Genomic DNA, 113,704 nt, shown 5'->3' on the forward strand with positions numbered 1-113,704 from the left:
TGATCCAACCCCAGAGCATGCAGTGCTTCTGTGCGGGCTCTGATCTTCTCAACAGTTTCCATAACCCAATTTACTCATTACAAAACAAAAAAACGTCACTTCTTCAGTTTGAGCAGGACGGTGTATTTGTCAAATTTCACGCAAAATTGAAGTGCTTACGGGAACAATTGCAGCGCGTCGCGGCAATTGTTCTTAGTTTCTTTCCTCGCATTGGGATACTGTCTTTTGGGCCGACCCGATTAGGCCACGTTTTGCAGATCAGCCTTCGGCGTTATGCCAAGGGCAAAACACACATCACGCGTCAATTCCGGCCGGTTCAGCGTGTAGAAATGCAGTTTGTCCACGCCCCCGTCGATCAGGTCCGAGCACAGTTCGGTACACAATGCTGTAGCCAGCAAATCCTCACGATCGTCGCGCACGGCCTTTTCAAACGCCTGTTCGACCCATTGGGGAATGCGCGTGCCGCATCGTTTGGCGAAATTGCGTGCACCCTTCCAGTTCTCGATCGGCAGGATGCCGGGCACGATGGGCTTGTCGATGCCGGCTTTTTCACAGGCGTCCCGGAACCGGAAAAACGTCTCGGCCTCAAAAAAGAACTGGGTCAGGGCCTCATCTGCGCCCGCATCCAGTTTGGCTTTGAGCCAATCAATATCGGTGCGGGCGTTTTGTGCCTCGGGGTGAATGTCGGGGTAGGCGCCGACCCGAATGTTGAACATCTCGGTCTCAGCCAGGGCCGAGATCAGTTCAACCGAATTTGCAAAACCTTCGGGGTGCGGCTCAAAACGATCCTGACCGCTTGGCGGATCACCGCGTAGGGCAACAATATCCTGAACGCCCGCGCGCGCGAAAGTATCCGCGATTTCCAGCGTTTCCTGCCGCGAGGCATCAACACATGTCAAATGGGCGGCAACAGGCAGCCCCGAGGATTTGTGCAGGGTCGCCACCGCATCACGGGTCAGTTCCCGCGTTGTGCCACCCGCACCATAGGTGACCGAGACAAAGCGCGGCTCTAACGGGGCCAATGTCTGGACCGTGTCCCAAAGACGAAACGAGGCTTCGAGCGTCTTGGGCGGAAAGAACTCGAATGAAATTTCTGGCTTGGTCATCTCGGCCTCATTTGGTTGGTGCAGAGTCCTTGTGCCAGTTCGGGCAATGTGAGACAAACTCATATTATTCAAGAACAACATGAGTATCGCTGTAATGCACATCGAATTCCGCCACCTGCGTACGATCAAGGCGATCCATGAATGTGGTGGTTTGGCCCGTGCGGCGGATCAATTGAACATCACCCAATCGGCTCTGAGCCACCAAATCAAAGGGTTAGAGGATCAGGCGGGGGTTGAATTGTTCCTACGCCGGTCCAAACCGATGAAGCTGTCTGCGGCCGGGCTGCGCCTGTTGCGTCTGGCCGAACAGATATTGCCGCAAATCCAAGCCGCACAACAGGAATTCTCGTCGCTTCGGGATGGACGCACGGGGCGGATGCATATCGCGATCGAATGTCACGCGTGTTTCGAATGGCTGTTTCCAGTTCTTGAATCTTTCCGGAAATCATGGGGTGATGTGGACGTTGATATCCGTCCAGGTTTGGCATTCGACGCCCTGCCAGCACTGCAAAAAGAAGAGGTGGATCTGGTTGTCTCGTCCGACCCCGAGGACCTGCCGGGCATCGAGTTCATTGAACTGTTTGACTATGATGCCGTCTTTGTCGCTGCATCATCCCACCCGTTGGCGCAGAAAGAGTTCATCGAGGCCGAGGATTTCCGTGGGCAAACCCTGATTACCTATCCGGTCGAGCGCACCCGGCTGGATGTGTTCAGCCAGTTGCTGATACCCGCGCGGGTCGAGCCGGCCGCAATCCGGCAGGTCGAATTGACTGCAGTGATCCTTTTGCTCGTCGCGTCGAACCGCGGTATTTCGGTGCTGCCTGACTGGGTTGTGCGCGAAGTGAAGTACAATTCCGACTACGTCACTCGCCCCCTGACCAAGGGCGGCATCACCCGCAGGCTTTACGCGGCAGTGCGCAGCGAGGACCTAGAAAAACCTTTCGTACAAGAGCTGATCAAGCTGGCCGAAACCGAGGCGCGCAAGCTGCAAGAGCAATAGGCAAAAAACGCGGGTCTGCTATGCGCATCATTCCTCTTGGCAAGGGCGCTTTGCATCAGTATACGCGCGGTTTGACCGGACAGGAGCCTTTGGACAATGGTTGGCAGTGCAAACCTCAACATCATGATCAAAGCCGCGCGTAAGGCGGGGCGTTCTTTGGTCAAGGATTTCCGTGAAGTCGAGAACCTTCAGGTTTCGATGAAAGGCGCAGGCGACTTTGTGTCCAAAGCTGACATTGCTGCCGAGGCGATCCTGAAAGAGGAACTGCTGGGCGCGCGCCCGACCTACGGGTGGCTGGCCGAAGAGGGTGGCGTGATTGAGGGCGAAGACCCGACCCGCCGCTGGATCGTCGACCCGCTGGACGGCACCACGAACTTCTTGCACGGCCTGCCGCACTGGGCGATCTCAATCGCGCTGGAACATAAGGGCAAGATCGTCGCCGGTGTTATCTATGACGCCGCCAAGGATGAGATGTTCTTTGCCGAAAAAGGCGAAGGCGCTTGGATGAACGACATGCGTATCCGCGTGTCGGGCCGTCATCGGATGATCGAGTCGATTTTCTCGACGGGCCTGCCTTTTGGTGGCCGTTCGGACCTGCCTGCGACCCTGCAGGATCTGGCGCGTCTAATGCCTGCTTGTGCCGGTGTGCGCCGCTGGGGTGCCGCCGCGCTGGACATGGCTTATGTGGCAGCGGGGCGTTACGAAGGCTTTTGGGAGCGTCGCCTGAATTCCTGGGATGTGGCCGCAGGGATCATCATCGTCCAAGAAGCGGGCGGATTTGTTCAGGCGCTAAACCCTGAAGGCAACGTTTTGGAAGACGGTGAAGTGATCTGTTCGAACGAGCCGATTTTCGATCAGTTTTCCAAGGTGATCCGAGGCTGACCGGCCATATAGCAATTCCGTAAGCGCGCCCCGATTGAGGCGCGCTTTTTTTGTTTTCAAAGGGTCGCGCGTTGTGCCAGACCTGCTTCGTCCGCCAGCCGCGCGGCGACGGATGCAACAGCGAGGTCCTGCAGACCCACGCCAGTTCCGTCGAACAGGGTGATCTCGTCAGCACTGCTCCGCCCGGGGTGATCGCCGTTGATGACCGCACCAATTGGGGTGATCTGTGTTTCGGTCAAAGTGCCGCTTCCCATGGCGTGCTGTGCCTCGCCAATCGTCGCGGATTGCGCGACCTCGTCGGTGAAAACGGTGGCCGAGGCGACCAGCGCCGGATCGACCTCCATCTTGCCTTTCGTGTCTGTGCCCATACAGGCCAGATGCGTGCCGGGTTTGATCCAGTCTTTCATCAATAGCGGCTCGAACGCCGAGGTGATGGTGATGATGACATCCGATTGGGCACCCAGCTCTTGTTGACTGACGGCTTCGAATTCCAGTCCGATTTCCTCGGCGACAGCCGCCAAACGCGGCAGCATGTCCGGGTGCGGGTTCCAGGCGACAACTTTTTCAAAGTCCCGCTGTTCAGCGGCGGCGCGTAGCTGGAAGGCCGACTGATGTCCGGCGCCAACCATGCCCAGCACTTTGGCGTCTTTTCGGGCAAGATGTGCGATGGAAACCGCTGATGAAGCTGCTGTTCGCACGGCCGTTAGGTAGTTGCCACCCACCAATGCCGAAAGCCGTCCCGTGTCGGGATCGAACAGAAACACCGTGGATTGGTGATTGGTCAATCCTTGTTCGGCATTGCCCGGCCAATAGCCGCCAGACTTAACGCCCAAAACCTGTCCATCCCGATCAAAACCGGATTTGAACCCATACAGTGCATCGGCATAACCCAGTGCCTCGCGAACGACAGGAAAGTTCCGTGCCCCGCCGTTGGCCATCGCACCAAACACGGATTGGACCGCGTCAAATGCCTGTTGGCGGCCCACCAGCTGTTCGCACAGGTCTTCGCCCACTATCAGCAGGCCATCTTGCGTGGTCATAGCATCCCTCATCAATAAGCCTTTCCGCGGGCCGACACGGGCCACAGCGCCTCAACCTTGCCGTCGCGCACGCCGACGTACCAATCGTGGACGTTGCAGGTGGGATCACAATGTCCGGGCACAAGCCGAAGCTTGTCGTTCACCTTCAAAACGCCGTCGGGGTCGCCGATGACACCGTGCTCGTCCGAACATTTGAGGTATTCCACATCGTCGCGCCCAAAGATGAAGGGCAGGCCGCTATCGACCGATTGCGCCTTGAGGCCGGCGTCGCAGATGGCCTTGTCAGTCTTGGCATGGCTCATAACGCTGGTCAGAATGAACAGCGCGTTTTCCCATTCGCCCTGATCGATCCGTTTGCCGTTCTCGTCCAGAATGCGCCCATAATCCGCATCCATGAAAGCGTAGGATCCGCACTGCAACTCGTTGTAAACGCCTGAATTGCTCTCGAAGTAGTATGATCCTGTTCCGCCACCCGAGACCAGTTCACATTCGATGCCTTCGGCTTTCAAACCGTCAACTGCGTCTTTGACCATGGCGATGGCTGTATCCAGCTTCTCTTTGCGCGCCTCATAGGTGTCGAGGTGCTGCATCGCGCCCTGATAGGCCTGAATGCCGGTAAATTTCAGGTTGGGCGCAGCGTTGACAGCTTTTGCGATATCGACAACGGCTTGGGTCGTGGTCACGCCGCACCGACCTGCACCGCAGTCAATTTCGACAAAGACTTCAAGCTCCGTGCCGTGATCGACAGCGGCTTTGGACAGGTCGGCGACATTGTCGATGTCGTCCACGCACACAATAGTGCGCGCGCCCAATTTGGGCAGTTGCGCCAATCGGTCGATCTTGGCCGGGTCGCGGACCTGGTTCGACACGAGGACATCCTTGATGCCGCCCCGCGCGAAAACCTCAGCCTCAGATACCTTTTGACAGCAGACGCCAACCGCACCGCCGAGCTGTTCTTGTAGCTTGGCGACGTCGACGGATTTGTGCATCTTGCCGTGCACGCGGTGGCGCATACCGTGGGCCTTCGCATAATCGCCCATCTTCTTGATGTTCCGCTCCAGCGCATCGAGATCCAGGATCAGGCAAGGGGTCTGGATTTCGCTTTCATCCATACCGATGGCAGCGGGGATGTCGAACCCGACTTCCAGTTCTTTGATGTTCACAGGTTTGTTCATGTCGTTCCTCCTTACCCTTTCAGCCAGGGCAGTTTGTCCAGATCCACGTTGCCGCCGGTGATGATCACGCCGACGCGCTTGCCGCGGAATACGTCCGGGTTCTTGAGTATGGTTGCCAGAGGCACGGCCGATGACGGCTCCATCACGACGCGCAGGTATTTCCACGTCAGCTTCATCGCTTCGATGATCTCGTCGTCAGAGGCGGTGAAAATGTCGGTCACATTTCGGGACACGAAGTGCCACGTGTTCTCTTTCAGCGGCACCAGCAGCCCATCGGCGATCGTTTTTGGCGCATCGTCGGCGATGATGTGTCCTGCTTTGAAGGACCGGTATGCGTCGTCCGCCTGTTCTGGCTCGGCGGCATAGATTGCGGTGTCGGGGGCCAGGTTCGACACCGTCAGGCACGTGCCCGAGACCATGCCCCCGCCTCCGATCGGGGCGATGACCGCATCCACTCCGTCTGTCTGTTCTAACAATTCGGCCGAGCAGGTGGCCTGACCCGCAATGACGCGCGGGTCGTTATAGGGGTGCACGAACTCTCCGCCTGTTCTGGCTTGAACTTCGGCAAAGGTCGCCTCGCGGGATGAGGTTGACGGCTCGCACTCCGTGATCGTACCTCCATAGCGGCGCACGGCGTCCTTCTTGGCTTGCGGCGCAGTGCGCGGCATCACCACGTTACAGGGAATACCCCGCCGTCCGGCGGCATAAGACAGGGACAAAGCGTGGTTGCCACTGGAGTGTGTGCAAACACCCTTGGTCGCCATATCATCACTCAGGCCGAAAACCGCATTGCTCGCACCGCGTACTTTGAACGCACCAGCCTCTTGGAAGTTCTCGCATTTAAAGAACAGCTGCGCTCCGGTCAGGTTGTTCAAATAATCCGACTCCATGATCGGCGTGCGCCGGATGAAGGGTTTGATCCGTTCATGCGCAGCGCGCATATCGTCGATCGTCAGATCGGCTGCGGGGATGTGATCCAGCATTGCCATCCTCCTCAGGCTGCGGCCTGGGCGCGGTCAGATGGGCCGGTGCGATAGAAATCCTGTGCGGCCGCGACCCCGCTGCCCAAAGTGATCGGATAGTTCAGATCGGCCATCGCCATCTCGATTGTGCTAAGGCCGGACAGAACCATCACATCCGTCAGACTGCCCAGATGGCCGATGCGGAACGCCTTACCATTCAGTTGACCAAGTCCAATACCAAAGGACACGCCATAAGCATTGAACGCGTGGTCAGTCAGTGTGTTGCTATCATACCCGTCTGGCACGTAGATCGCGCTGACAGTGTCAGAATACAGATCGGGCGATTGCGCGACCAGTTTCAGCCCCCATGCGTCAACGGCGCGGCGCACACCTTCGGCCAGTCGGAAATGCCGGGCATAAACGTTCTCAAGCCCTTCTTCGAACAGCATCTTGAGGCTTTCGCGCATGCCGTAGATCAGTTGCAGCGGCGGAGTATAGGGAAACCCGCCCGATGCGTTGGCCGCCATCATATCGTCGAAGTCAAAGAAGGTACGCGGCAGCTTGGCGCTTTTCATCGCGTCCTGTGCCTTGGTGCTGACGCACAGAATTGCCATGCCGGTCGCCAGCATGAACCCCTTTTGCGACCCCGATACGGCGATATCTACACCCCAAGCGTCAAAGTCGAACGGCATCGAAGCCAGAGAGCTGACGCAGTCGACGAAGAGCATCGCGGGATGATTTTCCGAATCCATCGCCTGCCGAACCGCTGCGATGTCGGAACGCACCCCGGTGGCTGTTTCGTTGTGGGTCACCAGAACAGCGCGGATTTCATGCGCGGTGTCATCGGCCAACGCGGCCTGAAACTGATCAGCGGGTGCGCCGGTGCCCCAAGGGCATTCGACAATCTGAACGTCCAGCCCGTGCCGCTCGCACAGGTCGATCCAGCGATGGCTGAACACGCCATAGCGCGCAACCAGAACCTTGTCGCCGGGGCTGAGTGTGTTGGTAACGGCTGCTTCCCACCCACCGGTGCCACTGGATGGAAAGGTCACGATCTGACCGGTCGTGGTAGCGAATACCTTTTTTGTGTCCTTAAGGACAGGTGCAAAGGTTTCGACAAAATCCGGCGCGCGGTGATCCTGCGTTTGGACCTGCATGGCAAGACGCAACCGGTCTGGGATGTTGGTTGGGCCGGGTATGAAAACCGGGTTTTGGTTGGACATCTGTTATTCCTCCGCTTTGGGTGTAAGTGTCCGGGAAAACCTCACGACGTGCAATTTTCTTGAAAAGTATTTTCATTTTTGCGATTAAATATTTAACGCGCTGTATTTATGCGGTTTTTCGTTTTTCATTTTTGGACCTCAAAAATGAACGGTTCAGAAATATTCTGGCGTAGAGCAAGGGAGTAGGGTGATGGACAATCAGAAAAGACCGCGCGGCAGGCCCAAATCCCTGTTCAAGGCAAGTTCGGCCGGGACTATGCAATCGCTGGATCGGGCACTGGGTGTTCTGACAACGGTGGCCCGTCTGGAACGCGCAGCGCTCAGCGATCTGGCACGCGAGATCGATGTGCCGACGGCCACGACGCACCGCATTCTGGTGACCTTGCAGAAACACGGCTTTGTGGCCTTTGACGACGAACGTCAGGAATGGATGATCGGGATCGAGGCATATCGGACCGGCGCCTCGTTCCTGCGCCGCAACAGTGTGCTTGAAATCGGGCGCCCAATCCTGAGACGCCTTATGCAGGAGAGCGGTGAGACCGCCAACCTGGCGGTTCCGGATGGGTCCGAGGTGGTCTTTGTCGGGCAGGTCGAAACTCCGAACCCCATTCGCGCCTTTTTCCCGCCCGGGGCAAGAACGCCGATGTATGCCTCGGGCACCGGCAAGGCGATCCTTGCCGCGATGACCGAAACGGGGTTGGCCAAAACGCTAGAGGCAATTGATCCGGTGGAATTCACCGCGAACACGCAGATACCGGGCGACGGACTTCAACAGGATCTTTCCAAGACCCGTGCACGCGGCTGGTCGCATGACCGAGAAGAAAGATATCAGGGCATGTCCTGTATCGGCTCGGCGATTTTCAATGACCGGGGGGAGCCATGTGCAGGGATCTCGGTATCGGGTCCGACCGCTCGGTTTGGCGCGGATCGAGCGCATGCGCTGGGTGAATTGGTTCTGGCCGCAGCGCGGGAAATCACCCATCTTAGCGGCGGCCAGACCCCGAAAACCTGAAGCCCTGCTACCTGCGGGGTACGCGGGGAATACGCGACTGAGTTAGTTTGTACTTGTGTTCAGGATGCGGCGGATGGCCGTGGGTTCGGCCCCAAAAATCAGTGCCGCCGCGCCGCAGCCAGATTGGGATGCACAAGGTCAGACCCACGAAAAACCCACCCGTATGCGCCCAATAGGCCACCCCGCCTTCGTCCGGGTTGCTGGCCAGACTGCCAAAGAACTGCATAGCCAACCAAACCCCCAGCATGACAAAGGCAGGTATTGTGAATATGCGGAAATAGACAATGAGGATCAGCAGGATATCCACGCGGGCCTTGGGGAACAGCAGCAAGTAACTACCCATGACACCCGCAATCGCACCGGATGCGCCAATGGTCGGCACGACCGAGCCCGGCGCTGTGAAAACATGGATCAGACCCGCCCCGATTCCGGCTGCAATATAGAACAGCAGAAAGGGCAGGTGGCCCATTTCATCTTCGAGGTTGTCGCCGAAAATCCACAGGAACAGCATGTTTCCGGCCAGATGCATCCAACCTCCGTGCAGGAACATCGAGGTCACCAGCGTCTCAAAAGCAAAACCGTCCGTGATCCGCGCCGGGATAATCGCATAGTCGTAGTACAGCTGATTGATCAGCCGGACATCGTTCATGATACCCACATAGCTGAGGAATATCAGGATATTGGCCGCCATCAGCAGATAGACGACATAGGGTGTTCGCCCCGAAGGGTTATGGTCGCGGATTGGAAACATGAGGCGACGCTGGGCTTTTCCCGGCCCAGCGTCAAGGCATGCTTACGCCGCACCCCCAAGCAATGCGGCATTGCCGCCCGCGGCTGTTGTATCAACGCACAGGTGGCGCTCGGCCAGAACTCGTGCGCGGTCCGGAAGGCCGGGGATCAGCGGCAGGATCGGACCGTCCCGGCGGGCGAGGTGACGTTCGATCTCACGCGCTGTGTCGTCATCGCCCCACCAAAGAACGCCCGATATCCCGGTCACGTTCTCCAACCGATGCAAGTCTAACGAACCGGTCGCCTGAATGGCCGTACCACCCAGCGCCTGAACGGAGTCGGCTTGCGCGCGCGCGGCCTCGGTTCCGGGTCCCATGCACAGCAATGGCGGGCGTGCGAATTCGCTCAACCGGTTGGATTCGCCCGTCGGGCCGGGCAGGGATTGGGTCTGCACCGACGCGGGCGTACCCTGAACATCGGGAAGCTCGCTCATTGGGTGTTCCCATTGTTCGTCGGACTGCTGCCGGTCCGGGGCGCAGAACCGCGTCATGTAATTCGGTCCACCCGCCTTGGGGCCTGTGCCCGAAAGCCCCTCACCGCCAAATGGCTGAGATCCTACGATGGCGCCGATTTGGTTGCGGTTGACGTAGATATTGCCCGCATGCACCGCTTCGGTGATGTGTTGCACCCGGTCGTCAATGCGTGTGTGCAAACCAAATGTCAGTCCGTACCCGGTTGCGTTAATGTCGGCGATCACCTGATCAATCTCAGATGCCTTGAAGCGAACGACATGCAGGACAGGGCCAAAAATCTCACGCTTCAGCGCGGAAATGCCGGGTATCTCAATAAGTGTTGGGGCGATGAATGTCCCTTCCGGCGGTATAGGCGTGTCTTTTAAGACGCGGCCTTCGGCGCGGGCAATGGCAACGTGATCTGCAATGCCCTGGCGCGCGGTCTCGTCAATAACCGGTCCGCAATCGGTTGAGATCAACCAAGGATCTCCGACCTGCAGAACCTGCATCGCACCGGTTAGCATCGTCAGCAAATCGTCGGCGATATCTTCCTGGACATAGAGACACCGCAAGGCAGAACACCGCTGCCCGGCAGATTGAAACGCACTTTCGATGATGGATTGAACAGCTTGTTCGGGCAGGGCGGTACTGTCCACGATCATCGCGTTCAACCCGCCGGTCTCGGCGATCAGAGGCGTGCCGGGGCGCAGGTTGTCGGCCATGGCTGCGCGTATTTTCAACGCGGTCGCCGTCGATCCGGTAAACGCCACGCCGGATACACGCGGATCAGAGGTTAACGCCGCACCAACGGACGGGCCGCCGGGCAATAATTGCAGCACGTCGCGGGGAACTCCGGCCTCGTGCAGCAATTGAACGGCCCGATGCGAGATCAGTGGCGTTTGCGGTGCGGGCTTGGCCAGAACTGCGTTGCCTGTGGCTAAGGCTGCTGAAATCTGGCCTGTGAAGATAGCGAGCGGGAAGTTCCATGGGCTGATGCAGGTGAAAACGCCTGCCGGTTCCGCATCGGGAATGTTCGCAGCGTAGTAGCGCAGGAAATCGACCGCCTCACGCAGTTCGGCAACGGCATCGGGCAGGGACTTACCTGCCTCGCGCGCGAGCAAGGCGAAAAGCTCGCCGAAATGAGCCTCATATAGATCGGCAGCAGTATTCAAGATACGCGACCGTTCTGCTGGTGGTGCCTGCCACGGTGCCGCGGAATTCAGGGCAAGCTCGACATCCTCTGCGCTGGCGGGGGCGATTGCTCCGGGGCGATCCTGTGGTTGGGCCGGATTGGTGACCGGTTGGTCCTGTTCCGGGCTTGCATCGCCGGACAGCAGCGGCTGGGCATACCAATGGTGCGCCCGGAAAGCATCCCGCGCGGCGTCGATCTTGTCCAATGTCGGGGTGTGGTGAAGGTCGAAACCCTTCGAATTCACGCGTTCGGGTTGGAACAGGTTCGGTCCGGTTGGCAGCGGTCGTGTCTGATCCACAATGGTCAGGAACGGATCAGCGGCGACCTCTTCCGGCGGAACGTTCTCGTCCACAATTTGGTTAACAAATGACGAGTTTGCACCGTTCTCCAGCAGACGCCGCACCAGATAGGCCAGCAGGTCCCGATGCGCCCCGACCGGCGCATAGATCCGGCACCGTGTGTTGTTTTGGTCTTTGACAAGCTGGTGCAGGGTTTCGCCCATTCCATGCAGGCGCTGGAACTCGAATGGCTGGTCATCGGCCATGTGAAGGATCGCGCTGACCGTATGGGCGTTGTGGGTGGCAAATTGCGGGTAAATTCGATCGGTCATACGCAGCAGTTTGCGCGCATTCGAGATGTAGGAAATGTCCGTGGCCGCCTTGCGGGTGAACACGGGAAAGCCATCGATGCCTTCAACCTGAGCTCTTTTGACCTCGGTATCCCAGTAGGCCCCTTTGACCAAGCGAACCATCAGCTTTCGATCGTGACGCCCAGCCATGTCATACAGTGTGTCCAGCACGATCCCGGCGCGCGGGCCATAAGCCTGAACGACGATACCCAGGCCGTCCCAACCATCCATGGCCGGTTCGGTCATCACCGCCTCGATCACCTGCAAAGACAGGGAAAGACGATCTGCTTCTTCAGCGTCTACATTTAAGCCCATACCTGCTGCCTTGGCCAAAAGGGCCAAGGCCCGCAACCGGGGCACCAGTTCTTCCATGACTTCTGCTTCTTGCGCCAACTCATAGCGTGGATGGAGCGCCGACAGCTTGACGGAAATCCCCGGATTGGCCCGGATATCGTCGTGAATGCAGGCTTCGGCGATTGCAGCAATCGCCCGTGAGTAGGACAGGTGATAGCGGGCGGCATCGGCTTCGGTTCGCGCGGCTTCGCCCAGCATGTCATAGGAATAGGTGTAGCCTTTTGCCTCCATGCCGCTGGCGCGGTCCAAGGCGGATTGGATGGTCTCGCCTAAGACAAACTGGCGACCCATTTCCTTCATCGCGCGCCCGACGGCCGTTCGGATTACGGGTTCGCCCAGCCGTTTGATCGCACCGCGCAATACACCGACCGGAGAGGTCTTGTCTTCATCCAGCACCTTGCCTGTCAGCATCAGGGCCCATGTGGACGCATTGACCAGAGACGATGAGGATTGACCCAGATGCTTGCCCCAATCCGACGGGGCGATCTTGTCCTCGATCAGCGCGTCGATGGTGTCGGCATCGGGTACGCGCAGCAGCGCCTCGGCCAGACACATCAACGCGATGCCTTCGTCGGTGGACAGGCCGTATTCGGCCAGGAACACTTCCATCATACCGGGTGAGGTGCTGGACCTGATATCACGCACCAATTGCGCCGCAGCCGCGCAGATCGCGGCGCGGTCGGCTTCGCTCAGATCAGCATTTGCGATCAACGCGTCAAGAATTTCCGACGGATCGGCATAGGTTTTGGCATCAATGCGGGCGCGCAGGCTGTGTGACATGTGTCCTCCGGTCTTTTGAGTAATATAGTGTCGATTTTTCGGGACGATTGCCTTAGTTTTGTCTTTGGTCGGGCGATCAGCCTGTTTTTTGAGGTTTGGGCGATGCAAAAAGACTTTCCGGGGCTGGATCGGTTTGACACATCAATTCTGGCGATTCTGGCCGAGGACGGCCGGATCCCCATCGCCGATCTCGCGCGGCGTATCGGGCTTTCGAAATCCCCAACTCAAGCACGTGTGAAGAGACTTGAGGCTGATGGCATCATTACCGGATATCGTGCCTTGCTGGACCCCATTCGCCTTGGTTTGGACCACGTAGCCTTTGTCGAAGTCCGATTGACTGACACGCGCGAGAGAGCTTTAGCCGATTTCAACGCGGCCGTTCGTAAAGTGCCTGAGATCGAACAAGCCCATATGATTGCGTCGAATTTTGACTATCTTCTGAAAATTCGCACCGGGTCTATGTCGGAATACCGCGCGGTTCTGGCCGAAAAGATCTCATCATTGCCGCATGTCGCCAGCACCTCAACCTTTGTCGCGATGGAGGCTGTGAAAGAGACCGGGATGTCTGGGGCCTTGGATGCGATGGGTTGACGAACACGTTGCACGCGTCACCATTGGCGCATGAAACGCTTTGCTTACGCCTCAATTTTCTATGCTGCGACCGTTTTTGCGGCCAATGCGCAAGACTGCCCTGCCGCGCCAGACCATTCCGCAGATGTATCGGCGGTTCTGGAACAAATACAGAGCGCTGAAACCGAACATTCCGCTCGTGCACTGTCCGGTCAGTTATGGGAGTTATGGACCGATGCCCCGGACGAAAGTGCTCAGGCCGTTCTGGACCGTGGCATGACACGTCGAAATGCGTGGGACTTGCTGGGCGCGATTGAAGATTTTGACAAGCTTGTCGCGTACTGCCCGTCCTACGCCGAAGGGTACAACCAACGCGCATTCGCCCACTACCTGCGTCAGGATTTTCAATCCGCGCTGCCTGACTTGGACAAGGCAATCGAGCTGTCTCCCAACCACGTCGCCGCGATCAGTGGCCGTGCGCTGACCCTGATGGGACTACAGCGCATGGACGAGGCGCGAGAAGCGTTGTCTCAGGCGTTGGAGCTGAACCCGTGGCTTTCAGAGCGCCATCTCATGGCACCAGGTGGGCCACTTGCCATACCGGGTGAGGACATTTGAAACAAAACGCCCCCGAAACCGCAAGGTCGGGGGCGTATAGGTTTTGTGGGGATTAGCCGACCAGACCGTTATCGGTACGTTTGATTGCTATAACCGACGACCGTGGCGTGCCGCCGTCCGGCCAATTGCTGCCGGGGTGCTGAATGCCGACAAACATGGTGCGCAGATCGCTGGACCAGGCGAGACCGGTAACCTCACAGCCGTTCGGGCCGGTCATGAAGCGCGCGATCTCGCCGGTGATCGGGTCACCAACCAGCATCTGGTTGTTGCCGTTGCCTGCGAAGTCTCCTTCATTGTCGTCATTGCCGTCCGTCTGGATCCAGATCAACCCGGTCGAGTCTATCACCATGCCATCGGGCGAGTTGAACAGGTTCCCTTCATTCACGTTTGCCGAGCCGGCGCGATCGTCCGAGTGAACCGTCGGATTGCCCGCCATCACGTACAGGTCCCAATCGAACCCTTCGGCGGCGTGGTCGTCATTTGCGGGGCGCCAGCGCACGATCTGACCGTACTTGTTGGCCTCGCGCGGGTTGGGGGCGTTGACCGAGGTGTCATCTCCACCGGCGTTAGCCTTCACGCCGCGGTTCTTGTTGTTGGTCAGACAGCAATACGCTTCTACCGCAACAGGGCTGGATGCGACCCATTCAGGGCGGTCCATGGTCGTGCCGCCGGCCTTGGACGCGGCCATACGGGTAAAGACTGCGATATCGGCTTCGTCCATCCCGGTGGTTTCCGGTGTCAGAGCCAGCCATTCGCCCTTCATGTCGTCGTTGAATTTGGCGACGTAGAGCGTGCCGTCGTTCAGCAGGCCCTCGGTTTCACCTCCCGGTTGGTAGGTGCCATTCGACACAAACTTGTACAGGTACTCGCCCCGCTCATCGTCGCCCATGTAGACAACAACACGACCATCTGCGGCCAGAGTGACCTCGGCATTCTCGTGCTTGAAACGGCCCAGCCCGGTGTGCTTGACCGGCGTGCTGTCGGGCTTGGTCGGGTCGATTTCGACGATCCAGCCCGCGCGGTGCGGCTCGTTCGCGTTTTTCGACGTATCGAAACGAGCATCGAACAGTTCATAGCCGTTCCAGCTTTCGACTTTGACGCCATAACGTTTGAAGCCATCTGCAACCTTTTGTTCGTAGGTGGCGTTTTCGTCGCTGGACCCGAAGTAGCCGTTAAAGTTCTCTTCGCAGGTCAGGTAGGTACCCCACGGAGTTTTACCTGCACCACAGTTGTTCACCGTACCTAGCGAGGTGGTTCCGGTCGGATCAGCTTCAGTTTTCAGCAGGTCGTGACCTGCTGCGGGGCCAACGATCTTCATCGGCGTGTTATGGTGGATACGACGGTTGAAAGGGCTGTCCTTGACGACCGACCAGCCATCGGGGCCTTCGGTGATTTCCATCACGGTGACACCCTGAATGTTCTGCAACTTCAGAACATCGTCGGCGTTGGCCGGAACACCTTCCTGCGCGGCGGGCAGGTTGATTTTGCGGTTCGGGTATTCGTGGTTGATCGCGATCAACTCGTGGCCCTGGAACGAGAATGTCTCCATCCCGTCGGTGTTTTCACCGAAGATGCGGTCCGATTTTTCAACTGGGCCACCATCGGTGATTTCATAGCCGTCGGCATCGGAAAACAGCGGGTCGCCCCAGCGCGTCATAACCTTCCACTCATAGCCTTCAGGTACGTGAACAGTGCCGTCTGTCTGGGCAGCGATCGGCGTGAAGGCAAAGCGCGAAGCCGTAACAGCGTGTGCTGCAGTTGAGCCCAGCAGGCCCGTGCCCATTGCGGCGGCACCCGAGCCAAAGGCCACTACGCCAGCCAGAAACCCACGGCGCGAGATGGCGTTTTCGACGACGCGATCAAAATCGTTTTCTTCGGGGCGGGGGAAATGCAGCTCGTCCCAATCGTCGGCGGACAGGGTGGTGGTATCAACGTCTTTCATGAATGGCTCCTGGCTGTCTTAGAGTAGTCGATGAAAGGCATGTAGGGCGACTTTGTGACATGTTCTTAACAACATTATTAGTGACTTCATTTGGCCCTCAAGAAAAAGCAATCGGCTGGCGAAAGCATACCAAAGCTTTCTGCCAGCCGCGCTTGTTATCTTGGTAAAATGTTGTTGTGATGATCAGGTTGTGTGATCCCAGCAATATGCCGGTTTAAGCCAGCCGCTGCCCTGCTTCGTCAAAGCGATAGGCCTTCTCGGATGCATATCCGAATCGCAACTCCTGACCTTCGGCGATGGCATGCTGGCCAAACAAACGGGCTGTGACGTCGTGGTCCTGAACTTTGGCTATCACATTGGTGTCCCCGCCCAACTTTTCCACATGGCTGACACGCGCGGCAAGCGGGCCGTCATCTGACAGGAACAGGTCCTCGGGGCGAATTCCGATCGTGTTCTGACCGCTTTCTTGAACTAACGCTTCAGGCAGGAAGTTCATGGAAGGTGAGCCCAGGAACCCGGCGACGAATTGATTTGCGGGGTTGTTGTACAGTTCCATCGGGCTACCGATCTGCTCGACCCGACCATCGCGCAAAACAACGATCTTGTCGGCCAACGTCATGGCTTCGGTCTGGTCATGGGTGACGTAGATCATCGATGCATCCAAAGCACGGTGCAGATTGGCGATCTCGATCCGAGTGTTCATTCGCAGGGCGGCGTCCAGATTGGACAGCGGCTCATCAAACAGGAACAGTTTAGGTTCACGCACAATGGCGCGCCCGATGGCGACGCGCTGGCGCTGGCCACCTGACAGCTCGGACGGGTAACGGTCCAAATAGGGTTCAAGGTTCAGCATCCGGCTGGCTTTGGCGACACGGCCTTCGATTTCCGATTTGGGCTGCTTTTCCTGCTTCAGCGCAAGGGTCATATTGCCCCGAACGCTGAGGTGAGGGTAGAGCGCATAGCTTTGGAAAACCATCGCGATCCCACGCTTGGATGGTGGCACCAGATTGACTTGCTGCCCGCCAATGTTGATCTCACCTGACGATGCATCCTCTAGCCCTGCAATCACGCGCAACAGGGTGGACTTGCCACAGCCCGACGGTCCGACAAAGACGACGAATTCGCCTTCTTCGACCTCCAGGGTGATGTCTTTCAGGACATGCACGTTGCCAAAGGACTTGTTCACATTGTTCAGCGTCAGGGCGGTCATGATGCGGGCTCCTCAAGGGAAACGGGCTGGCCGGTTCGGATACTTTGATCCGCAGCCAGACAAATGGCGAGCGATTGGACGGCGTCATTCATATGACGGGTCAGGTCGATATCTTCGGCGATGGCGCGCAGCACATAAGCCTGCTCAGCATCACAAAGGTCTTGATGGCCGGGTTCGTCCGGCATCTCGATCGTGTGGTCGCCTTGCGGTGTATGGACCAGCAAGCCGCCGACTTTGGTATGGCCGTCGATGTCGGCAGACGCACCCTTGTTTCCGTCGGTGATCGAGACCGACCCGTTGGGCGACACAATATCTTTCACAAAGAACGCGGTCTCCGACATCATCGGGCCCCATCCAGCCTCGTACCAGCCGACAGAGCTGTCGTCGAAGACCACCTGAAACTGGCCGTAATTATACATATCCGGCGCGATTTCATCCGACAGGCGCAGGCCCATACCATGCACCCGGACGGGCTGCGCGTCGGTGATCTGGCACATCACGTCGACATAGTGCACGCCGCAATCGACAATGGGCGAAGTCGTCTGCATCAGTGCCTTATGCGTTTCCCATTCCGCGCCTGACGACTGCTGGTTCAGGTTCAACCGGAACACGTAGGGCCCGCCAAGATTGCGCGCCTCGTCAATCAGCCGCATCCAAGAGGGGTGATGGCGCAGGATATATCCAACCACCAGCTTACGATTCAGCCGCGTTGCTGTTTCGACGACACGCCGGGCGTCGGCGACATTAGTGGCCAGCGGTTTTTCAACAAACACATGTGCGCCAGCCTCCATCGCCGCGCAGGCGAAATCCGCGTGGCTATCAGAGTAGGTGGCGACCACGACCAGATCGGGTTTCGTTTCAGCCAGCGCCGTGTCGAATTCGGTAAACACCGGATAGCCAGCAAGGTCTGGATGATCCACACGACCAGACCGGTTCACCAAGCCAACGATCTGCGCGTCAGGGTGGTGGTGATGGGCTAACGCGTGGCTCAAACCCATATTGCCGAGGCCTGCAATCAGAACGCGGGTCATTTGACTGCTCCGGATGTGATGCCGCGGATCAGCTGGCGCGAGAAGATGACATACAGGACAAGCACCGGCAGGATTGCCATCGACAGGGCCGACAGGACCGCGTTCCAGTCCGTCACGAACTGGCCGATGAACACTTGGCTGCCCAGCGTCAGGGTCTTGGTTTCTTCGGCTGGGGCGAGGATCAACGGGAACCAAAGGTCGTTCCAGATCGGGATCATGTTGAACACGGCCACGGTCGCCATCGCGGGCCTGACTAGAGGCAGAACAAGGCGAAAGAATATCGTGTATTCGGACAAACCGTCGATGCGCCCGGCATTCTTCAGGTCATCGCTGACTTGACGCATGAATTCGGACAGGATGAATACGGCCAATGGCAACCCTTGGGCAGTATACACCAGGATAAGCGCCCAGAGCGAGTTTACCAGCCCGGTCGCCACCATCATCTCAAGGATCGCCACGGTGCCGATACGGATGGGGATCATGATCCCCAGCGCCAGATACAGCCCCATGATCAGGTTGCCCTTGAACTGGTATTCCGACAACGCATAGGCGGCCATCGCGCCGAACAACAGGATAAAGGACAGCGACGCCACTGTGACGATCATCGAGTTCTGGAAATACAGGAAGAAGTCCCCCTGCTTCATCACCGTCTCATAGCCAATCATCGAGAAGCTGTCAGCATTGGGCAGAGCCAATGGTTCGCGAAAGATCGCGCGGCGGGATTTGAAGCTGTTGATCAGGATGACAAAGACCGGAAACAGCGCGATCAGTGTGTACAGGATCAGCGCGCCGTGCATCGCGACCATGTTGAGGGGGTTATGACGTGCTTTGTTCATCGCGTGGCCCTCACAATTGATACCGGCGCATCCGGGTCTGGATGCCGAACAGGTAGATGCAGACTCCCACAAGGATGATGGCGAACATCGCCCCGGCGATAGCCGAACCCATATGCGGGTCACCCAGTTGCAGCTGGAAGCCAAAGAATGTGCGGTACATGAAGGTACCAAGAATATCGGTCGAGAAATCCGGCCCCGCCAGCGCGCCTTGTGACGCGTAGATCAGATCGAAAGCGTTGAAATTCCCCACGAAGGTCAAGATCGAGATGATCCCGATCGAGGGCAGGATCAGCGGCAGTTTGATCTTCCAGAAGGCCGCAGTTCCGGTGATCCCGTCGATCTCTCCAGCCTCAAGGATTTCTTCCGGAATGGTCAACAAGGCGGCGTAGATCAACATCATCGGGATGCCGACAAACTGCCAGACCGAAATCAGCGCCAGTGTGGTCAAGGCGTATTCCTCTTTCCCCAGCCATGGGGCGAACAGCGACTTGAGCCCGACGGCATCCAGCATCGACGGCGCAATGCCCCAGATCGGCGAGAGTATCAGTTTCCACGCGAACCCGACAATCACAAAGCTCAGGATCGTGGGAATGAAGATCGCCGACCGATACAAGGCCGCAAACCTCAGGCGCGGGTGGCTGAGCAGGGCGGCCAAGGCGATCCCGATCGGGTTTTGAACCAGCATGTGGATCAGGAAGAACCAGAAGTTATTGCCCAAGGCGTTCCAGAACTGTTCGGACCAGATCGGATCAAAGAACAGGGTTTGAAAGTTCTGCAATCCAACGAAAACGCGGCTTTGGTCAATCTCGGTGTAGAGCGCCAGACGCAGCGTGTTGAACAGCGGGAAGATCATCACCGCCGTGTAAACAAGAACGGCCGGTGCAAGAAACACAAGGATATGCCAGCGGAAGCGGGGGCGGTTCATGGGACTGCTTTCAATGGGGTGTCGGGGATACCCGGGCGATCACCGCCGCCCGGGTATATGTCAGATCAGCGCTTACTGGTGCGGAGCGTACCAGGAGGACAGACCTTTTTGCAGGTCGGCGCCCAGTTCTTCGGGGCTGTTGGCACCCTTGATGGCGGCAACGGATGCGCCCCAGGTCTCGTTCTCAAGGTTCGGCGTGCCGCGCGACAGGATCTGATATGTCGAACGGATGGTCGATTCACACTCGTCGCGCCAACCGACGAACTCTTTGGCCAACGGATCTGCCAGCTCGACCGGAGTGTTGGACAGCGGGAAGAAGCCCGGTACGGCGTTGCCAAAGATTTCGGCAAATTCGGGGCTTGCGACCCACGCGAGGAAGGTCTCAGCGGCCTCGGGGTGCTCGGAAGCAGCATTCATGCCGATGCCGATATCCGTGTGGTCAGAGATATAGCAAGTGTCGCCCGCGTTTTGGACCGGCGGCTTGAACGCGCCCATCTCAAAGTCGGCTTGTGTGTTGAAGCCAGCGATTTCCCACGATCCGGCAGGGTAGATCGCAGCCCGGCCCAGGGTGAAGATGTTCTGGCTGTCGGGATAGGTTTGTGCCTCATACCCGTCGCCCAGATACTGTCCCCAGCGTGCCAGAGTGGCGTAGGGAGCGGTCCAGGCTTCATCCGTCAGTTTCTGTTCGCCAGCGATAAGGGCCTGGCGACCTTCTTCACCTTTCCAATAGTTCGGGCCGATGTTGTTGTAGCCCATTGTGGCGGCTTCCCACTGATCGTTGGTGCCCATCGCCATTGGGATGTAAGTGCCGTCTTCCTTGATCTTGTCGAGTGCGGCAAAGAACTCTTCTTCAGTCGTTGGGACTTCGATGCCCAACTCAGCAAACGCATCCTTGTTGTAAATGAAGCCATGGATCACCGACGCCATGGGAACACAGAAGCTGGCTGAGCCGTCATCCGTCTGCCATGCCGACTTGGCTACGTCCGAAAAGTTGCTCATCGCTTCGACCGAGGACAGATCGGTCAAGTGCCCGGCCTCATACAGTGCCAGCGACGCATCAAACGGACGGCATGTGATAAGATCACCGGCCGAACCCGCATCCAGTTTCGAGTTCAGCACGGCGTTGTATTCCGCGGGAGCTGATGGGGTGAACTGCAGTTTGATCCCAGGATGTTTGGCTTCGAACGCCGGGATGATCTGTTCCTGCCACAAGGTCAGGTCGTCATTGCGCCAGCTTTCGATGATCAGCGTGACGTCCTCGGCATAGGCGCTTGAAGCCATCAGGGTCGTGCCCAGTAAGGCCAGTTTCAGGCTATTGCGTTTCATTCGTGTTCTCCCAGTTGGTTAGCAGTTATTTATCTTGTTCCAGTGCGGATTTCAGAACCCCGCCGCTTGCGTCCAGAACGGCCGAGGCATCTTTGGGTGATATGCCACGTGCAGCGACTAGCACCGCCGGCTTCACGTCTCCGTTCGCGGCGTCCAGCGCGAGTTTTGCTTTTTTTGTATCAACTTTGGCGATCCGCGCGACGATCCCCGTCGCCCGCGCGCGCAACTTGTCGTTGTCGGCGCGCAGGTTGACCATCATGCCGCCGTGAACATGGCCAAGTTGCAGTGCCATGAGAGACGACAGCATGTTCAGGGCGATTTTCTGAGCTGTTCCAGCACCCATACGCGTCGAACCCGAGACCAATTCCGGCGGCGTTGCCAAAAGAACTGGGATATCTGCGCTTTCCAGCAAAGGGCTGCCTGCGTTATTGGCAATTCCGATAACGGTTGCGCCAAATGACTGTGCGATATTGCTGGCGGTCAGGGTGTATGGCGTCGATCCGCTTGCGGACACTGCGATGATTGTATCCGTCGGTTGCAATGTCGAAAGCGCGTCCGCTAGTCCGTCGGCTTCGTCTTCTGCGCCTCCGGGCATTTCGACACCGGTAGGCAGGCCGCCTGCCATATGAATACGGAGTTGGTTCGCAGGGATTGAGAAGGTGCCGCCCAGCTCTTGCGCGTCGGCAGCGGCCATCAACCCGGACGAGCCTGCGGCCACATAGTGCAGCACGCCGCCGGCGCGGATGGTCTGCGCCATGGCGTTGCCGCCCCGCGCGATCGCGTCCAATGCGCCACGCGCTGAGGTCGCGGCTGCAATCTGCCCCTCAAGCAGCGCCCGAGCAGAGGCGACAGGGTCTTGTGGGTCCAGCTTGTTGGCGTCTGGATGCAGTTGTTCGGTCGGCGGCAGCGTCAAAAGAATCCCCCCTTGCGGTTCTCACTACAATACCTATTCAATACCACTTGTCCATAATTTAATTTTTTCCAGCGGAAATCAACGTATTTTGTATCAAAACAGAGAAAAGCTGCAGAAATCGGCCTATTTTGGCCTTCCTAAATTCAAATAGGTATTATAATGGTATTGTCATGACTGAGTCTCTGAGCAATTCTGTACTGGCCATAGATGGTGGCGGAACCCGATGTCGGGTTGCATGTGAAGTCGATGGTATTGTCCATTCTGTTGAAACCGGGGCTGCCAATGTCTCGACAGATTTCGATGCGTCCGTTCTGCAGATGAAATCGGGGATCACCCAGATCGCGCAAACGCTTGCTGTAGATGTTCAGGACCTGACTCAGTTGCCCGCCTTTGTTGGATTGGCTGGCGTCACAGATGACCATATTGCCCGTCGCGTGCAGCGCGCGCTGGGCCTAACGCGGGCACGCGTTTCCGATGATCGACCAGCCGCGCTGCGGGGCGCGCTCGCGTCTCAGGACGGCTTGATCGCCCATTGTGGCACGGGGTCCTTTGTTGCTTCGCAGAAGGATCGGGTGATGCGGTTTGCCGGGGGGTGGGGGCCAGTATTGGGGGATGAGGCATCTGCGCAATGGGTTGGTCGTTTTGCATTGGCAGAAGCATTGAATTCCATGGATGGAATTCAGGTCACTAGCGATCTTACGCAGAAATTGCTGGATGATTTTGGCGGTAGTGCAGGGATCGTCGAATTTGCCGGGCGGGCGACGCCGACAGAGTTCGGCGCGTTGGCCCCGATGGTTACCACTGCAGCAGTTTCCGGAGACGACGTCGCCAGAAAAATTATGCAGGCCGGTGCTACTTACATCGCCGATATGGCGGCACGTCTCGGATGGCAGCCAGAAGTCGCGATCTGCCTGACCGGCGGTATCTCTCCGCATTATGCGCACTATCTGCCTGCTGCCATGCAGTCAGAGATACGCCCTCCATCGGGCGAGCCGTTGACCGGGGCACTGGCTTTGGCGAAGGAGGTCCCGCATGAGCATTGCTGAATTCCTACGCTCTGATCTTTGGCTGACCTCGGAAAATGGTCCCCGCTACGTGCAGTTGCGGCGCAGGTTGCAAGAGGGGATCGATACGGGCGTCCTTGCGCCGAACTCATCGCTGCCATCCGAACGGGAGCTGGTGGAAATCACAGAATTATCCCGCGTAACCGTGCGCAAGGCGATTCAGGAGCTGGTGCAGGAAGGTGTAATCGAGCAACGTCAGGGGTCAGGGTCCTTCATTCGAGAACGTGTTCAAAGGGTTGAACAATCGCTGAAACACCTGACCTCGTTCACCGAAGATATGTCGAGCCGGGGGATGGAGACGACGTCAAAATGGTTGGAGCGCGGAGTATTTGCGCCAACCCCGGAAGAGGTCACTGCGCTGAATCTGTCAGATGGTGAGCAGATATCCCGCATTTACCGCCTGCGCGAGGCGGACGGGCGTCCGCTGGCGTTGGAACGTGCTGCGCTGCCACTGGATATCCTGCCGAACCCAATCGAAGTCACGACGTCTCTGTACGAAGTGCTTGATGGTCTGGGGCGCCGCCCGGTGCGCGCGGTGCAAAAGATATCGGCTCTGAATCTAGCCGCGCGAGAAGCGGAACTGCTGGAGGTGCCCGAAGGTGCGGCGGGGCTGAACATTGAGCGTATCTCATTTTTAAAAAACGGGCGGGTCGCAGAGATGACGCGGTCGCTCTATCGCGGCGACGCTTATGACTTTGTCGCTGAATTGCGCCTATAACCGGAAGGACCGGGATCAAATGTCCGAAAAGAACTCGAAAATGCGTCAGGAAATTCTGGAGATCCCTGATGCCGTCGACAGATTGCTCAGCACGGGGGCAGACAATATCCGAGCAGCTGTGCAAAGCGTAAGGGATACGGATCCACGTTTTTTGATCTCGGTCGCCCGGGGATCATCCGACCATGCCTGCAGCTATTTGAAATATGCCAGTGAACTGCTTCTTGGATTACCGGTTGCCTCAGTAGGGCCATCCGTCAGTTCGATTTACGGGGTGGATCTCAGGGCAAAAGGATCTGTCTGCCTGTCCATTTCGCAATCCGGCCAAAGCCCGGATATCGTTGGCCTCACAGGGTCTTTGCGAAACTCTGGCGCACTGACAATTGCGGTGACCAACAACTCGGAATCGCGCCTGGCCGACGTGGCGGATGCAGTTCTGCCATTGCACGCGGGGCCGGAACTGAGCGTCGCAGCAACCAAGACATTTGTGACCTCGTTGGTGTCAGGTCTATGGTTGCTGGCCGAGGTCAAAGAGGATGCTGAATTGATCGGGGCGATCCAATCCTTGCCCGAATACCTGGCGCGAGCGGCCCAATGCGATTGGTCGTCTGCAGCCGAAACAATCAGCGGGCGGTCTTTGTTTACGCTTGGTCGGGGGCCTTCTTATGCGATCTCTGACGAAGCTGCATTGAAGATCAAAGAGACATGCCAAATCCATGCCGAGAGCTATTCAGCGGCCGAAGTGCTGCATGGCCCGGTGTCGATTGTCGCAGAAGGGTTTCCGGTGATTTCGTTCGCGGCCAATGATGCAGCCGAACAGGCGACTGCCGATGCGGCTGATGCCTTGGCCGAAAAAGGTGCTGCGGTTTTTGCGACGACCACCAAAGTATCGCGTGCGCAGGCTCTGCCAGTGGTTCGAACGGATCATTGGATCACCGACCCAATAACGGCGATTACGTCTTTCTACAGCATGGTAGAGGCCGTCGCCAGTGCGCGGGGGATCGACCCGGACGCACCGCGGCACCTTAAAAAAGTGACCGAAACGGTATGACAGAACGCAAGGTGATCTTTCGAAACGGGCCGATTTTCGACGGCAGCCGGTTGTTAAACGGCCACGCGATTGTTTTTCGCGAGGGGCGCGTGGGTGAAGTTTTCCCCGACGCTGAGGTGACCGAAGAAAAGGACGTTGTAGATCTGAACGGCGATATCCTCAGCCCCGGTTTTGTGGATCTGCAGGTTAATGGCGGCGATGGCGTTATGTTCAACGATGATCCGTCGGTCGAAACGATCCGCAGAATTGCCGGCGCCCATCGCCGATTGGGTGTGATTTCGCTGCTGCCCACTCTGATCACCGACGAACCCGCCAAAACCCGCGCAGCAATAGATGCGACGATCGAGGCGGTACGTGAACAGGTGCCGGGCGTTGCAGGGCTGCATTTGGAAGGGCCGCATTTGTCGGTCGCGCGGAAAGGGGCGCACGACGGTAATTTGATAAGGCCGATGGAAGCGGCGGATTTGAACACGCTGATAGAAGCGGCTAATGCACTTCCCTGCCTGAAGGTAACTGTCGCCCCCGAAGCTGTGTCCGAGCAGCAGGTCCGCGCCATGAGCGACGCTGGTATCCTTATTTCGCTCGGGCACAGCGATGCGGATTTTGCGACTTGCCAGCGGTATGCTGCCGCCGGTGCGCGTTGCGTAACCCATCTGTTCAACGCGATGAGCCAGCTTGGCAATCGTGAACCCGGCCTCGTCGGCGCGGCGCTGGCCAGCGGAACGCTGTCTGCAGGGCTGATTGCCGATGGTGTCCATGTGCACCCCGCCGCGATGCGCGCTGCCTGGGCTGCGAAAACTGCACCGGGTCAAATCTTTCTGGTCAGCGATGCAATGGCTGTGGCGGGTACGGATCAAACCGAATTCACCCTTGAAGGCCGCAAAATCACGCGAACCGACGGCAGGTTGACACTGACGGACGGAACGCTGGCCGGCGCAGATTTGGACCTAACGACCGCCGTTGGCTTGTTGGTCAACCAAGTCGGTGTGCCGTTGCAGGACGCACTGGCGGCGGCCACTTCTTATCCGGCTCAGCTGATCGGGTTGGCCCCGCCAACGGTCTTAGAATACGGTTCGGCGATCCGGATATCTGCCGATTTCAGCCGTTGCGAATGGCTGCCCGCGCAATCTTGAGTTTGTCTTTAACTGCCAGAACGACTGTCTGCGGGATGCGATATACCGCCTGTCAATTTTTGTCGACGAATTTGAAATCTGGCTTCGAACGGCGCTTGACGACATCTGACGCATCGCTTAAACCGACCAGCGCTGAGCGGGCGTCGTATACTGGCTATTACCTCAGCCTTCCAAGCTGATGAAGCGGGTTCGATTCCCGCCGCCCGCTCCAAATCAGCCCTAAAATTCTGCGTCAAATGGCCCTTTTATGTTGGGTCATATATTGTGGTTCTTGACCCGGCTTGCCGTGGCCGCCAAGAAGCGAACACTTAAGTGCGAAAAAGACGTAAGGGCCAATTATGGCGAACTCTGCCTCAGCCACGCCCAAGGGCAAACCTGCACCCGGTGCCACGGAAGAGCGTGCCGGATCGCGGAAGATAGGCGTTCTGTCGTCTCTTTGGCCATTTATGAAGCCGTATCGGGCCCTGATGACGGGTGCGGTTCTGGCACTGGTGTTGACAGCCAGCATGACGCTGACCTTGCCGCTTGCGGTGCGTCGCGTCGTCGATAATTTCCGAATTGAAGATGGCGAGCTGCTAGATTGGTACTTTCTGGCTGCGCTGGGCATTGCCGCGATTTTGGCGGTGGGAACTGGCATCCGATATGCGCTGGTGACCCGGTTGGGTGAGCGCGTCGTGGCCGATATCCGCAAGGCCGTGTTTAACCGCGTTATCGGGATGAGCCCCGAGTTCTATGAACGGGTCATGACCGGAGAGGTTCTCAGCCGTATCACAACGGACACGACCCTGATTCAGTCTGTGCTGGGATCGTCCGTATCCATTGCCTTGCGCAATATGCTTTTGTTCGCGGGTGGTTTGGTTCTGATGCTGCTGACCTCGGCCAAGCTAACGGGAATGGTGCTTTTGCTGATCCCGGTGGTGGTGGTGCCGATACTTGTACTGGGGCGTCGTCTGCGGGTCCTCAGCCGCGAAAATCAGGACTGGATCGCGGCCTCGTCGGGCAACGCAGGAGAGGCACTGAGCGCGGTGCAAACCGTTCAGGCCTTTACGCATGAAAAAGCCAGCCGGCAGCAGTTCGGCGATATGACCGAAACCTCTTATGCGGTTTCTCTTCGGCGTATTCAAACGCGCGCCGTGATGACGGTAATCGTTATCTTCCTTGTATTTTCGGGCATCGTCGGCGTGCTGTGGATGGGGGCAAACGACGTTCGTAACGGCGTGATGACCGAAGGTGTTCTGATCCAGTTCGTGATCTATTCAATCATCATGGCCGGCTCTGTCGCCGCCCTCTCTGAGATTTGGAGCGAGCTGCAACGTGCAGCCGGCGCGACCGAGCGTCTGGTGGAATTGCTGAACGCGCAGGATACCGTGATCGATCCGGATAAGGCAGCATTGCTGCCTACACCTGTTCGGGGCGAGATTCGTTTTGAGGATGTGATCTTCCACTATCCGGCCCGTCCGGATGTTGTGGCACTGGACCATCTGACCCTGTCGATCCAACCGGGTGAAACCGTGGCTTTCGTTGGTCCATCGGGTGCAGGCAAAACCACAGTGATTCAAATGATCCAGCGGTTCTACGATCCGGATGCAGGTCATGTCAGTCTGGACGGCGTTGACCTGCGTGACCTCGACCGATCCGATTTCCGGCAGCACATGGCATTGGTGCCCCAGGACCCGATCATCTTTGCAGCCTCGGCCCGCGAGAATATTCGGTTCGGGCGTCTGAACGCCTCGGATGCCGAGGTTGAGGCCGCCGCGCGTGCAGCTGCGGCACATGATTTCATCTCGAAACTGCCCGAAGGCTATGACAGCTTTGTCGGGGAACGCGGCGTTATGCTGTCGGGCGGTCAGAAACAACGCATAGCGATTGCCCGCGCGATCTTGCGTGATGCTCCGGTTCTGCTGCTGGACGAGGCGACTTCGGCCTTGGATGCCGAAAGCGAACGCGCGGTTCAGGGCGCGGTTGACCAGATGCGCGCCGGGCGCACCACACTGATCGTGGCCCACCGTCTGGCGACGGTCAAAAAGGCGGATCGGATCGTTGTGATGGAAGCCGGTCAGATCGTGGCCCAAGGCACGCACGAGGATCTGGTCGTTCAGGATGGCTTGTATGCTCGCCTGGCGCGCCTGCAATTCACCGACGGAGTTGCGGCAGAATAGCCTGACGTAGGGGAAGTCAGTTTTACGCCGCTGCGTAATTCTACAAATTTGGGCGTGGCCCCTCTAACCCGTCGCTTGCACCTGCGGGGTTTTGCTTCCATCTTGTTTTGGAAAAAACCGCGCAAGACGCGGGAGAAAAACAGGGAGGAGTCACATGGCCTTTGTGGGTTTGGAAGACAAGGCGAGAATGGAGCAGGAAATGTCGTGGGGGGATCGGGATGTTCCGGTCACTTTCCACCAGTTGCTGTCACGCACAGCAGGCAAATTTCCGAACAGTGATGCGGTCAGCTTTCAGCTCATGTCTGGTCCGACAGACAAGGCCGAGACTCTGACGTGGTCGCAACTGCTTGGCAAAGTCAATCAGGCAGCGAACCTGTTCCGGTCTTTGGGTGTCGGTGAGAAAGACGTGGTGGCATATGTGCTGCCCAACTGCAACGAAACGCTGGTCACCATGATGGGCGGTGCAGTCGCAGGGATCGTGAACCCGATCAACCCGCTACTAGAGCCCGAGCAGATCGCCGCAATCCTGCGCGAAACCGGTGCCAAAGTGGTTGTGACGTTGAAGTCCTTCCCCAAAACGGATGTGGCGCAAAAGGTCGAAGAGGCGGTGCGCCACGCGCCCAACGTCAAAACCATTCTCGAGATTGACCTCAACCGCTATCTGACGCCGCCAAAATCCTGGCTGGTGCCGTTCCTGCGTCCAAAGATGGGCGACAAGGAAAAACTGGCCCATGCGGATTACAAGAACTTCAATAAAGAACTGGCCAAGCAGCCAACGACACTGGCTTTCGAAGACAGCAAGGAAGATCGCGTTGCCTGCTATTTCCACACCGGCGGCACAACGGGCATGCCGAAGGTCGCGCAGCACAAATACTCGGGCCTTATCTACAACGGCTGGCTGGGGAACACTCTGTTGTTCTCGGACGAGGACGTGATCATGTGCCCGCTGCCCATGTTCCACGTTTTTGCCGTGCACGTGATCATGATGGCTGCTGTGTCGTCGGGCGCCCATGTGGTCTTCCCAACGCCTGCGGGATATCGCGGCGACGGTGTTTTCGACAATTTCTGGAAATTGATCGAGCGTTGGAAAGTAACGTTCATCATCACCGTACCCACAGCGATTGCCGCCAAGATGCAGCGACCCGTAGATGCGGACATCTCAAGCGTGAAGACGGCGTTCTCAGGTTCAGCGCCTTTGCCCGTCGAACTGTTCCGCAGGTTCGAAGAAGCGACCGGTGTGACCATCGTAGAAGGCTATGGGCTAACCGAAGCCACCTGTCTGGTGTCCTGCAACCCGGTGGACGGGGAAAAGAAGATTGGCTCGATCGGTATTCCGTTCCCCTATACAGATGTGAAAATCCTGCAGAATGGTCCGGACGGACCAAAGGAATGCGCCGCAGATGAAATTGGTGAGATTTGCATTTCGAATCCCGGTGTCTTTGCGGGCAATACCTATACCGAGGCGGACAAGAACGTAGGTCTTTACCACTTCGACAAATACCTGCGCACAGGTGATCTGGGACGTTTTGACGGGGACGGCTACCTGTGGATCACAGGTCGTGCCAAGGACCTGATCATTCGCGGCGGTCACAACATTGACCCGGCCGAGATCGAAGAAGCTCTGCTGGGGCACGATGCTGTCGCGTTTGCCGGTGCCATCGGGCAGCCTGACGCCTATTCGGGCGAGGTGCCTTGCGCCTTTGTCGAATTGGTCGATGGAGCCTCGGTCACCGAGAAAGAGCTGATGGAGTATTGCAATGTGCATGTCCATGAACGCGCGGCACAACCCAAGCACATGACCATTCTGGACGAGCTGCCCAAAACTGCGGTCGGTAAGGTCTTTAAGCCCGAACTTCGCAAACAGGCGATCACGCGTATCTATAACGGCGCGTTGGAAGAGGCTGGTCTTGAGGCACGGGTCATTTCGGTCATCGACGATAAGAAACGCGGACTCGTTGCGCAGCTTGACGCGAAGGGTTCCGCAGAGGACGATGTCAGCAAAGTGCTGGGATCGTTCACCCGGCCGTGGGAGTGGGCTGCCTGACCGGGAGGAAACATGGATTATGAACGTCTGATTGATGAAGAGACTTGGGCGTTCATAAAACGAACGGCTGAAAGCTATCCCGATGATGCGGTCGAACAGTCGATCGAGGATCAGCGCCGGGTGTACGACACGATGTGTCGCGACTTTCGCCAACCCCGCCCGCAGGGGGTCGAGACTGAGGACAGGCAGGCATTTGGCGTGCCTGTCCGTGTCTACAATGCGGGTCAGCCGACGCGAACCGTCACTTATTTTCATGGTGGCGGATTTGTTGTTGGAGGTCTGGACAGCCACGATGATGTTTGCGCCGAGATCTGCGCGCAGACCGGATATCGGGTTGTGGCCGTGGACTACCGTCTGTGTCCCGAACATGTCCACCCGGCGCAATTTCAGGACAGCTGGAATGTGACAAACTGGGTGGCGCAGGAATTCGGCGACCCGATTGTCCTTGCGGGTGACAGTGCCGGTGGCAACCTGGCGGCCGCAGTCGCCCAATACGGACGAGGTAAGTTGGACCATGTGCTGGGTCAGGTCCTGATCTACCCCGGTTTGGGTGGTGACAGCACGAAAGGGTCGTATATAGAGCACGCTCACGCGCCGCTTTTGACGCTGGATGAGATTCAGTTCTACGAAAAAGTGCGTTGTGGTGGTGATGTCCCGCAAGATGATCCGACCTTCGCGCCGCTTCACGACACGGATTTCTCGGGCCTGCCGCCAACCGTGGTGGTGACCGCAGATTGCGATCCGCTGCGAGATGACGGTTCCGCCTATTGCGACAAGATTTCCGCTGCCGGAGGGCAGGCGCATTGGATCAACGAGCCGGGTCTCGTTCATGGATATCTGCGCGCGCGTATCAGTGTTAAGCGCGCAGCAGACAGTTTTGAGAGGATTTCGGTCGCGATCGAGGCGCTGGGCCAGCAGATCTGGCCCTACGATTGATCTCTCACTTCAGGAACGGTTTCGCCTTCATCGTTGCGGCAATGGGCGCGCCCATGCGATTCAGGATCGTAGGCGCCAGCTGTAGCTGGTCGATTACCGTGTCGACCTCGGGGCCTTCCGCGTCGCCAAAGTAGTACAGTGCCGTTTCCTGTTGCAGCGGGCCGCGCCCGCCGTGATGACCGCGTTCGTCCTGGCCGTGATCGGCGGTCACGATGACCTCATAGCCCAGTTGCCGCCAACGCGGGATGAAGGGGGCCAGCATCTCATCCGCGACGAAACAAGCGTGGTCCATCTCTTCGCAATCATGGTAGAAACGGTGCCCCATACTGTCCAATGTGCAAGCATGCAGCAGGCCGTAGTCCAGCCCGTGACGCAGGCAAAGGTTGGTCAGAGTGGCATAGAGATCCACGTCGGACGGGGTCATCTGATTAGCTTTGCCATAGCCGGTCATGGTGTGAAAGCGACCGTGGTTGATTGTCTTGCTCTCAGGCTCATCATATTCGATGTCGCGGACGTAATCGAACGGGTGGCGGTTGAAGAACTGCGACCAATAACTGTGGGTGACAGCGCCGGTTACACCGCCAGCTTCACAGACCTGGCTGAAGACGTCCTTATGGCCTAGGCGAAAGACATTGCCGTTGCCGGTACAGCCATGCTCCTGTGGTGTGACACCGGTGTGGATTGAGGCATAGCAGCTGGCGGATGTGGACGGCAGAACAGCGCGCAGTTTCCACACGCGCGCCTCACCGCTGTCGACCCAACCTTCAAGGTTACCGAACAACCGTCGGAAATTGCGCCACGGAACACCGTCCAGGATGATAAGGAGTAGTTTGCGGTCCATGTCTTTGGCCTTTTGACTAAATTTTTCGGGCGACCCTAGGGGATTCGCGATCAGGGGTCTGCCCGTTCACGCCTCCAATAGCAAAATCCCGACACCTGTCATCGAACAAGGCGCCGGGATTTCAATTTTTCACTTAACTGTCACGGAAAGGGCAGGGGTCAGTTCCCGGCGCTTTCCATTTTGCGGTGGGCAACGACCTCTTCCAGCCAACCCAGATGCATCTCGGGGACGGAACTGAGCAGCAGGTCGGTATAGTCGTCGAACGGCGGGCTCAGCACCTCGCTTTTCGACCCATAGCGAACCACCCGACCCTGATACATCACCGCGATACTATCGCTGATCGCGCGCACCGTCGCCAGATCGTGGGTGATGAACAGGTATGCCACGTCCTCGATCTTTTGCAGGTCCAACAGCAGTTTCAGGATGCCGTCCGCCACCAGTGGATCAAGTGCCGAGGTGACCTCGTCACAGATGATCATCTTGGGCTTGGCTGCCAGCGACCGTGCGATACAGACACGCTGTTTCTGACCACCTGACAGTTCCGCCGGATAGCGGTCCATGTACTTTTCGCCCAGTTCGATCTCATCCAACAGCTCGACGATCCGCTTGCGTTTTTCGGCACCGCGCATGTTGAAGTAGAACTCCAGCGGGCGTCCGATGATTGTACCAACCGTCTGGCGTGGGTTCATTGCCACGTCGGCCATCTGGTAGATCATCTGCAACTCGCGCAGGTCTTCACGGCTGCGGCCTTTCAGATCGCCACTAAGCTTGCGGCCAGCAAAGGTGATCTCACCATCGCGCGGCGGCAGCAAGCCTGTGATCACCCGTGCCAGTGTCGACTTGCCCGAGCCGGATTCGCCGACGACGGCCAGTGTCTGCCCAGGATGAAGTTCGACATTAACGTTGTGTAGCACGTCGAAATTCAAACCCTTGTAGCGCGCGGTGATACCTTCGACGCTCAAAACCGCATCCGGTGTGGGCTTTTTCTCTTCGTGCTCGATCGAGCGGACCGAGACCAGCGCCTTGGTATACTCTTCCTGCGGGTTGTTGATGATCTGGTCGGTATTGCCATACTCGACCGTATTGCCCATCCGCAGAACCATGATGTCATCACTGACCTGAGCGACAACGGCGAGGTCATGCGTGATATAGAGCGCAGCAACGCCAGTATCGCGAATGGCCTCTTTGATCGCCATCAGAACGTCGATCTGAGTGGTCACATCCAGTGCTGTGGTCGGTTCATCAAACACCACAAGATCAGGCTCGGGGCACAGCGCCAGCGCCGTCATGCAACGCTGTAGCTGACCACCCGAGACCTGGTGCGGGTAACGATCACCGATATTGTCCGGATCGGGCAGCCCTAGCTTGGCGAAAAGTTCCCGCGCACGGCCTTCGGCCTCTTTACGCGAAAACTTCTTATGTTCGACCGCAGCTTCGACCACCTGATCCATGATCTTCTTCGCCGGGTTAAACGACGCGGCCGCGGATTGCGAGACATAGGCAACTTCGCCCCCACGCAGATTGCGGATATCGCTATGCGGGGTTTTTAGAATGTCGCGCCCGTTGACCCAGACTTCGCCACCGGTTAGTTCGACACCACCGCGGCCATAAGCCATGGACGCCAAACCGATGGTCGATTTACCGGCGCCCGATTCACCGATCAGCCCCAACACTTTACCGCGTTCGAGGTCAAAGCTGACCCCGTGCACGATTTCGATGTCATGGGGCTTTTCGCCGGGCGGATAGACGGTCGCGCCGATCTTGAGGTTGCGGACCTTGAGAAGGGTATCACTCATCCCCGGCCTCCTTTCAGCGATGTGGTACGGTTCAGAACCCAGTCAGCCACAAGGTTGACCGAGATGGCGAGCGTTGCAATAGCCACAGCAGGGTACAATGCCGCGCCGATGCCATAGACGATCCCGTCCTTGTTTTCCTTCACGATGCCACCCCAGTCCGCCAACGGCGGCTGAACGCCCAGACCCAGGAACGACAGGGTCGAGATGAACAGGACCATGAAGATGAACCGCAGCCCGAATTCAGCCACCAGAGGCGACAGAGCGTTTGGCAGGATTTCCCGGAAGATGATCCAGCGACGACCTTCACCGCGCAGCTTTGCGGCTTCGACATAGTCCATCACATTGATGTCCACGGCGACCGATCGAGACAGTCGGTAAGGACGTGTGGCGTCCAACAGCCCCATCACAAGGATCAGGATCGGAACGGTCACCGGAACAATCGCCAGGATAACCAGTGCCAGGATCAGCGTTGGGATCGACATGATCAGGTCAACCATCCGGCTAAGCGCCTGGTCAGCCCAACCACCCAAAACCGCAGCCAATAGGCCCAGCGAAGTGCCTGTGATAAAGCTGAGGATCGTAGCCATCGCAGCGATAAAGATTGTCGTGCGACCACCATAGATCATGCGTGTCAGCAGATCGCGCCCGATATTGTCCGTGCCCAGCAGATGCTCGGCGCTTGACGGTTCCCACACATCACCGACCACTTCGGCCATTCCGTAAGGGGCGATCAGCGGGGCTGCGATGGCTATGAAAAAGTACAGTCCGGTGAAAAACAGACCGACGGCGGCCGAAATAGGAATGTTCTTCATCATTTCGGATGCCTCAGTCTTGGGTTGGCAAGGATAGACACAATATCGGCAACCATGTTGAGCCCGATATAGACCGCGGCAAAGACGACGCCGCAGGCCAGAACGACTGGCACGTCACGCTTGGTCACCGAATCCACCAGATATTGCCCCATGCCGGGATATACGAACACCACTTCAACAACGACGACGCCCACAACCAGATAGGCCAGGTTCAGCATCACAACGTTGACAATGGGGGAAATCGCGTTGGGAAACGCGTGGCGCGCAATGACCTGAAAATTCGAGAGGCCTTTCAGTTCGGCCGTTTCGATGTAGGCCGATTGCATCAGGTTCAGGATCGCAGCGCGGGTCATTCGCATCATCTGCGCCAGAACAACCAGTGTCAGAACGAAGGCAGGCAAGGCGATGGCATTGAGCTTTTGCCCGAAGGACATTGTGTCGTTGATCATTGCGAGTGAGGAGAACCAGCCCAGTTTCACTGAGACGAAGTAGATCACCACGTAACCGATCAGGAATTCCGGGATCGAAACCGTTGTCAGGGTGATGGCAGAAATCAGTTTGTCAGGCCAGCGGTTGCGGTACCGAACGGCCAGAAGGCCTAGAAAGATAGCTAGCGGCACGGAAACCACGGCTGCAGCACATGCAAGGAACAGGGTGTTCCCTAAGCGCTTTCCGATGCTTTCTGCGATGTCGAGTTTGTTGGTCAAAGACTGACCCAGATCGCCCTGCAGGATGCCGCCCAACCATTCGAAATATCGGGTTAGAGCGGGACGGTTGAGGCCCATTTCCTCGCGCAGGTTTGCCAGCGCCTCGGGGGTTGCGGATTGGCCAAGGACCGCTTGCGCAGCGTCCCCAGGCAGGGCTTCGGTGAGGCCGAAAATCAGAGCCGATGCACCGAAGAGAAGCAGGAGTCCCAGAGCAAGGCGCTGGGAAACCAGTTTGATGATAGGATGCATTATCCGTGGGCCCTATCAGGCGAACCACATCTTGCGTGACATGTTGCCATTCATCATCTCTTGGGTTGGGTCGCTTTCCCAACCTTCGAGCTGATTGGTGACGCCTTCGACAAAATCGTTGAACATCGGGCAGATCAGACCGCCCTGGTCGCGGACCATCATGCCCATTTTGCTGTAGATGTCCTTGCGTTTGTCGTTGTCCAGTTCGGCCCGTGCTGCAAACAGCATTTCGTCGAACTCTGGCACCTTGAAGCGGGTGTCGTTCCAGTCGGCAGTCGACAGATACGCTGTCGCGTACATCTGATCCTGCACCGGACGGCCACCCCAATAGGATGCGCAGAACGGCTGAACGTTCCAGACCTCGGACCAATAGCCATCGTTGGGCTCGCGCTTGATTTCCAGCGGGATACCGGCCTGAGCCGCGCTTTGCTGGAACAGGGCCGCTGCGTCAACGGCACCCGGGAAGGCGCCATCTGCAACACGCAGGATGATCGGCGAACCGTCATGGCCCGACTTCGCATAGTGTTCTGCCGCCTTTTCAAGGCTGAAGTCGCGTTGCGGGATAGAGCCGTCAAACAGCGGGTATGCCGCATTGATCGGCATGTCGTTGCCAATTGTGCCGTAGCCGCGCAGAACCTTGTCGACCAAGTCCTGGCGGTTGATTGCGTGTTTTAGCGCCAGCCGCAGTTCGTTGTTGTCGAACGGCGCGGTGTCGCAATGCATGATGAACACATAATGTCCACGGCCGGCGGTCGAGTGCACCGTCAAGTTCGGGGCGCGGCCCAGCAGATCGGCAACCTTTGGTTCAACGCGGTTGATCGCATGAACCTGACCGGACTGCAGAGCAGCCGTACGGGCAGTCGCATCGTTGATGACAATCACTTCGACGCTGTCAAAATTGCCGAAATCGGGGTTCCAGTGGTTGGCGAACTTCTTGAACACGTGGCGTACGCCGGGCTCGTCGACTTCCAACTGGTATGGTCCGGTGCCAATGCCCGCACCTGGGTTTTCCATTCCACCATCAGGCTGAATGATCAGGTGATAGTCGGCCATCAGATAAGGCAAGTCGGCATTTGGCTCGGTCAGTGTGACCTGGAAATTGTCGCCATCGGCCTTCATTGACTCGATGCCCTTCATGATACCCAGGGCACCGGACTTGGAGTCTTCGTTCGAGTGGCGCTCCATGGTTTTCAGCACGTCTTCGCTGGTCATGGTCTTGCCGTTGTGGAATTCGACGCCCTGACGCAGTTTGAACGTCCAAACTTTGGCGTCCGCGCTGCCTTCGACGGCTTCAGCCAGGCGCGGCTCGATCGACCCGTCGGGCGCAACTTCCACAAGCTGGTCACCGAATTGTTTGCCGTTCTGGAACGGCACCGAGCTGGCATAGGTCGCCGGATCCAGCGAGTTGGTGGATTCGCCGCCTTGCAAGCCAAATTTTAGGTCGCCGCCCTTCTTCGGTCCTGCCGCGCGCGCAGCGTCAGCGAACATGGTGCTGGCCATCGCCGCCGACACACCCAGAGCCGCCGCTTTCCCCATGAATTCGCGACGGGTCAGTTTGCCCGCAGTGACCTGACCGGCCATGTGAGTGAGTTGTTCGTTCATTTAGTGATCTCCCAGTTGATTGAATTTCAGCCCTTCCCGGGCATTTTTATTGACGCATGAGTCAAGTTAGGCGCATTTCGGTCTACCGAGCAAGGACAAATGTCTGACCTTTGGCCACCAAAATATCACATCTGGTTTCGTGGAACGGCGTCCTCCGTTTGTTTAGAGAATACCAAGGTTTCGTTTTCAAAGGCACTTATTTGCGCCTTAAGAAAAAAGCTCTCTCGATCCGACCACATTTCGCAGGATGTTTCCGTGCGCAGGTCTATCCCGTCCCGACTGATCTCCTGTGTCCAGCGGCACTGCCCGTGGGCGGATAGCGGGTCGTCGGGGTGGATGGTCCAGCGTTCATATGCAGTGCCACCATGCGTAAGCCCGTGGTGATTGTCCGTTACGCGACCGAAATCGTCTTCGATGATCAATCGGGTTTCACCTGAATTCAAGTCAGTCTCCACCCGGCGAGAGTTGCTGCTGTCCCGCAGGGTCGTCACATCAATCGGGGTTTCAGAATCGGGCGGCTGAAACACATGCTCATCATCACCCGCGGTCGGCCGGTTCGGGATCGTGATCGTACCACCTGTCAGGTGCAGTTCGACGGGTTCAGGCGCTGGCCAGATCAGCGGCCAATACGCGCTGGACACAGCCACCCGCACGCGATGCCCTTTGGGAACGCGATAGGCGATGTGATCCAAGTCCAATGAGATTTCGTAGGGTTTTCCAAGTGTCAACGGAGTTGGTTGCGCGTGGCTGTCTCGGTGCGACAGGTTCAGAACGCCATAGGTGATCCGGGTTGAGGCCCCGTCCGGATGGATATGATTTAGCCGCACCGCAATCTGTGCTTGCGGTCGGTCGGCACTGACATTCAGGCAAATGCGCGGAGCGCCGACAATATCAAGATCTTCCGACAAAGGCGGGCCATCGAAACAGGCGGACAACGCATCATCGGCGCGCTGATCGCCGGGCATGTCCGGGCCCAGCCAAATTGCGCAAAACTCGCCGCTGTCCATGCCGCAGGTTTGGGGTGACCGGATCCGCGTGTCCAGCGGATCATCTTGCCCGAGGCCACCGTTCGACAGGTTCAAAGTTAGGTTGGACAAATGCGAGGTCGCGCCGGCTTGCTCGCTGATCCAGCGCCCGGGTCTGTTGTTGTACCACCGCTTTGGGCGGACGCCGTCCATCAGATACGCTCGATAGTCTGGGTCGGTTTCAACGCCGCTTTCCAGACCCTTCAGCCAATGATCCCACCAACGCAGCGACTCTTGAAGAAAACCGATCCTCGGTTCGGGCACTGCGAAATGCGGGTACTTGTGCACCCATGGCCCCACGATTCCCTTGACCGGAGCGCTAAGCTGTTCGACCAGCAGCGGCACGGTGTTCTTGTACGCGTCACCCCAGCCGCCTATGGCCAAAGTCGCCGCGCGGATCGCGCTGAAGTCTTCGCAGACAGAGCCATGCTGCCAATAGGCGTCGCGCGTCTGGTGGCGCAGCCAGACCGAGGGTAGGAACGGTTGGTTTTCCAAACGCTCAAGCCATAACTCCCGCCAGTTGGGGCGCAGCGTAGGGTCCGGTGCGCGGGATGAGTACGACCACATGGTCGCGCCCCAACCCAGGTTTTCATTCAGCAAACATCCACCCTTAAAGTGGATGTCGTCTGCGTAACGATCTGCGGTTGAACACAGAGTGATAATTGCTTTCAGCGGCGCGGGTTGAAGGGCGGCAACCTGAAGCGCGTTGAACCCGCCCCAGCTGATTCCCATCATCCCAACGGTGCCCGAACACCACGGCTGATCCGCCAGCCATTGAATTGTGGAAACGGCATCATCCAGCTCTTGCTGGGTGTACTCGTCTTCCATCAACCCTTCGCTGTCTCCATTGCCGCGCATGTCCACACGAATGCAAGCATAGCCGCGTTTGGCAAACCATGGATGGGTCAGGGCATCGCGCGTCGCCGTGCCGTCTCGCTTCCGATAGGGCAGGAATTCCAGAATGGCCGGAACGGGGTTGCTGTCCGCATCCACCGGGCGCCAGACACGCGCTGAAAGACGACATCCATCCGGCATCACTATGCCGACATCCGGTAGATCTTCGATATCGCATAGCGAATTGGGCGAGCGAGTCATTTCGGAAGTCTTTCGGTCTTTGTCTTTTTGCAACGTACTAAAATCGTCAAATCACTGTTTGATTGCGACAACAAGGTCCATCACGTTCGTTCCGGTTGGGCCTGTCACCAGCAAAGCTCCGGCCTTGTCCAGAAAACTGCCACTGTCTGCCTGCTGCAAGGCGGTATCGGCCCCTTTGCCCCAAGTTTTGCCGTCGACTACGGCTCCGGCCGCATTGGTTGGACCATCGGTGCCATCGGTACCACCGACAACAACAGTCAAGTTTGGTGTTCCAGCTATTTCCCGGGCGAGTGCCAGCGCCAACGCCTGATTGCGCCCGCCACGGCCCGGCTTGTCCGGCAAAACCACCGTTGGTTCGCCGCCGAAAACCATGACACCGTGGGGCATATCCCTCAGGCGCTTCCCCAGATTGGATGCGATTTGCAAGAAGTCGTCATGCAGGCATTCTTCGTCAGCCAGCACTTGCAAACCGTCTCGGCGCGCCATTTCTGCGGCCGCCGAGCGTGCATGGGCGTTCGAAGCAACGATCGTGGTCGAGGCGTCAAATTTGTAAGTGTCAGACAATGCGCCAATTCCCGATCCGATGACGTTCAGGTCGTCCCCGGGCACATCCGAGATTGCCAGAACGGTCGCTTTGGCCCCGTTGAAATGAGACAACAGCCCGCCGCCCTTGATCCGCGACAGCTTTCGACGCTCGGCATTCATTGCGGTGATATCCAAACCTTCGGCCAGCAGCCTTGTGTTCAATTGCGCCAGATCTGCCAAAGAGTTACCCGGCAGTAAGTCCTCTGCCAAGGATGATGCCCCGCCCGAAACAAGCACTAGCACATGGGAATCTGGTGCCATCGTCTCGATCGCTTCGCGCAGGGCGCGGCCTCCGTCCAGGCTGCGTGTATCCGGAACTGGATGAGAGGCTTCGATCAACTGCACATGTTCCGGCAGGTCGCGCCCATGATCGTCCTTGGTGACAACCAACGTCGGACGCGGGCCGAAATGGTCCAATGCCGCGCTGGCCATCGCTGCGGCTGCCTTGCCGACGGCCAGAATCCGGTCGGGCGTTTGGACCTCATCCAGAGCAGCTTTGGTGGCTCGTTTTCCGTCAACCGCATCAACACCGGCCTGCCAAATGCGAATTGCCTGTTGCCTTTGGTCCATCAGCTTTCCATCCAAATTGTGACCGGTCCATCATTGACCAGCTCTACCGCCATATCGGCCCCGAACTGCCCGGTTTCGACGGGCACGCCATGGGTCTGCAACCGCCGCGCAAACTCTTCATAGAGGCGCTGCCCCACATCAGGCGGGGCGGCCTCGGAAAATCCCGGCCGGTTCCCGCGCGAGGTATCGGCGGCCAGCGTGAACTGGCTGATCACCAACGCCGAGCCACCCACATCCACGACAGAGCGGTTCATCTTGCCGGTGTCATCTTTGAAAATACGCAGCTTTGAAACCTTGGCCGCCAGTTGTTCGACCTTTTGTTCGTCGTCACCCTTCATCGCACAGACCAGGATCATCAACCCCGGGCCGGACTTTCCAACCGTTTGTCCGTCAACCGAGACTTTTGCCCGGGATATTCTCTGTAGTAGTGCACGCAAATCTGTTCTCCGTTTGGTGGCGTGGTTATCCGACCCAACGAGCGATCTCGTCCAGATCGGCCCGGTCGGTTCGAAACCCGTTCGCAGGGTGGTCTGCATCCGAGTATCCGAATGAGATTGCGCACAAGATCAACCGATCATCGGGAATGTCGAAATACCGGTGCAGAAACTTGCCATAGCTGGCCACGGCGGCCTGAGGGATTGAGGCCACTCCCAAGGCTTGCGCGGCGAGGGTGAAAGCCATGACAAAACCTCCGCAGTCCATTGCTCCGTAAGGGCCAAGGTCGGCAGGGCTTGAGATGATCGCACAATGCGGCGCACCGAAAAGGGCAAAGTTTTCCATCATTTGCTTGGCCGAACCGGCGCGGTCCCCGCGCTGCACGCCCACGGCTTCGTATAATGCCCAGCCACATTCGCGACGTCGTTCCTGATAGATACCGGTATACGCCGTCGGGAACGGCAGGTCGGGTTCCGGTGCGGCGGTCACGACTTCGTTTTGAAGTGCTTTTCGAAAAGCGTCAGTCTCGGCTCCACTGGTGATCACGATGTTCCAGGGTTGCGCATTGCACCAGCTGGGGGCACGTGACGCACAGGTCAGAATCTGTTCGATCTGGTCCTTGGGAACGGGTTCAGGTCGGAACGCCCGGCAAGAATGTCGCTCAGCCAGCAATCGATCCAAATCGGATAGCGTCACACTGCTCTCCCCTTCGTGCAGACGAGGCGCAGGATGGCGTCAGGTTCGGCGATATTCAAGCGGTTAAAAGGGGACAGGTGCTACTGCTGACCAGTTGCCATGAGGTATCCGACACCCGCTGCAACCAGCAGACCCAACACAACAGCGATCGTGATCTTGATAGCGGACCAAGGGCGTTCGCCCTGAACACGCCCCGTTCTGCCGTTCACAACGAAACGATAGGTCTGGCCCCTGTATTTGTATGCGGCCAGCCAGACAGGTAGTAAAATATGTTTGAAGGTTACATTTTGCACATCCGTGTCGATTGCGTGAATGCGCTGCCGGTCTCCGCCGATATCAAAACGCACATCCCGCTCAATTACGCGGGCCATATGCCCGCGCGCTTCGGTATACCCGTCCTGCAATTCGACTGTATAAGCCTCGGCCCGGAATCCCGCCAGATACTCCGGCTGGTAAGGTTCAAGCGCCGGCAAGTCCCAGGGTTCCAATGCGTCAGTATAGCGTTTCGGCAATGACTGGGATGCCAGCACAAGAACATCGTCAAAGAACCGGGCAACCCGACCGGATTTTGGGGACCACCGCACCTTTGCCACCTGCTGTTGCACGCGCTTGCCGTCACGCATGACGGTCCGGGTCTCGTAATACACCGTGCCCCGCTCGCCGCGATAAGCTGACTTGGTATCCGCGTCGAAGGTCCAGTAGGGGACGTAAATCCCCTGCATCTTGCGACCTTTGCGGGCGTAATCCTTCAACCCGTTGGGCGCGAACCACAACTTGCCAAGCCAGCTCGACATCGCCTTATGAGCCGACCGTTCATCCAGAGCAAAGGGCAACACGCCTTTTGGCTTGATATGCCGGTTAACTCCCGTCTCCGTGACTACCGGAGTGGCACAGAACGGGCATTCGGCCGCATGGGTGTTCGGGTCAAACTCGACCTCAGCTGCGCAGTTCGGGCAGGACAGAACCCGCGTTTCTTCGATCTCTGCTTCCGGCAGCTTGTTCGCCAGCGCTGCGTTGAAATCCAGTTCTTTCAGGCTGGCACCGCCCCACGGTCCGGCGCCTATGGATTCCGAATGCCCGCAATGATCGCAGGTCAGGGTCCCGTTGCCCGGATTGAACCGATAGTCCGAGCCGCATTGCTCGCAGGGAAAGCGGTGTTCGTCTGTCATTGCTTTGCCTCGATTGGAGGGGCGATTTTTCCGGGGCCGATAATCAGGCGCACGATTATTGCCGCGACGATGCAGATCAGGATGAAATGGAAGGAGTTCTGAGCAAACCGCCACCAATCGTAATCAGTCAATAGATCGCTTACTTCTAACGTACCAATGCCGTCGCCATAGCCGGACGTGGTCTTTGGATCATGTGCCTGACGCCAGCCCCTGTAACGGCTAAAAGCAACTGAAACAGTCACGAGAACGAACCCGATTCCTGCGCCCCAACAGGCTGCTCGGACATAACCAACCTTGCGCCGCATCATGACGCGCAAAAACGGCTTGACGAACAGCCAGCAAATGAAAAGAGAAATAGGCAACCCAAATAACGCATACCAAAAAACAAGGGACAGCGAGTTCAGGTCAAGGCCGCTTCGATATTCGTTTGAGAAAACTGGTACGCCAATAACGCCGACCCACCCCAAAAGCGCAGACAGCTTGACCGCGCACGCGATATCGCGTTGGGAATATGGAGCCATTTGATCGGCGTTAGCCACAGGGTTAGGCCCCAGGAGGCGGCGGGGGCAGGATGGTAAACAGCTGCGCAAGCTCCTGCACGTCGCCCGCTTTTTTCCACCCGTCCTGACCGGCGGTCCAGACATGGGTATCCCGGGTGATCTCACCATCAGTCGCCATGCGGCCCATCTTGGCCTTGGAAAACGGCCCGCTGGTCTGCCCTTCCACTGCGATATGCCACACATGCTCAACCGGAGGAGGGGGCGGTGCCGCATGTGCGGTCGGTTGCGAGGCAGCGGGGGCGGAACCGCCCCACGGTCCGCTTGGTTGACCCGCTGCCATGTTTGCCATCTGGTTGGCCATCGCCATGCCCATACCCATGCCTAGGCCTGCACCCATGCCGCCGCCCTGACCGGGGTTGTTGGCTGCTGCGGTCATCGCTTCGGCGGCGGAATACTGGGTGAACTTGCCCAGATCGCCTGCCAATCCCATCGACGTCCGCTTGTCCAACGCAGCCTCGACCGCAGGCGGCAGCGAGATGTTTTCGATGTAGAATTCCGGCATCTCCAACCCGTAACCTTCTAGAACGGGCGAGACCTCGGCCGCAATCAGCTTGCCCAGATCGGCGGTGTTGGCGGCCATGTCCAGCACCGGAATGCCCGACCCGGCAATTACGCGGCTGAACTCCTGCACGATGATGTTACGGATCTGAAAGCTGATCTCATCCATGGTGAATTCACCATCGGTGCCGACGATTTCAATCAGGAACTTCGCGGGGTCCTTGACCCGGACCGTGTATGTGCCAAAGGCGCGGATACGGGTCGGACCGAACTCCGGGTCGCGCAACATGATCGGGTTCTTGGTGCCCCATTTTAGATCATTGAACCGCGTCGTGTTGACGAAATAGATCTCAGACTTGAAGGGCGATTGAAACCCGTGATCCCAATGCTGCAGCGTCGTCAGGATCGGCATGTTGTTGGTCTCAAGCATGTAGAGGCCGGGCGTGAATACATCCGCCAATTGCCCTTCGTGCACGAACACCGCTGCCTGTCCTTCGCGCACCGTCAGTTTGGCGCCGTACTTGATGGCATGTCCTTCACGCTCGAACCGCCAGACCATGGTGTCACGGGTGTCGTCGACCCAGTGAATGACGTCGATAAACTCTCCGGTCAGAAAATCGAAAATACCCATTGGGGTCTCCTTTTCTTGGGCTCAGAGCTGCTGGCCCATCAATTCGCGTGCAATAATCCGTACCACGGGGCGGGCGTCCTCGGCTGTCACACCGGGTTCAAGGCGCGGGTCATAAAGCATTGTCAGAAGTTTCTCGTCATGGCTGGTCAACAGCGCAAACTCGTCATTGTCGTTGAATATCGACGGTCGTGCCGCCGGGCTGTCATTGGATAATCCAAGCCCCTGCGCAATTTCTTCGTGGATGCAGCTGCGCCGGGTGAGGTCCGGCAGTTCAGCCCGGATGAGCGTGACAGCCCGCACAAATTTATACGGTGAGGTATTGGTCGGAGACGCAAAAACAAGACAGTCAATATTGGCGCGCGGGTTTGCAACCAAGTCCAGTGAAGGCGTGCTGATGCCAGGGATTAGCTGTTTCAGGCGTTTGACCACATAGGCGCTGTCATCTTTGCCTGCAAAGAAGACATGGAAATTGGCCTTGCGATTGACGACCGAGATTGGATGATCCGTCAATTTGCTCAGCCGTTCCGCAAACGCTTCGACGTCGGCGGAGTCTTTTGCGCGTATCTCGGGTGCCACGGACGGGGCGAACTCGGTCTGAATTCGCACAGGTCCTGCCCACCGGCTAAGCTGTCCGTCCGTTCGCCGAATGCGTGTAGTTACAGCGTGATCGGGGTATTCGCTGTAAAAGGCTATGGCCTCGAAATTGCGGGCCAGATCATCGGCATCATAGGGTGTGTCGGGCCCGCCTCCGTCCACGCGCAACATATCGCGGGTCAGTAGGTCACGTTCGACCCGCTGATAGAACCGGGCCAGATCCTGACTTGCCGCAGACGGGGGAACATAAGCATTGGGTGCTGGTGCAGGTGCCACCGGGCGCGGTTGCGGCACAACGGACGACGTCAGCGCCTCATCACAATTGGCCAGCGCTAACAGCGCCACCATACCCAACAAGGGTTTCAGATATCCCGGCACCTGCACGTCCAGCCCGCCTTTAGCTCGAAACCGCAGTTCCAGCGTTGTCGCCGACGCCGTCTTTGCGCGCCTTGGCAGAGGCAAGGGTGTCGCGCAGCTCGGTCTCCATCTTCTGCAGTTCCTGTTCGGCTGCGGCGCGTTTGGCCTTGCCTTCGTCAGCAATTGCAAGACTTTCGTTGATCGTACCGATCAGGTCGGCATTGGCTTGCTTGACCGCTTCGATATCAAACACACCGCGCTCCATTTCCTCGCGGATCATCTTGTTCGACTCACGCAGGTTCGCCGCGTTCGAGGTCAGCAGCTCATTCGTCAGGTCATTCGCATCGCGCACGGCTGCAGCCGCCTCGGCGCTACGCTGGATGGTGACGGCCTGCGCCAGTTGCGTTTCCCACAAAGGCACTGTGTTGACGAGGGTTGAGTTGATCTTGGTCACCAGCGACTTGTCATTTTCCTGCACCAATCGGATCGAGGGCAGCGATTGCATCGTCACCTGTCGCGTCAGCTTCAGGTCGTGAACACGCCGTTCCAGATCATCCCGCGCTGCGCGCAGGTCACGCAGCTCCTGTGCTTTCATAACTTGTTGGTCTTCGGGCGCGGCCTGAACTTCGGCTTCTTTTTCGGGGATGTTCTGGCTGTCCAGCTCGGTCAGTTTTTCTTCACCTGCTGCGATATACAGCGCAAGCTCGTCATAAAAGCCCAGCGTCTTTTCATACAACAGGTCCAGCGACTTGATGTCTTTCAGCAGCGTATGTTCGTGGCCCAGCAAGTCGTCGGTGATCCTGTCGATCTGCCCCTGAACGTCTTCAAACTTGGCAGTAAACTGGGCGAAAGGTGCAGCCTTGCCCAACAACTTTTCCCACCAGCTGCGTTCGCGCCGGACGTCCAGCTCACTGACTGAAAACCCACGGATCGTCGTGACGATATTGCGCAGACTGTCCCCGGCAGGTCCGACATCTTTGTTGCGGACATCCGCCAGCATGGCCTGGCTGATTTCCTGCAATTCCGCCTGGGCAGACGATCCGAACGCGACGATGGAATTGGTGTTATCCATGTCGATCTCATCCATCCGCTTGCGGATTTCGGCGCTGACAGGTTCGTCGGCTTCCTCAAGCAAGACGATTTCGGCGGTCGGGTCGGGCAGGGTGACAGCGGTCACTTCCTGCACCAGCGTTTCAGCCTCGACCGCCTTGTTCTTGATGTCATCGGACATGGGGTAATCCTCTCTCAAATTGTGGCCGGTCAGTCCAACCGGACGCCTTCGCGTTGCAGCCTTTCGCGCAACACATCAATTTCAACCGTCAGATCACTGCGGTCGTCCAAAAGCAACTTGCGGGTACGCGCCGCGAAATTCTGTTCAAGATCATCCAGGAGGGACGAATAATCCTCCAGCGCCTGGGCATCGCGGGTGCGGGCATAAACGTCAGCAAACTTGACCGTCGCGTCACGCGCGCCCTTTAAGTAAACGGTCAGGTATTTACGCGCACCGGCCAGATCGCGGGGGTCTTCCTCGACCGTGCGGAACAGGTCGCGGGCGGTATCCTGAAAACGTTCAACCCGGGCTTCGATCCTGCGGTCGCCAGCGCGTTTGATGGCGTCGGTCATCTCGGACAGATGTGTTTCAGCATCTTCCACGACGCGGGCAACGCGATCTTGCTGGAAAGTGTCGATGCCTTCCATGCCTTTGTCAGTCATCGGATCAATTCCGAAAGAGACGGAGTGCAGGACGCTGGCCATCAAGCCGAACAGAATCGGGGCGATCAGACTGGCCTCAGACGCTGCGGCTGCATCCAGATATTCGGTGCGATAAGCGGCCAATCCGACGCCAAGTCCGGTCAATAGGCTGGAGAATATCTTTCTGGGAAACGCCGGGCGACGGGCTGTGCGGCGAGCGTTGTAGGCGGATTCGGCCCGCAGCCCTTCGCGCAGCAGAAATGCTGCGGCTGTCAAAAGACCCGCTGCGATCAGGCCGATCGTCAATCCGACGGCCCCGTCGTTCAGCGACAGAAAAACCAAGGGAACAGCCGGAAGAAACAACAGGTTAGCGCGCGCCCCGGCCGGTTCGACCCGAGCAACGTCAAACTGTCCGCGCGGAGGTTGATTCGGAGACGAGGAGTCGTCCTGTGGGCTGAATTTCCCGCCATACCGTTTGGCCATGTGCTTACAAGCCTCCCAACACGCCGGTGCAGACGCCGAACATCAGCATCAACAACACGACATAGGCCAGTTTTTGCACTCCGGTCCCGGACATGGCGCCCCCCAAAAATGTCCCTTGGGGAAATCTAGGCCATGAGAGGCCGTGGCGCTAGGGGGAAGGTTGCCTAACCTGCGTCACTTGCGAGGTTTCTTGCCGATCGGGGGCCGATTTCGCTGTGGGCGAGCGGGTCGTTTGACCGGCGCTTCGGGCTCGGCTTCCAACCCCAGTTGATCGCGCATGACCCGTCGGCGGATCTCTTCGACTTCGCCGGGTTTCAGGCTTCCCAGCTGGAAGGGGCCGTAGGACACTCGCAGTAGCCGGTTCACCGCAAAACCGATATCTTCTATCGCACGCCGAATTTCACGGTTCTTGCCTTCGCGCAGACCGATTGTCAGCCAGGCATTCGCGCCTTGTTGACGGTCCAGCGTGACGTCCATCGGCAAAAAGCGTTCCCCATCGATCACAAGCCCTTTACGAAGCGGTGCAAAATCCTCGTCCTTAGGGCGGCCATTTACCCGCACGCGGTATTTGCGTAGCCACCCGGTCGAGGGCAGTTCCAACTTGCGCTTGATGCCGCCATCATTGGTCAACAGCAGCAACCCTTCCGAGTTCAGGTCCAACCGCCCAACGCTCATGACCCGGGGCATATCCTCGGGCAGTTTGTCGAATACCGTCGCGCGTCCTTTTTCGTCACGTGTCGTTGTCACCAGACCCGAAGGCTTGTGATACAGCCACAGGCGCGAAGGTTCCGGTTCCGACACCGGTTTGCCGTCGACAAAGATCTTGTCCTTGGCGGTGACGTTCAGCGCAGGGCTGTCGATGGTCTTGCCGTTTACACTCACACGACCTGCTTCGATCATGCGTTCAGCTTCACGGCGCGAGGCAACGCCTGCGCGGGCAAGGACTTTGGCGATCCGGTCGCCTGGAGGAGGGGTTTTGGTCATCCGCAGCCCATAGCGCATCCCGGCCGCTTGCGAAAGACAGGTTTCTGTTGCAGTCAGAGGCATGGTGTTCAGATCGCACATGGATAAGGCGCTGGTTGAAGCGCGCGCTGCGGCGGATCGCGGCGAGGTGCCTGTGGGCGCTGTTATTGCCGGCCCCGATGGCGTGATCGTGGCCTCTGCGGGTAACCGAACACGAGAACTGAACGATCCCACCGCCCATGCCGAGATACTGGCCCTGCGTGCTGCATGCGCCGCAGCCGGATCCGAACGTCTGCCCGATCACGATCTCTATGTGACGCTAGAGCCTTGCGCGATGTGTGCGGCGGCTCTGGCAGCGGCGCGTATCCGGCGCATCTATTACGGGGCCGCCGATCCGAAATCAGGCGGCGTTGCTCATGGCGCGCGGGTTTTCACCCATACACAAGCACACCACGTGCCAGAGGTTTACGACGGCATCCGAGGGCAGGAGGCCGTCGAGCTTTTGAAAGAGTTCTTCGCCGCGCGGCGTTAACCTCAAAGAGTAATGGCCTTCATCACCTCGGGTTCGATGACATCGACCCCCGGCAACCCGTCGACCAGCGCCTGAGCTGATTGTTCGAGGATTGGGAAGGTCTTGTAGTGGCAGGGAATCACGGTCTTGAAGTTGAAGTACCGCTTGGATGCATATGCGGCGCCCTTCATGTCCATCGTGAAATGACCGCCTGCCGACAGGATCCCGATATCGGGTTTGTAGTAATCCCCCATCCAATCCATATCGGCCATGATGTCGGTATCGCCCGAGACATACAGCATGCGCCCGTCCGAGGCGATCATGAACCCAACCTCGCTGCCGCCAGTACGCAGCCCGTCAGGGGTAGAAAAGGTCGAGCTGTGCGAGGCTGGCACCATCGACACTTTGACGCCGTTCAGGTTCACGGTGCCGCCCTTGTTGTAGCCGATAGTTTCCAGCCCCTCGGACTCGCTCCAATACCCCATCAGGTCGTATTGTCCGACCACGGGGACGTTCAGGTGCTTGGCCAGCGACACGACATCGGCGACGTGATCGAAATGTGTATGCGTCAGAAGGATATGAGTCGCACCGTTTAGAGCGTCATCATGCTGTTCCTCGGACAAGACTGGGTTACCCGTCAGCCAGGGGTCGACCAGCAGAACCTGTCCGCCGGTTTCGATGCGGAAACTGCCGTGTCCCAGCCAAATGATGTTCATGAATTCATCCTCCCAAAACAAACTGTTGGCATTAACTTAGCATCGGCTATGTAAAAGTTCATGGACTGGTTTCAGGAAATTGATGGCTATTGCGAGCGCTTGTCGCCCGCCTATTGGGCCGAACCGATAAACGCGGTGACAAACGCGGCGTTTCTGATTGCGGCATTTGTCATGTGGCTGCGCGTGCGCGGGCAGGGGATGCCGTTGGCGATGGTGCTGGTCGTCATTCTCGCCGCTATCGGGGTCGGCAGTTACCTGTTCCATACCCACGCGCAGGTCTGGGCCGCCATGGCGGATGTTCTGCCGATTTTGCTATACATCCTAGTCTACATCTTCGCGATCAACCGGGACGTCTGGCACATGCGTCCGCTTGCGGCCGGGATCGTGACGGCGCTGTTCATTCCCTATGCCGCGGCGACGGTGCCCCTGTTTCAGTTGGTTCCGGGTTTGGGTGGGTCAGCAGCCTATGCCCCGGTGCCGCTGCTGATCTTGATCTATGCGTTTCTTTTGCGCCACCGGGTGCCGGACACCGCCCGTGGTCTGGCCATCGGGGCGATGATCCTGATCGCCTCGATCACCTTTCGTGCGCTGGACGAACCCATATGCGGGCAGATCCCGTTTGGCACGCATTTCATGTGGCACATCCTGAATGCCCTCATGCTGGGCTGGATGATCGAGGTGTATCGTAGGCACCTGACCCGCGCGGCTCAGGCCTGAAACGCTGCGGCCAGTTCTGCGGGCAGGTCAAATTCAGACAGCACGCGTGCGCGGCCTTGATCCGACATCTTGCGCGCGGTTTTCTCGACGATGCTTTGGATTTTCTCGGCCGAGTGCTTTTCGGCGAACGGTGCGAAATACCATTTAAGGAAAACGAAACAGATCACATCCTCCAGCGCCTGCACCTCGTCGTCACGCTTGATGCCCTGTTTGCGCAGCATCCGACCGGCAGATTCCACATCATCGGAAGAGTAGCTGTTCTGCTCCATAAGCCCCATCACGACCTCGGCGTGGTGGACGCCCTGCGCCTTGCGCCAGGCCAGATATCCAGCGCGACCTTCGGGGAATTTACTGCGCGCCAGTTTCCACCGCTCCACATGCTGACCCCGCGCTGCAATCTGCAACGGGTCAGAGGCGTCCGGGAACAACCTGTCCAACTCGGCGCTCATGCGCTGACCATAAAGCAGTTCAGTGGGCTGGCCGTCTTCGAGGTTGGGGTCGTGTGAGTTGGCCGCATCAATTGCGTCCAGAACAGCTTGCTTGCGCGCGTCCATCTTCCGCTCCGTTGGCTTGCCGGGTCTGCAGGGCAGGCCGGCGGGTTACTTGTGGACCACCGTAGCGATACGCCGCGCGGAACGCAGCAGGCAATTGCCGGGCCGGGGCATTTGGACCCAACCCGGTTTTTGCGGGCTAAATTACTTGCCCGGTTTGTTCTGATCCTGAGTGACAGGTTCCGACACCTGATCGGGGAAAATCAGGCTGCGGGTCAGGGTGTCCATGCTTGGGCCAAAAGCGCCCGCCTGAGCTTGCGCAGCAAGAACCGTAGTGGCCAGTACAAAGGCAGTCATGAACGTTTTCATCGTTTTTCTCCATATAAGGCTGTGCCGTATCATATGAAATGAACAGTTCAGTTCAGTATTTCAAGATGCGAAGTGAACTAATTGGTTCATTTTTTGCATGGGAGTAATTAGAAATGAATGATCGGACAGGATTTATGGACCTTTGCCATGCGCTCAAGGGTAGATCAGCGCCTTGGCGGTCTTGCGACCCGGCGACCAGACAGGTAAATGCCCCCTAACGCATATGAGGATATCCGATGTCGATTGACCAAAGCAACGCCGCCAAGGTGGCCAAACTGGCCCGGATCAAGGTCGAGGATGACGCGCTGCCTGCGCTGGCATCCGAATTCAACACCATCCTTGGCTTCATCGAACAACTCAACGAGGTTGATGTCGAAGGTGTCGAACCGATGGTTTCGGTCGAGCCGATGCGCCTGAAACGCCGCGAGGATGTGGTCACTGACGGCAACCAGCAAGACAAGGTTCTGGCCAATGCCCCTGATGCGCGCGAAGGGTTCTTCGCTGTTCCCAAAGTTGTGGAGTAAGACATGAGCGATCTGAACAAACTGGGCCTGGCCGAAGCGCGCGACGCACTGCGCGCTGGCGACGTAACCTCTGTCGAGCTGACCGAATCCTGCCTGAAGGCGATCGATGACGCCGACGCGCTGAACGCTTTTGTACATAAGACGCCCGAAATCGCGCTGGAACGCGCCAAGGCGGCGGATGAGCGGATCAAAGCAGGCGATGCGCCGTCGATGTGCGGCCTGCCAATTGGCATCAAGGATCTGTTTTGCACCAAAGGCGTACCCTCGCAGGCGGCTTCTAAAATCCTCGAAGGTTTCAAGCCCGAATACGAATCTACTGTGTCTCTGCAGCTGGCAGACGCAGGCGCGGTTATGCTGGGCAAGCTGAACATGGACGAATTCGCCATGGGCTCGTCTAACGAAACTTCCGTGTACGGCAACGCGGTCAGCCCGTGGCGCCGCGGCAATGACGATGCGCAACTGACACCCGGTGGATCGTCCGGTGGGTCGGCCTCGGCCGTCGCGGCCGATCTTTGTCTGGCCGCCACCGGCACCGATACCGGCGGCTCGATCCGCCAGCCTGCTGCATTTGTTGGCATTACTGGCATCAAGCCGACCTATGGTCGTTGCTCGCGCTGGGGCATCGTTGCGTTTGCTTCTTCATTGGATCAAGCCGGGCCGATGACCAAGAACGTGCGCGACGCTGCGATCATGCTCGAGACGATGTGTGGTCACGACCCCAAGGATTCGACCAGCACCGAACTGGCCGTGCCGAATTTTGAGGCGATGCTGACCGGCGATATCAAAGGCAAGAAGATCGGTATCCCCAAAGAATACCGCATGGAAGGCATGCCTGCCGAGATCGAAAAGCTGTGGGCCGAAGGCGCCGAGATGCTGAAAGCAGCAGGCGCCGAGATCGTCGACATTTCGCTGCCGCACACCAAGTATGCGCTGCCCGCATACTACGTGATTGCACCGGCCGAGGCGTCCTCGAACCTCGCCCGCTACGACGGTGTCCGCTATGGCCGCCGCGCGCAGCTGGCACAGGGCGACGGCATCACCGAGATGTACGAAAAAACCCGCGCCGAAGGCTTTGGCCACGAAGTACAGCGCCGGGTCATGATCGGCACCTATGTTCTGTCGGCAGGGTTTTACGATGCATATTATAACCGCGCCCGTAAGGTGCGGACACTGATCAAGAAAGACTTCGAAGATGTCTTCGCCGCAGGGATCGACGCAATCCTGACGCCTGCTACCCCGTCGGCGTCCTTTGGTCTGGGCGAGATGACCGAGGCGGACCCGGTGCAGATGTACCTCAACGACGTCTTTACCGTGACAGTGAACCTTGCCGGTTTGCCCGGTATCTCGGTTCCCGCAGGTTTGGACCAACAGGGATTGCCGCTGGGTCTGCAGCTGATCGGCCGCCCGTGGGAAGAAGGCGATTTGCTGAACACAGCTTATGCGTTGGAAAGTGCCGCCGGATTTGTGGCCAAGCCGGGCAAATGGTGGTAATCCTCGGATCAGGCAAGACCAGCTAAAACGGAGCAGCTGAATGCGCTTTACGCTTCTGATCCCCGCAATCGGACTTGTGGCCGCCTGCAATACGGTGGCCCCGGTCCAGGGTACTGGATTTAACACGCCTCAATATCAGGCACAGCGCGAGGCCGCGCTGGCCGGGCCGGGCTACACCGGCAACCCATTGACCGGCCCTGCTGAAGTGTCAGAACAACAACTGGGCGCACCCGGCAGCACCCCAACCGGGGATAACGCTGATATCGCGTCGGCAACGGCGGCTGCATTGGCCAACACGTCGGGGCAAAGCACGTTGACGCAAGTCCCGCTGTCTGCCGCCAGTAACAATGCGATCTCCGACGAACAGGATTTCGCGGCTGTATCAGGACGTCGCACGATCGAAAACGACGCGGCCCTGATTCAACAGAACCGCCAGACCTACGAAGTTGTCACCCCAACTGCTGTTCCGCAGCGCGGATCGGACGGCCAGCCCAATATCGTACAATACGCTCTAAGCACCTCGAATCCCGTTGGCACGCAGCTATACAGTCGCGCAGGCTTTAATCTCGAGGCTAAAGCCCAGCGGAATTGCGCCAAGTTCCCGTCGCCTGATCAGGCTCAGATCGAGTTCCTGGCCAATGGTGGCCCACAGCGTGATCGCAACGGGCTGGACCCGGATGGGGATGGGTATGCCTGTGGCTGGGATCCCAGTGCATTCCGCAGTGCCGTCAACAACTGATCCACAAGCGCCAATCTGGCACGCTTCGCCTAACTATGGGCCACGCAGGGACGGGCTGAAGCCGTCCCTGATCGTTTTGCACTATACCGCGATGAACAGCGCGCAAGAGGCGCTGGACAGGTTATGTGACCCCGTCCACGAAGTTTCGGCGCATTACCTGATTGGGGGCGACGGGACGCTCTGGCACATGGTGCGAGAAGAGGACCGCGCCTGGCACGCAGGGGCCGGAGAATGGAGCGGTCAGAAGGATATCAACTCCCGTTCGATCGGCATCGAGTTGGACAATACCGGCAGGCACCCGTATTCAGACCTGCAAATGCGCAGGCTGGAACAGTTGTTGCCTCAGATCATGCATCGCTGGGGCATTCGCCCATACGGTGTGATCGGTCATTCCGACATGGCACCCGGCCGCAAATTTGATCCCGGGCCGCGATTTGACTGGCTGCGGCTCGAGCGCAACAAGCTGGCCGCGCCGCGCGGACAAAGCGATGGCCCGCTAGATGCGCCGATGGATCAGTTTCGGATTCTGGCTCAATCCGCCGGCTTCAGCGCTGACGTAGACGACGAAACTTTGCTGTCCGCCGTTCGCCTGCGATTTCGTCCTTGGGCTACAGGTCCGTTGCAGAAGGCCGATTTCGCACCTCTGACCGCCCAATCCTGATCCGCTCTGCGCTCTTGACGCAGCCTGTCACAAGGCATACCCACCGCTTGCGCGGAGGGCCGGATGGCCGCTGGGGCCGCAAGGCCCGAGAGGAAAGTCCGGACTCCACAAGACAACGGTGCCGGGTAACGCCCGGGCGGGGCAACCCGACGGAAAGCGCCACAGAAATCAGACCGCCCCGGACTTCGGTCCGAGGTAAGGGTGAAACGGTGGGGTAAGAGCCCACCGCGCCGCTGGCAACAGGGGCGGCACGGCAAGCCCCACCGGGAGCAATGCCAAATAGGGTCCCCGCGCGGGCAGGTCGGCGTAAGCCGATACCGCCGCTAGGCACGTCCTGGCCAAGAGGGACCGGGTTGGCAGCTTGAGCCGCGCAGCAATGCGCGGCCTAGAGGAATGGTCATCGAAGGGGGCAACCCCGGAACAAGATCCGGCTTACAGGCCCTCCGCGCATAACTCTGTTCACTTACCGGGCGGCGTGTAAGCCCCGGTCAGCTTGGCGGCCTTTTTGGTAATGGCGGCAAAGTCCTTCGCCTTCCAGGCGCGTACTGTTTCAACGTTTGATACTGCACCCGAGGCCGCAACGGCCATTCCAATTGCTACTGCGTCAGTGCCATCCGGAACTTCGCTTACGACCACCACGTCATTTTCGCCGGTCGTCATGTAAAAAGCCAAAAGCTTGCCGCCGACTTTTTTCAACAACGCCCGGACGGCCGCCGTGCGGTCTGCGGGCTTCTTTAGCATTCCTTTGACGCCATCCTGGGAGTAGGTCGCATAAGTGATGAAAATAGGCATCAGTCTTCTCCTTGTTTCAATGGTTTGGAACGCTGAAATTGGCCGGTTCCGCGGCCTGGAAACGGGATCTAAAAAATGCTCATAACGGCGTCCAGGACGACCCAGAGACCCACGGCAATCAGGGCCAAGCCAGTCAAAGTGGGCAACCAGCGTGCGCCCGGCAGCAACTTTTCCAAAGCCACGTAAATGGCGATTCCGGCAATCCAGTAAAGGTTCATGATCCCGCCTACGAACAGCAGCGCCATCAAGGCCCAGCAACAGCCCAGACAGTACAGCCCATGCAAAGCACCAATTCGGAACGCACCATATGCGCCGGGTTTGTGATGATCGGCGATGAATCGGGCAGGGCTTTGACAATGCCGCAGACAGGCGGACTTGAGGTCCGACAACTGATACGCGCCTGCCGTAATCAGGACGCAGCCAGCAAATGTTTTGGACCGGATTGTCATCATTGGACCATCGGACAGCCCGATGCTTTCCAGCCCCCATTGCAACCCCGTCGCGGCAAGGCTGAATATAGCCCAGGCGATCAGGTAGCCTGCGAGAAAGCAAAAGCTGAACTGCGCGGCCTTGTCACGTTCGGGTCCCGCACGCTTTATCGCCGAATACAGCAAGACTGCAGGTGCAGCGCTGGGGGTCATCATCGCGATCATCATGACCCACCACATCAGAAAAATCAGGATTACGTATTGCACGCCCCAACTGGGCGCTTCGCCCATGTGCATGGGTTCTCCGATCGGACCCGCCATATTGGTCATTTCGCTGGCCGTCATGTTCATGCCAATCCCGGCGATGGTGTACCAGGCTGTAAACAGAACAATCAGCGACACACCGAACAGCACGATGACCCGCTCACGCCGCATAAGCCGCTCTACCGCCCCAGTGCGGGGCGGTGTGGGATGGGATGTCATGATGACCCCCGGATCAGGCGCCCAGGACACCGTGGCCCGAAATGTTCAGGTGGGCCAGATGAGCGTGCGTCGCGTCAAAGGTCAGGCTAATTTCGCCGCCATGAGTCTTGGCAGAGCCCGAGGCAGCTTCGGCGTGACGGTATTCAAACCCGTTTGGCAGCTGAATTGACGCCCGGTGCGCCGCACCCGACACGATATGCGGAATCGGGCTGACTTCGACATCGAAGACGCCGTTCACCTTTGCAAACCCGGTGCGCTCGTCGCGGTTCCAGTTCAGCTCGATCGGAACGAAGAGCGTTTCATGTTTGGTCGGAGCCATGGCGCTGTAGACATACCAGAAGGTTGCCATTTCATCGGTATCTTCACCGGTCATTATGGCTTGCAGGGCCGCACGCTGATCAGCGCTGGCGCTGGCATCTATGATCAGTTGCATCTGACCGTTGCCCTCATGGATCGGGCCAGGCCAATAGTACACCCCAGCCGCCCTTACGCCCGCCAGATCTGTGTCCCCGTAGTGACCGCTTTCGATGTCGAATACGACGACGGCCTCGCAATTGCCATGTGTCGGAAGTACGCTGAACTGGCAAGGACAACCGAAGTTGCAGTTACAGTTGGCCAGCTCTTCGCCCTTAATGGTCCATTCAGTCATGATGCCCCCTAAACAAAATCAATCGTGCAAACCCTGCTTGCACGGTTGCTTGCCTGTTCATGGAGCCTCGAAGATCGAGCCGAAAATTGGCTTCTTTGGATTGTTGATGGCGCGGTAAGTATCACATATTCGAATTTCTGACAAATTAGACATGCGCTTGTGCGGGAATACGCCTGTTACATGTTCACTTGATGAAACGAAGCCACCATTGGTCAGCTTTGCGCTAGCGTTAGGGCATCTGCTTAATCCGCGGATTTTGAGTCGCAGTTATCTGCTATATTGCAAAAACGCATTTTGAATATTGGGAGGATTGTTATGAGTTTCATGAAGGCACTGGCTTCGGTCGCAGTTGGATTTGCTGCAGCAAAAGGCATGGAAAAGTACAAGCAAATGGGCGGGATGGCCGGTCTGCAAGATATGATGCAGGGCGCCGGGGGCGGCTTTGGCATGGATCAACTGGGCAAGATGGCAGAACAGTTCGGGATGCCGGGGGGTGCCGGTGGGCTGCAAGAGATAATTGGAAAGCTTGGCATGGCCAATCCGGCCGGGGCCGCAGGTCTTGGTGGGCTGATGAATGCCATGCAGGGGGCAGCAAAATCAGGCAGCCAGCAGACCGCCGACATGATGGATACGGTATTCAAAGGCACACCCGGGGGCGCGGCGATGGAGGAGCAGGCCAAGCTGATGCTGCGCGCGATGATCCAGGCAGCCAAGGCGGACGGAGAGCTAGATGAGCAAGAGAAGGAAACCATTCTGGGCGAATTGGGTGATGACATCAGCGATGAAGAACGCGCCTTTGTTCAGGATCAGTTGAATGGCCCGATTGATGTTATCGGCCTGGCTGCTGATTCCGGTGCGCCATTGAAAGCGCAGGTCTATGCCACGTCTCTGGCGGCGATTCGTCTGGATAACCAGCGCGAGGCCTCTTACCTTGTTCAACTGGCCACTGCGCTGGGTTTATCTGATGCCGAACGCGACCAGATTCACACGTATATGGGCGCGCCGACACTTTCGACATAGGCCTGATCCCTGATCAGCCGATCATGTGCCCAATTGCCCTTGACACGAGCCGTGCAAGGCGTAAAAGCGCACGCTCATAGGAATTCAACCGAAAGGCCCCTGCCTTTTCGGACGCAGGAGATAACCATGGCGAAGCCGACGACAATCAAGATCCGTCTGAACTCGACCGCGGGCACGGGCCACTTCTACGTGACCAAGAAAAATGCTCGCACCATGACCGAGAAAATGATCGTTCGTAAATACGATCCGGTTGCTCGGAAACATGTCGAGTACAAGGAAGGCAAGATTAAGTAATCTGCCGTCCAACTTGGACAGAATGAAAAAGGGTTTCGCTGATGCGGAACCCTTTTTCTTTGTGCATGCGGCTGGGTGAAATGCCCGGGATCAGAAACTGGCCGTTGCAGTGGCGCATCAGCGTAACGGCTATTCGGTTGGGCGGCGGGTTGCTTTTTGGAACCCCTTGGCCATACGCTTCAGCAAATCGTTCCAAAATGTTGGTCGCCATGAAAAAAATCTTGTTATCCACAATTGCCGTATTCACCCTTGCGGCTTGTGAAGACCCCTTTAATCGATCGGGCGTTGGCTTCACGGGCATCGATGGTGAGCCCCGGACCCTCTCGGATGTTCCCGGTGCGGTCTCGTTCCTTCCCGACGCCACTAATATTCCGGCGGAACTGGCTTTGTTGCCATCCATCCCGGTCGTAACGGATCAGACCGAGGCGGAAAAAATTGCCCGCGTCGCGATCGACAACGGTGGGCGCAGCGACACAAACTCAGTCGTTCTGACCGGTTCGGATATGAACCTGTTCTTAAGCACCGTCAGCGTGAACGGCACTTTGTTCGGAGTTCTTCGAACCGCAAACAACAGCACCCGCGTGGACAACGACATCGGCGCAGCCTTTGGCCAAAATGCCGAACAGTTTACCGGTTGCCTGCCTGCAGGTGACGTGTTCCGCAAGGGGTCGTCGTCGCGCAGCTCGGGTTTTGCGGTTGCTCTGAACTGCAGCTGATCGAACCACGCAGTTACGAAATGAAAAGCCTCCACTGTCTCGGTGGAGGCTTTTTTGTTCTTGGCGACATAAGTCTGCGCCGCCTGTTTGCCGTCCCGGGCAGGATGCCATGCAGCGAGGCAAACAAAAAAAGCGGGCCAAATCTGGCCCGCCTTTGAAATCGAATTCCGGCTGTCTTATTCGCGGTTTCCGAACAGCTGCAGCAGGAACATGAACATGTTGATAAAGTCCAGGTACAGGCTCAGCGCGCCCATGATTGCGGCTTTACCCAACCATTCCTGGTCGCCCGAATGAGCCATCTGCAGGTAGGTGGTTTTGATCTTCTGCGTGTCATAGGCGGTCAGGCCAGCAAAGATCAGTACACCGATCACCGAGATCGCGTACATCATCGCGGGTGACTGCAGGAAGATGTTTACAACCATCGCCACGATCAGGCCGATAAGACCCATGATCAGGAAGGTACCCATTCCAGACAGGTCTTTCTTGGTCACGTAGCCATACAAGGACAGCCCAGCGAAGGCGATCGAAGTAATCAGGAACACCTGAATGATCGACATGCCTGTAAAGGCAATGAAAATCCAGCTGATCGACAGGCCCATCACCGCTGCGAATGCATAGAACACCAGCTGCGCAGCTGCGGCGGACAAGCGGTTGATGCCCGCGCTAAAGCCAAAGATGAACGCCAGCGGTGCAAACATGATCACCCAGCGCAGGGGCGACGTGTAGATCGCGGCACCCAGCGAAGTCAGATAGGTGCCCGAGTTGATTTGCCCGACCGCAGCCGACGGGTCCGTTGTGGTTGCAAGGCCGGAAATGGCCCAGGCCGCCATGAATGTAATCAGCATGCCCACAGACATCGTGCCGTAGACTTTGTTCATATGGGCGCGCAGGCCCTCGTCAATCTGGGCAGCGCGCGCACCGGTCGCCGTCCGGATCGTGTCAAATTGTGCCATTAAGGGTCTCCCTTTGCATATTTCTTGTCGGGCCATGATGTTGACCCCATTCCCCGCAAATATCGGCAAGTGCGGGCTGTGTTTCAAGGGTTTAACGGCCGAAACTGGCTAAAACACGCAACAAAAATGGCAGCCCGACGGTTCGCGCTGCCATTCACTGAGAAAAGGTGCGGTATCGAATCACTTTTGCCAGAACTCCGGCGCATCCCAAATGGATCGTGACGCCTCGGCTTCGGCCTGTTGGCGGGTGATACCGATGTCTTCCAGGGCGCGATCATCAAGTCTGGCAAGCGTTTTGCGCTGACGTAGAAGAGAGAGCGCATCCCGAAGCGAGGACAACAAAGAGCGACGCTGAGGTGTGCAGTGCTGTTTGATTGCAATTTGGGTCATATTTATTGTCCTTTCTCTGTTTCGTGATGGTTGATCGTGTTTCCATCAACTTCCTTGATTTATATGGCGCAACATGTCACATTTTGAAAATGAATATTTATGAAGAGATGCATAAGGATTTGTGAACTTGCGAAATCTGGATATCACCACGCTCCGTTCCTTCGTTGCCGTTGCTGACCAAGGCGGCGTCACACGGGCAGCCGGATTTCTGCATCTGACGCAATCCGCTGTGTCGATGCAGTTGAAGCGGTTGGAAGAGCTGCTGGGCCTTGAATTGTTGGACCGTAGTGGGCGCACAATTGCGTTGACTGCATCCGGTGAACAGCTACTGGCCTATGCCCGGCGCATGATCGCACTGAATGACGAAGTAATCTCAAAGCTCACGGATCAGGCCTATGAAGGCGAGGTCGTTCTGGGCGTTCCGCATGACATCGTCTACCCGGCCATTCCGCGGGTATTGCAGCGTTTCAACGCTGACTTCCCGCGGGTTCGGGTGCAGCTGATTTCGTCATATTCCCTTCAGCTGAAAGAAATGTTCAAACGCGGCGAGTGCGATTTGATCCTGACAACCGAAGCCTCAGCCAGTGACGGATCTGAGACCGTCGCGGAACTGCCCTTACGGTGGATTGGGGCGCCAGGCGGGTCAGCATGGCGTAAGAACCCGATTCCGCTGGCTGTTGGGCGGCGATGCGCGTTTCGGCCCCAGATGATCTCGGCCCTTGATGCGGAAGGTATCCCGTGGGAACTGTCAGTCGAAACAGAAAACGACCGCACGATCGAGGCGACCGTCAGCGCGGATCTGGCTGTTCACGCGATGCTGGACGGGACCGAACCCGCACATCTTGAACAGATTGATACCGGAGGGGCATTGCCGGAACTGCCCGCCCACATGATCAATCTGTACGGAGGCGAGACCGGGCGCGGCGCCGTCGTCGAAGCGCTGGCTGCGCTGTTGCGTCAGAATTTTCGTATGCTGGGCAGTGCACCGCTCAAGGCTGTCGTGGGTTAAGCGCCCGTCAGGGAGAAATAACCACTTTGCCGGTGGCCACGCGATCGCGCAGCAACTGCATGCCTTTGTCGGCCTCGGCCAACGGAAGTACGTGGCTGATATGCGGCTTGATCCGACCCTCGGCAAGCCAGCCGAACAGCGTGTCAAAGCTGTCCTGAACGATCTGCGGCCGGAACTTCAAATAGCCGCCGATGTAAAACCCAATCACTGTCAGGTTTTTCACCAACAGATGGTTGGCCGGAATTTGGGGGACGTCGCCGCCCGCAAACCCGATGGGTAACAGACGCCCTTCGGGGTTGGTTGCCCGGAACGCGGCTTTGAAGACATCCCCTCCGACAGCGTCATAGACGACATCCGCGCCGCCCAGTTCCTTGACGCGTGCGCGCAAGTCTTCCGAGGCGTCGATCAGGTGATCCGCACCAGCCGCGCGGGCCACATCCAGTTTTTCCTGCCCGCGCGCATGGGCAATTACCGTCGCGCCCATAAGCTTGCCGATTTCGACGGCGGTAAGTCCAACCCCACCTGCGGCCCCGGTCACCAAAAGGGTCTCGCCCGGCCGCAGATGCGCCCGGTGATCAAGGGCGATGTGGCTGGTGCCGTAAGCGATCTGAATGGCCGCTGCATTTTCAAAGCTAATTGCGTCGGGCAGGGGTATCGCACGGCTCGCATCAAAAACGCCATATTCCGCCAGCCCGCCCTGACCGGAATATACGGCCACGCGGTCCCCGACATTCAGGCGCGTAACACCGTTACCCAGCTTGTCGACAACGCCCGCAACTTCCATACCCAGCGTGAACGGAGCCTCGGGCGTGTCCTGATACGTACCCTTCTGCATTAGCAGGTCGGCAAAATTCAATCCGCAGGCCTTAATTGCGATGCGCACTTGCCCTGTGCCGGGTTCGGGAAGGTCAATATCAGCCAATTGGGCCGCGCTTCCCTGGGATTGAATCGTGAATGCCTGCATGATCGCGCTCCGTAAATTTGAGGCATAGATTCTTTTCAGCCAGGGTTTGTCAATCATTTCTCCGGGCGCATTGGTTGCATTCGGGTGCCCGACAGCGGGTACAGTACGCATCGAAGCGTCAAAAACACACAACCTTAAATCTTTGTGACGGGAAACGGATTCAACCTTCTTGAAAAATTACCCAAATGCGGCAATATTGCGCTATGGTGCTGTTTTGGGGGTATGTTCCAAATTAGGGAGTGGTTAAGTGCGACTCGCTAGTGTTGCGATAAAAAGCAACGCGCGCCCCTAGTAGTTGTGTGTAAAAGAGGAGAATACCAATGACCCATCACGTCGATGTCCATGTGGGCAAGCGCGTCCGGCATCGCCGCTGGCTGATTGGCATGACCCAGCAGCAGTTGGCGCAGCAAGTTGGTATTAAGTTTCAACAAATTCAAAAGTATGAAACTGGGGCCAACCGGATCAGCGCGTCTCGACTGTGGGACATTGCCGAGGCATTGGACGTTCCCGTCAGCTTTTTCTTTGAGGGTCTGGAAGAGGCCGAAAAAGAAACATCAGGCAAAAAGTCGGTTCCTGCCGATCTGATGGGGGACAAGGAAGCGCTGGACCTCGTGCGGTCCTATTACGCGATTCCCGAAAACCAACGTCGCCGCCTTTTTGAGCTGGCGCGGGTTCTTAGCGACGTCGCATAAATTAGCGGGTTGACTTCAAACCGTGCGCGCCTCACGGGTTACGCATGCAAGAGACCTCTCTAAGCGATCTGGAAGTTGCCGAAGAAATGGCCGACGCGGCGCGTGCGGCCATTCTTCCGTATTTCCGGCAAACTAATCTGGACACCACGAACAAACTGGATGATGGGTTTGACCCCGTCACTATAGCCGACCGAAACGCTGAAAAGGCGATGCGCGCGATTCTGGCACGCCATCGGCCCGAAGATGGCATTTTTGGCGAAGAGTTCGGTCGCGAAGAAGGCTCCAGCGGCCGGACTTGGGTTCTGGACCCCATCGACGGTACCCGCGGTTTTATCAGCGGTACTCCGACTTGGGGGGTTCTGATTGCTCTCAGCACAACTGACGGCCCGATTATGGGGGTGATCGACCAACCCTATATCGGCGAACGGTTTGTGGGTTCGGCGGATATCGCGCAGGTCACCGGCCCATCTGGAACGACACCGTTGAAGACACGCTCGACATCCGCTTTGGATCAGGCGGTTGTTTTTACGACTTTCCCAGAGGTTGGCACACCTGAGGACCGCGCAGGGTTCGAAGCGGTGGCCCGGCAAGCAAAGTTGACCCGTTATGGCATGGATTGTTATGCCTATGCGCTGGTGGCGGCGGGGCAGGTTGATCTGGTGATCGAATCCAGCCTGAACGCCTATGACATTCAGGCCCCCATTGCAGTGATCGAGGCTGCTGGTGGGGTTGTGACTGACTGGCGGGGCGGTCCGGCCCATAATGGCGGGCGGGCTCTGGCGGCGGCGAATCCCGAACTGCACGCGGTCGCACTGGAAATCCTGCGCAACTATTGAAACTGGTTGCCGCAATTTGGCCGGTCGGGTAGGTTCTACGCGGCTGGTTCTTATGCCCGTTTTCCGCCAGCCTTTGCACTTCTTGCATGAGACGGGCTGTTGCAGGAGGGCGAATTGACCGAAATCCTTATCAAAAATGCAGATACCATTCTGACGATGGATGACGCGCGGCATGAGTTGTCGGGCGCAGACATTCTGATCGTGGGGGGGCAGATCGCGCAGATCGCCCACAACTTGCAAACCGACGGTGAGATCCACGATGCTGCGGGTTGTGTTGTGACGCCCGGGCTGGTGAATACCCATCACCATCTGTACCAAACCCTGACGCGGGCTGTGCCGGGCGGGCAGGATGCACTGCTGTTCGGATGGTTGCAGACACTCTATCCGATCTGGTCCCGTTTCGGCCCTGAAGAGATGTTTGTGTCGGCTCAGATTGGCCTGGCTGAATTGGCTCTGTCGGGCTGTACGCTCAGCTCTGACCACCTTTACCTTTACCCCAACGGCGCGCGCCTGGACGATACGATCGCTGCCGCCGCCGAAATTGGTCTGCGATTCCATCCGACCCGCGGCGCAATGAGCATCGGGGAAAGCGACGGCGGCTTGCCGCCAGATGCATTGGTCGAGGTGGAATCCGATATCCTCGACGACATGATCCGCGTGGTTGACGCGTTTCATGATCCATCCGATGGGGCGATGTGCCGGGTAGGGTTGGCACCTTGCTCCCCGTTTTCCGTCAGCAGAGACCTGATGCGCGACACGGCAATCCTTGCGCGCGACAAGGGTGTGATGCTGCACACTCATTTGGCGGAAAATGATGAGGATATAGCGTATTCGCAGGCGCAGTTCGGGTGCCGCCCTGGTCAATATGCCGAAGATCTGGGTTGGACCGGATCAGACGTCTGGCACGCGCATTGCGTGAAACTGGACGGGGCCGAGATTGATCTGTTCGCCAGAACCCAAACGGGTGTGGCGCATTGCCCGTGCTCAAACTGCCGCTTGGGGTCCGGTATCGCACCGGTTCGAACCATGCGTGATCACGGGGTTCCGGTGGGTCTGGGCGCCGACGGTTCGGCCAGCAACGATAACGGCAGTCTGATCCTCGAGGCCCGACAGGCCATGCTGCTGCAGCGCGTTGCCAATGGCGCGGATGCGATGTCGTCACGCGAAGCGTTGGAAATCGCGACACGCGGCGGGGCAGACGTGCTGAACCGCCCTGATTGTGGTCGGCTAGAGCCCGGCAAGCGCGCTGACATCGCCATATGGGACACGCGTGGTATCGAAAGTGCAGGCAGCTGGGACCCGGCCGCATTGCTGTTGGCCGGACCGATGAAGGTGAAACACCTGTTTGTTGAAGGCCGCCAGATCGTGCGCGACGGGCATGTCACGACGTTGGACCTGCCGCGCGTGATCGAACGGCAGACCCAATTGGCCCGCACTTTGCAGGCTTAGGAAGACACGCGGCGACCGGCGATCCAAACCTCAGCAATCGCCCGGTCGTCGCCCATCATGATCGTAGGAAAGATCGCCTCCCACAGATCATCGGCGCAGGCTTCACGCTGGGCAATTGCGGGGGTTGAGGCGAGGTCAAGAACGACCAGATCAGCCTCCATCCCCGGTGCGACATTGCCAATGCAATCATCCATCCGCAGCGTACGGGCCGAGCCAACCGTGCCCAGCCACAGCAGTTGTGCCGCGTGCAGCGGCGAGCCGCGCAGCTGCCCGATTTCATAGGCCGAGGCCATCGTGTGCAGCATTGAAAAGCTCGACCCGCCACCAGTATCTGTTGCCAGACCAACCCGGTGCCCTTCGCCCATCAGCCCGTCCATGTCGAACAAGCCGGATCCGATAAACGTGTTCGAGGTCGGGCAATGGATCAGCGAGGCGTCAACCTCGCGCAGCCGGTCACGTTCGCGCGATTCCAGATGGATGACATGGCCGTAAACGCCATGTGAGCCCAGCAGTCCGAACTTTTCATAGGTATCCAAATAGTCCCGCGCATCAGGGAAAAGCTCACGAACCCATGAGATTTCGTCTGTCTGCTCGCTCAGGTGCGTTTGCATCAGGCAATGCGGGTGTTCGGCCCACAGTGCGCCCATCGCCTCAAGCTGTTCGGGCGTGGATGTGGGCGAGAACCGTGGTGTGATGGCGTAGGATATCCGGTCGACACCGTGCCATTTCTCAAGCAGCGCCTGCGATTGATCATATGCCGTCTGCGGGGTATCCCGCAGCCCTTCGGGCGCGTTGCGATCCATGCAGGTTTTGCCTGCCACCACACGCTGCCGGCGTTGCTGGGCGGCTGTGAAGAATGCGTCGACGCTTTCGGGGTGGATGGTGCAGAAACTGCACATTGTCGTGGTACCGTGCGACGCCGTCAGATCCAAATAACGGTTGGCGATCTCGGCTGCATAGTCGGGATTCCCGAACTTCATTTCCTCGGGGAAAGTATATGTGTTCAGCCAGTCGATCAGGCGCTTGCCCCAGCTGGCGATCATCGCGGTCTGTGGGTAATGGACATGCGCATCCACCAAGCCAGCCATGATCACGTGTTGACCGTGGTTTACAACTTCGGCATCGCGGTTCGCGGATATCAAGCTGTCGGCCTCGCCGACTGCAGATATGCGGCCGTCTTCGATCAGGGCCGCTTCGCTGATTGTCACAGCCTCTGTCGGCTCACTTTCAAATGGTGATCCGTTGAAGCTCAGGACACGCCCTTTCAGCAGCGTTTTTTGCGCCATTTCCGTTCATCTCCGCCTGTATGGGACTGCGAAACAGCATAGTGGGGCGAAACTTGTCGGTAAATCGGCTCATTGTCATTGTTTTCCGGTAGCTGCTTCTTCTAATTAGGGGTCAATGCGCGAACCAACCGGGGGCAGACATGACGACAGGCTATGATGAACCCGTAATCGATTCCGCAAGCGACGATGACGCCTATGCGCTGGATCGCCGGATGGTTGCCGCGATCCTGTATGCGGTTGATGTGGAAGATCGCGACAAGCTGATCGAGCTGATGGAGCCGCTGCACCCTGCGGACATTGCTGACCTCCTTGAACAGATTAATCCCTATGACCGTGGGCGTTTGATCCGTCTTTACGACAAGGAATTTGACGGCGATATCTTATCCGAACTGGATGAGTCCGTCCGCGAAGAGGTTATCAGTGTCCTGCGCCCCGATGTTCTGGCCGACGCCGTGCGGGAAATGGAGAGCGATGACGTCGTCGACCTGCTGGAAGACCTTGAAGAGCCGCAGCAAGAAGCCATCCTGGACGCGTTGGAAGATTCCGAGCGGATCGCCGCGGAACAGGCGCTGTCCTATCCGGAAAACTCAGCCGGTCGCCTCATGCAGCGCGAGGTTGTCATGTCGCCCGAGCATTGGACCGTGGGGCAGACCATTGATTTCATGCGCGCCAATGATGACTTGCCGGAACAGTTCTATCACGTTGTTCTGGTTGATCCGCGGCTCAAACCGGTGGCACAGGTCACGTTGGGCAAGCTGATGGCAACCCGGCGCGAAGTGCCGTTGCACGACATCGCCGAAGAGGAATTTCATACCATCCCCGTCGATCAGGACGAAGAGGATGTGGCCTACGCTTTTAACCAGTACCACCTGATTTCCGCCCCGGTGGTCGATGCCGATGGGCGTTTGGTCGGCGTGATTACCATTGATGACGCCATGGTTGTTCTGGACGAAGAATACGAAGAGGACATGTTACGCCTTGCCGGCGTCAGCGACGAAAGCTCGTTGTCCGACAGTGTCGCCGCGACCAGTAGGCGGCGCCTGCCTTGGCTGGCCGTCAATCTGTGTACCGCAATATGCGCGTCACTGGTCATCTCGCAGTTCGAAGCGGCGATCAATCAGTTAGTGGCACTGGCAATCCTGATGCCAATCGTTGCCTCGATGGGGGGTAATGCCGGGACGCAGTCGCTGACGGTTGCGGTGCGGGCGCTTGCAACGCGTGACCTGACCGGATCGAACGTGGCGCGCGTTATCCGGCGAGAATTGCTTGTGGGGGTACTCAATGGTCTGTGCTTTGCGACCGTTTTGGGGACTGTCGGCATGATGTGGTTCGATTCACCCTTGTTGGGTGTCGTGATCGGCTCGGCCTTGGTCGTGAATATGGCGATCGCAGGCTTCGCAGGTACGGTAGTACCGGTTGTGCTGGATCGTCTGGGCATTGACCCGGCGCTGGCGTCAGGGACCTTCGTGACCACCACAACGGATGTCATGGGGTTCTTCATCTTTCTTGGGCTTGCCAGCGTGGTGCTTCTGTGACCGATCTGACTGAAATCAAGGCCGTCGCCCGTAAGGCGGCATTTGCGCGCCGGAAGGTTGCATTCGATGCGCGTTTGCCGGGTGCAGCCGGACGTTTGTCCGAAGTGCTTGCGGGGCATCGCGGCGTCCCGATGTCGGGGTACATGCCGATCCGCACCGAAATTGATCCTTTGCCTGCTATGGCCGAGGCCGCGGCTTATGGTCCGGTCGGTGTGCCAGTCATTCAGGCCGCCGGACAGGCGTTGCGGTTTTCGCGCTGGACGCCCGAGGGCGTGTTGAAAGACGGCCCGTTCGGCGCCAAGGTTCCCGAGATTGACGATTATTTTGACCCCGAGATTCTGGTTGTGCCGCTGGTTGCTTTTGACGCGCAAGGCGGAAGACTGGGATATGGCGGTGGCTTTTATGACCGCACGCTAGAGGGATTGCGCGCCAAGCGCCCCACACTGGCCATCGGCTTTGCCTTTGACGCACAAGAGGCCGAGGGGCTGCCGTTGGAACCCACGGATCAGACGTTGGATATGGTCATCACTGAAAGCCGAGTACTGACGTTCTCGGCCTGACCGCCTCAGGTCGGGCTGTTTTCGCGAAAGTACTCCCATGCGTCCACTTCGATGCCGTCGGGCAGGATGCAGATGCCGATCTGGCCGCCTTCGCCATCTCGGATTTCGTAACGATTGCCGCTTTCAACGCAAAAGGTTGCTGCCGGGTTCGCCAGCTGGGTGGACGAGTCGTTTGAAGCAGGCTGGTCGCAAGCTGAAAGCGCGGTCAAACTGGCGGCGGTCAGAAGGGCAAGGCGCATGGGAAATCTCCTGCATTATGTTCTTTGGCGGTTTATTCTGCCAGCTTAACCACTTGTGCTTGAGAGATACCACACTTAGGACAGTTCGAATGAGGATACTTTTTCTGGGTGACGTGATGGGCCGCGCCGGACGCGCGGCCATTCAGCAACATTTGCCGCGTCTGCGCGACGAATGGCGGTTGGATTTTGTCGTGGTCAATGGCGAGAACGCATCAAACGGGATGGGTCTGACCGGGGATCACGCCAAGCTGCTGCTGGATGCCGGGGCCGATTGCCTGACACTGGGCGATCACGCGTTCGACCAGAAGGACATGTTGCAATTCATCGAAAGCGAACCCCGCATCGTGCGCCCGGTAAACTTTGCCAAAGGAGCGCCGGGCCGGGGGCACCGGTTGTACACTGCGCCCGGTGGGCGCAAGGTTCTGGTGGTTCAGGTGTTGGGGCAGGTCTTCATGAAACGCCCTTTCGACGATCCGTTTTCGGCGATTGAACCAATCCTGAAGTCGCACCCGCGTGGCGGGCAAGCGCAGGCGATCATCGTCGATATGCATTGTGAAGCCACATCCGAAAAGATGGCCATGGGCCACTATTGCGACAAACGCGCCAGCCTTGTTGTGGGCACGCATACGCATGTGCCGACTGCTGACGCGCAAATCCTGCCGGGTGGCACGGCCTATCTGACGGATGCGGGCATGTGTGGCGATTATGACTCGGTCATCGGCATGGACAAGCTGGAACCGATGCGCCGGTTTATCACCGGTATGCCCAAAGCCCGGTTCACTCCGGCTAATGGCGAGGCCACGCTAAGTGGCGTGTTCGTTGAAACCGACGACAGGGACGGTCAGGCGAAATCTGTTCAAATGGTGCGCGTTGGCGGGCGGCTACAGCAAGCTGGCCCACAGTAAGGGCACGTCAGGCTTGCTCTGTCGCGCGCAATGCGTGAAACTGCCTGACGGGCGCGTAAACCAGGCCAGGGTTCGGACAGAAAACCAAGAATGCAATTCCTTCAACTGACAGAAATGGGAAGCGCGATACTGGCGCTGTTGGTCGTTGCAGGCATGTTCATCATGTTCCTGCGCGAATCCTATCCGACTGAAGTGGTCGCAATTGGTGGCGTGGCCGTGATGCTGGTGACGGGCATTCTGCCCTATCAAAGCGCACTTGCCGTTCTGTCAAACCCGGCCCCTTGGACGATTGCCGCGATGTTCATCATCATGGGAGCATTGGTGCGTACCGGAGCACTGGACGCATTCACATCGACCGCACAAAAACAGGCACAGGTAAGTCCCAAAGTCGCAATCGCAACGTTGATGGCATTTGTTGTCTTTGCCTCAGCGGTGGTTTCAAACACGCCTGTTGTGGTCGTCATGATCCCCGTATTCGTTCAGATCGCGCGGACGCTGAACGTGTCGGCCTCGAAACTACTGATCCCGCTAAGTTATGCGGCCATTCTGGGTGGTACGCTGACCCTGATCGGGACCTCGACCAACCTGTTGGTTGATGGTGTTGCGCGGTCCCAGGGGATGGCCCCGTTTACGATCTTCGAAGTCACGCCACTGGGCATCGCGCTGGTCATTTACGGCATGTTCTACCTGCGGTTTGTCGCGCCGCGCCTACTGCCGGAACGGGACAGCATGGCGACAATGCTTAGCGATCGGTCGAAGATGAAGTTCTTTACCGAGGCTGTCATTCCCCCCGACAGCAACCTGATCGGGCGTGAGGTGACGGGCGTGCAGCTGTTCAAGCGTCCGGGCGTGCGCCTGATCGACGTCGTGCGCGGCGACGAGTCACTTCGGCGCAACCTCAAGGGCGTCGCTTTGAAAGTTGGCGACCGTGTCGTTCTTCGGACCGAGATGACGGAACTGCTGAGCCTGCAAACCAACAGGGAACTCAAGCGTGTCGATCAGGTCTCGGCGGTTGAGACGAAAACGGTCGAGGTGCTGATCACTCCGGGTTGCCGCATGGTCGGGCGGACGCTTGGCGCGATGCGTTTACGCCGCCGTTATGGCGTCTATGTGCTGGCGGTGCATCGGAGAAACCAGAATATCGGGCGGCAATTGGATGATCTGGTCGTGCGGGTCGGTGACACGCTGCTGCTGGAGGGATCACCAGCGGATATCCGGAAACTGGCTGCTGATATGGATATGGTCGATGTGACCCAACCTTCGGCCCGCGCATTCCGCCGAAGCCACGCCCCGATTGCGATTGGTGCGCTGGTCATGATCGTTGTGCTGGCGGCGCTGGGTGTTGCACCGATCCTGCTGCTGTCGATCCTTGCTGTTGCGATAGTTTTGATTACGCGCTGCATCGACGCGGATGAGGCGTTTTCCTTTGTCGAAGGACGATTGCTCGCCCTCATCTTCTCAATGCTGGCCATAGGCGCGGCCTTGGATAAATCCGGTGCAGTTTCCTTAATTGTCGAAGCCGTGGCGCCGGGTCTTGGTGCCCTGCCACCATTCCTGATCATCTGGGCTGTATACTTGCTGACCTCTGTGCTGACAGAGCTGGTGTCGAATAACGCTGTGGCGGTTGTGGTGACACCGATTGCCATCGGATTGGCGCAGGCAGTGGGCGTTGATCCGCGACCTCTGGTCGTGGCGGTCATGGTGGCGGCCTCGGCTTCATTCGCGACGCCGATCGGATATCAGACCAACATGATGGTTTACGGCCCCGGTGGGTACAGGTTCACAGATTTTCTGAAAGTTGGCGTGCCGCTGAATCTGACTGTGGGTTTGCTGGCTTCGCTGTTGATCCCTCTGATCTGGCCGCTTTGAGTTCGGCACGGAACCGCTGGTTTTCCGGCGAAGTCCTTGTAAAATCAAAACCTCATACAATGTTTTGAATAAGTGATTTTGCGAAAAGGAGCACGCCAATGCTCAAGACCGGATATACTGCGCTTACGGTTGCGGCCACATCAGCCATGCTGAGCAGCGCGGCCATCGGCGGAACGATCGAAGGCACTGCAGCATATCGCGAACGCATCGCCGTACCACCGGATGCGACGCTTTACGTGCAATTGCAGGACGTCTCGCGCGCGGACGCACCGTCGGTGACCCTGTCGGCAAAGCGCTATGCGCTGACCGGAGTGCCAGCACAATTCGAGCTGAGCTATGACGACGCCCTTATTCAAGAGGGGATGCGCTACGTAGTGCGTGGTTCGATCTTTCAGGGCGACAAGCTGTTGTTCACAACCGATACTGCCTACCCTGTTCTGACGAATGGGGCCGGGAACACGACCGATCTGATGCTGGTCAAAGTACAACCGCCCGGGGCAGCCGTGCTGGAGAACACCAACTGGACTGCAACCGGCCTGAATGGCGCAGCACTTGAGACCGAAAGGCGCCCCGCGCTTTCATTCGCCAATGATGGCGCGTTCTCAGGCAGCGGTGGATGTAACCGGTTTTCCGGCCAAGCCGAGATTGCGGGCAACAATATTGAATTCCCCGACAACATGGCCGCCACCCTGATGGCCTGCCCGCCGCCACTGGATGAAGTTGAGCGGCAGTTCTTCAAAGCCCTTCAGGGGGTGACAGCATATGCCTTTAAAGGCGATACGCTGGTGTTGCTGGACAGTGCTGGGCAATCCGTCGTTCAGTTTGCCCGTGAACAGTAGGGTTTAAGGGGCCGTCACGCGACGGCCCTTGACCGTCCTGCATTGCGGCCGGAGAAAATGCACCCGCCCAGGAATGAACCTTCGAGCGCGTTGTAGCCGTGATAGCCACCGCCGCCAAAACCCGCGACCTCTCCGGCAGCGAACAGGCCGGGAACGACCTGACCGTCTGCCCCCACCATCTGACTGTCCAGATTGGTCTGAAGCCCACCCAGCGTTTTGCGCGTCAGCACGTGCAGTTTAACCGCGATCAGCGGGCCATTGGCCGGGTCAAGGAACTTGTGCGGCTTGGCGGTTCGGATCAGTTTGTCACCACGGTAGTTGCGCGCGGCCAAAATGGCGGCCATCTGCGCATCCTTGGTGAACGGGTTGTCTATCTGGGAATCCCGCGCCTCGATCTGGGCGCGTAGATGCACCTCATCGATCAGCCCTCCGCCCAGATGGTTCATGCCGTTAACAAGCTCGGTCAAGGTATTGGCGACGATGAAGTCTTCGCCGTGTTCCTTGAACGCCTCGACCGGAGCGGTGGCCTTGGACCCGGTCAGAATGCGTTGGAACAGAACCTCTTTCCATCCACCGTCCGTCATGTCGGGGTTCTGTTCAGACCCGGACAGAGCGAACTCTTTTTTGATTACCTTCTGGGTCAGGACGAACCAGCTGTATTCATGGCCGGTTTTCAGGATTTCCTTCAGCGTCCCTAGCGTATCAAACCCCGGCAGGCATGGCGGTTTCAACCGGTTGCCTTCAGCGTCGAACCACATTGAGCTCGGGCCGGGCAGAATGCGAATGCCGTGCGATGGCCAGATCGGATTCCAGTTACGCACGCCTTCGGTGTAATGCCACATCCGGTCGCCGTTGATCACATGACCGCCAGCCTTTTCGCTGATGCCGATCATGCGTCCATCGACGTGGAATGGCACGCCTGCGACCATGTCCTTCGGCGGCTCGCCCAGACGGTCGCGTGGCCAGCTTTTGCGCACCATTTCAAAGTTGCCTCCGATGCCGCCTGACGTAACGATGACGGCTGGGGCGTAAAATTCGAACTCGCCGACCTCATCACGGTTGGTCTTGGCGCCGTGGGGAGCGGTGTCGTCTGCCAGAACTTCGCCCGAGACGCCTTTGGCAGCGCCGTTCTGCATGATGATGTGGCTGACTTGATGGCGGAATTTAAGCTCGATCAACCCGTTGCTGACATGGTCACGCACTCGGCGTTTGAAATGTTCCAGAACACCGGGGCCGGTGCCCCAGGTGATATGAAAGCGGGGCACTGAATTGCCGTGACCATCCGCATATGATCCACCGCGTTCGGCCCAGCCGACTATCGGAAACCAGCGCAGGCCCATGTCATGCAGCCAAGGGCGCATCTCGCCAGCGGCAAATTCAACATAGGCCTCGGCCCATTTCCTGGGCCATGCGTCCTCGTTACGATCGAACTGCGCGCTGCCCATCCAGTCTCGCAAGGCAAGTTCGTAGCTGTCCTTGATGCCCATGCGCCGCTGTTCCGGCGTGTCGACCATAAACAGGCCGCCGAGACTCCAAAACGCCTGACCACCGAGGAAATGCGCGGGCTCCTGATCGACCACGATCACCTTCTTGCCACGGTCGCCCAGTTCGGCAGCTGCGGCCAACCCGGCAAGCCCAGCCCCCACGACGATGGCATCGGCAGAGTTATTCGTCATGTCTTATCCTTTCAGCGGCTGCGGAACCAAAGGATGAAGGGCAAGGCCACAACATACATCGTAATTCCGTATACAGCCGACGGCAGGGCCAGCGGGCTGAACCCGCTTTCCGTCCCGGTGATCAGTGCGGCCAGTGTAATCCCAAGTGTCGAGTTTTGTATGCCGGTTTCGATGGAAACAGTCTTGCTTTCGTTCCACGACAGCTTTGCGGCACGTGCCAGCCCCAACCCGATCAGCAAAAGCGCGATGTTCAACGTGATCAACCCAGCGCCCATAACGCCGAGGTTGTCGACAAACAGTTGCCAGTTTCCAGCCAGAGCAGCCACAACGATCAGCACGAACAAAACGGTCGCAAGCTTGGACAACGCGGGCTCGATCCGCTTTGCAAAATCTGTTGCAAAGCTGCGAAGTGTGACGCCAAGCGCCACGGGTAGCGTGGTGATCAGGAACATGGCGATTGCAAGCCCTGAGATGGACACCTCGGGTGCCGCATCGCCCATGAAATAGTTCACTGACCAGGCGGCAAGAAAGGGCACTGTGATCATCGAAAGCAGGCTGATGACGGCTGTCAGGCTGACCGACAGGGCAACATCACCCTTTGCCAGTTTCGACAGGATGTTGCTGGTCACACCGCCGGGGCAAAAACTGAGGATCATGAAGCCGACAGCAATCTCGGGTGGCAACGCAAAAAGTGTGACTGTGACAAAAGCCGCGACCGGCAGCAGCACAACCTGACACAACGCACCGATGGCGAAAGGATAGCGCCGGCTGAGCACGCGGCGGAAATCAGCGACTTCGAGCCCAACGCCCAGAGACAGCATGATAATGGCCAGCGACAGCGGCAGGCCGACATTTATTAGAAGATCCAAGAACAACTCCTCCCAAAGCCGTTCGGGCCACCCTAAGCGAGCGGTCGTGGATCAGGCAATAACGCCGTTGGGTCACCCATAGCGTTCGGCAAATCTGCGGAGGATTTCGGCCGGTTGCGTGACGTCCGCTGCGTGACAAATGTCGATCAGGCGCTGGGCGTCTTCGGGCGGAAAATAGCCGTGGTTCTTGTAGATATTGATGCGCTGCTCAAAATCGCGCGCGTCTGCCTCGGGGTGGAATTGCGTGGCATAAACATTCTGCCCCCAGCGGATCATCTGAAACGGGCAGGGGTCCGAGGCCAGCAGGTGGATGCACCCGTTCGGCAGCGCCTGCACGGCCTCTTTGTGGCCGACGAAGGCGTCGAATGTTCCGGTCAGCCCTGCCGTTAGCGGGTCTTGCGCTCCGTCTGCAGTCAGGTGGCAGGTCGAAGGTCCGACAGGTTCACCGTATTTCTCTTTGCTGACGTCACCGCCAAGATGGGCGACCAGAATGCCCAGCCCATAGCAACAGCCCATAAAGGGATGATCTTGTGCGATGATCTGCGGCATCAATCCCATGATGGCGCCTTCAATGCGCGCGTCGGCTTCGGATTTGGTTGCGGGGTCGTCACTGACGCATCCCGGTCCACCACCAACAATCACCCCAGCATAGTCAGTGACATTCAAATCGTCGGGCAAAGCCTCACAATCCAATCGGATACGATGGGTATGGTCGGGAGTCAGCCCCGTTTTGTCCAGGATCGAGGTATATTCGGCATCCGAGGCATCGGTTTCCGGACGTAGCTGCAGGATCAGAAAGCGTTTCATGAAAGGCCTTTATCCGTCACAGTGGCCAGAACACAAGGATGGCGGGAACGGAAACCGCAATGATCAGGATTTCCAGCGGCAGCCCCATGCGCCAATAGTCACCAAACTGATACCCTCCGGGACCCAGGACCAGCGTATTGTTCTTATGTCCAATCGGCGTCAGGAACGCGGCCGAGGCTGCGACGGCGACGGTCATCAGGAAAGGGTCGGGTGAAACCTCAAGCGTGCGGGCCATCTGGATACCGACCGGAGCCGCAACAATGGCGGTGGCTGTGTTGTTCAGCACGTCTGACAGGGTCATTGTGACCACCATCAACACGGTCAGAATGGCCCAGGCCGGCAGCCCGTCGGTCAATTGAATTAAAGCATTCGCAATCAGTTCTGTACCGCCTGACGTCTCCAACGCGCTGCCTAGCGGGATCATCGAGCCCAGCAGAACGACAACGGGCCACTCGATATGATTGTAGATATCGGCAATCGGCATGATCTTGGTCAGAACATAGGCGACAACGACCAGCCCCAAAGCGATGGGCAGGTAGATCAGCCCGACACTGGCCGCCAGAACAGCTGCACCAAACAAGCCAATGGCAAGCCACGCTTTTTCGTTGGCGGTGACGTTCAGACCGCGTTCAGCAAGTGGCAAACACCCCAGCCATTCGGTCACATCGGCACTGCGGTCACGTGGGCATAGCAGCAACAGAATGTCGCCTGCCTCAATCTGAGTTTTACGGACCTGTTCGGTAATGCGACGCCCTTGACGTGAAATCCCCATCAAAACGGTGCTTTGACGCCAGGCCAATCCCAGGCCCTGCGCGGTGCGACCGGTGACGCGTGCGTTTAGCGGCACAACTACCTCAATCACTTCAAGACCGTCCCCTTCGGCGGTCAGCAACTCCTGACGGCGGGTATCCGAGAAATCGAGGTTCAGCGCGGTGCGAAATTCATCTAGCGCCTCGGGGCGGGCCTCCAGCACCAAAGCGTCGCCCGGTTTGATTGTAGCATGGGCCGACCGGCCATAGCGCCGTTTGCCATCTCGAATAAGGCCGATGATGGCCACGTCGGATTTCTCAGCGGCCTCATAAAGCTCGCTGACACGTTTTCCGATTTGCGGCGACTCTGGCGGGACCGTCAGTTCCGCGATGTATTCGGCAAGGGTTTCCGAGGCCTCTTCCTGTGTTCCGCGATTGGGAATCAACCGCCATCCGACCAGCGCGACAAATGCCAGCCCGGCAATCGCTGCCAATCCACCAACGGGGGCGAAATCGAACATTCGGAACGGTTCACCCAATGTTTCAGCCCGGATCGATGCGATGATGATGTTAGGGGGCGTTCCAATCAACGTGGCCATGCCGCCCAGAATGGTGGCAAAGCTCAGCGGCATCAGGGTCAGACCGACCGGCCGCCCCGCCTTGCGCGCGGTTTGGATATCGACCGGCATCAGCAGCGCCAGCGCGGCCACGTTGTTCATAAAAGCCGACAGAACAGCGCCAATCCCGCCCATCAGCGCGATATGTGCGCCAAGCCCGCGCGAGGCATCGACCAGCGTGCGGGTGATCAGGAAAACAGCGCCGGAGCGCACCAACCCGGCCGAGACAACCAATACCAAAGCGACGATGATCGTGGCGGGGTGTCCGAACCCGGCAAAGGCGTCATCGACCGGCACAACACCCAGCGTAACTCCGATCAATAGCGCGGTGAAGGCCACAAGGTCGTATCGAAACTTCCCCCAAAGCAGCATTCCAAACACAGTGGCGAAAAGGGAAAAAAGAATAATCTGGTCTGTCGTCATGCGGCCACCATACCCTTCGCGGCGACTGTCGCAAGCCGCTCTCTTGATCCTTGGCCCCGCAAACGTCTATATGAGCGCCGAATACGCAATCACGATGACGAGGACGCAACATGGCAGGCCATTCCAAATGGGCCAACATCCAGCACCGCAAGGGGCGTCAGGACGCCGCGCGGTCCAAACTGTTTTCCAAACTGTCGAAAGAGATCACCGTCGCTGCCAAGATGGGCGACCCCGATCCTGAAAAAAACCCACGGCTGCGTTTGGCCGTGAAAGAAGCCAAGTCACAGTCGGTTCCAAAAGATGTCATCGACCGCGCGATCAAGAAATCGACGGCGGGCGAAGGCGATGAATACGAAGAAATCCGGTATGAGGGCTATGGCCCGAACGGTGTGGCGGTGATCGTCGAGACGATGACCGACAACCGCAATCGCACAGCTTCGACCGTGCGTTCGACTTTTTCCAAGAACGGCGGCAACCTGGGCGAAACCGGTTCAGTTGGCTTCATGTTCGAACGCAAGGGCGAAGTGGTTTATCCGGGTTCCGTCGGCGACGCGGACACCGTGTTCGAAGCCGCAATCGAAGCTGGCGCTGAAGATGTCGAAAGCTCGGAAGAAGGGCATATCATCTGGTGTGCCGATACCGACCTGAACGAAGTGTCGAGCGCCCTTGAAGCTGCGCTGGGGGAAACCGATTCCACCAAGCTGATCTGGAAGCCTACGACGACAACCGAGTTGGGTCTGGAAGACATGCAAAAGCTGATGAAGCTGGTCGATGCGCTGGAGGACGACGATGACGTTCAACGCGTGACGACGAATTTCGAAGCCACGGACGAAGTCATGGCTCAGCTCTGATCCGCATTGCAAGAAAAGCACGAAAAACCCGGTCTTTGGCCGGGTTTTCATTTTTGACACAGGGGGTTCTTGGCCGGTTACGTGGAACTGAGTACCATGGATTGATCAAACCCAAGTGGCGCGCCCTTTTGCGAGCCGAGGAACCCAAGCGCGCATATGACTGACAAGTCACTGGACACATCAAAAAGAAACGTTCCAGTCCTGGCTGGGCAAAGCATTCTGTCTCAGGTGGCGTGGACCCTTGGTAGCCCATCCGTGGTCTTGCCGTTTCTGGCCGTGTCGCTTGAGCTTCCGATGTACATAGCCGGCGCGCTGGTGTCGGTGCGGATGGTTGGCAGCATGATCTCGGATGTTTTCCTCGCGTATCCCATCGCAGCGCGTGACCGCAAGAAACGTGCAATCGCGATGACTGAGGTCGCAATCGGCGCCTGCCTGATTTTGGCTTTGTTGGTGGCCTCAACAGGTGTTGTTCCGGTCATAGGTGTGGCTTTTGTCGCGGCATTTTTCATGATCGGTTTGATCGAAGAAATTCAGTCGCTGATGTATACCGATCTGCTGGGCGATCAGGTGCGCTCCAAATCGCGGATGATCATGCATTATCTGCAGCTGGGGGTGGGTGGATTGGGCGCAATCGGATTGGCGTTGCTGGTTCACGAGATCACCAAAGAAAACCCACCGTTTTCGCGCCATTCCGCAGTCATCGCCGTTTCGGTAACATTCTTTGTCCTATCCGGCCTGTCGATTCTAATGATGTCCGAAACCGCCGGTCCCACCCAGGAACAGGGCGCGCAACGGGTCAAGAAGCGAAAGTTCCTGGATAACTTCACCGATATCGCTGCAATGTTCGATCAGCACTGGTTCCGCCGTTACATGATCATGCGCATGCCGCTTGTTGTCGTATCCCTGTCCGTACCGTTCTTTGCGCTGATCGCAGCCGAAGCGCACCACGATTCGGCCAGAGGGCTGACGGCGATGATCGTGTCGTCGGCGTCGGGGTATCTTGTATCTGCCCCACTGTGGCAATTGGTGAACATGAAATCGCATCGCGCCGTGATGGTCACCGGGAACCTGATGGTGGCACTGACGGGCGGTGCGCTTTTGTCCGTGCACTTTCTGGGCATGGACCATGACGTTCACTTACACGCCATTGCCTTGTTCGTTGTCACTGTTGCGGTGACAGGGATCAGCAGTGCCCGCAAGCTGTACTTCCTGGACGTTGCCCCAAAAGATCAGAGGGTCAAAGGTGCCGCAGCGATCAAGAGCATTTGCCGGATCTCTGGCGTATTGTTCTCGGCCGCGTTGGCAGGCGTTGCGCATTTGCACGAGGTCGCCTGGGCAATCGCCTTCATCGTCGCCACAAGCGTTTTCGCGGCGGTCGCCTGTTACCGTGTTGTTATTCCCAGCGAGAAAAAAGCGGTTCAGTCCTAGTCTGCCGTGTCAGCAGGAAGCAGGGCACCATTGGCGGCGCGTTTGACTGCGTCAGTCATCGGGGCCAACGCCGTGGATAGCACACGACCCACCTGCCAGGTCAGCCCTACGTCAAGATGCGCGCCCGGTACCAAAGGGCATAACCGGCCGTCTTCCAGCGCTGAGAGCGCAAGGTTTTCCGGATTCATTCCCCAACCAATCCCCGCAATGGCCGCTTCTACAAATCCCTGAGAGGACGGCAGGAAATGCGAAGGGGGTGATAGCCGTTGACCTGTCTGCCGGGTAATCCAGGCTTTTTGCAGCCCATCCTTGCGGTTGAATGTCAAACAGGTGGCGCGGGACAACGTGTCGACGTTTACACCGTCCGCGAACCATTTGCGCATGAAATCGGGGCTGGCCGTGGGGATGTACCGCAGGGCGCCAAGGGCGACGGCGTCGCTGCCTGGGACTGTATCACCTCCGACCGTTATGGCGGCGCTGACCTCTCCGCGCCTCAGCCATTCCGCCGAATGATCCTGATCGTCAACGACCAGATCGAACAGCAGGCCGTCGACCTGAGACATGACATTGATGAACCACGTCGCCAGGACGTCGGCTGGCACGGCGACGCGCACGCGCGCGGGGCCGTTGGTTTGATCAAGCGTCAGTTCGCGGGCCAGATGCGTCTCAAGTAACCCGATGTCCTCGGCGTGTTGAGCGATGCGCAAACCCATCGGAGTACCCGTGCAGGGCGTTCCCCGATTGATCAGGGTTGCGCCGACAAGGTCTTCCAGCGCTTTGATCCGCTGTGAAACCGCGGAAGGCGTAACCGCAAGTTCTGAGGCGGCCGCGTCAAAACTGCCATGACGCAGGATGGCAGACAGCGCAGTCAGGTGGTTTGGATCCAGTAGCATTAGACAGACTAAATTCAGGTCAGTTTCTTTAATTTGATAGATGTTCGGTAAGCAAGTAGTCAACGCCTCAGACTATCGGAGGTTTCATGTCCACATCCTTGATCGCAGGCTTTGTGCTTGGCTTCAGCCTGATCCTCGCCATTGGCGCGCAAAACGCCTTTGTTCTGCGTCAGGGATTGCGGCGCGAGCACGTGTTCCCACTGTGCCTGACTTGCGCGGTGTCTGATGCCATTCTCATAGCCGCCGGCGTTGCGGGTTTCGGAACATTGGCGCACGCGTTGCCCTGGTTCGAGACTGTCATGCGATATGGCGGGGCGATCTTCTTGATATGGTACGGTTTGCGCAGCCTGAGTTCGGCCTGGCGCGGCGGAGCGGTGATGGAGATCGGCGAGGGTAAGCGGGTCAGCCTGAAATCTGTTCTGCTGACCGTTCTTGCGTTCACATGGCTGAACCCGCATGTCTATCTGGATACAGTTGTGCTGATTGGGTCAATCTCGGCGCAGTATGAGGATCGGCTGGCCTTTGCGCTTGGGGCAATGACGTCCAGCTTTGTGTTCTTCTTTTCGCTGGGCTACGGGGCAGGGATGCTGTCCCCGATTTTCACAAGACCACGGGCGTGGCAGGTGCTGGATTTAATAATCGGCGTGGTCATGCTGGCAATTGCCGCAAAGCTCGTATTGATGTGACGGGTTGCCTCTGCCAAGTATTCGGTGTTCAACCGTTAACATGTCAACTTTAACCGCCCAACACCGCCCCGTGGCTGGCATGCTCTGGATGTTTTCGGCAGGCTTGTCGTTTGTGGTCATGACCGCGTTGGTAAAGTCGCTGGGCTCCACGATGGACCCTACGCAGGCTGCGTTTCTGCGGTTTGCCTTCGGCTTGATCTTTCTGTTGCCGGCGTTGCGCCTGGTGTTGAAAACCCACCTTACACGCAGCCACATCGTGTTGCTGGGGACACGCGGTGTCGTCCACGCATTTGCAGTGATGCTGTGGTTCTTCTCGATGACCCAGATCCCGCTGGCCGAGGTTACGGCGATGAACTACATGACGCCGGTCTATGTCACGCTGGGGGCCGCCTTGTTTCTGGGCGAGAAGCTGGCCATCCGTCGGATCGCCGCGATTGGCGTGGCACTGGTTGGCGTTCTGATCATCCTAAGGCCGGGTTTTCGTGAGATTTCACTGGGTCATATCACCATGCTGGGCACGGCCCTGACCCTGGGCGGATCTTATCTGATCGCCAAAGTGCTTGTGCGTGATCTGCCGCCGTCGGTCGTTGTGGCGCATATGTCGATCTGGGTGACCATAGCCTTGATCCCCTTTGCGATTGCAGTTTGGACCACGCCTAGCTTGCGCGACCTCGGCGTGCTGTTTCTGGTGGCCAGTTTTGCCACGGCGGGCCACTATTTCATGACGATCGCACTTAAGGCGGCCCCGGTCGCGGTCACACAGCCGGTTACATTCCTGCAGCTGATCTGGGCCACCCTGTTGGGCGCGCTGGTCTTCAACGAAAGCATCGACATTTGGGTTGTCGCGGGTGGTACGGTGATTCTGTTGGCGGTCAGTTTCATTGCCTGGCGCGAAGCGGTTTTGAACCGCAGCAGCTTGACGACCCCCAGTATCGCACCCAAACTCTGACCGTTGACGGCCGCATGAAACGTTATTGATTGACGAGTCAATAAAAACCCCTTAGCGTTTTCTCAAATACGCAATGAGGGGATAGCGATGCCGAAACTCGGAATGGAGCCAATCCGCCGTGACGCGATCGTCAAGGCAACAATTGCCGAGCTCGGGTCGAAGAAATCCCTTGATGTAACGGTCAGCCAGATTGCCAAACGGGCAGGCATGTCCAGCGCGCTGGCGCATCATTATTTCGGTGGCAAAGACCAGATCTTTCTGGCTGCCATGCGCCGTATCCTGTCGGACTTTGCCGACGAGGCTAGGCAGGAGCTGAAGAATGCTGTCCCGCAGGAACGCGCGCAGGCCATTATTCGGGCCTGTTTTGCACCATCGTGTTTCACACCGGATGTCATCGCTGCGTGGATGACGTTTTACGTGCTGGCCCAAACGAATGATGACGCCTTGCGCCTGTGGCAAATCTATCAGGCGCGTATCCGGTCGAACCTGACACACGCCCTGCGCCCATTGCTGGGCGATCCGGCCGAGGCGGCCGAAAACATGATCGCCCTGATCGATGGGCTGTATATCCGCGCCGCACTAAGCGCGCCGGAAGAACCGCAGCTGGCGGTCAATCACGCAATGCGTGTCCTCAACACTCTGCTCGAGGCTGAAAAATGACAAAACCGAACATTCTGATCCTGATGGTGGATCAGCTGAACGGGACCCTCTTTCCAGACGGTCCCGCTGACTGGCTTCACGCTCCAAACCTGAAGAAGCTGGCTGAGCGGTCGACCCGGTTTGCCAATGCTTATACGGCTTCGCCGCTTTGCGCGCCGGGGCGGGCCAGCTTCATGTCCGGTCAACTGCCTTCGCGCACGGGTGTCTACGACAACGCCGCAGAATTCCGCAGCGACATCCCGACCTATGCGCACCATCTGCGCCGTGCGGGCTACTACACCTGCCTGTCCGGCAAAATGCACTTTGTCGGCCCAGATCAGATGCACGGGTTTGAGGACCGCCTGACAACCGATATCTACCCGGCTGATTTTGGCTGGACGCCGGACTATCGCAAACCGGGTGAGCGTATTGACTGGTGGTACCACAATATGGGCTCGGTGACGGGTGCAGGCGTGGCCGAAATCTCCAACCAGATGGAGTATGACGACGAGGTCGCCTACAACGCCAAGGCCAAGCTCTATGATCTGGCGCGCGGCAAGGATGACCGCCCATGGTGCGTGACCGTCAGCTTTACCCACCCGCATGACCCTTACGTGGCGCGCCGCAAGTATTGGGATCTGTACGAAGACTGTGAGCACCTGCAGCCCGAGATTGCGGACATTGGCTATGACAATCAGGACCCGCACTCTAAGCGCATATTTGACGCCAATGATTGGCGCAGTTTCGACATCACGGAAGAAGACATCCGCAAGTCGCGCCGCGCGTACTTTTCCAATATCTCATATCTGGACGACAAGATTGGTGAAATCCTCGAGGTGCTGGAAACAACCCGGCAAGAGGCGATCATCATGTTTGTCTCTGATCACGGCGACATGCTGGGTGAACGGGGCCTGTGGTTCAAAATGAACTTCTACGAGGGGTCGGCACGCGTGCCGTTGATGATTGCCGCGCCGGATATGCCGGCAGGCCGTATCGACACACCGGTTTCGACAATCGACGTCACGCCAACCCTTGGCGCACTGGCGGGTGTAGATATGGCCGAGATCGCGCCGTGGACCGATGGCGAAGACCTTGTACCACTGGCCAATGGCACCGAACGGACTGCTCCGGTGAAGATGGAATACGCGGCCGAAGGCTCGTATGCGCCGCTGGTTTCGCTGCGCTACGGTAAGTGGAAATACAATCGCTGCGCATTGGACCCAGATCAGCTGTACGATCTTGAGGCTGACCCGCATGAGTTGGAAAACCTCGCGGAAAACCCCGAACAAGCAGGCACGCTTGAAACTCTGCGCGCGAAATCTCAGGCGCGTTGGGACTTGGATCAATTCGACGCGGATGTCCGCGCCAGCCAGGCGCGCCGATGGGTTGTTTACGAGGCGCTGCGGCAGGGCGGGTATTACCCATGGGATTACCAGCCACTGCAGAAGGCATCCGAGCGCTACATGCGCAATCACATGGATCTGAATGTCGTCGAGGAAAACGCCCGCTACCCACGCGGCGAGTAACCTCTTCACCTTTTTGAAAATACTCCTGCCGAACGGTTCAAAACGCAGTTCGGCAGGATATGGAGACCTGAAAATGGAAGCAGATTTCGTCATCGTCGGCGCAGGATCCGCAGGTTGCGCGATGGCATATCGCCTGAGCGAGGCCGGGGCCTCGGTTCTGGTGATCGAGCATGGTGGCACCGATGCCGGACCGTTCATCCAGATGCCAGCGGCGCTGAGCTATCCGATGAACATGCCGATGTATGACTGGGGTTACAAGTCCGAGCCCGAGCCGCACCTGAATAACCGCGAACTGGCCTGCCCGCGCGGCAAGGTGATTGGCGGCTCGTCTTCGATCAATGGTATGGTCTACGTTCGTGGCCACGCGCGCGATTTCGATACATGGGCCGAGATGGGCGCCGATGGCTGGTCCTTTGCGGATGTTCTTCCGTACTACAAACGCATGGAGACCTGGCATGATGGTGGCCACGGCGGTGATCCGACATGGCGCGGCACCGATGGCCCGCTGCATGTTTCTCGCGGACCGCGCGAGAACCCTCTATTTCAGGCTTTCGTCGATGCGGGTCAGCAGGCGGGGTACGAGGTTACCGGCGACTACAACGGTGAAAAGCAGGAAGGCTTTGGCCCGATGGAACAAACCGTCTGGAAAGGACGGCGTTGGTCGGCGGCGAATGCCTATCTGAAACCTGCGCTCAAGCGCGACAACTGCGATATCGTGCGCGGACTGGCCTCAAGGGTGGTTATGGAAAATGGCCGCGCAATTGGAGTGGAATTGATCCGAGGTGGCAAGACTGAGGTCATCCGCGCTCGGCGCGAAGTGGTTCTTGCCGCGTCCTCCATCAACTCTCCCAAGCTGCTGATGCTGTCAGGCATCGGTCCGGCAGCGCATCTGGCCGAGCATGGGATCGAAATTGTGGCGGACCGTCCGGGTGTGGGTGGCAATCTGCAAGACCACCTGGAGCTTTATATCCAGCAGGCATCCCTACAGCCCATCACACTCTACAAACACTGGAACCTGATCAGTAAAGGCCTGATCGGAGCACAATGGTTGTTCACAAAGACCGGGTTGGGTGCATCAAACCAGTTCGAAAGTGCGGCATTCATCCGATCAAAGCCGGGCGTGGAATATCCTGACATTCAGTACCATTTTCTGCCGATCGCCGTACGCTACGACGGTCAGGCAGCAGCTGAAGGTCATGGTTTTCAGGCGCATGTCGGGCCGATGCGCTCGCCCTCGCGCGGGGCGGTCTCACTTCGGTCGGCCAATGCCGAGGACGCGCCTGTGATCCGTTTTAACTACATGAGCCACGAGCAGGATTGGGAAGATTTCCGCACCTGTATTCGCCTGACACGCGAGATTTTCGGGCAGGATGCGTTCAAACCGTATTCCGGTAAAGAAATTCAGCCGGGTGCGGACGTGCAGTCTGACGAAGCGCTCAATGCCTTTATCGCGGAACATGCCGAAAGCGCGTATCACCCTTGTGGAACCTGCCGGATGGGTCGGGCTGATGACAAAAACGCTGTGGTCGATCCCGAGGGGCGCGTTATTGGCGTGGACGGGCTGCGCGTTGCCGACAGCTCCATCTTCCCGCAGATCACCAATGGCAATCTGAACGCGCCATCTATCATGGTGGGTGAGAAGATGTCCGATCATCTGTTGGGTAAGAATGCCCTGCCAGCAGCCAATGACCAACCTTGGATTAATCCCCAATGGGCGGTTGCACAGCGATGATCGAAAGAATGATTTGATCCGCGTCAAAGATTGACGGGGACCGGACGAATAGACTTGAATCGCAACAACATGTTTTGAGGAGCGAACAGGAATGTCCCATACCCCGCACGAACTGGCTGAAGAGTTTCCGGACAAGGTTGAGCTGATGAGCCAACTCAAGCAGACGGACGCTCACTTTGCGCGGCTGGCGGATGAATACCATGAGATTAACCGCGAAGTGCATCGAGCCGAAACGAATGTCGAGCCGATGGATGATCTTGCTGAAACGGACCTGCGTAAGAAACGTGCGGGTTTGAAAGACGAGATCTGGGCTATCCTGTCGAAAGCCTGAGGCATGTCGGGGGCTCCGCCCCCGGTCGCGGCAGGCCGCGCCTCCCCCCGGGATATTGTCAGGCCAGGTAAAGATCAGGTGACTTCATAGGGCAGGGTGCCGCGGGTATGGGCGTCTATCGTTAAGCGTCTTTCCAATGGCGGAACCGATCGCTGATGACAATTCTGCCGCTCGCAGATGCGGCAGGATATGCCAATTGGCTCGTAGGCGCTGGCGTTGTTGAAGTCCAGATTGTCGGCATAAACCAGCGCCTCGGCGTGACGCACTTCGCACCCAAGGGCAATGGCATAACGACGTACCGGTGCACCGTATGAGCCTCCGGATTTCGACACGTCTCGAGCCAGAGAAATATACTGAACGCCATCGGGTGTTTCTGCAAGCTGACGCAGAAAGTGGCCGGGTGTTTCGAAGGCGCGGTGCACGTTCCATAAGGGGCAGGCGCCGCCGAACCGGGCAAATTGCAGGCGCGTGGCCGAGTGTCTTTTGGTGATCGTTCCGGCCTGATCAACGCGAACGAAAAAAAACGGAATGCCTTTTGCGCCAGGGCGTTGCAGGGTCGACAACCTGTGCGCCACCTGTTCGATCGATGCGCCAAACCGGTTACTAAGCAGTTCAAGGTCGTGACGATATTCCTGTGCTGTGGCCAGAAATTTGGCATAAGGCATCAGTGATGCGCCGGCGAAGTAATTTGCCAGCCCGATCTTGGCAATGGCACGGGCCTCATCGCTGTGAAATTTGGCAAAATCCAGCGTTGCTTCAAGAAGTTTGTCCTGACTGATCAGTGCAACCTGCAACAACAACTGAAACACCTGAGTTTGTGGTGCGGTTCTGGACGAAAGCTGCAGTGTTTTGTTTTCTGGGTCGTACTTTCGGGTTTCATCGATATCCGGGAATTGTACCCGGATGCCGCGCTCCGCGAGGCCGTCCAGGGCTGCGGCGCGTATGCCACCTGCATCCTCGGCGCGCCCGGCAAATCGTTCAGCCGCGCGGTCTACCGCGTCGATATAGTTGTCGCAATAGTGGAAGAAGTCCCGCACTTCCTCCCATGGGCTGGCCTGGATTTGCGCGTCTTCGCGCCCCAATGCTTCGTCAAGAGAGGCCAGGCGTTCATGCGTCTGACGATAGGTGCGGTGCAGAGCAATGAAGGCTCGTGCCAGAGCGGGTGCGTTTGAAGCCGTCAGGCGGAGATCGGCGAGTGGCGGAACGGCATCGTCAAAGACCGGATCGGCCAATGCCTCGCGCATGTCCGAGACCAGGCGTTCACTGTCGCCGGTGCTCAACTCGGTGACATCCATTCCGAATTCTTGCGCCAGCGCCAGAACGACCGTGGTCGAAATCGGACGGTTGTTGTTCTCCATCTGGTTTAGATAGGGCAGGGAAACACCCAGTTTGGCGGCAAATTCCTTTTGGGTCAGGGACAAGCGCGTACGCATTTCGCGTAGCTTTGCACCTGCATAGAGTTTCTGAGTCGCCATGTTGGGCCTTTGCAACTTTCCTAATTCGGCAAGCTAACTTTGCAAACCGTCATAGGCAAGCCATTCAAAGGCCCAGTTGCCGTTCGCGTCGAATGACGGACAATATTGCGCATACTGCCAGGACCGAGGTTGCCAGCATCAACCACAGCAGGGGCATTGCTCCAGTTTCATGGGTTAGCAAGGCTCCTGCAAGCGCGCTGAGGCCCGCGCCGCCGCCCAGCATGATCGCTCCACTCAGTCCGGATGCTGTGGCGGCCAGATGCGGTCGCACCGAAAGTGCGCCCGACGTTGCGTTGGGAATCGTCATGCCGTTTCCAATGCCTACAAAGGTCATGAAGCCGAAAAAGCTAAGCGCCGTTCCGAAGCCGGCCAGAAACAAGATCGCGGACATTGCAACGCCTGCTGCGTTCAGCCAGCAGCCCCAAAGTACCATTCGATTGACGCCGAAGTGAACGGAATAGCGACCGCTGAAGAAATTGCCAAAAAAGTACCCTACGGCTGGGGCGCCAAAGTAGATGCCGACCTCGGCGGCGCTGAGGCCGAATAGTTCGGTGCCGATAAAGGGAGCGCCGCCCAGATAGGCAAAGAAGGCGCCAGACGACAGCGCGGATGACAGCGAATAGCCCCAAAATCGCGGGGAACCCAGCAGTTCGGGGTATTCCCGGAATTGTTGAACCAGTGTTTTGCCGCTCTTGGTTGAGGTTTCGCCAAAATCTAAGTAAGTTAGCACCAGCGTCATTACGCCAAGAACGAAGGGCAGCCAGAAGTTGGCTTTCCAGCCAAAGCTCTCCTCCAACAGGCCTCCGATCGCGGGTCCGATCATGGGGACAATGGCCATGCCCATCGTTACATAACCGATCATCGACGCCGCCTGGTCCTGATCATATAGGTCCCGAACCGCCGCACGGCTAAGAACCATGCCGACCACGATGATTGCCTGACACATTCTGAAAACAAGAAAAACCTGGACGTTGGGTGCATAGATGCAGCCCAACGTAGCCACCAAAAAAAGGACCAACCCCCAAAGTAGAACGGGACGGCGCCCCGCCTTGTCGGCAATTGGTCCGATCAGGATCTGAAGCACCGCATTGACCAGCAGGTACAGGGCAATCGACAGTTGCATGACCTTGTAGTCGGCCTGAAAGTGCAGTGCCATATTGGGCAGGCTCGGCAAAAACAGATTGAGGCTGAGCGCGGACAATCCGGACAGCAAAACCAGAGTGGTAATTTTAGGAGGCGAGCGATGCGCCGACGAAGAACTAAACTGCATAGTTCACGTGTATAGTCACCACGGATAAGAATGCCATCCATCACGCGTTTTGTAAGTGAAATTTAGCAAGTTTACAATATTCACCAAGATGATTGGATAAGATTTGCAAATTTGCCGAAAGTTACTTTGGTCTCGCGGCATCTGCGTATAGTGTCCGGCCAGATTTTACAGGGGATCATCGTTATGAAAGACATCCTTTCCGAACTTGAAGACCGTCGCGACAACGCGCGGCTGGGTGGTGGACAAAAGCGCATCGACGCACAGCACTCGCGCGGCAAACTGACTGCGCGCGAACGGGTTGAACTGTTGCTGGATGAAGGCAGCTTTGAAGAATTTGACATGTTTGTCAGCCATCGGTGCACCGATTTCGGGATGGAGAAGCAAAGGCCAGCGGGTGACGGTGTCGTTACTGGCTGGGGTACGATCAATGGTCGCATGGTTTATGTGTTCAGCCAGGACTTTACAGTCTTTGGCGGCTCGCTTTCGGAAACCCATGCTCAGAAGATCTGCAAGATCATGGATATGGCCGTTCAGAACGGTGCACCGGTGATTGGCATTAACGACTCGGGCGGGGCGCGAATTCAGGAAGGCGTGGCGTCGCTGGCTGGTTATGCCGAGGTGTTCCAGCGCAACATCATGGCGTCAGGCGTGGTTCCGCAGATCAGCGTGATCATGGGGCCCTGTGCTGGTGGCGCAGTCTACAGCCCGGCGATGACAGACTTTATCTTCATGGTCAAAGACACCTCGTACATGTTTGTGACCGGCCCCGACGTGGTCAAGACGGTCACAAACGAAGTGGTTACCGCCGAGGAACTGGGTGGGGCGTCGACCCATACCAAGAAATCCTCGGTTGCTGACGGAGCGTTTGAGAACGACGTTGAAGCACTGGCCGAGGTGCGGCGTTTGGTTGATTTCCTGCCGCTCAACAACCGCGAAAAGCCGCCTGTGCGCCCGTTCTTTGACGAACCCGACCGTCTGGAAACCTCGCTGGATACATTGATCCCCGACAACCCTAATACGCCGTACGACATGAAGGAACTCATCACCAAAGTGGCGGATGAGGGTGATTTCTACGAAATTCAGGAGGATTTTGCCAAAAACATCATCACCGGGTTCATCCGGCTTGAAGGGCAGACAGTGGGCGTTGTAGCCAATCAGCCGATGATTTTGGCCGGTTGTCTGGACATCGACAGCTCGCGCAAGGCCGCGCGGTTTGTGCGGTTCTGCGATTGCTTCGAAATTCCGATCCTGACGCTGGTGGATGTACCTGGATTCCTGCCGGGGACGTCGCAGGAATATGGCGGAGTGATCAAGCACGGCGCCAAGCTGTTGTTTGCCTACGGTGAAGCCACGGTGCCAAAAGTTACCGTCATCACCCGTAAGGCTTATGGTGGTGCCTATGATGTTATGGCGTCCAAGCACCTGCGCGGTGACTTCAACTATGCCTGGCCTACAGCCGAAATCGCGGTGATGGGCGCAAAGGGCGCGACCGAGATCATTCACCGTGCCGATCTGGGCGATGCCGAGAAAATTGTGCAGCACACGCAGGATTATGAGGACAGGTTTGCGAACCCGTTTGTCGCGGCTGAGCGTGGCTTTATCGATGAGGTGATCATGCCTCAATCGACCCGCCGTCGCGTTTCGCGAGCCTTTGCCAGCTTGCGGAACAAGCACGTGAAAAACCCGTGGAAAAAGCACGACAACATCCCTCTTTGAGGGGATGTGCCAGGAAATCTGCCCGGCCAAAACGGTTTGGACAGCGTCTCGGACAAACGGTCAGGGCAGATTACTTGGGTGCAAAATTGACTTTGAGGCCACAACTGCTAATGAGTTGCCCAATAAGACATAGAACAGCGCGGGCCGAAAGCCAGGCGCGCGCGATCCCGGAGAGAGGAGCTCGCCTGTGGCGGGTCCGGGATCGCGCCTTAGCTGTTGTACTGTCGGTTTTTGCGATCCCCGTTCTGGCTGACTCCGAAAACCTGTTGCCGGTCCCGTCCGGACAGCCAGTGCACCTGAGCGACGTTCTGCTGGACAATAACCCCGGTGAACTTTGGGTGCGATTTCGCTTTATTGCGCCCAAGATCGGTTCGGACATTGGCCGGATCGGGTACGATATCGCCTCGGTCGACATGGAACATCTGTGCCAGACGCTTGCGGTTACTTATGTGGCTAAATACGAACTGGACGCTGCCCGGGTGGTCATTTCCCTGTCTGACCGGCCCATCGAATTCGGCCGTACATCCCCTGATGCCACGCAGTTCTTTGAAGCCTACCGGCTGGAACAGTCCCGGTGTATCTGGGAGGGGCTTTGACTATGAATCGCGCTATTCATCCCGTCAGGGCATTTCTGAACAGCTACGCGGCTTTGGAGGTGCGCACCATGACATCATCCTGTGACGGATGTGAATATCTGATCCCCATGACCCCTTGTGCAATTGAGGTGGAACCATGCTGAAACATCGCGGATTTCCCGGGCGCCTGCCGGGAACTGACTTTCAGTTCATTATTCGTCGGGCCAATCCCAAAGGCGTGACGCCCCTGACCCGCCGCGAGCGGTTTCGAGATCGTAAACCCGCGGACAAGCGCGCGGATGCGGCTTTTATGGAAGCCCTGTGGGCGCATTTTGGCGACCAACCGTTTGAGAGGGGCAATTTGGATGCTGGCCGTCTTTGCTGGCTGTTCGAACGCGAAGTCATTCCGGCCGAAGATCCTTTTGATCCAGCTAGTTACGACGCGCTTTTGGTTATTGATTCGAATGTGGGTCGGATTTCCTTCCCCGAAATTTTTGACGGGGTGCGCTGATCGTGCCAACCGCTGTCGCACATAACGCGGTGAGGCCATCCAGGCCAAAAACCCTGCCCGTGTCGGGGCAGGGTCGGTATGTGTGGTCAGAAGTTCAGTTGCGCCGCCAATTGAATTCGGTTGCTGTCAAAGGTGCGTCCGGTCGGTGCATCGTTCCGCTCACCATAGAAGTATTCGGCGCTAAGCGTCAGATTGTCGGTCGCTTTGTAAAAGGCGTTCACGTGGATCGTTTCAACCTCGGTAAAGGACAGGGTCCCGGTCGAGGTCGGCAGGTCGTAATTCTCTTGCCCATAAGCGATGCCGACGTTCCATTTGGGGCTCAGTTCCTGGCGGAATTCCACGGTAAATCCATCCACGTCGTTGGCCTGTCCGTTGACGATGGCGTCACCGGCAGCGATCAGGTAGGGGCCCAAAGCCTCGCCGTCGACATAGTTGACCTGAAACAGACCGCCTTGCCAGGGCCGGATGCCTGCCGAGAGGGTATAGCCGGTCTGATCCACTTCGACCGCGCTGGATTGCGCCTTACCATACAAAGCCGAGGCGCGGGCCAGGTAGGTACCGTTGTTGTATTCGATGGAGCCGGTCAGGACGGGATCATTCGAATCCGAGCCGCCAACGTTTTCCTCGATCGCCACCGCAAAAGTTGTGTCAGAGCCCAGCGTGTTCGTATAGCGCACTTGAGGGACGCGAGCGAAAGGAATGCCAACGGGGCCGTTGAATTCAACGGTCGTGGGATAGGTGTCCAACGGCTGGAAGTTGGTCCAGAATTGACCGATCAACCAGTTATCACCAATACGGATATTGGCGTGGCGCAGGCGCAGTTCAGCAGGCCCATCCGTCCCGCCGGAAAACAGATCCAGTTCCAGCTGGCCGGCAATATCGCCGATGGCAGACGGCGTATTGGTCCGAAGCCCGATGCGCGATTGGCGCACGGTGGCCCCAAAGGTGCCGCTGGTGGCGTTTGCTGGCTCGCCAATTCGGGTCGCATCGGCAAGGTCGCCCAGTTCAAAGTCGGTGTCGTAGAAGAAATCAGCCTTAACGTACCCATAAACATCAAGAGTGGTGTTTCCGATTCGAAGATCGCCAGTGCCAGCGCCGGGTTTTGCGGCCTCGAGGGCTTCGACGCGGGCACGCAGGGCATCAAGTTCCGTTTGCGTCTGGGCGTCTTGGGCGAAAGCAGCCGCGCCGGACATGCCAAGCGCGGATACGGCAAGCAGCAACGCCGTTTTTCTCTTTGCAATCATGTGGATGTTTCCTTGTGTGCGAGTGTGCACGGGTACCGTTCCACGCAAGAGAACTTGAGGGAAATCACGAGAACGGGATGGAAAGCGCCTAGTTTCTCAAGGAAACGTGCAAAACTTCCGAACCGTTTTCACCCTATGGTGAACAGATCGGTTAACCCTTTGCGTTTGAGAAGAGAATTTCTAACGACCTTTTCCGCAACCCGTGATGTTGCAGGTGCAGAAACGGATCAATTGCTGAGGAAAAGTAACAGCAACGTGACGGCATTGGCCTCGCGTTTCTCACCTAAAACTGCACCTGATCTCGGCACGAATCTGCGCGCAGGTTCGCCCAATGGGCGATTTCCAGCCGGAATCCTGACCGGAAACAATACGTTGTTTACGCATTTAATTGTGCCAAGCAACCTGACCAAGCCGTGCGGCTCTACTTTGCCTGCGTCGCACAAGCACCTACTATTCCGTACCCCTTCCTTCCGCGGGCAGGCTTGTGATGTTCACAAAGTCCTGCCCGCGTTTTTCTTTGCGCATGATCCAAGCGTAAAGCGGCACAAATTTGCGCAAATCTCCGTTCAGGACTGCCTGTTATTGAATAACAAGGTCGAAATCGGACATCTGCCCCGGAACGCATCAAGAATTCCAAAGGGGCAGATATCATGCGAATCTCGAAACTCGTTCTTGCAATGGCGACCTGCGCAGGCCTTGCCGCCTGTGGTGACACGACGGGCGAACAGGCGCTGCTTGGCGGCGGCGCAGGCGCCGTCGGGGCGGCTGTTGTCAGCGCCGACCCGCTGTTCGGCGCGGTTGTCGGCGCGGCGGGCAACGTCCTGTACTGCAAGACACAAAACAACTGTAGGTAATACCGGGTTTTTCGGGGCGCGCGTCGCCCCGACCGTAATCGCGCAAAACGCCGCCGTGGGGAACGTTCCCTGCGGCGGCGTTTTGCGTTCTCAGAACATCAAGACAAAGGACGTTCCATGTTTAACAAGATCCTGATCGCCAACCGGGGCGAGATCGCCTGCCGGGTCATCAAGACAGCCCGCAAGATGGGTATCGGCACCGTTGCCATCTATTCGGATGCAGACAAGAACGCCTTGCATGTGTCGATGGCGGATGAATCGGTGCATATCGGCCCGCCGCCTGCGAACCAGTCCTATATCGTGATCGACAAGGTCATGGATGCCATTCGCCAGAGTGGGGCCCAGGCGGTGCATCCTGGTTATGGCTTCCTGTCGGAAAACTCGAAATTCGCCGAGGCGCTTGAGGCTGAAGGCGTTGCATTTGTTGGTCCACCGGTTCGGGCAATCGAAAGCATGGGCGACAAGATCACCTCGAAGAAGATCGCGCAAGAAGCCGGTGTTTCCACTGTTCCCGGTTACATGGGGCTGATCGAAGACGCAGAAGAGGCCGTCAAGATTTCCAACGAAGTCGGCTATCCGGTCATGATCAAGGCCAGTGCCGGCGGCGGCGGCAAGGGCATGCGGATCGCGTGGAATGACGAAGAAGCGCGCGAGGGGTTCCAGTCGTCCAAGAACGAGGCGGCAAACTCGTTCGGTGATGACCGTATCTTTATTGAAAAATTCGTGACCCAGCCGCGTCACATCGAGATTCAGGTTCTATGCGACAGCCACGGTAACGGCATCTATCTGGGCGAGCGTGAATGCTCGATCCAGCGTCGGAACCAGAAAGTGGTCGAAGAAGCACCGTCACCTTTCCTGGACGAAGCGACCCGTAAGGCGATGGGCGAACAGGCCGTGGCACTGGCCAAGGCCGTAGACTATGCCAGCGCCGGTACGGTTGAATTCATCGTCGATGGCGAAAAGAATTTCTACTTCCTGGAAATGAACACGCGTCTGCAGGTGGAACACCCGGTCACCGAACTGATCACCGGAGTCGATCTGGTTGAGCAGATGATCCGCGTCGCAGCAGGTGAAAAGCTGTCGATCACACAGGACGACGTGACCCTGACCGGCTGGGCCATCGAAAACCGCCTGTATGCCGAAGATCCGTATCGTGGCTTCCTGCCGTCGATTGGTCGTCTGACCCGCTATCGTCCGCCGCAAGAGATTGCCTCTGGTCCGCTGTTGGTGAACGATAAATGGCAAGGTGAAGCGCCCGAAGGTGAAGCCGCCGTGCGCAACGACACCGGCGTCTACGAAGGCGGCGAGATCAGCATGTACTATGACCCGATGATCGCCAAACTGTGCACCTGGGCTCCGACGCGGGAACAGGCGATCGAGGCGATGCGCGTGGCGCTGGACAGTTTCGAGGTCGAAGGCATTGGCCACAACTTGCCATTCCTGTCGGCTGTGATGGACCATCCGAAATTCGTCAGCGGTGACATGACCACAGCCTTTATCGCCGAGGAATATCCCGACGGGTTCGAAGGCGTTGAACTGCCCGAGGCCGACTTGCGCCGCATAGCCGCGTCCTGCGCCGCGATGCACCGCGTGGCCGAGATTCGCCGCACCCGCGTTTCTGGCCGGATGGACAATCACGAACGCAAGGTCGGCTCTGATTGGGTCGTCACACTGCAAGGGCAGGAATATGCGGTTGAGATTGATGCGGATCGCGATGGGTCAACCGTGACGTTCTCGGACGGTAATACCGTGCGGGTCACTTCGGACTGGACGCCGGGCGATCATTTGGCGGTGCTGGACGTCGATGGCAGCCCGCTGGTTTTGAAGGTCGGAAAAATCTCGGGCGGGTTCCGTATTCGCAACCGGGGTGCAGACCTCAAAGTCCATGTCCGTACGACGCGTCAGGCAGAACTGGCCCGTATGATGCCCGAAAAGCTGCCGCCGGATACTTCGAAAATGCTGCTGTGCCCGATGCCCGGCCTGATCGTGAAGATCGATGTCGAAGTGGGGCAGGAAGTGCAGGAAGGTCAGGCACTGTGCACTGTTGAGGCGATGAAGATGGAAAACATCCTGCGCGCCGAGAAGAAGGGTGTCGTGTCCAAAGTCAACGCAGGCCCCGGCGACAACCTCGCCGTGGACGACGTGATCATAGAGTTCGAGTGATCATGATCGCGTTTTCACCATATCTCCATGGTTTCCCGGCGGTTCGCGCCGGGAGCTTTGGGCGTGGCGAAAGCGCTCAGCCGCCCTCGCGTCGTTCGCGGATTTCGCGTTCGCGCAGGGGCGTTTTGTCGATGGAACGGCCGATTTCACGTGTGCTCCACGGCGAGGGTTTGCGCAGTTTAACCACGCCGTCCTTGTCGACGAACACCATCTGGAAGCCGCGCGGGCGCAATTGTGACCGGATCGGAGAACGGGCAGACGGATCGGTATCGGTCAGCACGACCACATCCCGGTCGCGCATGGCTTCTTCGCCTTCCAGAAGCATGTCGATTTGCTGCCGGAAACGCGGGTCGGCTGGGGTATCGGCAAAGACGACGATGGGCCGGTTGACCCATAAGTATTCGCTCAGCTCGCTATCACCAGCGGGGCGGACAAAATCTTCATCGGCGGGCGCAGACCCATCTGCCGCCATCGCGACCAGCGGGAATAGTGCCGAGAAAACAAGGGCAAGCGTTCGTGTCATAGGGCCTCCTGTTCGTTTGAATATAGCCTCTGCGCCGGTGAATGCGACCGGCGAAATGCACGCAGGCTTCAAAATATCGCGTTTACACCTGCCGCGACGCGCGGCACCGAACGTTAAAACGCGCAGGCCAAGCCTGTTCGCGACCCGAATTGAGAAAAGGAATACGCAATGACCGATACGAAAGACTGGCAGGCGCTGGCCGAGAAAGAGCTGCGCGGACGCCCGTTGGACGACCTGACCAAAGAGACTTTGGAAGGTATCGACGTCAAACCTCTTTACACGCAGGAAGACACCGCTGAGCTGCCGCATATGGGGTCGCTGCCTGGGTTCGGTCCTTTTACGCGCGGTGTGAAGGCGACCATGTATGCGGGCCGCCCTTGGACGATCCGCCAATATGCAGGCTTCTCGACCGCCGAAGAATCAAACGCGTTCTATCGCCGCAATCTGGCGGCCGGTCAGCAGGGTGTGTCGGTCGCTTTCGATCTGGCGACGCACCGCGGCTATGACAGTGACCATCCGCGCGTTGTCGGTGACGTGGGCAAGGCCGGTGTGGCAATCGACAGCGTCGAGGACATGAAGATCCTGTTCGACGGTATTCCGTTGGATAAGGTCTCGGTCTCGATGACCATGAACGGGGCGGTGATCCCGATTTTGGCAAGCTTTATCGTCGCGGGCGAAGAGCAGGGGCATGACAAATCCGTCCTGTCCGGCACCATTCAGAATGACATTCTGAAAGAGTTCATGGTGCGCAACACCTACATCTACCCGCCCGAGCCTTCGATGAAGATCATCTCGGACATCATTGAGTTCACGTCGAATGAGATGCCGAAATTCAACTCGATCTCGATCTCGGGCTATCACATGCAAGAGGCTGGGGCGAACCTTGTGCAAGAGCTGGCCTATACGCTAGCCGACGGTCGGGAATACGTCCGTGCCGCCACGCAGGCTGGCATGGATGTCGACAAGTTCGCTGGGCGTTTGTCCTTCTTCTTTGCTATCGGCATGAATTTCTTTATGGAAATCGCCAAACTGCGAGCTGCGCGTACGCTGTGGCACCGGGTGATGACGGATTTTGGCGCGAAATCCGAACGCTCCAAAATGCTACGAACTCATTGCCAGACTTCGGGCGTGTCGCTGCAGGAACAGGACCCGTATAACAACGTGATCCGTACCGCCTATGAAGCGATGAGCGCGGTTCTGGGCGGCACGCAGTCGCTGCACACCAATGCTCTGGACGAGGCGATTGCGCTGCCGACCGACTTCTCGGCCCGCATCGCGCGGAACACGCAACTGGTTCTGCAAGAGGAAACAGGTGTCACCGATGTGGTCGATCCGCTGGCCGGTTCGTATTACATCGAAAGCCTGACCAACGAGTTGATCGAAAAAGCCTGGGCCTTGATGGAAGAGGTCGAGGAAATGGGCGGCATGACAAAGGCCGTTGCCAGCGGTATGCCCAAGCTGCGGATCGAGGAAAGCGCCGCCCGCCGTCAGGCTATGATCGATCGGGGTGACGAGGTCATCGTCGGCGTCAACAAGTACCGCAAGGAACAAGAAGACCCGATCGACATTCTGGATGTCGACAACGTCGCCGTGCGCGAAGCTCAGGTCGCGCGGTTGGATCGTATTCGCGCCACCCGCGACGAGGCCGCCTGCCAAGCGGCGCTGGACGCGCTGACCAAGACCGCCAGTAAAGGTGGAAATCTGCTGGCCGCCGCCGTTGAGGCCGCCCGCGCCCGTGCATCCGTAGGAGAGATCAGCATGGCAATGGAGAAAGAATTCGGCCGTCACCGCGCCGAAGTGAAAACGCTGGCCGGTGTCTATGGCGCGGCCTACGAAGGCGACGAAGGCTTTGCCGCGATCCAGAAATCCATCGAAGAATTTGCCGAGGCCGAAGGCCGCCGTCCACGCCTGCTTGTGGTCAAGATGGGGCAAGACGGGCATGACCGCGGTGCAAAGGTGATCGCAACCGCCTTTGCGGATATCGGGTTTGACGTGGATGTAGGTCCGCTGTTCCAAACCCCGGCTGAGGCCGCGCAGGACGCCGTGGACAACGACGTGCACGTCATCGGTATTTCGTCGCAGGCAGCGGGGCACAAAACACTGGCACCACAGCTAGTAGAAGAGCTGAAGAAAGCCGGTGCCGAGGACATTCTTGTAATCTGCGGCGGGGTGATCCCGCAGCAGGATTATCAATTCCTCTATGATCACGGCGTCAAAGCGATCTTTGGCCCGGGCACCAACATCCCCGAAGCCGCTCAGGACATTCTGCGCCTGATCGGTAAAGCGAAAGGCTGAGGCTTTCAAAGATTTTCGTCGAAAAATCTTGTGATCCACCGCCTTTAAGGAAAACATGCGACCAGATCCGATAGGGTTTGGTCGTTTTTCATAGGAGGCGCTGCGTGTTACTGGATCATCTGGCGGTTGCGGGCGAAACGCTCGAAGAAGCGTCTGCCCATGTCGAACAGGCATTGGGAGTACCGCTGCAGGACGGCGGCAAGCATGAAACGTTTGGCACATATAACCGCCTGTTAGGATTGCGAGACGGCTTGTATCTTGAGGCCATCGCGATTGACCCACAGGCACCGAACCCGCAAAGAACCAGATGGTTCGATCTGGACCGGTTCAAGGGCGCGCCGAGCCTTACCAACTGGATATGCCAGGTGCCGGACATTTCAGCCTCGTTGACCGTGTTTCCGGATGGGGTGGGCCACCCGATCGATCTGGCCCGCGGGGCGTTACGCTGGCAAATGGCGGTTCCGCCAAACGGGCGTCTGCCCTTCGACAATCTGTTCCCGGCGCTTATTCAGTGGCACGGAGATTTGCATCCGGCAAATATGCTGCAGGATAGCGGCTGCCGTTTGCGTCGGTTGGTGGTTTTTCACCCGGACGCGCTGGAGCTTGCCAGGCTGCTAGGCGAAATGGACGCTGTGGTTTTCGACACAGGCCCGGCCGCATTGCGGGCAGAGTTCGAAACTCCGCATGGGAAACGCGTTTTGGAATGAAAATCAGACAAGCCAAAGCTGCGGACGCCAAAGAGATAGCTGCGATCACCAACGCAATCATCCGCGACACGCTGGTAACCTTCACAACCGACGAACGCAGTGTGGACAGCATTGCGTGTGACATCGAAGCGCGCGGTCCGGCCTATCTTGTGGCAGAACAGGACGACCAGATTCTTGGGTTTGCCACCTATGGTCCGTTTCGATCCGGTCCGGGATACGCGCAGTGCCGAGAGCTAACGATCCAACTGGCCACTGATGCGCGTGAACAAGGTACGGGGCGCGTTTTGATGCGGGCGCTTGAGGCCGCCGCCCGGGCAGAGGGAACTTATGCACTGGTGGCGGGGATTTCTTCGGCAAATCCGGGGGCAGTATCTTTTCACGCGGCCGTGGGCTTTGTCGAGGTCGGGCGCATGCCCGAGGTTGGGTTCAAGTGGGGGAAACGTCTGGACCTTGTGCTGATGCAGAAAATTCTTGCCGCAGACGGTTTGGTTGCACCTGACAGTCCCGATTTGGGACGCTAGGGTGCGCTCATGTCGATCTGGATCCGTATATCCGATGCGCTAAGCGCGCTTGCCCAGGGTGAAAGCCTTACCGCAGTCTTTGAAAAGCTGCGCTCGCCGCCCGAACGGTCGGTGGCCTTCACCATCGCTGTGATCGCATTGGGTGCGAAAATGGCCAAGGCGGATGGGCAGGTGACGCGAGATGAGGTCACGGCGTTTCGCGACGTGTTCCAGATTGCCCGCGATGATGAGGAAGGCGCGGCACGCGTGTTCAACATGGCCCGCACGGATGTTGCAGGCTATCAGGATTATGCCCGCAAGATCGCGCGCATGTTTTCTGAGGACAGCACCACGCTGTGCGATTTGATGGAGGGGCTGTTCCACATCGCCATGGCGGACGGGTTCTATCACCCCAACGAAAACGAGTTTCTGGAAGAGGTCAGCCATATTTTCGGCCAGACCGATGCGCAGTTCATGGCCTTGCGTGCCCGTTTTGTGCCTGATGCGCCCAATGATCCTTACACGGTTCTTGGGGTGCCACGGGACATGCCGTTACCCGATATTCGCAAGGTTTGGCGGCAACTTGTGCGCGAAACGCATCCCGATGCGATGTTGGCACGTGGTGTCCCAGAAGAGGCCGTACGTTTGGCAGAAAAGAAGATGATCGACATCAACCGCGCCTGGGACGAAATCAACGGCGCGCAGGCCTGAGGCATGCGCCTCGCGACTTATAACATCGAGTGGTTCGCCAATCTGTTTGATCGTCATGACGAACTGATCGCCGATGACAGTTGGTCAGGTCGCCATGATGTCACCAAGGCGCAACAGATCGAGGCTATCGCCAAAGTTTTGACGGCGATCGATGCGGATGCTGTGCTGGTTGTCGAAGCACCAAACACAGGGAAATCTCAGAACACGGTCCGCGCGCTACAAAACTTTGCCGAGGCTTTCGATCTGCGCACCAGCGAAGCCGTGATGGGATTTGCCAACGATACACATCAAGAACTGGCTTTGTTGTATGACCCGCGCGTTCTGACGGTGCGACATGATCCAAAAGACGGAGGGCAACGGGCTCCGCGTTTCGACCAGGTGTTTCACATCGACCTCGATATCGACGCAACCGAGGATCAGGTGCAGTTTTCCAAGCCGCCTATGGAATTGGCAGTTGAAACCAAGGCAGGCGAACGGTTCCGTCTTATTGGCGCGCATCTGAAGTCAAAGGCGCCTCATGGGGCGGAAACCCGCGATGCGGCGATCCGCATCTCGATCGCCAATCGCCGGAAACAGCTGGCTCAGGCGATCTGGCTGGGCAGGCGGATCAAGGCGCATCTGGCGGCTGATGAACAGGTGATCTTAATGGGCGATCTGAACGATGGTCCGGGGCTGGACGAATTTGAAAACTTGTTTGGTCGCTCTTCGGTTGAAATCCTGCTGCAATCGGGGGTGTTCGACCCCCACGCGGATACGGCCTTCGGGTCAGAACCGGGTGAACGCCCGTCGACCGCGCGCTTTTATCGGCCCCAAGATCGCGGGTATCTTGAGGCGTTGTTGGACTATATTATGATCAGCGATGGGTTAAAGGATCGTCGCCCGGTCTGGCGCATATGGCATCCGTTTCGCGATCCGGCTTGCCGTGATGCGCAGGATCTACATGAAGCGTTGCTAACCGCGTCTGACCATTTCCCTGTCACTCTGGATATCGAGCTGTGACCTTCCAACCGACTTTTAGTTGCCCTATGTTTTGGATATGAGACGTTTCATTCCAATCTGCGCGCTGACCGTCACTTTTGCCCTTCCGGCCTCTGCCGAGGAAGAGGGGAACAAATCCCTGATGGAGCAGGGGGCAGAGCTGTTCTTTGAAGGCTTGCGCCAGGAGATGGAGCCTGCATTGGATGAACTGCTGGGCCTGGCCGAACAGTTTGGCCCTGCAATGCAGTCATTTATTGCGGAAATGGGGCCCGCCTTGGCCGAGCTGGCAGATGAGATTGAGGATTGGAGCGCCTATGAAGCACCCGAGATCCTGCCTAACGGCGATATAATTATCCGCAAAAAACCACCGCAGAACCCAGATGCCCAGCCAGAGATCCCTGAAGACGCGCCTGAGGGCGAAACCGAGATTTGATATCTAGTCCCGGATGATGACGCGGGTTTCGGATTTCAAAGCGTTGCCGAGTGACTTTAGCCGCGCCTCAGCCACTTCGTTGAACAGGGGGCGTGCGGCAGTTGGCAGGAACAGGTCCAGTTGTTGCTTCTTGGGGTAAAACTTCAAAGTCGCCATCGGCGCATCGTTCTGCATCCACAGCATGGCACCAAACCGCATGGCTTTTCCGAGAATCTCGGCCTGTTTCTGGTCTTTCTCGTCTAGGAGTTCGTATAGTGCGGTGAAGCGGTTGCCCTCGCGTTTGTTGCGATACCGGTGCTGCAGGGCCAGCCCGATATAGACTCGTTCCGAGTGCTTCAAGCCGCCCAGATTGGCACGTGTGACGTAGTCGAAACAGACCTCGGCGCGATAGTCAGGATGCGCGCGCCAGCTGACGTCGTGCAACAGACAGGCCGCCTTTATCAGGCGGATGCGCGCGGGTGGGGCTGATTTGAACAGCGGCATCACGAAATCGAGCAGATGTTTTCCGAAACCGGGCAGGCGGGCGTCCTTGGCTTCGGAAAAACGGCTCGCCTCGATCAACGGATCGCGGTCCCGCAGGTTTTGTGGCATCTGCTCGTAAAGCAGACCCTCGCGGATACCATAGCTGGAAATGGCGATATCCTTGGGTTTGAACGTGCGAATCAAGCGTGCCAGCACATCCATCGCATAGGGGATCAGCGCCATCCGTGATCCCGACACACCGGCTTTGCTGCGCAGCTTTTCCGGGTCACCTTTTTCGATGAATTTAATGGTCTCGCGCACCTGCTTGGTGGTCATGCGATATTCATGCAGCACGTTCAGGGGATAACCCCGACGCAGCATGTCCAGGCGCGCAAAGGCCCGCCAGCTTCCGCCTACAAGGAACAAGCGATCGCGTTGCGGCCCCATCTGGTCGCGCAGATCCTCCATCGTGGATTTGATGTGCGCCTTGCGCGCACGCCGCCCACCTTTGATGTCCCGCAGTTTCAGCGGCCCCAGCGCCGAGGTCAGACGCCGACCGACACCGCCGTCTCCGATCTCGGCCAATTCCATTGAGGACCCGCCGATGTCACAGATCAGGCCATATGCGCCGGGCCATCCAAGCAGGACACCCTGCGCGGACAGGCGAGCCTCTTCATCGCCGTTAATGACCGATACGGTCAGGCCGGTTTCGGCTTTGACCTCGGCACAAAACTCGGGGCCATCCTCGGCCTCGCGCACGGCTGCGGTGGCGACGACATGCAGGCCGGGCAGGCCAAGGTCATCGGAGAGTTGGGCAAACCGGCCCAAAGCGGCCAGGGCGCGTTTGCGGCCCGTCGGGTTGAGCCGCCCTGTGTCCGAAAGGCCCGCGCCGAGCTCGCACATCACTTTCTCATTGTAGAAATAAGCCGGTGAGCGCGCGGCACCGTCAAAAATCACCATCCGGACTGAGTTTGATCCGACGTCAACCACGCCCACGCGTGACAGAGCTCGGGCTTGGGGGTCATCAAAGAGGGGCTTTCCGAACGGACCCCAGTCAGGGATTTCGGTAACGACAGTCTGATCCATGTCTCTTCCAGATATTCCGCGTGCAGAATGCGAGATGACCCGGCGTGGGTCAATTCCCAGATTGGATATCATCCAAATCTGCGCTCAAAACACGCACCGCCAAGGCGCGGGTAATGTCGCGCTTTTCCGATAGCGCAAGCTGGTCCAGTTGCGCCACGACACTGGCGGCAGTTTCAAAGCGCCGGTCCATATGTTTGACCAGATAGGCGATAACCTCGGGGCTGGGGTTCAATTGCCGGTCCACGAACAGCTTGGCCAGAACCGCGCCCAGCAATGCGTCATCCGGCGGGTCAAGCGCTACGTGATGCGCGCCCTCGATCCGGCTTTGGAGATCGGGCAACGGAAGTTGCCAGAAATTAGGGGCCAGCCGTCCAGTCATGAGAAGGGCGTTGCCTTCGGCCAACACAAGATTGTGCAAGTGAAACAGTGTTTTCTGTTGTTCTACGTCGCCCGCGATCATTGGGATGTCTTCGACCGCGACAGGTGTGCGTGCCAGATTCGGCACGTCTTCGTGACGCACATCTGCGGCCTGAATGATCCGACCACCGGTTTCCGCCGCCCAGACATGTGCCAGATGGGTTTTGCCCGCACCCGCAGGGCCGCTCAGAACCAGTTTGTTGCCCGGCCAAGACGTGGCCGAGATCATTGCAACCGCAAGTGCATTCGCGGGAGAGACGAAAAAATCCTCACGCCCCAGCGCGGTTTTGGCTGGAAGATCAAAGCTTAGCTGAAGGGCCATCTTAGAGGTCTTCCTGATCCGCGCTTTCGAGGCCGGTATATAGACGGCTGCCCAGATAGACCGATGTTGCGTACCGCGCCAGTACGCCTAGTGCGGCAGCAACGGGCACGGCGATCAGCATCCCGACAAAGCCGAACAAGGCGCCGAATACTGACAGCGCCAGCAGCAACCATACTGGGTGCAAACCCACTGAGCTACCTACAAGCTTTGGCGTCAGGAAATTGCCTTCGGTTACCTGACCCAGCGCAAAGATCCCGGCAACCAAACCGATCTGCGCCCAATCCCCCCAGAACTGAAACAGCGCCAGACCGATGGCCAGCGTGCCGCCGATAAGCGCGCCGAGGTAGGGAATGAATGTGACCAGACCCGCGATGAAACCGACGATCAGTCCGAACTGCAGGCCGACCGCCATCAGGGCTACGGCGTAATAGGTGCCAAGGATCAGGCAGACCGTGCCCATGCCGCGCACGAATGAGGCCAGAACGGCGTCAATTTCCCCGGCCAGGCGTTTGATCGTAGGGGCGTGGTCGCGGGGCAGCAGATCACCGATCCGGGCGATCATGCGGTCCCAGTCCAGCAGCATGTAGACGGCCACAACCGGAACAATGACCAACAGAACTACGACGTTGATCGCCGAACCCAATGAGGCAGCGACGGATTGCAAGACATCGCCTGTTTTGGATTTCAGCGTTTCGCCCAAAGAGACAAGGAATTGGTGCGAATTGGATTCGCGGTCAAGAAGGGACGGGAACTGTTGTTCGATGAAGCTACGCAGTTGTTGGAACAGGCTTGGCATAACTTCGACCAGTTCGATCAACTGGGTAATCAGCGCAGGAACAACCATCAGGATTGCTAGAGCAAAGCCCAGAATGCCGACAACTGTGATGATCGCCGTGGCCGCCATACGCGACAGGCCCAGATTTTCCAGCCGATCTGCGATCGGATCAAGGAAATAGGCGATTGCACCGCCAATCACAAACGGTAGTAAAACGTCGCCAAGCGCCCATAGGCAAAGCACAAAAATGACAGCCGCGACGCCCCAGTATCTGAGTTGATCCTTTACCGGCAAGGCCATGCTCGTCCCCTTGTTCTTGGCTCTTACTGGTGTTCTTGGCGTAAGCGGCCACGTGATGCAAGCGGTTCATGCCATGGAAATTTCCAAGGATTATGAGCTGAGCGTCCCAAGCTCGGGTGTATCGACGGTGGCATTTTCATCGGGCCAGTTGGTGCGCCAGATTTCGGCGGACCAATGTCCGCAATGAACAGATGGTCGATCAAAGCCGGGCAGGGGCGGCAGTAGCGGTTCAACGATCACGTCATGACGCGGAACTGCGAAATATGGGAAGGAATAGCGTTCTTTGCCAGATTTATTGACCACCCGATGCGCAGTGGATTTAAGCTGTCCGCCGGACCAAAGCTCAAGCATATCGCCGATATTCACGACAAAGCCGCCGGGTGGGCAATCCGGGGTGATCCATCCGCCATTGCGGGTCTGCACCTCAAGCCCGCCGACGGGGTCGGGGGCGATGATGGTCAGGGCATCCGTGTCCTTGTGCGGATGAATGCCAAAGCCTTCCTCATCCGGGGCCTGCGGCGGATAGTGCAACAGTGTCATGTTGGTCATGGGGGTTGCAAAAGCCGCTTTCAGGACGTTGGGCTTCAGACCCAGCCCAATTTCAAGCGCGCCCAGCAGCAGTTCGGCCACGTGGTCCAGTTGCGACCAAAACTCCAATATCACATCCTGTGCGCCCGGTATCTCCGCTGGCCAGAGGTTCGGTCCATAAAGCGCACAATCATCGCGAACCGGGTGGTCCTCGGAAACTTCGAAATGAAGCTTGTAACCTTCGTATTTGTCCGCTTTGCCCGAGCCATCATTGGGCGTGAAGAAACCCATGGGGATATATCCGCGATAGTTGTCGCGGGTGATCGCCTGATCCCACTTGCTCTGTTCATCGATGTCAAAGATCGCGCGCGTCTTGACGCGGACCTGATTAACGGTTTCAGGCGAAACCCCAGTGCCTGTGATGGAGAGAAAGCCGATGTCGGTGCAGGCGTCCAATATCCGCTGAACGGTTGCGTCATGGTCCGGATGGGCCGTGTCTTTCAGTGGCGAGATGTCGATCGTCGGGATTGATTGCATCAGTGAATCCTCACGCCTTGCCGATCCAGCTCAGTGTGAACAGGGGCGAGGTTCATCTCGTGCAGACCCTGATTGCTTTTTAGCGACATGGCTGCGGCAATTCCTGCACCCTGACCCATGACCGCGCAGCAAGCCATGTTGCGGGTTGCAGCGTGGGCAACTTTGTCCGCACCATGCGAGCGGCCCGCAATCAAGAGGCCTTTGACGCCTTTGGGCAGCATCGAGCGATAGGGAACCTGCATATATCGCCCGGTAGTCGGAAGGATAAGGATGCCATAGCCATCAATGAATTCAGGGTAGATGCCGATCGTGTCCTCAAACCGGCCCTGATGGCGGGCGTCATCTTCAGTCATGTTATAGACCGCGTCGATCTTCCGCGTGTCGCGAATGCCGATGGTCATCCCAAAATTGCGCAGCCGCGCGTTCTCACACCCCGGCATAAAGCGACGAAGCGCCTCGATTGCCAGCATGGATTGGCGGCGGCCTTCAATCTCGCCCTTTGTCAGACTGTCGGGGTCGGTCCCGTCGATTTCGCCCAGATGGATGAGGTTCATATAGGTCAGCTCACCCGTGTCGTGCATTGCACCCCATGTGCCCGCGATGGTGTTCAGATGCGGCGGGATCAGGCCCTGATCGATGGCCTGCTGGAACGGCTTGTGCACGAAGGGGGAAAACATGTCGTCTTCTTTGCCCGAAGTTTCGATGTTCCACTCGCCGCCGCCGCCCCAATCCTTGTAGGTCTGCGGATCGGCTTTGACACCTTCCATGAACGCGCGTTTGTCGACACCGGCCAGATGGAACATGACCGAGGCTGCCATCATGTCTTCGCGGGCGGTTTTGTGGGTTGGCGCGCCTGCGCGGTGGGCTACATCGGCGTCGCCGGTGGCGTCGATCACCAACTTGGCCAGGATTGCTTCACGCCCAGCTTTGGATTCGGTGATGATGCCTGTGATCCGGTCTCCCTCCATGATCGGAGCGACGAATTGCCGGTGCAGCATCGGATGAACGCCTGCCTCTTCAACCAGCTTGTCGGCCACTAGCTTAAAACCTTCGCTGTCCAACTCATAGCTCAGCGACTGGCTTTCGGGCACCGCGGCGCCCATGTCCTTGGCGCGGGTCTCGAACTCCATGCCGATTCCACCAGCTTCGACCGTCTGTTCATGGCGATACCAGGCGAAGCCCTCAACACCCACGGCGGTGATGTTGCCACCCATGCAGCCGAAGCGGTCGACCAGCGACACCTCGACCCCGGCCCGAGCGGCGGCCAGCGCGGCGGCTAGCCCTGCCGGTCCTGACCCGACCACAAGAACGTCTGTCTGATGAACAACCGGTATTTGACGCGCGGGTTCCTGAATGGTTTGCATGGGTGCCCCCTGGAATTGGTATTTCAGTCACAATTGAAAACCCTGACTGGCGGGTCAATCAAAAAACCGACTGGCCCGAGGTCGCAAATTAACCAATGCATGATTGCCCCCGGCGGGGCTTTGGCATAAGCAACTTTGAAGTCCAAATTCACCTTCAAAGGTTCACCAATGCGCCTCAGCCGTTACTTTCTGCCCGTTCTCAAGGAAAACCCCTCCGAGGCCCAGATCGTCAGCCACCGGCTGATGCTGCGCGCCGGGATGATCAAGCAAGCTGCTGCCGGAATTTATTCATGGTTGCCGCTGGGTTTCAAAGTGCTGCGTAAGCTGGAAAACATCATCCATGAAGAGCAGGCACGCGCTGGCCACATCGCGATCCAGATGCCCATCATCCAGTCGGCGGACCTGTGGCGCGAATCCGGGCGGTATGATGACTACGGTCAGGAAATGCTGCGCATGAAAGACCGGCATGACCGGGATATGCTGTTCACACCGACTGCCGAAGAACTGGTCACCGACATCTTCCGCGGTCATGTGAGTAGCTACAAAGACTTGCCGCTGACGCTGTACCAAATCCAGTGGAAGTTCCGCGACGAAATCCGCCCCCGTTTCGGCGTAATGCGCGGACGTGAGTTCTATATGAAGGACGGGTACAATTTCGACCTGACCAAAGAAGACTCGCTGCACGCCTATAACCGCCATCTGGTCACATATCTGCGCACCTATGAGCGCATGGGTCTGCAAGCCATACCGATGCGTGCCGATTCCGGCCCTATCGGTGGCGACAACACGCACGAGTTCCTCGTTCTGGCCGATACCGGTGAATCTGAGGTGTTCTATGACAGTGCAGTCACCGATCTGACCTTTGGTGATCGTCAGATCGACTATGACAGTCACGAGCAGTGTCAGGCCATTCTCGAAGAGTTCACCTCGAAATACGCGCGCACGGATGAAACCCATGACGAGGCGCTGTTCAATCAGGTCCCCGAAGAGCGTCGCCGTGTGGCGCGCGGGATCGAGGTTGGTCAGATCTTCTACTTCGGCACCAAGTATTCCGAAGCCATGGGCGCAACTGTTCAAGGCCCCGATGGAAAGCCGGTTCCTGTTCACATGGGCAGCCACGGTATCGGCGTCAGCCGCCTGATCGGCGCGATCATCGAGGCCAGCCATGACGACAAGGGCATCATCTGGCCCGAAGGCGTGACTCCGTTCCATTGCGGTATCGTCAACCTGAAACAGGGTGATGACGAGGCCGACGCCGCCTGTAACAAGATCTACGGCGCGCTGACTGCGCTGGGCCTCGACCCGTTGTATGATGACCGTAAGGAACGGGCAGGGGGCAAGTTCGCCACTATGGACCTGATCGGTCTGCCCTGGCGTATCACCGTTGGCCCGCGCGGGCTGAAAAACGGAGTAGTTGAACTGACCTGTCGCCGTACAGGCGAAAGCGAGGAGATGTCCCCCGAAGCCGCCGTCACCAAGATCGCCGAGATCTATGAGCGCATCGCCTGATACCTCAGACGCGCCGCTAATCTCGGTCATCACCGCGACCTATGACCTGCTATCGCAAGGACGGCAGGACAGTTTTCGCGAGGTGATTGAGTGCATGGCGCGTCAGAATTGCGACCGGGCTGAGCATATCGTTCAGGATGGGGCCTCGACCGATGGTACGGTCGAGGTTCTACAGGACCTGACTGCGGACGCAGCTCGCACTCGGCTGATTAGCGAACCGGATACCGGTTTGTATGACGCGATGAACAAGGGGGCGCAGGCCGCGCGAGGGGAATATCTGTTGTTCCTGAACTCGGATGACTCGCTGGCATCCGACGACATTTTGAACATCGCCGCTGATCGGCTTGAAGCGACACAGCCGGATTTCCTGTTCGGCTCGACCCTGCGCCGGTTCGAGGATGGGTCGGAAAGCCGAGAGAAACGGATGTCGCTGACAGCGATTCTGCAGCGGATGCCGTTCTGTCATAACTCTGTGTTGCTGAAGCGGGATGTGTTTTTGGCGCTGGGCGGACATGACACTCAATTTAGCGTCGCGGCCGATTACGATCTGATGTTACGCCTTTTGACCGAAGGGTATCAGGGCGAGCGCATTGACGACCCGATATCCATGTTCTGGGGCAGGGGCGCTACGAGCGACGATGCCGCAACAGCGGAAGACTACGCCCGTGTCTGGATGAATTACTACAGCGGGTACAGGTCGGCCGATGGCCTAACACAGTCCGATTTCGCTCGATATTACCGACGCGGTCACATGCCCGCGGCCCTGATCCTTGAGCGCTTGTTAAAGCCCGGCACGTCGGATGCCATCAAAGCCGCCGCGCGCCATAGTCTGTGGAAGACGACACGCCGATCCGTTCAGTTCTGGCGCAGCTTTTAGGCGCGTCAGGCTGTCGGTCGGGCGGTCAGAACATCTCCGTCTGCCTCATGGCCCCGTGCGACAACGACTGGACGGCCCAGCCGTCGCACCAAATCCCTGAACTCAAGGCCCAGAAAGCGCAGACCGCAAATCCGGTCTCCGGTAGTTTGATCGGTTAGGCACATCCGTCCATCCCGGAAGACCAGGCGATACCCCTTGTCGTTCAGGATGTCGGTCAGACCAGCCCAGCTTGCCGCGCTGGCAAAGATCGGAAGGATCGTTGCTCGCAGTAGAACTGCGGATTCACAATCCAGTTCTGTTGATGTTTGTCGGACCGAAAATGCGTCCGGTTGTTCAGTTTCAATTCGAATACTCATGAGCGACCCCCGCTCTAAAAAATGTATTCCCCCACAATCAGGGTGACAAAGTTTCCAAAAATAAGCAAAACGCGAAATAAAGTTGCGTTTCAAATGTTGCATTTTGAGTTCAGTTTGCCTCGCCATGCTCACATTGACTTCATACCTGAAACAATACCGGGCTGTCTGTGAAGAGCGTCACAACCGGGGGTATATTTTGGTGGCGGACGATCTCCTTAAATTCGTGTGACCGTTCGACCCGTGGCCCTACTGATTCGCATTTTCGAGGCTTTGAGAGTGAATTTGACCGCGCCGAAATTGCTGATAAACCGAGCAAAACGATGAAAGGGCCCGCGCTGTGCTGAGTTTCGCGACCGTCGTGTATTCCAAGGACTTTCCCCTGCTTGAACTTCAGGCGCTGTCTTTTGCCCGTTTTGTCGATCCGGACATGGTTTCGTCGATTCACGTGATCATGAATGACTGCGACGAAGATACGCTCAGGGCAAAAATCGAACCCCTTTTGGCTTCATACGGCCCACTGCGATCCAAGGTTCAGGTCCTGGGCGGCGATGACCTGTTGTTGCAGCCCGGTCAGTACGCGCGGCGATCCTTGTCGGATCGGATCATGATCGAAAATCGGTTTCGTATTCCCGGCATTCGCAGGCAGGGGTGGCGCGGGTCCAACGGGTATCGCAGTCAGCAAGTTCTGAAGCTGGGCGCCGCGCGCGTTGCGGCGTCCGAGAACATGGTTATCCTGGACACCAAGAATGTCTTTCTACGTAGCTTTGACCCGGCTGAGTTCTTTGCTGACAACGGTGCGGCGCGTATCGCTTTCATCGACGTCCAAAGCGATTACCACCGCAATTGGCTGGTCGAGAGCCTTGATGCTCTGGGCGCGTCAGGTGCCGACCTCAACGGGTTAAGGACTACGACATTTGCGACCCCTTTCGCGATGCGCCGATCCTTGGCCTTGGCGCTGCTGGACGAGATCAATGATCGCTACGGTTCGGTTCAGGCGCTGTTCGGATCGCGCAGGCGACCGTCCGAGTTCATGTTGCTGAATGCGTTCTGCCTCAAATCGCCGGATGGCTATGCACCGTGGTTCGAGGACCACGCGCAATGCAATATCGGGCTCTGGCCGACCTATTCGCCCGAGGAAATGGCATCGCAGTTGGCGATGCTGGATGATCCCGCTGCATTGACGTTGGGTCTACATAACCGCGCCTTGTCGCTGTTGCCCGGCGATCTGCGGGATCGTGTGTTTTCCGAGTTGGAAGACAGGGGTATTTGTACCCGACCGCGCGCCGAAGAGGTGCTAAACCGCGCGGCAACGCTGACCGGCTGACAACCGGCTTGACCATCCGGTGAAATGCCGAAAGGGTCGCGACAACAAAATAACCGGAGCAGGCATGGCCAGAACACCCCCGCCCTTTGCCCTATTTGAGTGGAAAATCGCGTGGCGTTACCTGCGCGCGCGCCGTGTCGAAGGTGGCGTGAGCGTTATGACGTGGATTTCCCTGATCGGGATCACGCTGGCCGTCTTTGCCCTGATTGCCACTCTGGCCGTCCGTTCTGGATTTCGGTCCGAATTCGTCGGCACTATTCTGGGCGCAAACGCCCATGTGACTGTGTACTCCGCCGGAGAGTTTGATGCGCAGGGGCGCGTTGACCGCACAATCGCGGAATATGAAGAGATGACCAGCCGGATCGCGCAGGTTCCGGGCGTGGAACGTGCGGCCCCGCTGGTCAAAGGACAGGTCCTGATTACCAATCGCGATCGCAGCAGCGGGGTAGAGGTCTTTGGTATCCGCCCCGACGACCTGCGCGATCTGCCCGGCGTCGCGCAAAGCGAACAGGCCGTCGGTGATCTGACCCAGTTTCAAGACGGAGAGGATGTGATTGCCATTGGGTCTGGTGTGGCGCGCAGCATCGGAGCGACGGTCGGTGACACCGTCAAGCTGACCTCACCCAATGGGGTGAAAACCGCCTTTGGGACGTCTCCACGCGTGAACGCTTATCAGGTGGTCTATGTGTTCTCGGCCGGGCGGTATGACATCGACCGCACCCGCGTGTACATGCCGTTCACGCAAGCTCAGAGCTTTTTCAACCGCGACGGTGTGGCCGACGAGATCGAAGTGATGGTCGAACGGCCCGAGGAAATGACCCCGGTTCTGATTCCCATCCTCGAGGCCGCAGGCGGGCGCAGCCAGATCTGGACGTGGCAGGATGCTTCGGGCGGATTTCTGCGTGCGCTTGAGGTTGAGGACAACGTGATGTTCATCATCCTGTCGATCCTCGTCTTGATTGCGGCAATGAATATCGTGTCGGGCTTGATCATGCTGGTGAAAAACAAGGGGCGCGATATTGGCATCCTGCGCACCATTGGCCTGAGCGAAGGGTCGATCCTGCGAGTCTTTTTCATCTGCGGTGCATTCACAGGCATCATCGGTACCGTTATGGGCGTGATCCTCGGCTGCCTGTTTGCCATCTATATCGACCCGATATT

110 protein-coding genes, 1 tRNA gene and 1 other RNA gene (2 of these 112 running past the window's edge) are annotated in these 113,704 nt (G+C 57.9%); 55 read left to right on the forward strand and 57 right to left on the reverse strand.

Features of this window, described 5'->3' with window-relative positions:
- On the reverse strand, positions 1-62 hold the 5' end (the start) of the coding sequence (locus AC2FID_RS06100) for a J domain-containing protein (RefSeq protein WP_496835911.1). It extends 589 nt beyond the left edge of the window; 62 of the gene's 651 nt are visible here — the first part of the coding sequence; its start codon is at positions 60-62; its stop codon lies beyond the left edge, outside the window.
- A gap of 177 nt (positions 63-239) precedes the next feature.
- On the reverse strand, positions 240-1,106 hold the full coding sequence (metF, locus tag AC2FID_RS06105) for a methylenetetrahydrofolate reductase [NAD(P)H] (protein ID WP_109313221.1): 867 nt from the start codon (positions 1,104-1,106) through the stop codon (positions 240-242).
- A 94-nt stretch (positions 1,107-1,200) separates the two neighbouring features.
- Here metF and AC2FID_RS06110 point away from each other — a divergent pair, with 94 nt between their 5' ends.
- Positions 1,201-2,106 (forward strand): LysR family transcriptional regulator, encoded by a 906-nt coding sequence (locus tag AC2FID_RS06110; RefSeq protein WP_058275735.1) that lies wholly within the window; start codon positions 1,201-1,203, stop codon positions 2,104-2,106.
- Between the two features lie 96 nt (positions 2,107-2,202).
- On the forward strand, positions 2,203-2,988 hold the full coding sequence (locus AC2FID_RS06115) for an inositol monophosphatase family protein (protein WP_058275936.1): 786 nt from the start codon (positions 2,203-2,205) through the stop codon (positions 2,986-2,988).
- Between the two features lie 56 nt (positions 2,989-3,044).
- Here AC2FID_RS06115 and bhcD read toward each other — a convergent pair whose 3' ends face one another.
- The 4 genes from bhcD to bhcA are packed head-to-tail and all read right to left on the reverse strand — an operon-like array spanning position 3,045 to position 7,388.
- Positions 3,045-4,028, reverse strand: coding sequence for an iminosuccinate reductase BhcD (bhcD, locus tag AC2FID_RS06120; protein WP_496755185.1), 984 nt, complete (start codon positions 4,026-4,028; stop codon positions 3,045-3,047).
- Positions 4,029-4,039: 11 nt separating this feature from the next.
- Positions 4,040-5,203 (reverse strand): 3-hydroxy-D-aspartate aldolase BhcC, encoded by a 1,164-nt coding sequence (gene bhcC / locus AC2FID_RS06125; RefSeq protein ID WP_282119026.1) that lies wholly within the window; start codon positions 5,201-5,203, stop codon positions 4,040-4,042.
- Positions 5,204-5,214: 11 nt separating this feature from the next.
- The gene (gene bhcB / locus AC2FID_RS06130; RefSeq protein WP_496835914.1) at positions 5,215-6,186 is read right to left on the reverse strand and encodes a beta-hydroxyaspartate dehydratase BhcB; all 972 of its coding nucleotides are present in this window, start codon (positions 6,184-6,186) and stop codon (positions 5,215-5,217) included.
- A gap of 11 nt (positions 6,187-6,197) precedes the next feature.
- Complete coding sequence (gene bhcA, locus AC2FID_RS06135; RefSeq protein ID WP_496733972.1) at positions 6,198-7,388, reverse strand: L-aspartate--glyoxylate aminotransferase BhcA; 1,191 nt, start codon at positions 7,386-7,388, stop codon at positions 6,198-6,200.
- Between the two features lie 190 nt (positions 7,389-7,578).
- Here bhcA and AC2FID_RS06140 point away from each other — a divergent pair, with 190 nt between their 5' ends.
- Positions 7,579-8,400: an IclR family transcriptional regulator gene (locus tag AC2FID_RS06140; protein WP_496704746.1), complete on the forward strand. Its 822-nt coding sequence runs from the start codon at positions 7,579-7,581 to the stop codon at positions 8,398-8,400.
- Between the two features lie 7 nt (positions 8,401-8,407).
- On the opposite strand, the gene AC2FID_RS06145 is transcribed toward AC2FID_RS06140, so the two are convergent.
- Together AC2FID_RS06145 and putA are read right to left on the reverse strand one after the other, a co-directional pair.
- Positions 8,408-9,151 (reverse strand): rhomboid family intramembrane serine protease, encoded by a 744-nt coding sequence (locus AC2FID_RS06145; protein WP_496835917.1) that lies wholly within the window; start codon positions 9,149-9,151, stop codon positions 8,408-8,410.
- 42 nt (positions 9,152-9,193) lie between these two features.
- The gene (gene putA, locus AC2FID_RS06150; RefSeq protein WP_496835919.1) at positions 9,194-12,595 is read right to left on the reverse strand and encodes a bifunctional proline dehydrogenase/L-glutamate gamma-semialdehyde dehydrogenase PutA; all 3,402 of its coding nucleotides are present in this window, start codon (positions 12,593-12,595) and stop codon (positions 9,194-9,196) included.
- Between the two features lie 102 nt (positions 12,596-12,697).
- Between putA and AC2FID_RS06155 the strand changes: the two genes are divergently transcribed.
- Both AC2FID_RS06155 and AC2FID_RS06160 read left to right on the forward strand, forming a co-directional pair.
- Positions 12,698-13,186 (forward strand): Lrp/AsnC family transcriptional regulator, encoded by a 489-nt coding sequence (locus AC2FID_RS06155; protein ID WP_058275736.1) that lies wholly within the window; start codon positions 12,698-12,700, stop codon positions 13,184-13,186.
- A 30-nt stretch (positions 13,187-13,216) separates the two neighbouring features.
- The gene (locus AC2FID_RS06160) at positions 13,217-13,783 is read left to right on the forward strand and encodes a tetratricopeptide repeat protein (protein WP_496835921.1); all 567 of its coding nucleotides are present in this window, start codon (positions 13,217-13,219) and stop codon (positions 13,781-13,783) included.
- A 52-nt stretch (positions 13,784-13,835) separates the two neighbouring features.
- Here AC2FID_RS06160 and AC2FID_RS06165 read toward each other — a convergent pair whose 3' ends face one another.
- The 7 genes from AC2FID_RS06165 to AC2FID_RS06195 all read right to left on the reverse strand — a co-directional run bounded on the left by AC2FID_RS06165 (position 13,836) and on the right by AC2FID_RS06195 (position 21,966).
- Entirely contained in the window at positions 13,836-15,725 is a 1,890-nt protein-coding gene (locus AC2FID_RS06165; RefSeq protein WP_496835923.1) for a PhoX family protein, read from the reverse strand.
- Positions 15,726-15,939: 214 nt separating this feature from the next.
- Positions 15,940-16,935, reverse strand: a complete 996-nt coding sequence (locus AC2FID_RS06170) for an ABC transporter ATP-binding protein (protein WP_058275591.1) — start codon at positions 16,933-16,935, stop codon at positions 15,940-15,942.
- On the reverse strand, positions 16,932-17,966 hold the full coding sequence (locus AC2FID_RS06175; RefSeq protein WP_496835925.1) for a Gfo/Idh/MocA family protein: 1,035 nt from the start codon (positions 17,964-17,966) through the stop codon (positions 16,932-16,934). Before AC2FID_RS06175 ends, AC2FID_RS06170 begins: the two co-directional genes overlap by 4 nt.
- Positions 17,963-18,802 carry a carbohydrate ABC transporter permease gene (locus AC2FID_RS06180; RefSeq protein WP_058275926.1) on the reverse strand — a complete coding sequence of 280 codons (840 nt, stop codon included), beginning with the start codon at positions 18,800-18,802 and terminating at the stop codon, positions 17,963-17,965. Before AC2FID_RS06180 ends, AC2FID_RS06175 begins: the two co-directional genes overlap by 4 nt.
- Before the next feature lie 10 nt (positions 18,803-18,812).
- The gene (locus AC2FID_RS06185) at positions 18,813-19,727 is read right to left on the reverse strand and encodes a carbohydrate ABC transporter permease (RefSeq protein ID WP_058275594.1); all 915 of its coding nucleotides are present in this window, start codon (positions 19,725-19,727) and stop codon (positions 18,813-18,815) included.
- Between the two features lie 72 nt (positions 19,728-19,799).
- Complete coding sequence (locus tag AC2FID_RS06190; RefSeq protein ID WP_058275595.1) at positions 19,800-21,053, reverse strand: ABC transporter substrate-binding protein; 1,254 nt, start codon at positions 21,051-21,053, stop codon at positions 19,800-19,802.
- Positions 21,054-21,078: 25 nt separating this feature from the next.
- Positions 21,079-21,966: an N-acetylmuramic acid 6-phosphate etherase gene (locus tag AC2FID_RS06195; RefSeq protein ID WP_496835928.1), complete on the reverse strand. Its 888-nt coding sequence runs from the start codon at positions 21,964-21,966 to the stop codon at positions 21,079-21,081.
- A 170-nt stretch (positions 21,967-22,136) separates the two neighbouring features.
- Here AC2FID_RS06195 and AC2FID_RS06200 point away from each other — a divergent pair, with 170 nt between their 5' ends.
- From AC2FID_RS06200 to AC2FID_RS06235, 8 genes are all read left to right on the forward strand, one after another.
- Positions 22,137-23,012, forward strand: a complete 876-nt coding sequence (locus AC2FID_RS06200; RefSeq protein WP_496835930.1) for a glucosamine kinase nucleotide-binding domain-containing protein — start codon at positions 22,137-22,139, stop codon at positions 23,010-23,012.
- Positions 22,999-23,748 carry a GntR family transcriptional regulator gene (locus AC2FID_RS06205; RefSeq protein WP_058275597.1) on the forward strand — a complete coding sequence of 250 codons (750 nt, stop codon included), beginning with the start codon at positions 22,999-23,001 and terminating at the stop codon, positions 23,746-23,748. Before AC2FID_RS06200 ends, AC2FID_RS06205 begins: the two co-directional genes overlap by 14 nt.
- 19 nt (positions 23,749-23,767) lie before the next feature.
- Positions 23,768-24,796 carry an SIS domain-containing protein gene (locus AC2FID_RS06210; RefSeq protein ID WP_496836130.1) on the forward strand — a complete coding sequence of 343 codons (1,029 nt, stop codon included), beginning with the start codon at positions 23,768-23,770 and terminating at the stop codon, positions 24,794-24,796.
- Positions 24,793-25,929 carry an N-acetylglucosamine-6-phosphate deacetylase gene (gene nagA / locus AC2FID_RS06215; protein WP_496835933.1) on the forward strand — a complete coding sequence of 379 codons (1,137 nt, stop codon included), beginning with the start codon at positions 24,793-24,795 and terminating at the stop codon, positions 25,927-25,929. Before AC2FID_RS06210 ends, nagA begins: the two co-directional genes overlap by 4 nt.
- A 136-nt stretch (positions 25,930-26,065) precedes the next feature.
- A tRNA-Gly gene (locus AC2FID_RS06220) sits at positions 26,066-26,140 on the forward strand.
- 127 nt (positions 26,141-26,267) lie between these two features.
- Entirely contained in the window at positions 26,268-28,088 is a 1,821-nt protein-coding gene (locus AC2FID_RS06225) for an ABC transporter transmembrane domain-containing protein (RefSeq protein WP_496835934.1), read from the forward strand.
- A gap of 154 nt (positions 28,089-28,242) precedes the next feature.
- Entirely contained in the window at positions 28,243-30,132 is a 1,890-nt protein-coding gene (locus tag AC2FID_RS06230; protein WP_496835936.1) for an acyl-CoA synthetase, read from the forward strand.
- A gap of 12 nt (positions 30,133-30,144) precedes the next feature.
- Positions 30,145-31,068: an alpha/beta hydrolase gene (locus AC2FID_RS06235; protein ID WP_496835937.1), complete on the forward strand. Its 924-nt coding sequence runs from the start codon at positions 30,145-30,147 to the stop codon at positions 31,066-31,068.
- A gap of 4 nt (positions 31,069-31,072) precedes the next feature.
- Here the strand turns inward: AC2FID_RS06235 and AC2FID_RS06240 are convergent, their stop codons facing one another.
- The 16 genes from AC2FID_RS06240 to AC2FID_RS06315 all read right to left on the reverse strand — a co-directional run bounded on the left by AC2FID_RS06240 (position 31,073) and on the right by AC2FID_RS06315 (position 48,530).
- Positions 31,073-31,909, reverse strand: a complete 837-nt coding sequence (locus AC2FID_RS06240; RefSeq protein ID WP_496720721.1) for an alkaline phosphatase family protein — start codon at positions 31,907-31,909, stop codon at positions 31,073-31,075.
- A gap of 158 nt (positions 31,910-32,067) precedes the next feature.
- Positions 32,068-33,705: an ABC transporter ATP-binding protein gene (locus AC2FID_RS06245; protein WP_496835939.1), complete on the reverse strand. Its 1,638-nt coding sequence runs from the start codon at positions 33,703-33,705 to the stop codon at positions 32,068-32,070.
- Positions 33,702-34,517: an ABC transporter permease gene (locus tag AC2FID_RS06250; protein WP_058275739.1), complete on the reverse strand. Its 816-nt coding sequence runs from the start codon at positions 34,515-34,517 to the stop codon at positions 33,702-33,704. Before AC2FID_RS06250 ends, AC2FID_RS06245 begins: the two co-directional genes overlap by 4 nt.
- Positions 34,517-35,473 carry an ABC transporter permease gene (locus AC2FID_RS06255; protein WP_058276793.1) on the reverse strand — a complete coding sequence of 319 codons (957 nt, stop codon included), beginning with the start codon at positions 35,471-35,473 and terminating at the stop codon, positions 34,517-34,519. Before AC2FID_RS06255 ends, AC2FID_RS06250 begins: the two co-directional genes overlap by 1 nt.
- 15 nt (positions 35,474-35,488) lie before the next feature.
- On the reverse strand, positions 35,489-37,075 hold the full coding sequence (locus AC2FID_RS06260; protein WP_108859350.1) for an ABC transporter substrate-binding protein: 1,587 nt from the start codon (positions 37,073-37,075) through the stop codon (positions 35,489-35,491).
- 125 nt (positions 37,076-37,200) lie between these two features.
- Positions 37,201-39,195: a CocE/NonD family hydrolase gene (locus tag AC2FID_RS06265; protein WP_496835941.1), complete on the reverse strand. Its 1,995-nt coding sequence runs from the start codon at positions 39,193-39,195 to the stop codon at positions 37,201-37,203.
- 51 nt (positions 39,196-39,246) lie between these two features.
- A complete protein-coding gene (locus AC2FID_RS06270) occupies positions 39,247-40,350 on the reverse strand; it encodes a glycerate kinase type-2 family protein (RefSeq protein WP_496835943.1) in 1,104 nt (367 codons plus the stop codon).
- On the reverse strand, positions 40,350-40,787 hold the full coding sequence (gene dtd, locus AC2FID_RS06275; RefSeq protein WP_496835945.1) for a D-aminoacyl-tRNA deacylase: 438 nt from the start codon (positions 40,785-40,787) through the stop codon (positions 40,350-40,352). Before dtd ends, AC2FID_RS06270 begins: the two co-directional genes overlap by 1 nt.
- A 25-nt stretch (positions 40,788-40,812) precedes the next feature.
- Positions 40,813-41,481 (reverse strand): nitroreductase, encoded by a 669-nt coding sequence (locus tag AC2FID_RS06280; protein ID WP_496835946.1) that lies wholly within the window; start codon positions 41,479-41,481, stop codon positions 40,813-40,815.
- 80 nt (positions 41,482-41,561) lie between these two features.
- Positions 41,562-42,650: a TFIIB-type zinc finger domain-containing protein gene (locus tag AC2FID_RS06285; protein WP_472723188.1), complete on the reverse strand. Its 1,089-nt coding sequence runs from the start codon at positions 42,648-42,650 to the stop codon at positions 41,562-41,564.
- A complete protein-coding gene (locus AC2FID_RS06290; protein ID WP_496835813.1) occupies positions 42,647-43,189 on the reverse strand; it encodes a hypothetical protein in 543 nt (180 codons plus the stop codon). The genes AC2FID_RS06285 and AC2FID_RS06290 overlap by 4 nt, the downstream gene beginning before the upstream one ends.
- A gap of 4 nt (positions 43,190-43,193) precedes the next feature.
- A complete protein-coding gene (locus AC2FID_RS06295) occupies positions 43,194-44,339 on the reverse strand; it encodes an SPFH domain-containing protein (protein ID WP_282168907.1) in 1,146 nt (381 codons plus the stop codon).
- Positions 44,340-44,360: 21 nt separating this feature from the next.
- Complete coding sequence (locus tag AC2FID_RS06300) at positions 44,361-45,281, reverse strand: DUF2927 domain-containing protein (protein WP_282119213.1); 921 nt, start codon at positions 45,279-45,281, stop codon at positions 44,361-44,363.
- A 49-nt stretch (positions 45,282-45,330) separates the two neighbouring features.
- Positions 45,331-46,521, reverse strand: coding sequence for a toxic anion resistance protein (locus AC2FID_RS06305; RefSeq protein WP_058275612.1), 1,191 nt, complete (start codon positions 46,519-46,521; stop codon positions 45,331-45,333).
- A 29-nt stretch (positions 46,522-46,550) separates the two neighbouring features.
- Positions 46,551-47,465 (reverse strand): 5-bromo-4-chloroindolyl phosphate hydrolysis family protein, encoded by a 915-nt coding sequence (locus AC2FID_RS06310; RefSeq protein ID WP_496835948.1) that lies wholly within the window; start codon positions 47,463-47,465, stop codon positions 46,551-46,553.
- 174 nt (positions 47,466-47,639) lie between these two features.
- On the reverse strand, positions 47,640-48,530 hold the full coding sequence (locus tag AC2FID_RS06315) for a pseudouridine synthase (RefSeq protein WP_496835950.1): 891 nt from the start codon (positions 48,528-48,530) through the stop codon (positions 47,640-47,642).
- On the opposite strand from AC2FID_RS06315, the gene AC2FID_RS06320 reads away from it, so the two are divergent.
- A complete protein-coding gene (locus AC2FID_RS06320; protein WP_496835952.1) occupies positions 48,511-48,960 on the forward strand; it encodes a nucleoside deaminase in 450 nt (149 codons plus the stop codon). The two genes, AC2FID_RS06315 and AC2FID_RS06320, sit on opposite strands and share 20 nt — an antisense overlap.
- Before the next feature lie 2 nt (positions 48,961-48,962).
- Here the strand turns inward: AC2FID_RS06320 and AC2FID_RS06325 are convergent, their stop codons facing one another.
- Positions 48,963-49,655, reverse strand: coding sequence for a metal-dependent hydrolase (locus AC2FID_RS06325; RefSeq protein ID WP_496835953.1), 693 nt, complete (start codon positions 49,653-49,655; stop codon positions 48,963-48,965).
- A 60-nt stretch (positions 49,656-49,715) separates the two neighbouring features.
- Between AC2FID_RS06325 and AC2FID_RS06330 the strand changes: the two genes are divergently transcribed.
- On the forward strand, positions 49,716-50,372 hold the full coding sequence (locus AC2FID_RS06330; RefSeq protein ID WP_496755125.1) for a ceramidase domain-containing protein: 657 nt from the start codon (positions 49,716-49,718) through the stop codon (positions 50,370-50,372).
- Here the strand turns inward: AC2FID_RS06330 and AC2FID_RS06335 are convergent.
- Together AC2FID_RS06335 and AC2FID_RS06340 are read right to left on the reverse strand one after the other, a co-directional pair.
- A complete protein-coding gene (locus AC2FID_RS06335) occupies positions 50,363-50,926 on the reverse strand; it encodes a DUF4202 domain-containing protein (protein ID WP_496755122.1) in 564 nt (187 codons plus the stop codon). The two genes, AC2FID_RS06330 and AC2FID_RS06335, sit on opposite strands and share 10 nt — an antisense overlap.
- A 141-nt stretch (positions 50,927-51,067) precedes the next feature.
- Positions 51,068-51,232, reverse strand: a complete 165-nt coding sequence (locus tag AC2FID_RS06340) for a hypothetical protein (RefSeq protein ID WP_186437502.1) — start codon at positions 51,230-51,232, stop codon at positions 51,068-51,070.
- Positions 51,233-51,468: 236 nt separating this feature from the next.
- Here AC2FID_RS06340 and gatC point away from each other — a divergent pair, with 236 nt between their 5' ends.
- From gatC to rnpB, 5 genes are all read left to right on the forward strand, one after another.
- Positions 51,469-51,756 carry an Asp-tRNA(Asn)/Glu-tRNA(Gln) amidotransferase subunit GatC gene (gene gatC / locus AC2FID_RS06345; RefSeq protein WP_058275619.1) on the forward strand — a complete coding sequence of 96 codons (288 nt, stop codon included), beginning with the start codon at positions 51,469-51,471 and terminating at the stop codon, positions 51,754-51,756.
- 3 nt (positions 51,757-51,759) lie between these two features.
- Complete coding sequence (gene gatA / locus AC2FID_RS06350) at positions 51,760-53,247, forward strand: Asp-tRNA(Asn)/Glu-tRNA(Gln) amidotransferase subunit GatA (RefSeq protein WP_496704703.1); 1,488 nt, start codon at positions 51,760-51,762, stop codon at positions 53,245-53,247.
- Positions 53,248-53,287: 40 nt separating this feature from the next.
- Entirely contained in the window at positions 53,288-53,986 is a 699-nt protein-coding gene (locus tag AC2FID_RS06355) for a hypothetical protein (RefSeq protein WP_108859365.1), read from the forward strand.
- Positions 53,937-54,647, forward strand: a complete 711-nt coding sequence (locus AC2FID_RS06360; RefSeq protein WP_496835957.1) for an N-acetylmuramoyl-L-alanine amidase — start codon at positions 53,937-53,939, stop codon at positions 54,645-54,647. The genes AC2FID_RS06355 and AC2FID_RS06360 overlap by 50 nt, the downstream gene beginning before the upstream one ends.
- A 51-nt stretch (positions 54,648-54,698) precedes the next feature.
- Positions 54,699-55,098: RNase P RNA component class A (rnpB, locus tag AC2FID_RS06365), an RNA gene on the forward strand.
- An 8-nt stretch (positions 55,099-55,106) separates the two neighbouring features.
- Here the strand turns inward: rnpB and AC2FID_RS06370 are convergent.
- The 3 genes from AC2FID_RS06370 to AC2FID_RS06380 form a co-directional block, all read right to left on the reverse strand.
- Complete coding sequence (locus tag AC2FID_RS06370) at positions 55,107-55,439, reverse strand: GYD domain-containing protein (RefSeq protein ID WP_058275623.1); 333 nt, start codon at positions 55,437-55,439, stop codon at positions 55,107-55,109.
- Between the two features lie 68 nt (positions 55,440-55,507).
- Entirely contained in the window at positions 55,508-56,350 is an 843-nt protein-coding gene (locus AC2FID_RS06375) for a DUF2182 domain-containing protein (protein ID WP_496755114.1), read from the reverse strand.
- Positions 56,351-56,363: 13 nt separating this feature from the next.
- Entirely contained in the window at positions 56,364-56,999 is a 636-nt protein-coding gene (locus AC2FID_RS06380) for a DUF1326 domain-containing protein (RefSeq protein WP_282168890.1), read from the reverse strand.
- A gap of 315 nt (positions 57,000-57,314) precedes the next feature.
- Here AC2FID_RS06380 and AC2FID_RS06385 point away from each other — a divergent pair, with 315 nt between their 5' ends.
- The 3 genes from AC2FID_RS06385 (at position 57,315) to AC2FID_RS06395 (ending at position 59,029) form a co-directional block, all read left to right on the forward strand.
- The gene (locus AC2FID_RS06385; RefSeq protein WP_058275625.1) at positions 57,315-58,019 is read left to right on the forward strand and encodes a DUF533 domain-containing protein; all 705 of its coding nucleotides are present in this window, start codon (positions 57,315-57,317) and stop codon (positions 58,017-58,019) included.
- A 126-nt stretch (positions 58,020-58,145) separates the two neighbouring features.
- Positions 58,146-58,313, forward strand: a complete 168-nt coding sequence (gene rpmG / locus AC2FID_RS06390) for a 50S ribosomal protein L33 (RefSeq protein WP_058275626.1) — start codon at positions 58,146-58,148, stop codon at positions 58,311-58,313.
- Positions 58,314-58,522: 209 nt separating this feature from the next.
- Positions 58,523-59,029, forward strand: coding sequence for a hypothetical protein (locus AC2FID_RS06395; RefSeq protein WP_282119060.1), 507 nt, complete (start codon positions 58,523-58,525; stop codon positions 59,027-59,029).
- Between the two features lie 176 nt (positions 59,030-59,205).
- Here AC2FID_RS06395 and AC2FID_RS06400 read toward each other — a convergent pair whose 3' ends face one another.
- Complete coding sequence (locus tag AC2FID_RS06400; protein WP_282119061.1) at positions 59,206-59,982, reverse strand: Bax inhibitor-1/YccA family protein; 777 nt, start codon at positions 59,980-59,982, stop codon at positions 59,206-59,208.
- Between the two features lie 180 nt (positions 59,983-60,162).
- The gene (locus AC2FID_RS06405; protein ID WP_282119062.1) at positions 60,163-60,372 is read right to left on the reverse strand and encodes a DUF1127 domain-containing protein; all 210 of its coding nucleotides are present in this window, start codon (positions 60,370-60,372) and stop codon (positions 60,163-60,165) included.
- A gap of 127 nt (positions 60,373-60,499) precedes the next feature.
- Here AC2FID_RS06405 and AC2FID_RS06410 point away from each other — a divergent pair, with 127 nt between their 5' ends.
- Positions 60,500-61,381, forward strand: coding sequence for a LysR family transcriptional regulator (locus tag AC2FID_RS06410; RefSeq protein WP_496835961.1), 882 nt, complete (start codon positions 60,500-60,502; stop codon positions 61,379-61,381).
- A gap of 7 nt (positions 61,382-61,388) precedes the next feature.
- On the opposite strand, the gene AC2FID_RS06415 is transcribed toward AC2FID_RS06410, so the two are convergent.
- Positions 61,389-62,345: an NADPH:quinone oxidoreductase family protein gene (locus AC2FID_RS06415; protein ID WP_472723203.1), complete on the reverse strand. Its 957-nt coding sequence runs from the start codon at positions 62,343-62,345 to the stop codon at positions 61,389-61,391.
- Positions 62,346-62,665: 320 nt separating this feature from the next.
- Between AC2FID_RS06415 and AC2FID_RS06420 the strand changes: the two genes are divergently transcribed.
- The 3 genes from AC2FID_RS06420 to AC2FID_RS06430 all read left to right on the forward strand — a co-directional run bounded on the left by AC2FID_RS06420 (position 62,666) and on the right by AC2FID_RS06430 (position 65,322).
- Positions 62,666-63,037 carry a helix-turn-helix domain-containing protein gene (locus AC2FID_RS06420; RefSeq protein WP_058275630.1) on the forward strand — a complete coding sequence of 124 codons (372 nt, stop codon included), beginning with the start codon at positions 62,666-62,668 and terminating at the stop codon, positions 63,035-63,037.
- 44 nt (positions 63,038-63,081) lie between these two features.
- Positions 63,082-63,873: a histidinol-phosphatase gene (hisN, locus tag AC2FID_RS06425; protein ID WP_108859373.1), complete on the forward strand. Its 792-nt coding sequence runs from the start codon at positions 63,082-63,084 to the stop codon at positions 63,871-63,873.
- Positions 63,874-63,987: 114 nt separating this feature from the next.
- On the forward strand, positions 63,988-65,322 hold the full coding sequence (locus AC2FID_RS06430) for an 8-oxoguanine deaminase (RefSeq protein WP_108859507.1): 1,335 nt from the start codon (positions 63,988-63,990) through the stop codon (positions 65,320-65,322).
- On the opposite strand, the gene guaD is transcribed toward AC2FID_RS06430, so the two are convergent.
- Positions 65,319-66,608, reverse strand: a complete 1,290-nt coding sequence (gene guaD, locus AC2FID_RS06435) for a guanine deaminase (RefSeq protein ID WP_496835964.1) — start codon at positions 66,606-66,608, stop codon at positions 65,319-65,321. The two genes, AC2FID_RS06430 and guaD, sit on opposite strands and share 4 nt — an antisense overlap.
- Positions 66,609-66,748: 140 nt before the next feature.
- On the opposite strand from guaD, the gene mgtE reads away from it, so the two are divergent.
- Together mgtE and AC2FID_RS06445 are read left to right on the forward strand one after the other, a co-directional pair.
- Positions 66,749-68,143, forward strand: coding sequence for a magnesium transporter (gene mgtE, locus AC2FID_RS06440; protein ID WP_282151683.1), 1,395 nt, complete (start codon positions 66,749-66,751; stop codon positions 68,141-68,143).
- Positions 68,140-68,703 carry a 5-formyltetrahydrofolate cyclo-ligase gene (locus AC2FID_RS06445; RefSeq protein ID WP_472723206.1) on the forward strand — a complete coding sequence of 188 codons (564 nt, stop codon included), beginning with the start codon at positions 68,140-68,142 and terminating at the stop codon, positions 68,701-68,703. Before mgtE ends, AC2FID_RS06445 begins: the two co-directional genes overlap by 4 nt.
- A 5-nt stretch (positions 68,704-68,708) precedes the next feature.
- Here the strand turns inward: AC2FID_RS06445 and AC2FID_RS06450 are convergent, their stop codons facing one another.
- Positions 68,709-68,942, reverse strand: coding sequence for a putative hemolysin (locus tag AC2FID_RS06450; protein ID WP_496835965.1), 234 nt, complete (start codon positions 68,940-68,942; stop codon positions 68,709-68,711).
- Between the two features lie 89 nt (positions 68,943-69,031).
- Between AC2FID_RS06450 and AC2FID_RS06455 the strand changes: the two genes are divergently transcribed.
- The 3 genes from AC2FID_RS06455 to AC2FID_RS06465 all read left to right on the forward strand — a co-directional run bounded on the left by AC2FID_RS06455 (position 69,032) and on the right by AC2FID_RS06465 (position 72,555).
- The gene (locus tag AC2FID_RS06455) at positions 69,032-69,847 is read left to right on the forward strand and encodes a TIGR00282 family metallophosphoesterase (RefSeq protein ID WP_496696024.1); all 816 of its coding nucleotides are present in this window, start codon (positions 69,032-69,034) and stop codon (positions 69,845-69,847) included.
- Between the two features lie 90 nt (positions 69,848-69,937).
- Positions 69,938-71,716: an SLC13 family permease gene (locus AC2FID_RS06460; protein WP_496835878.1), complete on the forward strand. Its 1,779-nt coding sequence runs from the start codon at positions 69,938-69,940 to the stop codon at positions 71,714-71,716.
- 98 nt (positions 71,717-71,814) lie between these two features.
- Positions 71,815-72,555, forward strand: coding sequence for a YbaY family lipoprotein (locus AC2FID_RS06465; protein ID WP_496835967.1), 741 nt, complete (start codon positions 71,815-71,817; stop codon positions 72,553-72,555).
- Positions 72,556-72,569: 14 nt separating this feature from the next.
- Here AC2FID_RS06465 and AC2FID_RS06470 read toward each other — a convergent pair whose 3' ends face one another.
- The 4 genes from AC2FID_RS06470 to AC2FID_RS06485 form a co-directional block, all read right to left on the reverse strand.
- Positions 72,570-74,231 carry an FAD-binding dehydrogenase gene (locus AC2FID_RS06470; protein WP_496835969.1) on the reverse strand — a complete coding sequence of 554 codons (1,662 nt, stop codon included), beginning with the start codon at positions 74,229-74,231 and terminating at the stop codon, positions 72,570-72,572.
- Positions 74,232-74,242: 11 nt separating this feature from the next.
- Positions 74,243-75,100: a bile acid:sodium symporter family protein gene (locus AC2FID_RS06475; protein ID WP_472723211.1), complete on the reverse strand. Its 858-nt coding sequence runs from the start codon at positions 75,098-75,100 to the stop codon at positions 74,243-74,245.
- 72 nt (positions 75,101-75,172) lie between these two features.
- Positions 75,173-75,907: a glutamine amidotransferase gene (locus tag AC2FID_RS06480; RefSeq protein ID WP_496835971.1), complete on the reverse strand. Its 735-nt coding sequence runs from the start codon at positions 75,905-75,907 to the stop codon at positions 75,173-75,175.
- A gap of 16 nt (positions 75,908-75,923) precedes the next feature.
- Positions 75,924-77,696: an SLC13 family permease gene (locus AC2FID_RS06485; protein ID WP_108859384.1), complete on the reverse strand. Its 1,773-nt coding sequence runs from the start codon at positions 77,694-77,696 to the stop codon at positions 75,924-75,926.
- A gap of 110 nt (positions 77,697-77,806) precedes the next feature.
- Here AC2FID_RS06485 and AC2FID_RS06490 point away from each other — a divergent pair, with 110 nt between their 5' ends.
- Both AC2FID_RS06490 and AC2FID_RS06495 read left to right on the forward strand, forming a co-directional pair.
- Entirely contained in the window at positions 77,807-78,547 is a 741-nt protein-coding gene (locus AC2FID_RS06490; RefSeq protein WP_058275643.1) for a YebC/PmpR family DNA-binding transcriptional regulator, read from the forward strand.
- Positions 78,548-78,703: 156 nt separating this feature from the next.
- Positions 78,704-79,975: an MFS transporter gene (locus tag AC2FID_RS06495; protein ID WP_496835974.1), complete on the forward strand. Its 1,272-nt coding sequence runs from the start codon at positions 78,704-78,706 to the stop codon at positions 79,973-79,975.
- Here the strand turns inward: AC2FID_RS06495 and AC2FID_RS06500 are convergent.
- A complete protein-coding gene (locus tag AC2FID_RS06500) occupies positions 79,972-80,868 on the reverse strand; it encodes a LysR family transcriptional regulator ArgP (protein ID WP_282151672.1) in 897 nt (298 codons plus the stop codon). The genes AC2FID_RS06495 and AC2FID_RS06500 overlap by 4 nt on opposite strands.
- An 86-nt stretch (positions 80,869-80,954) precedes the next feature.
- On the opposite strand from AC2FID_RS06500, the gene AC2FID_RS06505 reads away from it, so the two are divergent.
- The 6 genes from AC2FID_RS06505 (at position 80,955) to AC2FID_RS06530 (ending at position 86,731) form a co-directional block, all read left to right on the forward strand.
- Positions 80,955-81,554 carry a LysE/ArgO family amino acid transporter gene (locus AC2FID_RS06505; RefSeq protein ID WP_496720652.1) on the forward strand — a complete coding sequence of 200 codons (600 nt, stop codon included), beginning with the start codon at positions 80,955-80,957 and terminating at the stop codon, positions 81,552-81,554.
- A gap of 40 nt (positions 81,555-81,594) precedes the next feature.
- A complete protein-coding gene (locus AC2FID_RS06510) occupies positions 81,595-82,503 on the forward strand; it encodes a DMT family transporter (protein ID WP_282151670.1) in 909 nt (302 codons plus the stop codon).
- 87 nt (positions 82,504-82,590) lie between these two features.
- Positions 82,591-83,163, forward strand: a complete 573-nt coding sequence (betI, locus tag AC2FID_RS06515; RefSeq protein WP_108859390.1) for a choline-binding transcriptional repressor BetI — start codon at positions 82,591-82,593, stop codon at positions 83,161-83,163.
- Positions 83,160-84,668 (forward strand): choline-sulfatase, encoded by a 1,509-nt coding sequence (gene betC / locus AC2FID_RS06520; RefSeq protein WP_496835976.1) that lies wholly within the window; start codon positions 83,160-83,162, stop codon positions 84,666-84,668. The genes betI and betC overlap by 4 nt, the downstream gene beginning before the upstream one ends.
- A gap of 73 nt (positions 84,669-84,741) precedes the next feature.
- Positions 84,742-86,400, forward strand: coding sequence for a choline dehydrogenase (gene betA / locus AC2FID_RS06525; RefSeq protein WP_472723216.1), 1,659 nt, complete (start codon positions 84,742-84,744; stop codon positions 86,398-86,400).
- Positions 86,401-86,491: 91 nt separating this feature from the next.
- Positions 86,492-86,731 (forward strand): HP1242/YdcH family protein, encoded by a 240-nt coding sequence (locus tag AC2FID_RS06530; protein ID WP_170558723.1) that lies wholly within the window; start codon positions 86,492-86,494, stop codon positions 86,729-86,731.
- 74 nt (positions 86,732-86,805) lie between these two features.
- Here AC2FID_RS06530 and AC2FID_RS06535 read toward each other — a convergent pair whose 3' ends face one another.
- Both AC2FID_RS06535 and AC2FID_RS06540 read right to left on the reverse strand, forming a co-directional pair.
- A complete protein-coding gene (locus tag AC2FID_RS06535) occupies positions 86,806-88,206 on the reverse strand; it encodes a helix-turn-helix domain-containing protein (RefSeq protein ID WP_496755071.1) in 1,401 nt (466 codons plus the stop codon).
- A gap of 64 nt (positions 88,207-88,270) precedes the next feature.
- Positions 88,271-89,476, reverse strand: a complete 1,206-nt coding sequence (locus AC2FID_RS06540) for a multidrug effflux MFS transporter (RefSeq protein ID WP_496835979.1) — start codon at positions 89,474-89,476, stop codon at positions 88,271-88,273.
- Positions 89,477-89,659: 183 nt separating this feature from the next.
- Here AC2FID_RS06540 and AC2FID_RS06545 point away from each other — a divergent pair, with 183 nt between their 5' ends.
- The 3 genes from AC2FID_RS06545 (at position 89,660) to AC2FID_RS06555 (ending at position 92,278) form a co-directional block, all read left to right on the forward strand.
- Positions 89,660-91,192 (forward strand): acyl-CoA carboxylase subunit beta, encoded by a 1,533-nt coding sequence (locus tag AC2FID_RS06545; RefSeq protein WP_109313344.1) that lies wholly within the window; start codon positions 89,660-89,662, stop codon positions 91,190-91,192.
- A gap of 110 nt (positions 91,193-91,302) precedes the next feature.
- Positions 91,303-91,788 carry a DUF6497 family protein gene (locus AC2FID_RS06550; RefSeq protein WP_234999129.1) on the forward strand — a complete coding sequence of 162 codons (486 nt, stop codon included), beginning with the start codon at positions 91,303-91,305 and terminating at the stop codon, positions 91,786-91,788.
- 136 nt (positions 91,789-91,924) lie between these two features.
- Positions 91,925-92,278: a hypothetical protein gene (locus AC2FID_RS06555; protein ID WP_496760819.1), complete on the forward strand. Its 354-nt coding sequence runs from the start codon at positions 91,925-91,927 to the stop codon at positions 92,276-92,278.
- A gap of 86 nt (positions 92,279-92,364) precedes the next feature.
- On the opposite strand, the gene AC2FID_RS06560 is transcribed toward AC2FID_RS06555, so the two are convergent.
- A complete protein-coding gene (locus AC2FID_RS06560) occupies positions 92,365-93,522 on the reverse strand; it encodes a DcaP family trimeric outer membrane transporter (RefSeq protein ID WP_496835981.1) in 1,158 nt (385 codons plus the stop codon).
- Between the two features lie 650 nt (positions 93,523-94,172).
- On the opposite strand from AC2FID_RS06560, the gene AC2FID_RS06565 reads away from it, so the two are divergent.
- Positions 94,173-94,376 (forward strand): hypothetical protein, encoded by a 204-nt coding sequence (locus AC2FID_RS06565; protein ID WP_058275656.1) that lies wholly within the window; start codon positions 94,173-94,175, stop codon positions 94,374-94,376.
- 117 nt (positions 94,377-94,493) lie between these two features.
- Positions 94,494-96,539: an ATP-binding protein gene (locus tag AC2FID_RS06570; RefSeq protein ID WP_496704669.1), complete on the forward strand. Its 2,046-nt coding sequence runs from the start codon at positions 94,494-94,496 to the stop codon at positions 96,537-96,539.
- Positions 96,540-96,615: 76 nt separating this feature from the next.
- Here the strand turns inward: AC2FID_RS06570 and AC2FID_RS06575 are convergent, their stop codons facing one another.
- Positions 96,616-97,062 (reverse strand): DUF4174 domain-containing protein, encoded by a 447-nt coding sequence (locus tag AC2FID_RS06575; RefSeq protein WP_058275658.1) that lies wholly within the window; start codon positions 97,060-97,062, stop codon positions 96,616-96,618.
- A gap of 168 nt (positions 97,063-97,230) precedes the next feature.
- Here AC2FID_RS06575 and scpA point away from each other — a divergent pair, with 168 nt between their 5' ends.
- The 6 genes from scpA to AC2FID_RS06605 all read left to right on the forward strand — a co-directional run bounded on the left by scpA (position 97,231) and on the right by AC2FID_RS06605 (position 102,686).
- Entirely contained in the window at positions 97,231-99,357 is a 2,127-nt protein-coding gene (gene scpA, locus AC2FID_RS06580) for a methylmalonyl-CoA mutase (protein WP_496835984.1), read from the forward strand.
- A gap of 104 nt (positions 99,358-99,461) precedes the next feature.
- On the forward strand, positions 99,462-100,064 hold the full coding sequence (locus AC2FID_RS06585; protein WP_496835985.1) for a VOC family protein: 603 nt from the start codon (positions 99,462-99,464) through the stop codon (positions 100,062-100,064).
- Positions 100,061-100,585 carry a GNAT family N-acetyltransferase gene (locus tag AC2FID_RS06590; protein WP_496835987.1) on the forward strand — a complete coding sequence of 175 codons (525 nt, stop codon included), beginning with the start codon at positions 100,061-100,063 and terminating at the stop codon, positions 100,583-100,585. The genes AC2FID_RS06585 and AC2FID_RS06590 overlap by 4 nt, the downstream gene beginning before the upstream one ends.
- 9 nt (positions 100,586-100,594) lie before the next feature.
- Positions 100,595-101,275 (forward strand): molecular chaperone DjiA, encoded by a 681-nt coding sequence (locus AC2FID_RS06595; RefSeq protein WP_058275662.1) that lies wholly within the window; start codon positions 100,595-100,597, stop codon positions 101,273-101,275.
- Positions 101,276-101,278: 3 nt separating this feature from the next.
- Entirely contained in the window at positions 101,279-102,274 is a 996-nt protein-coding gene (locus AC2FID_RS06600; protein WP_496835989.1) for an endonuclease/exonuclease/phosphatase family protein, read from the forward strand.
- Positions 102,275-102,311: 37 nt separating this feature from the next.
- Positions 102,312-102,686 (forward strand): hypothetical protein, encoded by a 375-nt coding sequence (locus AC2FID_RS06605; RefSeq protein ID WP_496835990.1) that lies wholly within the window; start codon positions 102,312-102,314, stop codon positions 102,684-102,686.
- A 3-nt stretch (positions 102,687-102,689) separates the two neighbouring features.
- On the opposite strand, the gene AC2FID_RS06610 is transcribed toward AC2FID_RS06605, so the two are convergent.
- The 5 genes from AC2FID_RS06610 to AC2FID_RS06630 all read right to left on the reverse strand — a co-directional run bounded on the left by AC2FID_RS06610 (position 102,690) and on the right by AC2FID_RS06630 (position 108,477).
- Complete coding sequence (locus AC2FID_RS06610) at positions 102,690-104,234, reverse strand: Ppx/GppA family phosphatase (RefSeq protein ID WP_109313147.1); 1,545 nt, start codon at positions 104,232-104,234, stop codon at positions 102,690-102,692.
- Positions 104,235-104,283: 49 nt separating this feature from the next.
- A complete protein-coding gene (locus AC2FID_RS06615; protein WP_496835991.1) occupies positions 104,284-104,973 on the reverse strand; it encodes an HdaA/DnaA family protein in 690 nt (229 codons plus the stop codon).
- Position 104,974: 1 nt separating this feature from the next.
- The gene (locus AC2FID_RS06620) at positions 104,975-106,048 is read right to left on the reverse strand and encodes an AI-2E family transporter (RefSeq protein ID WP_496835993.1); all 1,074 of its coding nucleotides are present in this window, start codon (positions 106,046-106,048) and stop codon (positions 104,975-104,977) included.
- A 90-nt stretch (positions 106,049-106,138) separates the two neighbouring features.
- Positions 106,139-107,113, reverse strand: coding sequence for an isopenicillin N synthase family dioxygenase (locus tag AC2FID_RS06625; RefSeq protein WP_496835995.1), 975 nt, complete (start codon positions 107,111-107,113; stop codon positions 106,139-106,141).
- Positions 107,113-108,477, reverse strand: coding sequence for an FAD-dependent oxidoreductase (locus AC2FID_RS06630; protein ID WP_496835997.1), 1,365 nt, complete (start codon positions 108,475-108,477; stop codon positions 107,113-107,115). The genes AC2FID_RS06625 and AC2FID_RS06630 overlap by 1 nt, the downstream gene beginning before the upstream one ends.
- A 168-nt stretch (positions 108,478-108,645) precedes the next feature.
- On the opposite strand from AC2FID_RS06630, the gene proS reads away from it, so the two are divergent.
- Both proS and AC2FID_RS06640 read left to right on the forward strand, forming a co-directional pair.
- Complete coding sequence (gene proS, locus AC2FID_RS06635) at positions 108,646-109,986, forward strand: proline--tRNA ligase (protein WP_058276849.1); 1,341 nt, start codon at positions 108,646-108,648, stop codon at positions 109,984-109,986.
- Complete coding sequence (locus tag AC2FID_RS06640) at positions 109,970-110,863, forward strand: glycosyltransferase family 2 protein (RefSeq protein ID WP_282168856.1); 894 nt, start codon at positions 109,970-109,972, stop codon at positions 110,861-110,863. The genes proS and AC2FID_RS06640 overlap by 17 nt, the downstream gene beginning before the upstream one ends.
- A 5-nt stretch (positions 110,864-110,868) precedes the next feature.
- Here the strand turns inward: AC2FID_RS06640 and AC2FID_RS06645 are convergent, their stop codons facing one another.
- Positions 110,869-111,219 carry a hypothetical protein gene (locus AC2FID_RS06645; protein ID WP_058275672.1) on the reverse strand — a complete coding sequence of 117 codons (351 nt, stop codon included), beginning with the start codon at positions 111,217-111,219 and terminating at the stop codon, positions 110,869-110,871.
- Between the two features lie 337 nt (positions 111,220-111,556).
- On the opposite strand from AC2FID_RS06645, the gene AC2FID_RS06650 reads away from it, so the two are divergent.
- Both AC2FID_RS06650 and AC2FID_RS06655 read left to right on the forward strand, forming a co-directional pair.
- On the forward strand, positions 111,557-112,543 hold the full coding sequence (locus AC2FID_RS06650) for a DUF6492 family protein (protein WP_282168855.1): 987 nt from the start codon (positions 111,557-111,559) through the stop codon (positions 112,541-112,543).
- Positions 112,544-112,607: 64 nt separating this feature from the next.
- Positions 112,608-113,704: the 5' portion of a lipoprotein-releasing ABC transporter permease subunit gene (locus tag AC2FID_RS06655; protein WP_282168854.1), read on the forward strand. Its footprint extends 199 nt past the window's final position; only the first 1,097 of its 1,296 coding nucleotides appear in the window; its start codon is at positions 112,608-112,610; its stop codon lies beyond the right edge, outside the window.

The sequence above is a fragment of the Ruegeria sp. CDSC068 genome, assembly GCF_059610545.1.

Coding starts and splice junctions, on each gene's coding strand:
- metF (WP_109313221.1), bottom strand. CDS start 1,106: ATGACCAAGCCAGAAATTTCATTCGAGTTCTTTCCGCCCAAGACGCTC.
- AC2FID_RS06110 (WP_058275735.1), top strand. CDS start 1,201: ATGCACATCGAATTCCGCCACCTGCGTACGATCAAGGCGATCCATGAA.
- AC2FID_RS06115 (WP_058275936.1), top strand. CDS start 2,203: ATGGTTGGCAGTGCAAACCTCAACATCATGATCAAAGCCGCGCGTAAG.
- bhcD (WP_496755185.1), bottom strand. CDS start 4,028: ATGACCACGCAAGATGGCCTGCTGATAGTGGGCGAAGACCTGTGCGAA.
- bhcC (WP_282119026.1), bottom strand. CDS start 5,203: ATGAACAAACCTGTGAACATCAAAGAACTGGAAGTCGGGTTCGACATC.
- bhcB (WP_496835914.1), bottom strand. CDS start 6,186: ATGCTGGATCACATCCCCGCAGCCGATCTGACGATCGACGATATGCGC.
- bhcA (WP_496733972.1), bottom strand. CDS start 7,388: ATGTCCAACCAAAACCCGGTTTTCATACCCGGCCCAACCAACATCCCA.
- AC2FID_RS06140 (WP_496704746.1), top strand. CDS start 7,579: ATGGACAATCAGAAAAGACCGCGCGGCAGGCCCAAATCCCTGTTCAAG.
- AC2FID_RS06145 (WP_496835917.1), bottom strand. CDS start 9,151: ATGTTTCCAATCCGCGACCATAACCCTTCGGGGCGAACACCCTATGTC.
- putA (WP_496835919.1), bottom strand. CDS start 12,595: ATGTCACACAGCCTGCGCGCCCGCATTGATGCCAAAACCTATGCCGAT.
- AC2FID_RS06155 (WP_058275736.1), top strand. CDS start 12,698: ATGCAAAAAGACTTTCCGGGGCTGGATCGGTTTGACACATCAATTCTG.
- AC2FID_RS06160 (WP_496835921.1), top strand. CDS start 13,217: ATGAAACGCTTTGCTTACGCCTCAATTTTCTATGCTGCGACCGTTTTT.
- AC2FID_RS06165 (WP_496835923.1), bottom strand. CDS start 15,725: ATGAAAGACGTTGATACCACCACCCTGTCCGCCGACGATTGGGACGAG.
- AC2FID_RS06170 (WP_058275591.1), bottom strand. CDS start 16,935: ATGACCGCCCTGACGCTGAACAATGTGAACAAGTCCTTTGGCAACGTG.
- AC2FID_RS06175 (WP_496835925.1), bottom strand. CDS start 17,966: ATGACCCGCGTTCTGATTGCAGGCCTCGGCAATATGGGTTTGAGCCAC.
- AC2FID_RS06180 (WP_058275926.1), bottom strand. CDS start 18,802: ATGAACAAAGCACGTCATAACCCCCTCAACATGGTCGCGATGCACGGC.
- AC2FID_RS06185 (WP_058275594.1), bottom strand. CDS start 19,727: ATGAACCGCCCCCGCTTCCGCTGGCATATCCTTGTGTTTCTTGCACCG.
- AC2FID_RS06190 (WP_058275595.1), bottom strand. CDS start 21,053: ATGAAACGCAATAGCCTGAAACTGGCCTTACTGGGCACGACCCTGATG.
- AC2FID_RS06200 (WP_496835930.1), top strand. CDS start 22,137: ATGACTGAGTCTCTGAGCAATTCTGTACTGGCCATAGATGGTGGCGGA.
- AC2FID_RS06205 (WP_058275597.1), top strand. CDS start 22,999: ATGAGCATTGCTGAATTCCTACGCTCTGATCTTTGGCTGACCTCGGAA.
- AC2FID_RS06210 (WP_496836130.1), top strand. CDS start 23,768: ATGTCCGAAAAGAACTCGAAAATGCGTCAGGAAATTCTGGAGATCCCT.
- nagA (WP_496835933.1), top strand. CDS start 24,793: ATGACAGAACGCAAGGTGATCTTTCGAAACGGGCCGATTTTCGACGGC.
- AC2FID_RS06225 (WP_496835934.1), top strand. CDS start 26,268: ATGGCGAACTCTGCCTCAGCCACGCCCAAGGGCAAACCTGCACCCGGT.
- AC2FID_RS06230 (WP_496835936.1), top strand. CDS start 28,243: ATGGCCTTTGTGGGTTTGGAAGACAAGGCGAGAATGGAGCAGGAAATG.
- AC2FID_RS06235 (WP_496835937.1), top strand. CDS start 30,145: ATGGATTATGAACGTCTGATTGATGAAGAGACTTGGGCGTTCATAAAA.
- AC2FID_RS06240 (WP_496720721.1), bottom strand. CDS start 31,909: ATGGACCGCAAACTACTCCTTATCATCCTGGACGGTGTTCCGTGGCGC.
- AC2FID_RS06245 (WP_496835939.1), bottom strand. CDS start 33,705: ATGAGTGATACCCTTCTCAAGGTCCGCAACCTCAAGATCGGCGCGACC.
- AC2FID_RS06250 (WP_058275739.1), bottom strand. CDS start 34,517: ATGAAGAACATTCCTATTTCGGCCGCCGTCGGTCTGTTTTTCACCGGA.
- AC2FID_RS06255 (WP_058276793.1), bottom strand. CDS start 35,473: ATGCATCCTATCATCAAACTGGTTTCCCAGCGCCTTGCTCTGGGACTC.
- AC2FID_RS06260 (WP_108859350.1), bottom strand. CDS start 37,075: ATGAACGAACAACTCACTCACATGGCCGGTCAGGTCACTGCGGGCAAA.
- AC2FID_RS06265 (WP_496835941.1), bottom strand. CDS start 39,195: ATGACTCGCTCGCCCAATTCGCTATGCGATATCGAAGATCTACCGGAT.
- AC2FID_RS06270 (WP_496835943.1), bottom strand. CDS start 40,350: ATGGACCAAAGGCAACAGGCAATTCGCATTTGGCAGGCCGGTGTTGAT.
- AC2FID_RS06285 (WP_472723188.1), bottom strand. CDS start 42,650: ATGACAGACGAACACCGCTTTCCCTGCGAGCAATGCGGCTCGGACTAT.
- AC2FID_RS06295 (WP_282168907.1), bottom strand. CDS start 44,339: ATGGGTATTTTCGATTTTCTGACCGGAGAGTTTATCGACGTCATTCAC.
- AC2FID_RS06300 (WP_282119213.1), bottom strand. CDS start 45,281: ATGGTGGCGCTGTTAGCGCTGGCCAATTGTGATGAGGCGCTGACGTCG.
- AC2FID_RS06305 (WP_058275612.1), bottom strand. CDS start 46,521: ATGTCCGATGACATCAAGAACAAGGCGGTCGAGGCTGAAACGCTGGTG.
- AC2FID_RS06310 (WP_496835948.1), bottom strand. CDS start 47,465: ATGGCCAAACGGTATGGCGGGAAATTCAGCCCACAGGACGACTCCTCG.
- AC2FID_RS06320 (WP_496835952.1), top strand. CDS start 48,511: ATGGTGTTCAGATCGCACATGGATAAGGCGCTGGTTGAAGCGCGCGCT.
- AC2FID_RS06315 (WP_496835950.1), bottom strand. CDS start 48,530: ATGTGCGATCTGAACACCATGCCTCTGACTGCAACAGAAACCTGTCTT.
- AC2FID_RS06325 (WP_496835953.1), bottom strand. CDS start 49,655: ATGAACATCATTTGGCTGGGACACGGCAGTTTCCGCATCGAAACCGGC.
- AC2FID_RS06330 (WP_496755125.1), top strand. CDS start 49,716: ATGGACTGGTTTCAGGAAATTGATGGCTATTGCGAGCGCTTGTCGCCC.
- AC2FID_RS06335 (WP_496755122.1), bottom strand. CDS start 50,926: ATGGACGCGCGCAAGCAAGCTGTTCTGGACGCAATTGATGCGGCCAAC.
- AC2FID_RS06340 (WP_186437502.1), bottom strand. CDS start 51,232: ATGAAAACGTTCATGACTGCCTTTGTACTGGCCACTACGGTTCTTGCT.
- gatC (WP_058275619.1), top strand. CDS start 51,469: ATGTCGATTGACCAAAGCAACGCCGCCAAGGTGGCCAAACTGGCCCGG.
- gatA (WP_496704703.1), top strand. CDS start 51,760: ATGAGCGATCTGAACAAACTGGGCCTGGCCGAAGCGCGCGACGCACTG.
- AC2FID_RS06355 (WP_108859365.1), top strand. CDS start 53,288: ATGCGCTTTACGCTTCTGATCCCCGCAATCGGACTTGTGGCCGCCTGC.
- AC2FID_RS06360 (WP_496835957.1), top strand. CDS start 53,937: ATGCCTGTGGCTGGGATCCCAGTGCATTCCGCAGTGCCGTCAACAACT.
- AC2FID_RS06370 (WP_058275623.1), bottom strand. CDS start 55,439: ATGCCTATTTTCATCACTTATGCGACCTACTCCCAGGATGGCGTCAAA.
- AC2FID_RS06375 (WP_496755114.1), bottom strand. CDS start 56,350: ATGACATCCCATCCCACACCGCCCCGCACTGGGGCGGTAGAGCGGCTT.
- AC2FID_RS06380 (WP_282168890.1), bottom strand. CDS start 56,999: ATGACTGAATGGACCATTAAGGGCGAAGAGCTGGCCAACTGTAACTGC.
- AC2FID_RS06385 (WP_058275625.1), top strand. CDS start 57,315: ATGAGTTTCATGAAGGCACTGGCTTCGGTCGCAGTTGGATTTGCTGCA.
- rpmG (WP_058275626.1), top strand. CDS start 58,146: ATGGCGAAGCCGACGACAATCAAGATCCGTCTGAACTCGACCGCGGGC.
- AC2FID_RS06395 (WP_282119060.1), top strand. CDS start 58,523: ATGAAAAAAATCTTGTTATCCACAATTGCCGTATTCACCCTTGCGGCT.
- AC2FID_RS06400 (WP_282119061.1), bottom strand. CDS start 59,982: ATGGCACAATTTGACACGATCCGGACGGCGACCGGTGCGCGCGCTGCC.
- AC2FID_RS06405 (WP_282119062.1), bottom strand. CDS start 60,372: ATGACCCAAATTGCAATCAAACAGCACTGCACACCTCAGCGTCGCTCT.
- AC2FID_RS06415 (WP_472723203.1), bottom strand. CDS start 62,345: ATGCAGGCATTCACGATTCAATCCCAGGGAAGCGCGGCCCAATTGGCT.
- AC2FID_RS06420 (WP_058275630.1), top strand. CDS start 62,666: ATGACCCATCACGTCGATGTCCATGTGGGCAAGCGCGTCCGGCATCGC.
- hisN (WP_108859373.1), top strand. CDS start 63,082: ATGCAAGAGACCTCTCTAAGCGATCTGGAAGTTGCCGAAGAAATGGCC.
- guaD (WP_496835964.1), bottom strand. CDS start 66,608: ATGGCGCAAAAAACGCTGCTGAAAGGGCGTGTCCTGAGCTTCAACGGA.
- mgtE (WP_282151683.1), top strand. CDS start 66,749: ATGACGACAGGCTATGATGAACCCGTAATCGATTCCGCAAGCGACGAT.
- AC2FID_RS06450 (WP_496835965.1), bottom strand. CDS start 68,942: ATGCGCCTTGCCCTTCTGACCGCCGCCAGTTTGACCGCGCTTTCAGCT.
- AC2FID_RS06455 (WP_496696024.1), top strand. CDS start 69,032: ATGAGGATACTTTTTCTGGGTGACGTGATGGGCCGCGCCGGACGCGCG.
- AC2FID_RS06460 (WP_496835878.1), top strand. CDS start 69,938: ATGCAATTCCTTCAACTGACAGAAATGGGAAGCGCGATACTGGCGCTG.
- AC2FID_RS06465 (WP_496835967.1), top strand. CDS start 71,815: ATGCTCAAGACCGGATATACTGCGCTTACGGTTGCGGCCACATCAGCC.
- AC2FID_RS06470 (WP_496835969.1), bottom strand. CDS start 74,231: ATGACGAATAACTCTGCCGATGCCATCGTCGTGGGGGCTGGGCTTGCC.
- AC2FID_RS06480 (WP_496835971.1), bottom strand. CDS start 75,907: ATGAAACGCTTTCTGATCCTGCAGCTACGTCCGGAAACCGATGCCTCG.
- AC2FID_RS06485 (WP_108859384.1), bottom strand. CDS start 77,696: ATGACGACAGACCAGATTATTCTTTTTTCCCTTTTCGCCACTGTGTTT.
- AC2FID_RS06490 (WP_058275643.1), top strand. CDS start 77,807: ATGGCAGGCCATTCCAAATGGGCCAACATCCAGCACCGCAAGGGGCGT.
- AC2FID_RS06495 (WP_496835974.1), top strand. CDS start 78,704: ATGACTGACAAGTCACTGGACACATCAAAAAGAAACGTTCCAGTCCTG.
- AC2FID_RS06500 (WP_282151672.1), bottom strand. CDS start 80,868: ATGCTACTGGATCCAAACCACCTGACTGCGCTGTCTGCCATCCTGCGT.
- AC2FID_RS06505 (WP_496720652.1), top strand. CDS start 80,955: ATGTCCACATCCTTGATCGCAGGCTTTGTGCTTGGCTTCAGCCTGATC.
- AC2FID_RS06510 (WP_282151670.1), top strand. CDS start 81,595: ATGTCAACTTTAACCGCCCAACACCGCCCCGTGGCTGGCATGCTCTGG.
- betI (WP_108859390.1), top strand. CDS start 82,591: ATGCCGAAACTCGGAATGGAGCCAATCCGCCGTGACGCGATCGTCAAG.
- betC (WP_496835976.1), top strand. CDS start 83,160: ATGACAAAACCGAACATTCTGATCCTGATGGTGGATCAGCTGAACGGG.
- betA (WP_472723216.1), top strand. CDS start 84,742: ATGGAAGCAGATTTCGTCATCGTCGGCGCAGGATCCGCAGGTTGCGCG.
- AC2FID_RS06530 (WP_170558723.1), top strand. CDS start 86,492: ATGTCCCATACCCCGCACGAACTGGCTGAAGAGTTTCCGGACAAGGTT.
- AC2FID_RS06535 (WP_496755071.1), bottom strand. CDS start 88,206: ATGGCGACTCAGAAACTCTATGCAGGTGCAAAGCTACGCGAAATGCGT.
- AC2FID_RS06540 (WP_496835979.1), bottom strand. CDS start 89,476: ATGCAGTTTAGTTCTTCGTCGGCGCATCGCTCGCCTCCTAAAATTACC.
- AC2FID_RS06545 (WP_109313344.1), top strand. CDS start 89,660: ATGAAAGACATCCTTTCCGAACTTGAAGACCGTCGCGACAACGCGCGG.
- AC2FID_RS06550 (WP_234999129.1), top strand. CDS start 91,303: ATGAGTTGCCCAATAAGACATAGAACAGCGCGGGCCGAAAGCCAGGCG.
- AC2FID_RS06555 (WP_496760819.1), top strand. CDS start 91,925: ATGCTGAAACATCGCGGATTTCCCGGGCGCCTGCCGGGAACTGACTTT.
- AC2FID_RS06560 (WP_496835981.1), bottom strand. CDS start 93,522: ATGATTGCAAAGAGAAAAACGGCGTTGCTGCTTGCCGTATCCGCGCTT.
- AC2FID_RS06565 (WP_058275656.1), top strand. CDS start 94,173: ATGCGAATCTCGAAACTCGTTCTTGCAATGGCGACCTGCGCAGGCCTT.
- AC2FID_RS06570 (WP_496704669.1), top strand. CDS start 94,494: ATGTTTAACAAGATCCTGATCGCCAACCGGGGCGAGATCGCCTGCCGG.
- AC2FID_RS06575 (WP_058275658.1), bottom strand. CDS start 97,062: ATGACACGAACGCTTGCCCTTGTTTTCTCGGCACTATTCCCGCTGGTC.
- scpA (WP_496835984.1), top strand. CDS start 97,231: ATGACCGATACGAAAGACTGGCAGGCGCTGGCCGAGAAAGAGCTGCGC.
- AC2FID_RS06590 (WP_496835987.1), top strand. CDS start 100,061: ATGAAAATCAGACAAGCCAAAGCTGCGGACGCCAAAGAGATAGCTGCG.
- AC2FID_RS06595 (WP_058275662.1), top strand. CDS start 100,595: ATGTCGATCTGGATCCGTATATCCGATGCGCTAAGCGCGCTTGCCCAG.
- AC2FID_RS06600 (WP_496835989.1), top strand. CDS start 101,279: ATGCGCCTCGCGACTTATAACATCGAGTGGTTCGCCAATCTGTTTGAT.
- AC2FID_RS06605 (WP_496835990.1), top strand. CDS start 102,312: ATGAGACGTTTCATTCCAATCTGCGCGCTGACCGTCACTTTTGCCCTT.
- AC2FID_RS06610 (WP_109313147.1), bottom strand. CDS start 104,234: ATGGATCAGACTGTCGTTACCGAAATCCCTGACTGGGGTCCGTTCGGA.
- AC2FID_RS06615 (WP_496835991.1), bottom strand. CDS start 104,973: ATGGCCCTTCAGCTAAGCTTTGATCTTCCAGCCAAAACCGCGCTGGGG.
- AC2FID_RS06620 (WP_496835993.1), bottom strand. CDS start 106,048: ATGGCCTTGCCGGTAAAGGATCAACTCAGATACTGGGGCGTCGCGGCT.
- AC2FID_RS06625 (WP_496835995.1), bottom strand. CDS start 107,113: ATGCAATCAATCCCGACGATCGACATCTCGCCACTGAAAGACACGGCC.
- AC2FID_RS06630 (WP_496835997.1), bottom strand. CDS start 108,477: ATGCAAACCATTCAGGAACCCGCGCGTCAAATACCGGTTGTTCATCAG.
- proS (WP_058276849.1), top strand. CDS start 108,646: ATGCGCCTCAGCCGTTACTTTCTGCCCGTTCTCAAGGAAAACCCCTCC.
- AC2FID_RS06640 (WP_282168856.1), top strand. CDS start 109,970: ATGAGCGCATCGCCTGATACCTCAGACGCGCCGCTAATCTCGGTCATC.
- AC2FID_RS06645 (WP_058275672.1), bottom strand. CDS start 111,219: ATGAGTATTCGAATTGAAACTGAACAACCGGACGCATTTTCGGTCCGA.